107 protein-coding genes, 2 pseudogenes and 1 riboswitch (2 of these 110 running past the window's edge) are annotated in these 115,343 nt (G+C 42.8%); of the genes and pseudogenes, 85 read left to right on the top strand and 24 right to left on the bottom strand.

From position 1 onward, the window contains the following. The 27 genes and pseudogenes from EJP82_RS11215 to EJP82_RS11085 all read left to right on the top strand — a co-directional run. Positions 1 to 1,162 carry the 3' portion of a Gfo/Idh/MocA family protein gene (locus EJP82_RS11215; protein ID WP_127192131.1) on the top strand. Its footprint begins 128 nt before the window's first position, so 1,162 of the gene's 1,290 nt are visible here — the last part of the coding sequence; its start codon lies beyond the left edge, outside the window; the stop codon is at positions 1,160 to 1,162. A gap of 395 nt (positions 1,163 to 1,557) precedes the next feature. After that, positions 1,558 to 3,636 carry a deaminase domain-containing protein gene (locus EJP82_RS11210; RefSeq protein ID WP_127192130.1) on the top strand — a complete coding sequence of 693 codons (2,079 nt, stop codon included), beginning with the start codon at positions 1,558 to 1,560 and terminating at the stop codon, positions 3,634 to 3,636. Between the two features lie 6 nt (positions 3,637 to 3,642). Continuing rightward, positions 3,643 to 4,098, top strand: coding sequence for an SMI1/KNR4 family protein (locus EJP82_RS11205; RefSeq protein WP_211350080.1), 456 nt, complete (start codon positions 3,643 to 3,645; stop codon positions 4,096 to 4,098). 180 nt (positions 4,099 to 4,278) lie between these two features. Beyond that, on the top strand, positions 4,279 to 4,590 hold the full coding sequence (locus EJP82_RS11200; RefSeq protein WP_127192129.1) for a hypothetical protein: 312 nt from the start codon (positions 4,279 to 4,281) through the stop codon (positions 4,588 to 4,590). 629 nt (positions 4,591 to 5,219) lie between these two features. Then, positions 5,220 to 6,515 (top strand): S-layer homology domain-containing protein, encoded by a 1,296-nt coding sequence (locus tag EJP82_RS11195; RefSeq protein ID WP_127192128.1) that lies wholly within the window; start codon positions 5,220 to 5,222, stop codon positions 6,513 to 6,515. Between the two features lie 231 nt (positions 6,516 to 6,746). Continuing rightward, positions 6,747 to 7,436, top strand: coding sequence for a hypothetical protein (locus EJP82_RS11190; protein WP_127192127.1), 690 nt, complete (start codon positions 6,747 to 6,749; stop codon positions 7,434 to 7,436). 61 nt (positions 7,437 to 7,497) lie between these two features. After that, positions 7,498 to 7,767: a hypothetical protein gene (locus EJP82_RS11185; protein ID WP_127192126.1), complete on the top strand. Its 270-nt coding sequence runs from the start codon at positions 7,498 to 7,500 to the stop codon at positions 7,765 to 7,767. Positions 7,768 to 8,171: 404 nt separating this feature from the next. Continuing rightward, a complete protein-coding gene (locus EJP82_RS11180) occupies positions 8,172 to 8,537 on the top strand; it encodes a hypothetical protein (RefSeq protein ID WP_127192125.1) in 366 nt (121 codons plus the stop codon). Then, on the top strand, positions 8,509 to 9,165 hold the full coding sequence (locus tag EJP82_RS11175) for a pre-toxin TG domain-containing protein (RefSeq protein ID WP_127192124.1): 657 nt from the start codon (positions 8,509 to 8,511) through the stop codon (positions 9,163 to 9,165). Before EJP82_RS11180 ends, EJP82_RS11175 begins: the two co-directional genes overlap by 29 nt. Before the next feature lie 317 nt (positions 9,166 to 9,482). After that, complete coding sequence (locus EJP82_RS11165) at positions 9,483 to 9,845, top strand: hypothetical protein (RefSeq protein WP_127192122.1); 363 nt, start codon at positions 9,483 to 9,485, stop codon at positions 9,843 to 9,845. 290 nt (positions 9,846 to 10,135) lie between these two features. Next, positions 10,136 to 10,315 (top strand): hypothetical protein, encoded by a 180-nt coding sequence (locus EJP82_RS11160; RefSeq protein ID WP_127192121.1) that lies wholly within the window; start codon positions 10,136 to 10,138, stop codon positions 10,313 to 10,315. A gap of 45 nt (positions 10,316 to 10,360) precedes the next feature. Then, positions 10,361 to 10,936 carry a hypothetical protein gene (locus EJP82_RS11155; RefSeq protein ID WP_127192120.1) on the top strand — a complete coding sequence of 192 codons (576 nt, stop codon included), beginning with the start codon at positions 10,361 to 10,363 and terminating at the stop codon, positions 10,934 to 10,936. A gap of 19 nt (positions 10,937 to 10,955) precedes the next feature. Next, positions 10,956 to 11,261, top strand: coding sequence for a hypothetical protein (locus tag EJP82_RS11150; protein WP_127192119.1), 306 nt, complete (start codon positions 10,956 to 10,958; stop codon positions 11,259 to 11,261). 662 nt (positions 11,262 to 11,923) lie between these two features. Continuing rightward, entirely contained in the window at positions 11,924 to 13,279 is a 1,356-nt protein-coding gene (locus EJP82_RS11145; RefSeq protein WP_127192118.1) for an S-layer homology domain-containing protein, read from the top strand. Between the two features lie 11 nt (positions 13,280 to 13,290). Continuing rightward, positions 13,291 to 16,596, top strand: a complete 3,306-nt coding sequence (locus EJP82_RS11140; protein WP_127192117.1) for a DUF5704 domain-containing protein — start codon at positions 13,291 to 13,293, stop codon at positions 16,594 to 16,596. Positions 16,597 to 18,771: 2,175 nt separating this feature from the next. Continuing rightward, a complete protein-coding gene (locus tag EJP82_RS11130) occupies positions 18,772 to 19,062 on the top strand; it encodes a hypothetical protein (protein WP_127192116.1) in 291 nt (96 codons plus the stop codon). A gap of 174 nt (positions 19,063 to 19,236) precedes the next feature. Beyond that, a complete protein-coding gene (locus EJP82_RS28390) occupies positions 19,237 to 19,491 on the top strand; it encodes a hypothetical protein (RefSeq protein WP_246054048.1) in 255 nt (84 codons plus the stop codon). Between the two features lie 5 nt (positions 19,492 to 19,496). Beyond that, positions 19,497 to 19,700 (top strand): hypothetical protein, encoded by a 204-nt coding sequence (locus EJP82_RS28385; protein ID WP_246054047.1) that lies wholly within the window; start codon positions 19,497 to 19,499, stop codon positions 19,698 to 19,700. After that, entirely contained in the window at positions 19,693 to 19,815 is a 123-nt protein-coding gene (locus tag EJP82_RS28645) for a hypothetical protein (RefSeq protein WP_281278190.1), read from the top strand. The genes EJP82_RS28385 and EJP82_RS28645 overlap by 8 nt, the downstream gene beginning before the upstream one ends. 4 nt (positions 19,816 to 19,819) lie before the next feature. Further along, a complete protein-coding gene (locus EJP82_RS11120; RefSeq protein WP_127192115.1) occupies positions 19,820 to 20,020 on the top strand; it encodes a hypothetical protein in 201 nt (66 codons plus the stop codon). A gap of 594 nt (positions 20,021 to 20,614) precedes the next feature. After that, positions 20,615 to 21,028 (top strand): annotated as a pseudogene (locus EJP82_RS11115) (hypothetical protein); the annotation flags it as partial. A gap of 14 nt (positions 21,029 to 21,042) precedes the next feature. After that, positions 21,043 to 21,435 carry a hypothetical protein gene (locus EJP82_RS11110; protein WP_127192114.1) on the top strand — a complete coding sequence of 131 codons (393 nt, stop codon included), beginning with the start codon at positions 21,043 to 21,045 and terminating at the stop codon, positions 21,433 to 21,435. Between the two features lie 890 nt (positions 21,436 to 22,325). Then, on the top strand, positions 22,326 to 24,215 hold the full coding sequence (locus EJP82_RS28380; RefSeq protein ID WP_127192113.1) for a TNT domain-containing protein: 1,890 nt from the start codon (positions 22,326 to 22,328) through the stop codon (positions 24,213 to 24,215). A 12-nt stretch (positions 24,216 to 24,227) separates the two neighbouring features. Continuing rightward, a complete protein-coding gene (locus tag EJP82_RS11100; RefSeq protein ID WP_127192112.1) occupies positions 24,228 to 24,860 on the top strand; it encodes a hypothetical protein in 633 nt (210 codons plus the stop codon). A 155-nt stretch (positions 24,861 to 25,015) separates the two neighbouring features. After that, entirely contained in the window at positions 25,016 to 25,738 is a 723-nt protein-coding gene (locus EJP82_RS11095) for a glucosamine-6-phosphate deaminase (protein WP_127192111.1), read from the top strand. Between the two features lie 52 nt (positions 25,739 to 25,790). Continuing rightward, on the top strand, positions 25,791 to 26,762 hold the full coding sequence (locus tag EJP82_RS11090; RefSeq protein ID WP_127192110.1) for an ROK family protein: 972 nt from the start codon (positions 25,791 to 25,793) through the stop codon (positions 26,760 to 26,762). Between the two features lie 54 nt (positions 26,763 to 26,816). Further along, positions 26,817 to 28,580, top strand: coding sequence for a glycoside hydrolase family 9 protein (locus EJP82_RS11085; protein ID WP_170220172.1), 1,764 nt, complete (start codon positions 26,817 to 26,819; stop codon positions 28,578 to 28,580). 214 nt (positions 28,581 to 28,794) lie between these two features. On the opposite strand, the gene EJP82_RS11075 is transcribed toward EJP82_RS11085, so the two are convergent. Beyond that, positions 28,795 to 29,412 carry a histidine phosphatase family protein gene (locus EJP82_RS11075; protein WP_127192108.1) on the bottom strand — a complete coding sequence of 206 codons (618 nt, stop codon included), beginning with the start codon at positions 29,410 to 29,412 and terminating at the stop codon, positions 28,795 to 28,797. A gap of 110 nt (positions 29,413 to 29,522) precedes the next feature. Between EJP82_RS11075 and EJP82_RS11070 the strand changes: the two genes are divergently transcribed. The 9 genes from EJP82_RS11070 to EJP82_RS11030 all read left to right on the top strand — a co-directional run bounded on the left by EJP82_RS11070 (position 29,523) and on the right by EJP82_RS11030 (position 42,135). Beyond that, positions 29,523 to 30,437, top strand: a complete 915-nt coding sequence (locus tag EJP82_RS11070) for a LysR family transcriptional regulator (protein ID WP_127192107.1) — start codon at positions 29,523 to 29,525, stop codon at positions 30,435 to 30,437. 60 nt (positions 30,438 to 30,497) lie between these two features. Continuing rightward, positions 30,498 to 31,007: an NAD(+) diphosphatase gene (locus tag EJP82_RS11065; protein WP_246054046.1), complete on the top strand. Its 510-nt coding sequence runs from the start codon at positions 30,498 to 30,500 to the stop codon at positions 31,005 to 31,007. A gap of 119 nt (positions 31,008 to 31,126) precedes the next feature. Beyond that, a complete protein-coding gene (locus tag EJP82_RS11060) occupies positions 31,127 to 32,131 on the top strand; it encodes a LacI family DNA-binding transcriptional regulator (RefSeq protein ID WP_127192106.1) in 1,005 nt (334 codons plus the stop codon). A 354-nt stretch (positions 32,132 to 32,485) separates the two neighbouring features. Beyond that, positions 32,486 to 33,901, top strand: coding sequence for an ABC transporter substrate-binding protein (locus tag EJP82_RS11055; protein ID WP_127192105.1), 1,416 nt, complete (start codon positions 32,486 to 32,488; stop codon positions 33,899 to 33,901). A gap of 183 nt (positions 33,902 to 34,084) precedes the next feature. Beyond that, positions 34,085 to 35,167 (top strand): carbohydrate ABC transporter permease, encoded by a 1,083-nt coding sequence (locus EJP82_RS11050; RefSeq protein WP_127192104.1) that lies wholly within the window; start codon positions 34,085 to 34,087, stop codon positions 35,165 to 35,167. After that, positions 35,167 to 36,258, top strand: a complete 1,092-nt coding sequence (locus EJP82_RS11045) for a carbohydrate ABC transporter permease (protein ID WP_127192103.1) — start codon at positions 35,167 to 35,169, stop codon at positions 36,256 to 36,258. The genes EJP82_RS11050 and EJP82_RS11045 overlap by 1 nt, the downstream gene beginning before the upstream one ends. Before the next feature lie 61 nt (positions 36,259 to 36,319). Continuing rightward, positions 36,320 to 38,671 carry a glycoside hydrolase family 65 protein gene (locus EJP82_RS11040; protein ID WP_246054045.1) on the top strand — a complete coding sequence of 784 codons (2,352 nt, stop codon included), beginning with the start codon at positions 36,320 to 36,322 and terminating at the stop codon, positions 38,669 to 38,671. 553 nt (positions 38,672 to 39,224) lie between these two features. Beyond that, positions 39,225 to 41,801, top strand: a complete 2,577-nt coding sequence (locus EJP82_RS11035; RefSeq protein ID WP_127192102.1) for an ABC transporter substrate binding protein — start codon at positions 39,225 to 39,227, stop codon at positions 41,799 to 41,801. 22 nt (positions 41,802 to 41,823) lie between these two features. Next, complete coding sequence (locus EJP82_RS11030) at positions 41,824 to 42,135, top strand: YciI family protein (protein ID WP_127192101.1); 312 nt, start codon at positions 41,824 to 41,826, stop codon at positions 42,133 to 42,135. A 47-nt stretch (positions 42,136 to 42,182) separates the two neighbouring features. Here EJP82_RS11030 and EJP82_RS11025 read toward each other — a convergent pair whose 3' ends face one another. After that, on the bottom strand, positions 42,183 to 43,334 hold the full coding sequence (locus EJP82_RS11025) for an amidohydrolase (RefSeq protein ID WP_211350079.1): 1,152 nt from the start codon (positions 43,332 to 43,334) through the stop codon (positions 42,183 to 42,185). 130 nt (positions 43,335 to 43,464) lie between these two features. On the opposite strand from EJP82_RS11025, the gene EJP82_RS11020 reads away from it, so the two are divergent. Both EJP82_RS11020 and EJP82_RS11015 read left to right on the top strand, forming a co-directional pair. After that, positions 43,465 to 43,752 carry an ArsR/SmtB family transcription factor gene (locus EJP82_RS11020; protein ID WP_127192099.1) on the top strand — a complete coding sequence of 96 codons (288 nt, stop codon included), beginning with the start codon at positions 43,465 to 43,467 and terminating at the stop codon, positions 43,750 to 43,752. Then, a complete protein-coding gene (locus EJP82_RS11015; protein WP_127192098.1) occupies positions 43,753 to 46,281 on the top strand; it encodes an FAD-dependent oxidoreductase in 2,529 nt (842 codons plus the stop codon). A gap of 62 nt (positions 46,282 to 46,343) precedes the next feature. On the opposite strand, the gene EJP82_RS11010 is transcribed toward EJP82_RS11015, so the two are convergent. Next, positions 46,344 to 47,018 carry an S-layer homology domain-containing protein gene (locus EJP82_RS11010; RefSeq protein WP_127192097.1) on the bottom strand — a complete coding sequence of 225 codons (675 nt, stop codon included), beginning with the start codon at positions 47,016 to 47,018 and terminating at the stop codon, positions 46,344 to 46,346. A 340-nt stretch (positions 47,019 to 47,358) separates the two neighbouring features. On the opposite strand from EJP82_RS11010, the gene EJP82_RS11005 reads away from it, so the two are divergent. The 20 genes from EJP82_RS11005 (at position 47,359) to EJP82_RS10910 (ending at position 67,249) form a co-directional block, all read left to right on the top strand. Next, positions 47,359 to 48,114 (top strand): methionine ABC transporter ATP-binding protein, encoded by a 756-nt coding sequence (locus EJP82_RS11005; RefSeq protein WP_127192096.1) that lies wholly within the window; start codon positions 47,359 to 47,361, stop codon positions 48,112 to 48,114. A gap of 17 nt (positions 48,115 to 48,131) precedes the next feature. Continuing rightward, a complete protein-coding gene (locus EJP82_RS11000) occupies positions 48,132 to 48,794 on the top strand; it encodes a methionine ABC transporter permease (RefSeq protein WP_370877650.1) in 663 nt (220 codons plus the stop codon). A 97-nt stretch (positions 48,795 to 48,891) separates the two neighbouring features. After that, positions 48,892 to 49,734: a MetQ/NlpA family ABC transporter substrate-binding protein gene (locus tag EJP82_RS10995; RefSeq protein ID WP_127192095.1), complete on the top strand. Its 843-nt coding sequence runs from the start codon at positions 48,892 to 48,894 to the stop codon at positions 49,732 to 49,734. 209 nt (positions 49,735 to 49,943) lie between these two features. After that, positions 49,944 to 50,097: riboswitch (FMN riboswitch) on the top strand. Between the two features lie 125 nt (positions 50,098 to 50,222). Next, entirely contained in the window at positions 50,223 to 51,203 is a 981-nt protein-coding gene (locus EJP82_RS10990; RefSeq protein ID WP_127192094.1) for a DMT family transporter, read from the top strand. A 176-nt stretch (positions 51,204 to 51,379) separates the two neighbouring features. Next, positions 51,380 to 52,153, top strand: coding sequence for a YwaF family protein (locus EJP82_RS10985; protein WP_127192093.1), 774 nt, complete (start codon positions 51,380 to 51,382; stop codon positions 52,151 to 52,153). After that, on the top strand, positions 52,153 to 52,698 hold the full coding sequence (yfcE, locus tag EJP82_RS10980; RefSeq protein WP_127192092.1) for a phosphodiesterase: 546 nt from the start codon (positions 52,153 to 52,155) through the stop codon (positions 52,696 to 52,698). Before EJP82_RS10985 ends, yfcE begins: the two co-directional genes overlap by 1 nt. Before the next feature lie 96 nt (positions 52,699 to 52,794). Beyond that, positions 52,795 to 53,619, top strand: coding sequence for a sugar phosphate isomerase/epimerase family protein (locus tag EJP82_RS10975; protein WP_127192091.1), 825 nt, complete (start codon positions 52,795 to 52,797; stop codon positions 53,617 to 53,619). Between the two features lie 580 nt (positions 53,620 to 54,199). Next, positions 54,200 to 54,976 (top strand): ABC transporter permease, encoded by a 777-nt coding sequence (locus tag EJP82_RS10970; RefSeq protein WP_127192090.1) that lies wholly within the window; start codon positions 54,200 to 54,202, stop codon positions 54,974 to 54,976. Beyond that, complete coding sequence (locus EJP82_RS10965) at positions 54,973 to 55,773, top strand: ABC transporter permease (protein WP_127192089.1); 801 nt, start codon at positions 54,973 to 54,975, stop codon at positions 55,771 to 55,773. Before EJP82_RS10970 ends, EJP82_RS10965 begins: the two co-directional genes overlap by 4 nt. A gap of 30 nt (positions 55,774 to 55,803) precedes the next feature. Beyond that, complete coding sequence (locus tag EJP82_RS10960; RefSeq protein WP_127192088.1) at positions 55,804 to 56,826, top strand: ABC transporter ATP-binding protein; 1,023 nt, start codon at positions 55,804 to 55,806, stop codon at positions 56,824 to 56,826. A 117-nt stretch (positions 56,827 to 56,943) separates the two neighbouring features. Next, complete coding sequence (locus EJP82_RS10955) at positions 56,944 to 58,395, top strand: aminotransferase-like domain-containing protein (protein ID WP_127192087.1); 1,452 nt, start codon at positions 56,944 to 56,946, stop codon at positions 58,393 to 58,395. A gap of 12 nt (positions 58,396 to 58,407) precedes the next feature. Further along, entirely contained in the window at positions 58,408 to 59,343 is a 936-nt protein-coding gene (locus EJP82_RS10950; protein WP_127192086.1) for a D-alanine--D-alanine ligase, read from the top strand. Further along, positions 59,333 to 60,523 carry an aminotransferase class I/II-fold pyridoxal phosphate-dependent enzyme gene (locus EJP82_RS10945; protein WP_127192085.1) on the top strand — a complete coding sequence of 397 codons (1,191 nt, stop codon included), beginning with the start codon at positions 59,333 to 59,335 and terminating at the stop codon, positions 60,521 to 60,523. Before EJP82_RS10950 ends, EJP82_RS10945 begins: the two co-directional genes overlap by 11 nt. 112 nt (positions 60,524 to 60,635) lie before the next feature. Then, complete coding sequence (locus EJP82_RS10940) at positions 60,636 to 61,151, top strand: mismatch-specific DNA-glycosylase (protein ID WP_127192084.1); 516 nt, start codon at positions 60,636 to 60,638, stop codon at positions 61,149 to 61,151. A gap of 146 nt (positions 61,152 to 61,297) precedes the next feature. After that, positions 61,298 to 62,068, top strand: a complete 771-nt coding sequence (locus EJP82_RS10935; protein WP_127192083.1) for an amino acid ABC transporter substrate-binding protein — start codon at positions 61,298 to 61,300, stop codon at positions 62,066 to 62,068. 109 nt (positions 62,069 to 62,177) lie between these two features. Beyond that, positions 62,178 to 62,837 (top strand): amino acid ABC transporter permease, encoded by a 660-nt coding sequence (locus tag EJP82_RS10930; protein WP_127192082.1) that lies wholly within the window; start codon positions 62,178 to 62,180, stop codon positions 62,835 to 62,837. 15 nt (positions 62,838 to 62,852) lie between these two features. Continuing rightward, the gene (locus tag EJP82_RS10925; RefSeq protein ID WP_127192081.1) at positions 62,853 to 63,596 is read left to right on the top strand and encodes an amino acid ABC transporter ATP-binding protein; all 744 of its coding nucleotides are present in this window, start codon (positions 62,853 to 62,855) and stop codon (positions 63,594 to 63,596) included. A gap of 55 nt (positions 63,597 to 63,651) precedes the next feature. Next, entirely contained in the window at positions 63,652 to 63,885 is a 234-nt protein-coding gene (locus EJP82_RS10920; RefSeq protein ID WP_127192080.1) for a hypothetical protein, read from the top strand. Positions 63,886 to 64,025: 140 nt separating this feature from the next. Next, positions 64,026 to 65,228: an SGNH/GDSL hydrolase family protein gene (locus tag EJP82_RS10915; RefSeq protein WP_246054044.1), complete on the top strand. Its 1,203-nt coding sequence runs from the start codon at positions 64,026 to 64,028 to the stop codon at positions 65,226 to 65,228. A 44-nt stretch (positions 65,229 to 65,272) separates the two neighbouring features. Beyond that, positions 65,273 to 67,249, top strand: coding sequence for a GTP-binding protein (locus tag EJP82_RS10910; protein ID WP_127192079.1), 1,977 nt, complete (start codon positions 65,273 to 65,275; stop codon positions 67,247 to 67,249). Between the two features lie 53 nt (positions 67,250 to 67,302). Here the strand turns inward: EJP82_RS10910 and EJP82_RS10905 are convergent, their stop codons facing one another. The 3 genes from EJP82_RS10905 to EJP82_RS10895 form a co-directional block, all read right to left on the bottom strand. Further along, entirely contained in the window at positions 67,303 to 68,028 is a 726-nt protein-coding gene (locus tag EJP82_RS10905; RefSeq protein WP_127192078.1) for an HAD family hydrolase, read from the bottom strand. Between the two features lie 125 nt (positions 68,029 to 68,153). Further along, positions 68,154 to 68,987 carry a TPM domain-containing protein gene (locus EJP82_RS10900; protein WP_127192077.1) on the bottom strand — a complete coding sequence of 278 codons (834 nt, stop codon included), beginning with the start codon at positions 68,985 to 68,987 and terminating at the stop codon, positions 68,154 to 68,156. Then, positions 68,984 to 69,622 carry a LemA family protein gene (locus EJP82_RS10895; protein ID WP_127192076.1) on the bottom strand — a complete coding sequence of 213 codons (639 nt, stop codon included), beginning with the start codon at positions 69,620 to 69,622 and terminating at the stop codon, positions 68,984 to 68,986. The genes EJP82_RS10900 and EJP82_RS10895 overlap by 4 nt, the downstream gene beginning before the upstream one ends. 394 nt (positions 69,623 to 70,016) lie before the next feature. On the opposite strand from EJP82_RS10895, the gene EJP82_RS10890 reads away from it, so the two are divergent. Continuing rightward, on the top strand, positions 70,017 to 70,214 hold the full coding sequence (locus EJP82_RS10890) for a hypothetical protein (RefSeq protein ID WP_127192075.1): 198 nt from the start codon (positions 70,017 to 70,019) through the stop codon (positions 70,212 to 70,214). 93 nt (positions 70,215 to 70,307) lie between these two features. On the opposite strand, the gene EJP82_RS10885 is transcribed toward EJP82_RS10890, so the two are convergent. The 3 genes from EJP82_RS10885 to EJP82_RS10875 all read right to left on the bottom strand — a co-directional run bounded on the left by EJP82_RS10885 (position 70,308) and on the right by EJP82_RS10875 (position 71,939). Beyond that, the gene (locus EJP82_RS10885) at positions 70,308 to 70,751 is read right to left on the bottom strand and encodes a threonine/serine exporter family protein (protein ID WP_127192074.1); all 444 of its coding nucleotides are present in this window, start codon (positions 70,749 to 70,751) and stop codon (positions 70,308 to 70,310) included. Positions 70,752 to 70,776: 25 nt separating this feature from the next. Next, positions 70,777 to 71,535 carry a threonine/serine exporter family protein gene (locus tag EJP82_RS10880; protein ID WP_127192073.1) on the bottom strand — a complete coding sequence of 253 codons (759 nt, stop codon included), beginning with the start codon at positions 71,533 to 71,535 and terminating at the stop codon, positions 70,777 to 70,779. A gap of 65 nt (positions 71,536 to 71,600) precedes the next feature. Beyond that, complete coding sequence (locus EJP82_RS10875; RefSeq protein ID WP_127192072.1) at positions 71,601 to 71,939, bottom strand: L,D-transpeptidase; 339 nt, start codon at positions 71,937 to 71,939, stop codon at positions 71,601 to 71,603. 218 nt (positions 71,940 to 72,157) lie between these two features. Between EJP82_RS10875 and EJP82_RS10870 the strand changes: the two genes are divergently transcribed. Then, positions 72,158 to 73,231, top strand: coding sequence for a GGDEF domain-containing protein (locus EJP82_RS10870; RefSeq protein WP_127192071.1), 1,074 nt, complete (start codon positions 72,158 to 72,160; stop codon positions 73,229 to 73,231). Between the two features lie 185 nt (positions 73,232 to 73,416). After that, entirely contained in the window at positions 73,417 to 75,399 is a 1,983-nt protein-coding gene (locus tag EJP82_RS10865) for a methyl-accepting chemotaxis protein (RefSeq protein ID WP_127192070.1), read from the top strand. Positions 75,400 to 75,481: 82 nt separating this feature from the next. On the opposite strand, the gene EJP82_RS10860 is transcribed toward EJP82_RS10865, so the two are convergent. After that, positions 75,482 to 75,796, bottom strand: coding sequence for a hypothetical protein (locus EJP82_RS10860; RefSeq protein WP_127192069.1), 315 nt, complete (start codon positions 75,794 to 75,796; stop codon positions 75,482 to 75,484). Positions 75,797 to 76,164: 368 nt separating this feature from the next. Here EJP82_RS10860 and EJP82_RS10855 point away from each other — a divergent pair, with 368 nt between their 5' ends. Further along, a complete protein-coding gene (locus tag EJP82_RS10855; RefSeq protein WP_127192068.1) occupies positions 76,165 to 78,060 on the top strand; it encodes a sensor histidine kinase in 1,896 nt (631 codons plus the stop codon). Positions 78,061 to 78,114: 54 nt separating this feature from the next. On the opposite strand, the gene EJP82_RS10850 is transcribed toward EJP82_RS10855, so the two are convergent. Together EJP82_RS10850 and EJP82_RS10845 are read right to left on the bottom strand one after the other, a co-directional pair. Further along, positions 78,115 to 78,360: an NHLP leader peptide family RiPP precursor gene (locus EJP82_RS10850; RefSeq protein WP_127192067.1), complete on the bottom strand. Its 246-nt coding sequence runs from the start codon at positions 78,358 to 78,360 to the stop codon at positions 78,115 to 78,117. A 77-nt stretch (positions 78,361 to 78,437) separates the two neighbouring features. Further along, positions 78,438 to 79,379, bottom strand: coding sequence for a hypothetical protein (locus EJP82_RS10845; RefSeq protein ID WP_127192066.1), 942 nt, complete (start codon positions 79,377 to 79,379; stop codon positions 78,438 to 78,440). A 240-nt stretch (positions 79,380 to 79,619) separates the two neighbouring features. On the opposite strand from EJP82_RS10845, the pseudogene EJP82_RS28375 reads away from it, so the two are divergent. Next, a pseudogene (locus tag EJP82_RS28375) lies at positions 79,620 to 79,721 on the top strand (short-chain dehydrogenase); the annotation flags it as partial. Positions 79,722 to 79,760: 39 nt separating this feature from the next. Here EJP82_RS28375 and ytaF read toward each other — a convergent pair. Further along, on the bottom strand, positions 79,761 to 80,378 hold the full coding sequence (ytaF, locus tag EJP82_RS10835; RefSeq protein WP_127192065.1) for a sporulation membrane protein YtaF: 618 nt from the start codon (positions 80,376 to 80,378) through the stop codon (positions 79,761 to 79,763). A gap of 145 nt (positions 80,379 to 80,523) precedes the next feature. Between ytaF and tatA (EJP82_RS10830) the strand changes: the two genes are divergently transcribed. From tatA (EJP82_RS10830) to EJP82_RS10820, 3 genes are all read left to right on the top strand, one after another. Next, the gene (tatA, locus tag EJP82_RS10830) at positions 80,524 to 80,721 is read left to right on the top strand and encodes a twin-arginine translocase TatA/TatE family subunit (protein WP_127192064.1); all 198 of its coding nucleotides are present in this window, start codon (positions 80,524 to 80,526) and stop codon (positions 80,719 to 80,721) included. A 183-nt stretch (positions 80,722 to 80,904) separates the two neighbouring features. Continuing rightward, positions 80,905 to 81,285 carry a DivIVA domain-containing protein gene (locus EJP82_RS10825; RefSeq protein ID WP_127192063.1) on the top strand — a complete coding sequence of 127 codons (381 nt, stop codon included), beginning with the start codon at positions 80,905 to 80,907 and terminating at the stop codon, positions 81,283 to 81,285. Between the two features lie 254 nt (positions 81,286 to 81,539). Next, the gene (locus tag EJP82_RS10820) at positions 81,540 to 82,004 is read left to right on the top strand and encodes a Dps family protein (RefSeq protein ID WP_127192062.1); all 465 of its coding nucleotides are present in this window, start codon (positions 81,540 to 81,542) and stop codon (positions 82,002 to 82,004) included. A gap of 65 nt (positions 82,005 to 82,069) precedes the next feature. On the opposite strand, the gene EJP82_RS10815 is transcribed toward EJP82_RS10820, so the two are convergent. Together EJP82_RS10815 and EJP82_RS10810 are read right to left on the bottom strand one after the other, a co-directional pair. Further along, positions 82,070 to 83,764 carry a methyl-accepting chemotaxis protein gene (locus tag EJP82_RS10815; RefSeq protein ID WP_127192061.1) on the bottom strand — a complete coding sequence of 565 codons (1,695 nt, stop codon included), beginning with the start codon at positions 83,762 to 83,764 and terminating at the stop codon, positions 82,070 to 82,072. Positions 83,765 to 83,940: 176 nt separating this feature from the next. Beyond that, entirely contained in the window at positions 83,941 to 85,116 is a 1,176-nt protein-coding gene (locus tag EJP82_RS10810; protein ID WP_127192060.1) for an MGDG synthase family glycosyltransferase, read from the bottom strand. 333 nt (positions 85,117 to 85,449) lie between these two features. Here EJP82_RS10810 and EJP82_RS10805 point away from each other — a divergent pair, with 333 nt between their 5' ends. The 5 genes from EJP82_RS10805 (at position 85,450) to EJP82_RS10785 (ending at position 94,997) form a co-directional block, all read left to right on the top strand. Next, positions 85,450 to 86,028, top strand: a complete 579-nt coding sequence (locus EJP82_RS10805) for a TetR/AcrR family transcriptional regulator (RefSeq protein WP_127192059.1) — start codon at positions 85,450 to 85,452, stop codon at positions 86,026 to 86,028. A gap of 81 nt (positions 86,029 to 86,109) precedes the next feature. Further along, entirely contained in the window at positions 86,110 to 88,293 is a 2,184-nt protein-coding gene (locus tag EJP82_RS10800) for a YhgE/Pip domain-containing protein (protein WP_127192058.1), read from the top strand. A 234-nt stretch (positions 88,294 to 88,527) separates the two neighbouring features. Beyond that, positions 88,528 to 93,123: a glutamate synthase large subunit gene (gene gltB / locus EJP82_RS10795; RefSeq protein WP_127192057.1), complete on the top strand. Its 4,596-nt coding sequence runs from the start codon at positions 88,528 to 88,530 to the stop codon at positions 93,121 to 93,123. 178 nt (positions 93,124 to 93,301) lie between these two features. Further along, positions 93,302 to 94,222, top strand: coding sequence for an ABC transporter ATP-binding protein (locus EJP82_RS10790; protein WP_425464334.1), 921 nt, complete (start codon positions 93,302 to 93,304; stop codon positions 94,220 to 94,222). Then, the gene (locus EJP82_RS10785) at positions 94,215 to 94,997 is read left to right on the top strand and encodes an ABC transporter permease (RefSeq protein ID WP_127192055.1); all 783 of its coding nucleotides are present in this window, start codon (positions 94,215 to 94,217) and stop codon (positions 94,995 to 94,997) included. The genes EJP82_RS10790 and EJP82_RS10785 overlap by 8 nt, the downstream gene beginning before the upstream one ends. A gap of 54 nt (positions 94,998 to 95,051) precedes the next feature. On the opposite strand, the gene EJP82_RS10780 is transcribed toward EJP82_RS10785, so the two are convergent. Both EJP82_RS10780 and EJP82_RS10775 read right to left on the bottom strand, forming a co-directional pair. Next, positions 95,052 to 95,459: a bactofilin family protein gene (locus tag EJP82_RS10780; protein ID WP_127192054.1), complete on the bottom strand. Its 408-nt coding sequence runs from the start codon at positions 95,457 to 95,459 to the stop codon at positions 95,052 to 95,054. Positions 95,460 to 95,488: 29 nt separating this feature from the next. Continuing rightward, a complete protein-coding gene (locus EJP82_RS10775; protein WP_127192053.1) occupies positions 95,489 to 96,466 on the bottom strand; it encodes a M23 family metallopeptidase in 978 nt (325 codons plus the stop codon). A 157-nt stretch (positions 96,467 to 96,623) separates the two neighbouring features. Between EJP82_RS10775 and cls the strand changes: the two genes are divergently transcribed. Further along, a complete protein-coding gene (gene cls / locus EJP82_RS10770; RefSeq protein WP_127192052.1) occupies positions 96,624 to 98,054 on the top strand; it encodes a cardiolipin synthase in 1,431 nt (476 codons plus the stop codon). Between the two features lie 16 nt (positions 98,055 to 98,070). Here cls and ligD read toward each other — a convergent pair whose 3' ends face one another. Continuing rightward, positions 98,071 to 98,970, bottom strand: coding sequence for a non-homologous end-joining DNA ligase (ligD, locus tag EJP82_RS10765; RefSeq protein WP_127192051.1), 900 nt, complete (start codon positions 98,968 to 98,970; stop codon positions 98,071 to 98,073). 183 nt (positions 98,971 to 99,153) lie between these two features. Here ligD and EJP82_RS10760 point away from each other — a divergent pair, with 183 nt between their 5' ends. After that, entirely contained in the window at positions 99,154 to 100,101 is a 948-nt protein-coding gene (locus tag EJP82_RS10760) for an ATP-dependent DNA ligase (RefSeq protein WP_127192050.1), read from the top strand. Between the two features lie 7 nt (positions 100,102 to 100,108). On the opposite strand, the gene ku is transcribed toward EJP82_RS10760, so the two are convergent. Next, positions 100,109 to 101,032, bottom strand: coding sequence for a non-homologous end joining protein Ku (gene ku / locus EJP82_RS10755; protein ID WP_127192049.1), 924 nt, complete (start codon positions 101,030 to 101,032; stop codon positions 100,109 to 100,111). Between the two features lie 243 nt (positions 101,033 to 101,275). Here ku and tsaE point away from each other — a divergent pair, with 243 nt between their 5' ends. From tsaE to tsaD, 4 genes are read left to right on the top strand one after another with little or no spacing between them, the layout of a single operon-like run. Further along, a complete protein-coding gene (tsaE, locus tag EJP82_RS10750) occupies positions 101,276 to 101,761 on the top strand; it encodes a tRNA (adenosine(37)-N6)-threonylcarbamoyltransferase complex ATPase subunit type 1 TsaE (protein WP_127192048.1) in 486 nt (161 codons plus the stop codon). Positions 101,762 to 101,767: 6 nt separating this feature from the next. Continuing rightward, positions 101,768 to 102,598 carry a tRNA (adenosine(37)-N6)-threonylcarbamoyltransferase complex dimerization subunit type 1 TsaB gene (gene tsaB / locus EJP82_RS10745; RefSeq protein ID WP_127192047.1) on the top strand — a complete coding sequence of 277 codons (831 nt, stop codon included), beginning with the start codon at positions 101,768 to 101,770 and terminating at the stop codon, positions 102,596 to 102,598. A gap of 14 nt (positions 102,599 to 102,612) precedes the next feature. Next, positions 102,613 to 103,128 (top strand): ribosomal protein S18-alanine N-acetyltransferase, encoded by a 516-nt coding sequence (gene rimI / locus EJP82_RS10740; protein ID WP_246054043.1) that lies wholly within the window; start codon positions 102,613 to 102,615, stop codon positions 103,126 to 103,128. Continuing rightward, a complete protein-coding gene (tsaD, locus tag EJP82_RS10735; RefSeq protein ID WP_127192148.1) occupies positions 103,128 to 104,192 on the top strand; it encodes a tRNA (adenosine(37)-N6)-threonylcarbamoyltransferase complex transferase subunit TsaD in 1,065 nt (354 codons plus the stop codon). The genes rimI and tsaD overlap by 1 nt, the downstream gene beginning before the upstream one ends. Positions 104,193 to 104,320: 128 nt before the next feature. Here the strand turns inward: tsaD and EJP82_RS10730 are convergent, their stop codons facing one another. Together EJP82_RS10730 and EJP82_RS28640 are read right to left on the bottom strand one after the other, a co-directional pair. After that, entirely contained in the window at positions 104,321 to 104,797 is a 477-nt protein-coding gene (locus tag EJP82_RS10730) for a bactofilin family protein (RefSeq protein WP_127192046.1), read from the bottom strand. Further along, positions 104,797 to 105,822, bottom strand: a complete 1,026-nt coding sequence (locus EJP82_RS28640) for a M23 family metallopeptidase (RefSeq protein WP_127192045.1) — start codon at positions 105,820 to 105,822, stop codon at positions 104,797 to 104,799. The genes EJP82_RS10730 and EJP82_RS28640 overlap by 1 nt, the downstream gene beginning before the upstream one ends. 250 nt (positions 105,823 to 106,072) lie before the next feature. Here EJP82_RS28640 and EJP82_RS10720 point away from each other — a divergent pair, with 250 nt between their 5' ends. Together EJP82_RS10720 and EJP82_RS10715 are read left to right on the top strand one after the other, a co-directional pair. Further along, positions 106,073 to 107,161, top strand: coding sequence for a ParM/StbA family protein (locus EJP82_RS10720; RefSeq protein WP_127192044.1), 1,089 nt, complete (start codon positions 106,073 to 106,075; stop codon positions 107,159 to 107,161). A gap of 117 nt (positions 107,162 to 107,278) precedes the next feature. After that, the gene (locus EJP82_RS10715) at positions 107,279 to 108,097 is read left to right on the top strand and encodes a VanW family protein (protein WP_246054042.1); all 819 of its coding nucleotides are present in this window, start codon (positions 107,279 to 107,281) and stop codon (positions 108,095 to 108,097) included. A 99-nt stretch (positions 108,098 to 108,196) separates the two neighbouring features. On the opposite strand, the gene EJP82_RS10710 is transcribed toward EJP82_RS10715, so the two are convergent. Next, positions 108,197 to 108,574, bottom strand: coding sequence for a rhodanese-like domain-containing protein (locus tag EJP82_RS10710; protein ID WP_127192042.1), 378 nt, complete (start codon positions 108,572 to 108,574; stop codon positions 108,197 to 108,199). Between the two features lie 61 nt (positions 108,575 to 108,635). Further along, complete coding sequence (gene cysK, locus EJP82_RS10705) at positions 108,636 to 109,559, bottom strand: cysteine synthase A (RefSeq protein WP_127192041.1); 924 nt, start codon at positions 109,557 to 109,559, stop codon at positions 108,636 to 108,638. Positions 109,560 to 109,771: 212 nt separating this feature from the next. Here cysK and EJP82_RS10700 point away from each other — a divergent pair, with 212 nt between their 5' ends. Next, positions 109,772 to 110,278: a hypothetical protein gene (locus tag EJP82_RS10700; protein WP_127192040.1), complete on the top strand. Its 507-nt coding sequence runs from the start codon at positions 109,772 to 109,774 to the stop codon at positions 110,276 to 110,278. Then, on the top strand, positions 110,265 to 110,774 hold the full coding sequence (locus EJP82_RS10695; RefSeq protein WP_127192039.1) for a hypothetical protein: 510 nt from the start codon (positions 110,265 to 110,267) through the stop codon (positions 110,772 to 110,774). Before EJP82_RS10700 ends, EJP82_RS10695 begins: the two co-directional genes overlap by 14 nt. A gap of 475 nt (positions 110,775 to 111,249) precedes the next feature. Here EJP82_RS10695 and EJP82_RS10690 read toward each other — a convergent pair whose 3' ends face one another. Further along, positions 111,250 to 113,211, bottom strand: coding sequence for an ABC-F family ATP-binding cassette domain-containing protein (locus EJP82_RS10690; protein WP_127192038.1), 1,962 nt, complete (start codon positions 113,209 to 113,211; stop codon positions 111,250 to 111,252). A 256-nt stretch (positions 113,212 to 113,467) separates the two neighbouring features. Between EJP82_RS10690 and EJP82_RS10685 the strand changes: the two genes are divergently transcribed. From EJP82_RS10685 to tatA (EJP82_RS10670), 4 genes are all read left to right on the top strand, one after another. Then, positions 113,468 to 114,097 carry a 5-formyltetrahydrofolate cyclo-ligase gene (locus tag EJP82_RS10685; RefSeq protein WP_127192037.1) on the top strand — a complete coding sequence of 210 codons (630 nt, stop codon included), beginning with the start codon at positions 113,468 to 113,470 and terminating at the stop codon, positions 114,095 to 114,097. Positions 114,098 to 114,101: 4 nt separating this feature from the next. After that, the gene (gene moaC, locus EJP82_RS10680; RefSeq protein ID WP_127192147.1) at positions 114,102 to 114,593 is read left to right on the top strand and encodes a cyclic pyranopterin monophosphate synthase MoaC; all 492 of its coding nucleotides are present in this window, start codon (positions 114,102 to 114,104) and stop codon (positions 114,591 to 114,593) included. Between the two features lie 59 nt (positions 114,594 to 114,652). Next, on the top strand, positions 114,653 to 115,138 hold the full coding sequence (locus EJP82_RS10675; protein ID WP_127192036.1) for a MogA/MoaB family molybdenum cofactor biosynthesis protein: 486 nt from the start codon (positions 114,653 to 114,655) through the stop codon (positions 115,136 to 115,138). Between the two features lie 188 nt (positions 115,139 to 115,326). Next, positions 115,327 to 115,343 carry the 5' end (the start) of a twin-arginine translocase TatA/TatE family subunit gene (gene tatA / locus EJP82_RS10670; RefSeq protein ID WP_127192035.1) on the top strand. The gene runs 205 nt beyond the window's last position, so the window shows 17 of its 222 coding nt (coding positions 1-17); the start codon lies at positions 115,327 to 115,329; its stop codon lies off the right edge, out of view.

Genomic DNA, 115,343 nt, shown 5'->3' with positions numbered 1-115,343 from the left:
AAAGCGGTTTGCGGATATTCATCAGATTGCTTCGGAGTATGTCTATGATTCGTGGGAGCAAGCATTTGATCAAGGACGTATTGCGGATGTGATGATCATCAGCACGCTCGACCAGATGCATTACGTACCGGCGATGAAAGCGATGGAGCTAGGTTATCATGTCCTGTTAGAAAAGCCGATGTCACCTTCCAAGGATGAATGTATCCGTTTGGAGCAAGCTTCGCAAACATATAAGCGTCTGCTTGTTGTCAGCCATGTCCTGCGATATTCCCCTTTTTGGGTAGGGATTAAAAAATGTATCGAACAGGGAGAACTTGGAACGGTTGCAACGATCCAATTAACCGAAAACGTTGGTTTTCTACACATGGCACATAGCTTTGTGCGTGGCAATTGGCGTAAGTCGGAAGAAACAAGCCCGATGATTTTAGCGAAATCATGTCATGACCTGGATATTATATCTTGGCTCATGGGACAGTCCTGTACAAGTGTGAGCTCATACGGATCGCTGCTTCATTTCAGAGCGGAGAATGCCCCGGATGGCTCTACCGATCGCTGCATCGATGGCTGCGAGGTGGAGAAGGAATGTCCTTTCTCAGCACTGAAAATGTACATCCAGCCCCCACACCACCCTTGGGCGCGTTATATGTCAAATGATTTGTCGCAGGAAGGGATTATGAAGGCGATCAAGGAGAGCCCGTTTGGGCGTTGCGTTTATCGGTGCGATAACAATGTTGTCGACCATCAGGTCGTCAATATGGAATTTACCAATGGAGCGAACGCATCGTTCATCATGTCTGGACTTACGCAAACCAGTGGACGCAGGGTACAAATTATGGGCACTCAAGGTGAAATATTAGGGAATATGGATGACGGAACCTTTACGTTATACAGGTATGCTACAGGGGAGAAGCTTGATATTCAGTGCTCTATCGGTGGCGATGGTCATGGAGGTGCTGATGGCCATGGAGGTGCTGATGGCCATGGAGGCGGCGATGAGCGGATGGTGGGTTCATTTCTACGGGATGTCAACCGATTCGACAACAATCCTTCGTGCGGTTTGACTTCTGCAACCGCTTCTCTCCAGAGTCATCTGATGGCATTTGCAGCCGAACATTCCAGATTGCACGGCGGACAGGCAATAAAACTTACGGATATGCAGTAAGAAATCTCAGTATGACAATTAGGCATTACTACATGAGTCCCCATCTTTTCATAAGATGGGGTTTTGTTACGTTTACACAGATTTTCAGGTAGCTCGTACACGTCTATAAAGGAGCTAGTTTATCTAGCATTAGGGATAAACTTTTATATATTACAAATTTCGACAACAGTAAAATTGAAAAAGTGATATTGTGAGAACAGATTGTTATATTGTGGTACTTTTCACAGAATGAATCCGATGATTCCGTACGTAATGATTATCAAGGTACAGGACATGAATTGAATAGAAACGAAAGATGTAATCCATTCCACCTAAGACAAGAGTTTCGAATATAGATTTCGGAGCTCTTTGACTACACCGAGAGTGATTCATCTGAGCGAGAAAGGAGTAAATAAGTGGCTCAGAAATCGATGTTTCAAGAGGGCCAGATGGGGAAATTACAGAAGGATTTGCAAGAAATATCTGACGATACGAATCATTTGCGTACAAAGATGAGTGGTTTCCTTGCCCAAATGGATGGGGAATTGTATTCCCGCGTGTCAGGACAAGCTCAGCTTGCGCAATCTCAGATCAATCGCCTGGCGGATGACTCGGAGCAATTGAGCAATTTCATCCGACTCGCTATCACCAAGATCCAAGGAGCAGAGCTACAAAATGTGGCGGATGCGATAGCGCTGATGAAAGGGAGCGCGAGGGTAGAATCATGGGGCAAACCACCCCAAGAGAAAGCACTTCCCATGATCGAACGGGATACGTGGAAAAGCTGGGGTAGCTTTTCTAATCAGCTATTGAAGGATTCTCCCAAGTGGTATACAACAACGCCGATCCCGCCCTTTTTGTTCGGCACCTTCCGCGGTCTTACGTTGCAACTGGAAAGAACGACATTAATCGATCGCATGCTAAAGTATAAAGGGGATGCAGAGATTGCCGCCTTACTGGGGATGATGCAGCATGGTTCGATACAAGAGCAGATGGAAGCCGAGCAGAAATTAGATAAGATCAGTGATACACTAATCGAAGTGGGAAGATGCCAGGCAGCCTATGAGATATATAAGCAGTTTGGACGAACCTCGTATATGGAAGTCGCACATGGGGAGGCTGAGAAAGCAAGGGCCTTGTTGTCAGAGCTCGGAGTCAGCAAAACCTTCTATGATGCGAATGTAAAACTAACATCTGAATACACCGGAACGCCATTATCTGCCTGTCTGTACAACCCATTGAAGCATGATTATTCGATCCTACCCACAGACAATCGACTTCTCACTATGATCCGACTTAGTATGGGAGATGGGGAATACAGGGAATGGGCGAAGGAGAACTATGATGATATTGCTGATGAAATAAACGAAGACGTAAGCTCCCTGGTTCGTGATGAGAACAATGTGTATGATGTGTTTAAACTGGTAGATCCTACGAAGGTAAATGTAACAAACCTAAGAATGTTACTAAACAATTACTTGCGAGATGAAGGATATCAACTATTTGAAGGAGATATTTATTCAGGTACAATGATGGAAGTAGCCGACTTCCGGAAATATGCACTTGAAAACGGGTATAACCCAGATACATTCGGATACATTCCACTACAAGAGCGTTCCAATGCAGTGCGTACATATAACGAAGAGTATTTTAATAGGATAAGAGAATATCCAGAAGCAGTAGAGGAGAATTATGCCAAGCCAGCAAGAAAAGCGTTAAAAGATGCAGGATTAGAGGCCGTTAGTTTCTTGGCAGACAATGCTCCAATTATAGGAACAGCAAAAGGTGGCTATGAGTACACCAATGGAAGAGATCCAATAACGGGTAAAGAATTATCTAAATTTAATAGAGCCATAACAGGAGTATCTTTGGGGTTTTCGTTCTTTCCTTTCGGACGATATATCGTCCAAGATGGAGCAAAGCTTATCAAGAGAGTAGATGGAATCATTGAAGATGTCGCTGATGTGGTGAAATCAACTTCAAAAAATGAGTCCAATCTCATCAAGAAAGCTGACGAAATCGCTGATGTAGGTGGGGCAGTTCCTAAGAACCCGCAAAAAGGGGTAGATATTGAGGGGACGCCACAAGCTACATCAGTAATACGAACAACAGAAGAATCTTTAAACAAAATTAATCAAATTAGACAAGAGATTAATGTTGGTTCAAAGAAAAATATTGCTTTTGCTGAGTATGAAATTAATGGTATAAAGGGTGAACTCATTGGAATTAGTGGTAACGCAGAAAGAGCAGGTACAGTTGGGGTACTAGAAAAACGAATTTTTGATACAATTACTACAGGGAATAACCCACGTACTCTAGATTCAGAAGTTAAGATTTTGGAGAATTTAGCTTCAAACCTATCAAAAGATGCTTCTGGAAAGGTCTATTTGTTTTCTGAGTTGCCTTTCTGTATTTCTTGTTCAGGAGTAATAAAGCAGTTCGAGCAAAGATTCCCTAATATTGAGATAATAGTAGATCATGGACCTGGAAGGTGATGCAAAATGGATAAGAATAGTATTGTAAACTTATTGGTAAGTTCTCAAATAGCCTCCGCTGAGGAAATTGAGGGGTGCAGTGAGAATGAAATTAAGGAATTAGAGGATGAAATTGGACACAGTTTTCCGACTGTATATCGCGAATTTTTGTTGGCTGCGGGACATCGTGTAGGTTTGTTATTTCAAGGAACAGATATATTTTTTGGGAATTTAAGGGGATTGACACAAGAAGCAAATGAGTTGTTAGAAGAAAATCAAGAACCTTTTACGTTACCAGCGGACACTTTTGTATTTTCTATGCATCAAGGTTATGAATTTAATTATTTTAGATTTAGTGACGGAGAAAATCCTCCTGTATACCAATATATAGAGGGCGAGGGAGATCCTAAGTTAGCATGGGATAGTTTCAGCAATTTTCTTTCAGATGGAATAAATGTTACTGCCACGTTTATTAAGGAATAGAAGATGATATGGTTGTTTTCAGGTGAATGTTGATTTAACCGATACAACAACGAAAAATAGTTCTGGGTCTACATCTTAAAAGTATGGTCAATTGCCCAGGCTCGCGCAGCATACGAGCAGCTTATGGATGAAATTCAATTAGTGATGATATTCTAGTTCAAGCCCCAGGTGGCTTGGGGTTTGGAGAGTAAAGTTATGTTCAAAATTATATTAGAATCTGTAAACGGTGAGCAATTGGACCAAGTGTTTGAAGAGGGGAATGTTAAATATTTACAACAAAACGAAGATAAGTTTGAGATGTTAGGAGAGTTATCAACCTGCAGTTATGATGTCTACTCAAGTAAAGACATGGATATGTTAATACTTGAACTTGTGAGGTTAAAGGAAATGCCACTTGATTCTAACGAAATCAAGCATATTGAAGAAATCATATCTTTAGCTGATAAATGTAAAAATATAGAAAATATCAGGTTGATAATTACGCCTTTTTAAGCGAGAGAATTATACAAAAACCTTGATTGGCTCTATGCCTTTCAAGGTTTCTTTTTTTGAGGGGCTACCCAGTGCCGAATGGACCTATCATCCAACCAATAACACATGCAATACCCGTATAAAGATTTCTCCATTTCGGTTGTACGCACATCAAACAGGATGATTATGGTTATATACCACATAATTAACCTGTTTTTTGTTACCTTTGTTATCTGCGGTTTTTTCAAAATTACTCGCACCTGTAAAATACCATATAACGATAGTGATACTGAGAAAGAAAAAAATCGCACCTTTCAAGTTGGATAGTAGGACAACTTAGTAATGGTATTGAAAGGGAACTCACCGCTTGAAGCTGTCGTCTAGTTTTGCCCGAATTTAAACGTTTGGCGTACATGTCTATAAAGCTACTAGTTTCTTTATCATTAGAAACAAACTTTCAAATAAGACAAATTTCGACAACCTAAAATTTGGATAAGTGATATATTGTGGGATAACATGTCATATTATGTAGCAGGAAATTGATTTATTACCCTTATTTGATTAAGAAAATGTAAGACCAAGGGGTTTCAATGAGAAGTAGTCCAAAGCCCTCGTTGATAGCAAAAAAATAAATAGGAGTGGTGATAATAATGAATAAATTCATGGTTGGTGGAATCAGTGGAGTCATGTTGTTTACGGTTTTGTTCGGTACGGTTTATTCAGTTCAAGCAGCGGAAAAGAAAGGTACAAGTCCTTCAATTGCGCTGGAAACTCAGCAGGCTGCAGAGTCTAGTGTACAAAAAACACAAGATGCTCGTAATTTTACCGATGTGAGAGATGGGCACTGGGCAAAGACAGATATTGTGACTGCAGTAAGCAAAGGTTATGTTGCCGGTTATCCAGGTGGATTATTTAAACCAGATCAGCCAATTAAACGTGGTGAGTTTGTGAAAATGGTCGTAACTGCGCTTGGACTACCTGTAGAAACAACTACGGGAGCATGGTATGAGTCCTACGTGAAAGTGGCTGGTGATAATATACTTTATTCTACTTCAGACTTTGCCAACAACGATAAAGAATGGAATACCAACATCACTCGTCAAGAAATGGCGCGTATCGCTGTTCGTGCAACCGGCGCGACAACGACGGAAGATGACAAATGGATGTACCTTGCAACGAAGGCAGGGCTTATTACTGGTCTGGGTAAAGGAGAACTGGGGATAGACAAGACAACAACCCGTGCTCAGTCTGTAACGATCATCGAACGTATCTTGACTGTGAAAGATGGCGGTACACTACCAGTTGATAAATACGCTGTAGGAAGTGCAGAAATTGCTTGGCATGGAACGAATATCTTTACCGTGATGCCTGAAATATATGTGACGGATGAAAAGGATTATGTAGGAAAAACAATTGAAGATTTGTGGAATGAGGAACTTATGGTTTTAGAAACCAAGGATGGAGATTACAAGGGTGTGTTGGAAGCGTTGATAGCGATTGATTTAGCAGATCCAAATGATCCTAATTTAAAGTTATTACCACCACTAAGTGAATTGAAGTGGTTTAACAGATCAGGTGTAAATGACGGAGTTCCAATGGAACAACACCCTGTTAGTGAAAAAATGGATAGTTATCTTCTCTATTACAAAGGTAAAGAGATTTATAATAACAACTCTGCAAGGTATCGGTCTAGCGATTTAGGTCCTTCTGTTACTCTAATGGGAATGAACGCTGTTAAACTTACAGACATGAGGAAGGGAATTCTTAATATGCCAGCTATTGTTTATCATCATAAATTGCATGATTTGCCTGTTGATATCGTGCCAAAGACAGGCTGGGTTCAAAATGGAGATAAATTAAAAATAGAAATCCACTCTCCTAGTGTTGTTGCTGCTGGGTATACATCTCATATTTTACTCGAAGTTAATGGTCCGATGTTTGATTGAAAAAATTATAGCGTTTAGAGTATGGAGGGTTGAATAGATTGCAATCTTTAAAGAATTTCACTTTACTCATATTAGTAATAATTAACTTTTTCAGTTTCATGCTTAACAACATATACTCCTTCCGCATCGGCCGCTACTGAACAATCTCTTCCAGAAAAAGAGATCCCGTTTGGAAAGAGTGATGCGGATGTATTAAAAGCTAATCAATCCATTTTTGTGTCCAATACTAGTTTGAAAGCAAACATAGTAGAAGACATAGGAAGTGGAAAAATCATCACAAAAATTGAGTTTTTTAAAGGTCCAGACATTGTGAAGACGGAAACTGTAAATGCTCAGAAAATTAATAGAGAAGTTGAATTTACAGGGGAAAAAGTATTAGTAGTTTCAAAGGATAATGAATCTCCAAATGGAGCCTATATTGGGTTCCAAAGAGGGGCATCGGATACAGCTTGGACTATGAGTAATTCGACAAGTCCGCACTGGCCACTGGGGTCTGTTACACCAGAAAAGACGCCTGGTACCAACTTAGATGCCTATCCTGGTTCTAAAATTAAACATAGGGTAGATTTTAATCGAATTGAAGCTTATAAAAGCGATTTGTACCCTGATATACCTAACTTTAAAACAAAGGTGCTTGATACTAGATCTCAAGTGCTTGATCCATTAAATGAGACTAAACTTACAGGGGCTGATGCTAATGTGAAAGTTTTACCTAATAGATGTGATATTGTTTATCCTTTAGGAATGGGGCAAACAGACGACTCAACTGAAGTAGTGAAGCTTGAAGTTACTACCGTTGACCACGCCTACATCTTTTTCACACAAAACTATGATCATGAAGCCTATTTTCATAAATTACCCGCAGGAAACGCAGCCATGATGTACTATCTCGCAGCGTATTCAAGCGTATACCCTTTTTGACAGCCTTGTCGAGGATTTAGAATATGATGAAGTCAATAAGCAGTTAAGGATGACTTTAGAATTGTGTCAGTGGAAGCAATCCTTCTATGTTGAAACTCAACCAGAAATGCAGCTTGGAACATTAATCTTCTCTGATGTAACATTCTACAAAACTGAACCTCAATTATTTGATTTAGATAGTAGTGAAATACTAGCGGTTGATTTACTCCCATCTGAGGGAGAAGATGAGCGTATTAAATTAGTTCTTAATGGTTTGGATGATGTAATTGTACTAAATATTCAATCTAGCGAGGTTGAGTGGAGAGAAATAAAAACGGAGGATGGTCAATAGTTAGGAGTTTACGACCCCAACAACAAGATCCTATAATACAACCAACAAACCAAACACTAAATAATTAAAACGCTTAATAAACTTTCAAAAGCTCTTTCCGACTTGAACCATGAGTAGGAATGAGCTTATTTTGAATGCTCAAAATCAAAGGAGGACGAGCCGAATGGCAAAACGTGAACAGGTAATGATAGCAGAGTTGAAGGGACAACCCCTGGCCGAGAGTTTAGCGTGAATCTAGACGAGAAAGGGGACCATTCTAACAAACCAGGGTATACAGATCCCTTTACGAAATACACTCAAGCTAAACGGGTGAGGTTTCCTTTTGGCGTCTTTGATGGAGATCAATACATCAAAGAAAATACATGGATCTATATTGATGTAGGCACAGCAGAAAAAAATTTAAGATGCAAACAGGGATTGATGAAGACAAGTATACGATTGAGACAGAAGTGATCGTGATTAATGCGGGTAACGGCTGTCAAACCGACAAAAATTCGGATCTTACCAACCATTGTGCCAAACAAACGATGGATGTGGACGTTGTCGGACGACTCTTTGGCTTCCGTATATGGGATATTGGAGATTTTCGCTATGAAGATGTGTTCCGCACGCAAAAAGGACAAGCCGATCATGCCCAATTTTATTACGTACCAGGTGGTCGTGATGAGAATGGTGTGAACACCAGGATTTGGGATCAACCACAGAGGATGTTACACGAAGGTAAATGCAACAAACCTAAGAATGTTACTAAACAATTATTTGCGAGATGAAGGATATCAACTGTTTGAAGGCGACGTTTATTCAGGTACAATGATGGAAGTAGCCGACTTCTGGAAATATGCACTTGAAAACGGGTATAACCCAGATACATTCGGATACATTCCACTACAAGAGCGTTCCAATGCAGTGCGTACATATAACGAAGAGTATTTTAATAGGATAAGAGAATATCCAGAAGCAGTAGAGGAGAATTATGCGAAACCTGCAAGAGAGGCGTTAAAAGATACAGGATTAGAAGCCGTTAGTTTCTTGGCAGATAATACCCCATTTATAGGAACAGCAAAAGGTGGCTATGAGTACACCAATGGAAGAGATACAATAACGGGTAAAGAATTATCTGAATTTAGTAGAGCCATAACAGGAGTATCTTTGGGGTTTTCATTCTTTCCTTTTGGGCGATATATCGTCCAAGATGGAGCAAAACTTATCAAAAAAGTAGATGGAATCATTGAAGATGTCGCTGATGTGGTAAAATCAACTTCAAAAAATGAGTCCAATCTCATTAAGAAAGCTGACGAAATCGCTGATGTAGGTGAGGCAGTTCCTACGAACCCGCAAAAAGGGGGGGGATTGACGGTAAAGTTCATGGTATGCCTTCTATTGTTCAATCCCGAATAAATACCAGTAATGATGGGTGGAAGCACGTCGTTGACAGACATTTTTCTAATAAGAATGCTTCTCAGTTCACAGTAACTCAGGACGAACTACGTTCACTGCTGTCGAGTACAGAAATAGTGAATTCCCTAGTCATCAGAAGTATTGATAGTGCAGATGGAGTTCGATATGTAAGAGAAATCACTTTAGATAAGTCCATTGGACTAGATAAATTCAATGATTTCAAACCGACCTCCACTATGACAATCTTAACTGATATGCATGGCAACTTAGTAACAGTAACACCCGGATTAATAAAATAGTTTAAAGGGAGGGAGAACGTGAAACTAATAGGCAGTAAGTTGGAACAAGAACTAAGGGAGCAACTTATTATTTCCAATCAATCACTATTCAAGAGTGAGGAAAAAAGAAGACTAGTTGAAGTGATTAAAAATTCATTTCCGGAAATGAAAACGGCTTATATTGTTAACTGGATACCTGAACAGGGCGAGGATATTTATAAGATACTAATTAATGATAGTCTTATCGCAGATATTGAGTTAGACCGTTATAACAATGAAATTGAACCGATAGTAGAATCTAAAGATGTCCCCCAGTATCTACATGGACTCAGCAAGCAGAATCGGATTAAATTAGCGGTTGCTCTTGATTTAGCGAAACAAGAATTGAAGAATATGAAGTGACTAACACTATCCAAGAAACCTTGAATGGCTTTCTGCCTTTCAAGGTTTCTTTTTTTGATGGATGACGAATGAATTCAATATTCAACCAATAACACATATAACCCATGTAATACCGGTATTAAAACTTCTTCATTTCGATTGTCGGCACATTAAATGCTTTAATTATATAACCTAAATAACGATATTCCGTTACATAGAACAGGTCGATTACTCAAGAAGAATTAGATGATCTAGCTCGTGATCCATCTCATGCAGGAAGAATTGAAGAGCAAGGAATAAAAGAAAGGGAAGTGGGACTTGAATTAGAAAAACAGGGTATTTTAGTTAATGGCAACCCAGGTCTTATGTTTGATAAATTTGCTGAGGGTTCTAAGGATATAGTAAGGCTACAAAATGGTAAAATAAGAATAGTTGGAGAGTCGCCTTTATTAAACCAACAAAGTATTAATAATCTAAATGCAGGATTCTGAACGGCCCCCGCCATACCTTCGGCCAATCCAACCCTGGCTATTCCCATGCTTGTCAACAATTCCGATCGTAGTACAAATGAATTACTTATGGACTCTGCGATAGGTTTTGGGGCCGGATTTGCATTAGGTATGGGTGGATATGCGATAGGTAAGGGTATTGGCGCAGAGTTTAGTAAAGTATTGAGTAAAGGTGATGTTCCTGACTCTATCGTAATTGATGGGATGGGTGATGTTGCTCATATTAAAGCCCCGAATCTACCTGAGGGAAGCCAATGGGAAAGAAATGTTCTGAACTCATTTGCAGGTGGAAAGTCAGAAATTAAAACATACGGAGAAGGAACAACACTATATAGAGTAGGAGATAAAAACGGTGGTTTTTGGTCGTTAGATGCTCCTCCTGCAACAGAATTTGAGTGGAGAGTTAACACCGCTATTAAACAAGAATGGGGTAATAATGCTAGTAATTTATACGAGATAACTATACCAAAAGGCTCAAATATTACTGGCTTGGATGGTAAGGTTGGTTCGCAAGGAAATGGTTTGTATGGTGGAGCACATCAAACTTACATTGACTTTAACGCAATTCCAGAAAGTTGGATTAAAATAACCCCATTAAACTGACATATAAGGTGGAGAAACTATGGACTTAATGAACGAAAAGCATCAGGCATTGATTAGTTCCCTAGAAGAACTCAGAGTAATTGTCGATAAGATGAATGAAGTTTCTAATGATGGAATTTTAACTTGGCACAAAAATGAAGTTATCGATTGGTTATCGTACTTAACACAACATACTGATGTTGAAGAATTAGAGTCACTTGAAAAAGAAATAAACGATAGGTTCTTCTTCAAGTACAATGTTAGGATTGAACCAAGGGATTTGGATATTATAAGATTAAAGACCTTTGAAAAGGTAATTCATCAATTCCATTCTGTTTTACATTAAAACACTTAGGTAATCCCTGTTCTCGGGGATTACCTTCTTATTTTGGTGGGGTCTACCCAGTGCCGAATGATTTCATCATTCAACCAATAACACACTTAACCCATGTAGTACCGCAACAAGAATTTCTTCATTTATTTTGTACGCACAGAATGCTTTAATTTTATAACCTAAATAACGCTATTCCTATACATTGGACAGGTCGATTATGGTCAGATACTACCATGCTTGACCTGTTTTTGTTACCTTTGTTATCTTTAATTGTAGGTGTATTTATGATGGTACGAATAAGCAGGCTATTAGCACTATTATTGTGTAAACTCTGGTAATAGTCTTTTTTCCGAGGGTGAAGAATTTATCATAAATGCTGACTAACTCGATCTGGGATAAATACAGAGAGTTGAAGCAGGATCTTACTCAGTTTTTGGACAGGGTTCGTCCATTAATAATATCCGTATAATCTTCAGAAACTAGCTCCCTTATGGCGTACACGTCTGTAAAGGAGTTAGTTTCTTTGTAATTAGGAACAAAATTTTAAATATTACAAAATTCGACAACGAATGATGTGTAATAGTGATATATTAAGAGGATAGATTGTCATATTATGGTATGTGAGTAGCTAGATTTTTGCAATAGTAAATATAATTTATAACGGAGGGGTTTTAATGAGTAAACGAAAAATGATAACATTCATTGCTGCAATAATGGTCGTGACTAGCGTCCCAGGAAGCATATTCGCTGCGGAAGGTGAGAATTCAAGTACAGAAAGTGTGCAAGAAACTGTAACGGAGGTCAATGCTCCCTCCATTTTTACAGCTTTTAAAGATATTACGAATCATTGGGGTAAAGCAGATATCGTGAATGCGGCGACGAAAGGGTATGTTAACGGGTATGTAGACGGGACGTTTAAACCGAATCAAGACGTAAGTCGTGCAGAGTTTATCAAAATGGTTGTGAGCGCAATCGGTTTTGCATTAGAGCAACAACAAGGATCAGGACCTTGGTATAAGCCCTATATTGAAGCCGCTTTTATTAATGACGTTATTAAGGGGAGTGAGTATGGCGATTATAATGTGGCAATGACTCGCTTGGAGATGGCTAGGGCTGCCGTTCGAGCTGCTGGTCTGACGGCGACATCAGATGGGGAATACATGTTAATTGCAACGAAAAATGGCTTGATCCATGGGACAGGTAAAGGGAAATTAGATATACAGGCTACGACTACGCGTGCGCAGTCGGTGGTGATCATTGAGCGAATCTTAAAAGTCCGTGCAGGTGAGGTATTACCCGTAGATGAAGAAGCGATCAAAAATGCTGAAGATTTAGCCAATGCGAAGCTGGATCCATGGGGACGTGTAATTCGTACGACGAATCTACCAAAGAACGCACAAGATTTTTCATACATTCTTGCAGAAATTCCTAATGAAATGTATGAAATGCCATACGATGATTCTTTAGCATTCAGTGGAATTTATTCACTTAAAACAAGTAAAACAAGATTGACAGATGATTACATTAAGTATGACAAACTATTTATTGATAAGTCAGTCAAGAAAATCGAAGATTATTTCGATTTAATTCTAAATATCGATTATCAGACAATTGATTATTCTTGGGCTAATGAAGTGCAAGCTTTGCTCTCTAAAGATGGCACAAGTGATCTCGCTAGAAAAAATAGATTGAATAAGATGAAAAAATATGTGGATTGGGTGAAAAAAAATAAAATTGTTACGAAGGGGAGTGTAAAAGCGGAGCCAAGCATGCTGTATGAGTTTGGGGATATATACATGCGCAGCAGCTTTGAATTTACTATAGTATCAGCACCAAAAGCTGCATTCAATTGGGATGATCATTTGCTGGAGTGGAGTATATTTTATGACCAAACATGGAATATGAGTTTTATTAAAAATAAAGTAGGTGTGAAGTTTAAAGGGTATACGGATATTTCTCTTAGAAATGACGGCTACTATAGACTATGGAGTGATGGCGTAGATATTTCAGACCATTATAAGTTATTGTAGGTGTATTTGTGATGGTACGATTAAGCAAGCTATTAATACTACTATTTTCCATACTACTATGGATACAATCACCTCATATTACTAAAGCGAATGAATTAATCATGAATCCTGATCGTTCTATCAAATTTGAAACTATCGTAAAAGCTTCAGGAGGAGGATACAGATACAGAACCGTAGGATTCTACATCCATAAGGAACCTTCTCTAACTTTAAAACCTAATGAATTAACTAAAAAAGGTAAAATAATGATTGGTGATTACGATACAGAATGTGATGATGATCGTACTGGAACACAAATTAAATTTACGTGTACCTTTAAGGCATCGGATGTTGAGAATGCATTGGACCAGGCGCTACTCGGGGAAAATGTGTCTGGTGATAAAATTTATGCGAGTGCTATTTTTAAGATTTCAAATGCATCAGGGAATTTTTTAGATAGTAATACGAAATATTTCTATAACTATTCTCAAATTTTGAGTGCTTTACCGAACGGTATTAGGTGGCCAGATCAAGTGCAACAAGATTTGAAGGAATACTATAATCAGTATTTACCGATAATAGGTTCAGAGGCATATACGGTAGCGATTGAAAAAGGAAGAAAGTTTAATGGAAATTTATCCAGTGGTATTTTACAAGGTCCGACAAAGTTAATACCCAATGAGACGCAAAAAGTGCCTATGACAGACTTGTTTAAAATCGGCAAGCCATTCAATGCGACCTTTCAGGACAATCTAACAATCAATGGAACGCAGTATGAAATTGTTAGCTCGTACGTCACATCCAAAAATAAAAATTGGAGAAAAGAAGCCATTATTAGTTGGCCAAATCCCATAACAACCAATCGAAACCCAACGGTAGATGTTATGGACACCTATGTTGTAGCGGAGTATAAAAAGAAATTAGATGTTGATATTCCTGACCCTTCTGGAGAATGTACCGACCCTACTCCTCGTGGACGTGTCAATGGGCAGGACATGCTACCTTCATCGACAGGGTCGATTCTTGAAGATACACCTCACAATCCAAGAGACTTTGATGCCGTGCAAGGGATCCCATCTTCCGAATATCTAGTTGCAAGTACCGAAACGAAAAACTACTTGTTTGAAAACACATTCGTAGAGATGGTCGGTGAATGCAATTACAAGGTACCAGTCACACAGGAATACACCTTGAAGTGGGACGATGGTGGAGGTACGGGTTCAGACGGCACTCCGCTTCCGCCCAATCCTCAAACCGAAGACGGTTCATTTACCGCAGAAATGGAAGTCAAACGGGAGTATTCGTACTGGATGATTGAAAAATTAGGTGTTTATGGGATTGATCACGCTGAAATGAGTAATTATGCCCTTCCGGGTGGTACTGTGACGCTCTTTCCACAGAACTATTCATCTCCAAGCGTTGATGCAATGAATACATGGAAATATACTCCACCCGAAGTGAAGGAAGCAGAGAAGCCAATTAAAAAAGTTGTTGATGGCGGTAGAAGTAAACCCTCACCTCCGACCGCAGCAAACGTAAATTTACAGTCATACGCCGAAAAAGCCGTTGGCAAGGTTAAAGTGAATAACGATTCATTGACTTTTAATGGATCAGTTATTATGGACGGTAGTGAAAAGGAAGAAAAGGGCGCTACTCCTTCTACGATTCCACCACCAAACCTGATCCAAGTTCTTCGAGAGGACAACTTGCAAATCGAGTACTATAAAGCGAACCATGTCGGAGAGAGTAATGGAACGATTTATTATTCCCAATTGGTTTATGACTTTGATGGTGATGAGGATCAAGAATACCCAATTGAAAGGATTAATAGGGTAACGGTACACACGCCTGTCGTAAATTACGCGAAAGTACTTGACGACGATAATCGTCCCTTTGATCAGCGAATGGTAACGAATAGGAGTATCCCTGTGGTTATATTGGACCGAGAGTTTACCGTGAAACTAGACGAGTACGGGGAGCATTCTGACAAACCAGGGTACAAACACCCCTTTACGAAATACACCGAAGCTAAACGGGTGAGGTTTCCTTTTGGTGTGTTTGATGGAGCTCAATACATCGAGGAAAATACATGGATCTATATTGATGTAGGCACCGCAGAAAAAAAATTTAAGATGCCAACATGGATTGATGAAGACAAGTATACGATTGAGACGGAAGTGATCGCCATTAATGCGGAAATGACCGAGATTAATAAGGGGAATGGCTGTCAGACAGAGAAAAATTCAGATCTTGCCAACCATTGTGCCAAACGAACGATGGATGTGGACGTTGTCGGACGACTCTTTGGCTTCCGTATATGGGATATTGGAGATTTTCGCTATGAAGATGTGTTCCGCACGCAAAAAGGACAGGCCGCTCATGCCTCATTTTATTACGTATCAGGTGGTCGTAATGAGAATCGTGTGAACACCGATCTTTGGGATCAACCACAGAGGATGTTACCGGTAAGACCAGGCTCGCATCCGACCTATGCGATGAACGTCCCTCATAATGGCTATACGTATTTATTCGATTTCAAGACCATTGGAAACGTATGGAATGTGGGAGAGGGGATCGGGATTACCCCTACCTTCTGGTTCGTTCCTCAAAAAGGCGGTACAGCGCAACAAGTTAACTTATATTACGATGCATCTGGCGCATCGAATAAGATGATCCAAGTCGGATCTGATGTTGATAAGAAGATGTATAGTCGTGTCTATAAGCTAGCGGACCCCTTCCGAAATATCAATACGGCAGAGCTACAACGCTCAGCGGAGTATGAATACAACTTTATTTGGACGCCACTAGAAAGAGCGAAAACACCTTGGGTAAAATTCTATCAACAGTATCTAACCCGTCAACTTCAGATTAGTGATCAAGGATATAACAATGAAGTGTTAGGGTATCGATCTCGTACCATTATCGGACCGCAACCTCCTACTGGCTCGAACGTGACTCAAGAACGTGCGGAACGAAGTGTGCAACATTGGTACGGAGAATATAACTTGCCTGTAGCCCCGTATATTCTTCCTACAGGTACGTCAGTTCTAGATTTGGCCAAACAATACGGTGGTGCATTAACAGGAAAAGAAAAAGAGTTTATGAAAAATGGCTATATTATCGTGAATTTCAAAATCAATACGTTACGTGAGAAAAACGGAAAGATCACGGAATTACTTGGCTATCAAGGCGAAATTGCGAATATGTGGGAGATAGAGGGACAAGTGGAATCATCCAGTGATATATATGGTAACTCTTTTAAATACCAATGGGGTGACCACATCCTATTCGAATCCGATTATTCCGTACGTAATGATTATCAAGGTGCAGGACATTAATTGAATAAACACGAAAGATGTAATCCATCCCATCTAAGACAAGAGCTTCGAATATAGATTTCGAAGCTCTTTGACTACAACGAGAGTGATTCATCCGGNGATGAGTGGTTTCCTTGCCCAAATGGATGGGGAATTGTATTCCCGCGTGTCAGGACAAGCTCAGCTTGCGCAATCTCAGATCAATCGGCTAGCGGATGATTCGGAGCAATTGAAAAATTTCGTCCGACTGGCTATCACCAAAATCCAAGGAGCAGAGCTACAAAATGTGGCGGATGCGATAGCGCTGATGAAAGGGAGCGCGAGGGTAGAGTCATGGGGAAACCCACCCCAAGAGAAAGCTCTTCCCATGATCGGGCGGGATACGTGGAACAGCTGGGGCAGCTTTTCTACGCAGCTATTGAAGGGTTCGTCCAAATGGTATACAACAACGGCGATCCCGCCCTTTTTGTTCGGTACCTTCCGCGGTCTTACGTTGCAACTGGAAAGAACGACATTAATCGATCGCATGCTAAAGTATAAAGGGGATGCAGAGATTGCCGCCTTGCTGGAGATGATGCAGCATGGTTCGATACAAGAGCAGATGGAAGCCGAGCAGAAATTAGACAAGATCAGTGATACACTAATCGAAGTGGGACGAAACCAAGCCGCCTATGAGATATATAGGCAGTTTGGACAAACCTCCTATATGGAATTCGCACATGCGGAGGCGGAGAAAGCAAGGGCCTTGTTGTCTGAGCTTGGAGTCAGCAAAACCTTCTATGATGAGAATGTAAAACTAACATCTGAATACACCGGAACGTCGTTATCTGCCTGTCTGTACAACCCCTTGAAGCATGATTATTCGATCCTACCCACAGACGATCGACTTCTCACGATGATCCGACTTAGCATGGGAGATAGGGAATACAGGGAATGGGCGAAGGAGAACTACGATGATTTTGTAATAGAAATTCGAGAAGAAGATAGATTAGAAAAAGAGAATAGTCATCCTAAGAAGCTACCTGACGGAACGGATATTACCACCAATAATAGTCGCAACGAAACAACGCTTGACTATTTCCTCAAACATGTGATGAAAGATCCGGATAACGTGGATATCTTGCGCAATCCTGATCTGGAATATCAGGATTGGTTGAATAAGACTTACGGCGAGACCGAAAGTGATCTTATTGAGGCAATAGAGGGGATTGGCCTTGGGATATCTGAAGGAGTTATAAGTTTGGTTGATGGAGTTGTTGAGGCTGTAAAGCATCCTATTGATACCGTTATCTCTGTAGGACTTATGGCTGGAAATTCACCCCAAGCAAAGGAATTTCAACGACAAGTAATAATCAATACATCGGCACAGATTGCAAATTCCTATATTCGAGATGTAACCAATGGTGGCACTAAATCCCGATTCAAATTTTTCTCGCGAGGTACATTTGAAGTTGTATCAGCTATAGGCGGCCCCAAAGGTTTAAAACAAATGTTAGGTGTAATGAAAGTAACAAAAGCGGTTAAAGTAACTGCTGAAGTGGCGGAAGTGGCTAAAGTGGCCGAAGCAGTCGAAACAGTGACTTCGGTAGCTGAAAAGGTGAAGAAGTTTAAATATCCAGCTTCAGTGTCGCGGTTACCAGAATCATTTGCGAGTAAATTACCCTTACAGATGGTTAAGACTCCAGAGGGTTTCAAGATGATAGTACCCAATACGGGGAAGATGGAATTTGGCCCTTCGAAACCGCCTACTATACATGATGGACCGAGTGTTGCTAAGGTAGAAGGGAAGATTGAGGGGACGGGACAAGGTCTAGAACTATACCGTCGAACAGCCAACGTTGGTGAGTTTAGTCATTTGGAAGTTCCTATGCAATTAAGAGAAGTTAAGCGCTTAGCTGAACAGGCAGGTGTGGGATTAGATGGTGTGAAGATAAAAATAATTAGGGATCCTGAAATGCTAGATGTTCCTTTCGCAGGCTGGGCTAATCCAAACGGTAAGGAAATTCAGTTATATCCTAATGCGTTTATTAATGAAGAACAATTAATTAAAACTTTAGCACACGAGAGGACGCATATTTTTCAAGTTAGGATCTATGGGCATGCTGCAGATGATTCGATGTTACGCTTATTCGAAGATGGAGCATACGGCATTGAAGATACTTTTTGGGATTATTTTAAGAAGAAAGGAAACTGAACATGGTTAATCCTAAATTTAAACAATGGTTGAAGTTATCAGCAGTAGTTCAAGAGACCGTTCCTGATGTCCCCAAGATTAACTGTCCAAGTTGCTCCAGTTCAAATATTAGTTTTGAATATATTGGAGATAGTGAAAAGAGGCAGGGGTATTTTTTAATATGGTGCAATAATTGTTTGGAAGGAATTAACATTTCAAGGATTCAAATTCCTGAAACAGCAAATGTAATCCCATTTAAAGGACCAGATGAACAAATAGCACACATACCAAATTTCACAAAGATTACTCCGTAACATATTCTTTGAGACGGGTTTACAATTCCAACAACAAGATCGTACAATACAACCAACAAACCAAACACTAAATAATTTAAACACTTGATAAACTTTCAAAGCTCTTTCCAACTTGTTTTATGAGTAGGAATGAGCTTTTTTGCGTGCAGAAAATAAACGAAGGAGCTGAATGACATGGCAAAACAAGTACAGATAGTAGAGGAAAAGGTAGGCTTAATTGCACAGGCACCAGGCACAAGCAGATTACGTGGAAATAGTAGAGGAAGTAAGGGGGTACTGTCAGAAGGCACGAGAGTTACGGCAACAGGCAGAGGAGTTAAGACGATCTGGCAGTACCGACCCTCAAATAGCCACAGAAATAAGCAAGCTACTGGAACAGGCCAGATCAGAAGGACGGACACCCAAGGCTGGAAATTCTACGCCGCATAGATAGCTTGGAAAGAGAAGCATCTGGATTACGTGAGACTGTACAGTACAACGAAAAAGTGTTAGCCCGTCAACAGATAGAACTGGAAGAAACAGGAAGAGAAGCTGTACTAGTGGTACAACGAGAAAAGGATCAAATACAGGAAATTGAACAGCTATTGGAGTCACAACGAACAAAGCTGACAGAACTGGTGGGGAACAGAATTGAGTAAGAAGTTGATAAAAAGATTTGAATCACTAGAAGAGATTATTGAGTCGGCAAACGAGATTGGAATCATTGAAATTGTAGATGACGAGGACATTATTGAATTGGTGATGGAGGAATAGACGAATGGAACAACTAAGTCCTGAAGCATTGGAAGCACGCCGTCAGTACGAAAGAGAGTACAGACGGAAATGGCGGCAAAAACCTGAAAACAAGAAGAAGCAAAAAGAGTATGAACGTAGATACTGGGAACGTAAGGCACAGCAATCCAAGATGCCTTGTTGTCAGAGCTCGGAGTCAGCAAAACCTTCTATGATGCGAATGTAAAACTAACATCTAAGTTTGGTTGATGGAGTTGTTGAGGCTGTAAAGCATCCTATTGATACAGTTATCTCTGTAGGACTTATGGCTGGAAATTCACCCCAAGTAAAGGAATTTCAACGACAAGTAATAATCAATACATCGGCACAGATTGCAAAATCCTATATTCGAGATGTAACCAATGGTGGCACCAAGTCCCGATTCAAATTTTTCTCGCGAGGAGTATTTGAAGTTGTATCAGCTATAGACGGCCCCAAAGGTTTAAAACAAATGTTAGGTGTAATGAAAGTAACAAAAGCGGTTAAAGTAACTGCTGAAGTAGCGGAAGTGGCAAAAGTGGCTGAAGCAGTCGAAGCAGTGACTTCGGTAGCTGAAAAGGTGAAGAAGTTTAAATATCCAGCTTCAGTGTCGCGGTTACCAGAATCTTTTGCGAGTAGATTACCCTTACAAATGGTTAAGACTCCTGAAGGCTTCAAGATGATAGTACCCAATACGGGGAAGATGGAATTTGGCCCTTCGAAACCGCCTACTATACATGATGGACCGAGTGTTGCTAAGGTAGAAGGGGATATTGAGGGGACGGGAGATGTTAGACCTGTCCAAATAATTGAAAACAGATATCCAAATGAGATTCAGCAAGGAAAGAGTTTTGAATATGTTTTGGAGAATGGTCAAGTTAAGATTCGAGATGGAATTAAAGAGGTTGACTTCGTCATAGATGTAAATGATAACTTAAAGGTTGGACGAGGACATTCTTATTTAACTAATGGAGCTGATGTTCAAGCTGCTGGAAAACTAAAAGTCGATGCAAATGGAAATATTAGAAGGATAACAAATGAATCAGGACACTATACTCCAACAGCTGAGCAAGCTAAAAACTATGAGCAAATATTTAATAATGCTGGAATAAAGACAGAAAACGCTTGGTTAGAAATATATCAATTAGAACTAACGAGCAACGGTTATGTTGATTTAGGGAAATTAAAGAAAGTACAGTCAACTAAATTGAAATAAAGGGAGGAGATATTATGACAACTCAAATGAATGAAGAAATTTTTTCAACAAATTTATATAAAGCAGTTGATAAGATAAAGAAGGCTAGGAACATTTCGAGCGATATAGTTAAATTTGTTATAGAGCCTGTCGAGGAACATGGGAAAATGTTAGATGGTGGCGATGAAATGATGAAACGTCTTGTGTTATCTAAAGAGAATATTGGTGGTAAAAAACTATTGTTAGAAGATGTTGTTGGGGTTTTAGGTGGGCTTTTTCCGAAAGCTCCCATATGGATTAATGTATCTTTTATGGAGATGGAAGGAGATACCGCCATATTTAAATTGGAAACTAGTTCACGTTTTAGAAAACCAACATTATTAAGGAATGCTGAAACAGGTCATGCCCCTTTTAACGCCATTGTATAAGATTTTTGTGTAAACTCTTTATAGAGACTCAATGGGGCTACCCAGTGCCGAATGAACCCATCATTAAGCCAATAACACATATAACCCATGTAATACCCGTATAAAGATTTCGTCATTACGGTTGTACGCACATCAAATGCTTTAATTTTATACCCTAAATGACGCTATTCCGATACATCTAGCAGGTCAATTATGGTCAGATACCACCATGATTGACCTGTTTTTTGTTACCTTTGTTATCTGCGGTTTTTTCAAAATTACTCGCACCTGTAAAATACCATATAACGATAGTGATACTGAGAAAGAAAAAAATCGCACCTTTCAAGATGTATAGAACGACAACTATATTAAAGGTGTTATAAATAGTACTTTATCTGCAACCGAACTGACTCTTACAACGATGATTACGGTGCAGGAAAGAAATTTGGTAACGTGCCAGTTAACATATAAAGTTAAGGCAACGTTTTAAGCTAGCTGCTTTGTCCTTTAATATAGTGCGAAATGTATAGTAGATAGTTTCTTAGATAGTAGGAATAAATTTTTATATAATACAAATTTCGACAACAGGAAATGTGGAAAAGTGATATATTAACAAGATAATATGTAATATTATGGTACTTGAAACATTTAATAAAGAAAATGTACACGGTTATGTAGATCATACGTTTTAACCAAATCAAGCCGTAATTCGTGCAGAGTTTATCAAATCGATGATAAAGAATACATAAAAGTAATGACGCGTTTAAGGATTGGCGAAGGCAGACGTCCGAACTGCAATAAACGCGAAAGATGTAATCCATCCCACCTAAGACAAAGAGCTTCGAATAAAGATTCGGAGCTCTTTGGCCACAGGCGAGAGTGATTCATCTTAGCAAGAAGGGAGTAAACAGGTGGCTCAGAAATCGATGTTTCAAGAGGGCCGGATGGGGAAATTACAGAAGGATTTGCAAGAAATATCTGACGATACGAATCATTTGCGTACAAAGATGAGTGGTTTCCTTGCCCAAATGGATGGGGAATTGTATTCCCGCGTGTCAGGTCAAGCTCAGCTTGCGCAATCTCAGATCAATCACCTGGCGGATGACTCGGAGCAATTGAGCAATTTCATCAGACTCGCCATCACCAAAATCCAAGGAGCAGAGCTACAAAATGTGGCGGATGCGATAGCGCTGATGAAAGGGAGCGCGAGGGTAGAGTCTTGGGGAAGCCCACCACAAGAGAACGGGCTTCCCATGATACAACGGGATAGGTGGAGTCAATGGGGCAGCTTTTCTAATCAGCTATTAAAAGATTCACCCAAATGGTATACAACAACGCCGATCCCGCCCTTTTTGTTCGGTACCTTCCGCGGTCTTACGTTGCAACTGGAAAGAACGACATTAATCGATCGCATGCTAAAGTATAAAGGGGATGCTGAGATTGCTGCCTTGCTGGAGATGATGCAGCATGGTTCGATACAAGCGCAGATGGAAGCCGGGCAGAAATTAGACAAGATCAGTGATACGCTAATCGAAGTGGGACGAAGTCAAGCCGCCTATGAGATATATAGGCAGTTTGGACAAACCTCGTATATGGAAGTCGCACATGCGGAGGCGGAGAAAGCAAGGGCCTTGTTGTCTGAGCTCGGAGTCAGCAAAACCTTCTATGATGCGAATGTAAAATTAACATCAGAATATACCGGAACGCCATTATCTGCCTGCCAGTACAACCCATTAAAGCAGGATTATTCGATCATGCCAACAGATGATCAACTTCTCACGATGATTCGACTTAGCATGGGAGATAGGGAATATAGGGCATGGGCGATGGAGAACTACGATGCAATAGCAATCGAAATTGCAATTGCTAAGGTGGACTGGACGGCAGTGGTTGAGGGGATGGGGAATAGCAACTGGGAAAGTCAACCGGCAAAAAAAGATTTTATAGACAAGTATTTGGTAGATCCACTTATAGAATTTGTCACTGGTGAAAAGCCCGGTATAAAAACTCAGGGCCAACAAGTGCTAGAAGCTCAATTAATTACAATGCAAATGGAGATGCAAATGGAATTAACTGAGCTTTCGGCCGATTTTCAGGCTGCTATGCGTGGTGCAGCAAGTGCTGATAGGATAGCTGAACTAACATCGATCGGAACACCTGAAATTAATAATGGTAACAATAAATTTGGAAAAGTTGGACAGGTTCAAAAAATGCAAAGCAGTGTTGGGGGGACGGTAAATTCAGACACTTTTGCAGATCTTATGAGTCCGGCAGATACCAAACGTTATAATCAATTTTGGGATTATGCAGAGAATGGATTAAGTGTAGAAGATAGAGTAAGGATAAGTGACTGGAGTTATCCTCCAGATGGTAAACTATATAATAAGTATCAGTCAGTTTATACTGAACCCAAATATTATGATCAAAAAACTGGTAATATAAATTGGCCGGGAGAAAATGGTGATCCTAACATTAATGGTTTTCTGCTGGGAATATCAGAGGATATGACTCTAAAAAAGGGCATGTTAATTGATAGATATGGTTCTCCAGTAGGGAACTTCTTTTCACCAGAAGGTATCCCATATGAACAAAGGGCGCTTGCTCCACATAGCGACTATGCAGACTATTATGTGTATAAAATAGTACAGGATTTTGAAGTCGAAGGTGGTATTATTGCACCATGGTTTGATAGACCAGGTGGAGGGTTACAGTACATTAAGTATAAGCCTGATGGAGATAAATATTCTTTAGAGGAACTGGTTGATCTTGGTTACCTAATAAAAGTTCCCGTTAAAAAGTGAGGGTGAAATTATATGGATCAAAATAAATTTTTAACGTCGTTTTTGGGTGATTTCTTCGTTGTAACAGTTAACAAAGATAATAATATAGAAGTTTACACTAGAATTTCTAACAGAACGGACATGATAGACCCAGAAATATTTGTGATGTTATCAGAGAAAAGCAAATCTTCTTATGAAGTGATAGTAGTCCAACGTGGAAAGCCGCGTACGGTTGCCACGTTTTCAGAAATTGGTGTAGGAACTGTGGCTTTAGCATTGTATGCCAGAATTCGTCTTGGAGGAGTTTCTAAAGATGAGGAGATACAAAATAAGTTGTTAGAACTGGAGAGTAATGACTTTGATAAATTAAACGAAATTCTATTAGGAGTTATTGGGGATGAATATTTTTCGATATTTAATAAGAAAAAATACGCTATTAACTTAGAAAGGAGCGACGTTAAAGAAACGTATAATATATACTATTTAACGGGAGAAAATGAGGAAATATATTTTGTTAAAGATAGAGAAGCGCCAAACTGTTTTCTTGTAGTATATAACTTCTCGGAAAAATTAAAGGCTATATTTAAATACTTAAATGAGTGCCAAAAATATATTGCTTTGGATGAAGAGTTCAAAGATAAAATTATAAAAATATTAATTCACTAAGGTAAAAGAGGTTAATCAGATAAAACTGGTTACCCTCTTTTTTTATCTACACACTATAGAATATTACCCCTAGATTAGAGGATTTTGGACCACTGTGACGTACGGGGGAGAGTTACTATTAAAGAGTGTATCCTTACTATCACGGAGGTGCTTTCATGCGGATTATAGTAAAAGATACGGAACAAGAGTTAGATATTGCAGCGGCGCTTGAAGTAACAAAGCAAGTGATCGTGAAACCGGATAGCGTTCTAACTTTTGCTGGAGGGCAGACCACCATAGGGCTTCATCAGGAAATTGTGAATTTGTATAAACAATGGAATGTGGATTACTCAGAATTGAAGGCGTTTACACTAGACGAATATGTAGGACTGTCACCGGAAGATCACAAAAGCGTTAGCTTCAGAATTCGTAATCAGGTATTGAATCATCTCAATATAAAAAGTGGAAATATTCATATGCCTGATGGCATGGCGGAGGATCTGGACAAAGCTTGCCGTGAGTACAATGCTCTTCTGGACAGGCATGCTGTAGATCTTGAAATACTGGGTATAGGAACCAACGGTCATATTGGATTTAATGAGCCGGGGACTGAATTCCATTTAGATACACATGTAAAAGATTTGGCGAGCAGGACTGCCGAGATGAAGGCTGGATTTTTTGGGTCTGCGGATAGGGTTCCGAAGCAGGGGCTTACCGTGGGAATCAAGCGGATCATGATGTCGAAACAAATCCTGCTGCTGGCCAAAGGGAAAAGCAAGGCGGAGATCATTAAGAAGGCAATATATGGTCAGATTACACCGGAGATCCCTGCATCTGTTCTACAATTACACCCTTTTCTAACGGTAATGCTAGATAAGGAAGCTGCCGAGATGCTCTAGAAGTAAGTAAGTCATATGAACTAAATAACTTCACTTGTAGGAGAGATGCAGAGTGTATCCAGATGAACCGTTTACCATAGGCATTGACATTGGTGCGACAAAAGTACTTATCGGTTCTGTGACACAGGAAGGGAAGGTTGTCCACCAACAACGGTATGACATCGATCTTTCATCAGAACAGTTACTGAGAAGCAGTATATACGATTCGATTGCAAATTATATCGATTTGCAACAAGTAAGAAATGTATCCAAGACCATCGGCATTGGGGTCTTCGGGCATGTCGATTTTGAACACGGGGAATGGATGGGAAGCATGAGATTGCCTGGGATGGATAAAGTCCGTTTCAGAGAAGACTTACAAGCGAAATATGGTTTTGATATTGCAGTAGACAACGATGTTCATGCGGCAACCCTCGCTGAAATGTATCTGGGTAAGGGACGTCAATACAGAAATTTCTTATATGTAAATGTCGGGACGGGGATTGCAGCCGGTATTGTAAGTGATGGTAGATTGGTGCGTGGGGCAGCTAACTATGCTGGGGAGATCGGTCATATTTTTGTCGGAAAAGACATGGAACCTTGTATGTGCGGGAGCAATTGGTGTTTGGAGACAGCCGCCTCTGGAGGAGGAATGATCCACCGGGCTAATCGTTGGCTAATGGATTATCCTGACTCTATACTGGCCTCCAAGATACAATCCGGTACTGTCGTCTCGGTGGATATTTTTCGTGCGGCGCTGCTTGGAGATCCATTAGCGGGCAAAATCCACCAGGAATTCATCTGGTCCATGGGCATCGTTCTAGTTAATCTAGTGAATATACTGAACCCGGAAGCCATCATTATGGGGGGCGGAGTCCTACAAGACGAGTGGTTAATGAAGGAATTGAGTACTTTTGTGTTTGAGCACGCGGCGAAAGTTCCCAGTAACGCACTGAAAGAAATCACGCTCACCGAGCTTGGCCCACAAGTCGTTGGATTGCTCGGAGCGTCGTGTCTAGCGTGGAATTACGAAGCAATGAATTGAAGTTATTTAAGTTCATCCATACACATAATGCATCGGAAGGGGAATGAAGTAACAATGAAAATACTGATGAATCATATAGGCTATGCCCGCTGTGCTTCAAAACACGCAGTTATCATTGGACAAGACGGCGACGAGGCCGGCAAGTTTCGAATTGTTGAGGGAGCAACAGGATCCGTAGTATACAGCGGGACAGCTGTGAACAGTGGTCCAGTGAACCGCTGGAAGGACTGGTACTTCTGGACTTTAGATTTTGATAGCGTGCAAGAAGAAGGAAGTTATTATATTGAATGTGACACCTCGGCAGGAAACCTTCGTTCCTATGAGTTTTTAATTAAGGATAATCTACTGGGAATACAAAGTCTTTCAGATGTTATATTTTATTTCAAAGCACAGCGCTGTACCGGTGATTTCGACAGGGCAGATCATCACATCCCTTTTGCCGGAGATAGAAAAGGTCGTCACGACTTGCACGGAGGATGGTATGATGCTACTGGAGATTATGGTAAACACTTATCTCATCAGTCGCATACAACCTACTTCAATCCGCAGCAAGGATCATTTACAGCTTGGGTGTTGTTTAAAGCGCATGAACTACTTGAGGATTCAGGGAATCCCCGTTATTTCCAATTCAAGCGCAGAATCATGGACGAAGCCATGTACGGTGCGGACTATATGTATAGGATGATGGCGCCTTCAGGGACCTTTTTTCGCTCGGTAAAGCGGGTAGGTGAGTTTATGAAAGCGGAGGATCGGGTGATCTCCTTCCAATATAAAGGTTCATCCACACAGTTCGGAGATGCAGCAACAGCGGGTGAAGAGGTCATTACTGATGAATCCTATGAGACTGGATTTCGTCAGGGAGCGGGTTTTGCCATTGCTGCCTTGGCGGCGGCGAGTAGGTATTCTTATCCAGGAGACTATACACGCGAACAATATCTAGAAGCGGCGAAGGAAGCTTACTCTTATCTAGAGGAGAACAATCATCGGTATCTGAATGATGGAAGATCCAATATTCTTGATGAATACTGTACGTTGACAGCACTTACTGAATTATATAAAGCTTCTCTGGAACCAGATTATCTCAAAAAAGCTGGCGAAAGCGCGGATCGATTGCTCGAATATTTACATTCCAGTGGAGATTGGAAGGACTATTGGAGTGCCAATGACGAAGGGCGTCCGTTCTTTCATCCTTCAGATGCAGGACTGCCAGCGATCGCACTGCTGAACTATTTAGAGATTGAGAAGAACAAGGATATGCGAGCTAAAGTACTAGAAACGGTAAAAAAAGCGATGCAGTTTGAATTAGGCATTACCAAAGAAGTAAGCAATCCTTTTGGTCTTGCACGTCAATTGGTCCAAAGTAGTGAAGGAAGTAGATATACGGCTTTTTTCCTACCTCATCAAACGGAGGCTTCCCCATGGTGGCAAGGTGAAAATGCAAGATTGGCATCTCTTGCCGCTGCTGCGAGGCTTTTAAGTAAACACCTCGACGAACAAGACAACTTAAAGGCGGAGCTGCAAGTTTATGCAGATCATCAACTCAATTGGATTCTGGGGCTCAATCCTTATGACAGCTGTATGCTCCAAGGATCAGGCCGGAATAATCCGGAGTACCATTTTGTATATGGCTTCGATTACATGAATTGCCCGGGCGGGATTTGTAACGGGATTACTGGAGATCCTTCGAACGAAGAGGGAATTGAATTTTTCACTAAATCCATCCCTGGTGTGATCGATGACAACTGGCGCTGGGGTGAACAATGGCTACCACATGCATCATGGTATATGTATGCTGTTGCACTCGGAGATTTAAATTAGTAGGGAATGATAAGTTGTAAGCACTCCAAACCCACCATCTTGTCAACGAGATGGTGGGTTTGAATTTCTATGCCAATAGGGATCTAGTATTTCGAAGAACTTGTTTCATAAAATCGGAATCAACCAGTATATGTTCAATAATTTTGATTTTACGTTTATTTACATCAAGACTTTTTCATTCATCCGTTAGAACAATTCCCGAAGTGAGGCGCGCTTAATCCCGGTAATGACTGGTGTCACCATATAAATCAACATTTAGGACGTCATGATTCATAGTAACTTTACACAGAGCAGTTGGGTGAAGGTCGGGCATCGTTCCGATTTCATTCAGCTGTTTTTTCATGAAATAGCTCATAACTGCTTTTAATGTGATCCTGTGAGTAACAATAAGTACCTGTTGGCCCCTGTGTTTCATCAAGATATCTTGAATCGAAGGAAGGGTTCTCTCTAGCAATTGACTATAGCTCTCCCCTTGACCCGTTGGTTGGTATAGATGAGGTTCATTGAAAAATTGACTGAATTGAGTAGGAAAATCTTGTGTGATTTGTTCTATGTGCTGGCCTTCCCATAGCCCCATGTTTATTTCTCGTAGTGAATCCAATTTTACGATCTCAGTTGTTCGATGACCTGAAATAATACCTGCAGTAGTGATCGCTCGGGGACTGGAACTGCAATATATAGCATCAAATGGAATGGTGGATAAGCGTTCTCCTAACCACTCGGCTTGCTGAACACCGGATGGGGTGAGAGGAGAGTCCTTATGACCTTGCATTTTCTTCAATAGGTTCCATTCGGTTTGTCCGTGACGAGTCAAATATAAAGTAGTTTCCATTCTGTATTCCTCCTAGTCGTAATGTAAGACTAGTATAATGTGTAGATATATAAACTAATAATATATAATATCTAATATACATAAACTAAATTTATAGGTGGAGATGCAGTTTGAACCTTCATGTGCTGAGATTATTTTATTATGTTGCGTTAACTGGCAGTGTAACGAAAGCTTCAGAGAAGCTGCATATTAGCCAGCCAGCCATATCGGCACAAATTCGCAAGTTTGAAAAAGACAACGACATTAAATTATTGCAAATCCAGGGTAGAGGTCTGGTTCTAACTCCTCTCGGGAACAAGTTGATTAAGCCGCTGGAGAAGTTATTTGCAATCGAGGAGCAGGTCCGGTATCTAATCGAAGACTATCATAACTATCCTGAAGGGAAATTACGGATTGCGGGAAATTATCTTGCAACGAGTGTACTGATTCCTAAGTGGGCCTCTTTATTTAAGCAACAATTTAGTGGAGTTGAAGTACATATTTCAACTGTTAACTCTCACAATGCTATTGAAAAATTAATTAATTTTGAGGCGGATGTAGCGATCTATAGCGATATTGGAGTGCCTTTCATTGATGCGGATTTATTTGAAAGTCGAGAGTTGTATAGAGATGAGTATTTGTTCGTAGTAGCCCCCGGGCATAAGTATTCGTCACAAGAGGTGACACTTGAAGAAATTGCATCTGAGCCGTTTATTATGAGAGAAGAAGGGAGCGCGGCGAGAGAGAGGTTATTTCAACAATGTCGGGAGCTAGAGATCAATCCTCCTAAAATTGAATTGCAATTTAATGGACTTAATGAGACGATTCAAGCTGTAATGGCAGGTTATGGCGTAAGCTTTGTATCCTCTCTAATAGCGAAACCTTTATTCAAACGGGGTGTACTTGCTAGAGTAGATGTGCCGGGGATTTCTTCAGCGAACTCTATTTTACTAGGATCAAGGAAAAGGGAGCATCAAGAGGAATTTGTTAATGAATTCATCTCTTTAGTCTTCAAGCATTTGGATACGGTAGCCGAAAGCTTGTGAAGCAATGGTAGGATAATAAAAAATAAATAATTCATTTCAGAGGTTGTAGGAGGATTTGTGATGATGAAGTTTTGTTATGCTTGTGGAACGGAATTGCACGCCAAGGAATGTGACGGAGAGGGACTGATCCCTTATTGTGATACATGTCAGGTATTTCGTTTTCCCATCTTTAGTACGGCAATTAGCACAGCAGTGTTAAACAAAGAACGGAATAAGGTATTACTGATCCGTCAATATAATATGGAAGATTACATCTTGCTGGCAGGATATATCAATCGTGGGGAAACAGCAGAAGAGACGCTTATTCGCGAAGTAAAGGAAGAAGTAGGACTAGAGGTCGATGAATACAAGTATATGAGAAGTATGTATTTTGAACGTTCCAATACGCTGATGCTGAACTTTGTTTCTGTTACACGTGATGAATCACTCTTGCAAATTAATCAAGAAGTTGAGCAGGCGGAGTGGTTTACTTTTGATGAGGCTAGAAAGGTTATTAAGAAACAAAGTTTGGCAGAGTCCTTCTTACTGACGATTCTTGAGCAAACGGAAGCGAATAATTCGGTCGGCTAATGATAAGGGGCTAGTGCTACTAGCCCCCTATACAAGCCCCTCAAAAACATGATTGTCAATTCGTAAAACCCTTGATATAATCGCTTTGAAAAGGTTTTCTAAAAAAAGGAAGTCATGCGATGAAATCAACGATTCGAGATGTTGCCAAGATGGCGGGGGTATCCATTAGTACGGTATCCCGTGTAATGAATTCACCAAATTCGGTGATCGAGAGTAAGCGAGAGCGAGTGTTGGAAGCCGTTGAGCAACTGAAGTATCAACCCAACGCGTTTGCACGTGGTCTGATCTACAAGAAGTCATTTACTCTGGGCCTGCTCATTCCTGATATCGAGAACTTATATTACGCAGGGGTAATTAGAGGAGTTCAGGATGCGTGTATCAAGCTTGGTTACAGTCTGATGATATGTAATACGGACAGAGACAAGGACCGCTTGCTGTCTTACATCGATACCTTTCATGAGAAACAGGTGGATGGGGTCGTATTAGCCAGTGATATCCTTTATCCCGAGTATTATGACAAATTGGTCGGCTGTCGGATTCCATTTGTGCTTGTGTCCTCACATTCGGATGAATATGATATTCCATCTGTGGAGATTGATGATGAGGCTGCCGCTTATGATGCGGTAAAATTCCTGATCGAGCTGGGTCACAAAGAAATTGGGATGATTGGCTTCAACCACGACAACTCAATTGCGGGTCCACCGCGTTATGAGGGATTCATAAGAGCCTTAACGGAGTTTGGACTCGAACGTAACATCGAGAAGATCAAATACGCTAACCATCGTTATGAACATGCATATCAAGCTACCCATGAACTGTTTACCGATTTTCCAGATTTGACGGCGGTGTTCTGTGTTGCTGACGAATTTGCTATGGGTACGATTTCTTATCTGAAAGACCGGAATATCCTTGTTCCAGGTCAGGTGTCTGTGGTTGGTTTTGATAACCTTCGCATGGCGAGTATGTTCATTCCAAAGCTAACTACAATTGCACAGCCGATTTATGAACTCGGGTACCGCGGGGCAGAGAAGTTGCATGAATTAATCACTACCGGATCTGTTGAATTACGCAGAGAGAAGATGGAGCATAAGCTGATTGTAAGAGAATCATCTCGGGAAAAATGAGAGTTGCTCATTTCTTTCAACAAGGTTTGAAAAGCTTTTCACAAACTATAATGTATAAAGCCCGAAAGTAGCACTGAAATCGCTTCGTATAGTGAAAATATCACGATTTTTAAGAAAAAACATGAATAAATCATATTGGAAACACATAAAAAGTATGATAAAGTACAAATGTAAGCGCTGTTATGTAATTTAATTACATTCAACCGGTGCAACGCCGACCTATTTGAAAACCTTTGCAAGAAGGAGGTGATCCGCGCTCAACAGACAAAAAAGTCTATGAAAATCGATCAACTAGACCCTCAGATGAGTAAAGTATGTTTTACTTTAAATTTGATTAAAGGGGATGTTGCAGAGATGAAAAGTCCTATAGGACGGAAAATGTCTTTGGCTTTGGTGCTTTGTCTATCGTTTGCCATGTTGCTTAGTGCATGTGGGGGAGGGAATAACGCTGCTAAGAATGATCCTCCAACTCCAGCTACAAATAATAGCCAAGCAACGACGGACAATACCACAGTCGCTCCTGTTGAGACAACTGGATCACCATTGGAACTTGCGATGAAGGGTGAATATAAAGGAACTAAAGTATCCATGTTCGGACCGTTCGTAGATGCCGATCAAGTGAAATTTGAGAACAGCATCAAAGAATTCGAGGAGAAGACAGGGATTGATATCCAGTATGAGGGCTCTAAGGAATTTGAAGCTACAATCAACATTCGTGTTGATGGCGGCAACGCTCCGGATATCGCTGATTTCCCACAACCGGGATTGCTAGCTTCTATTGCCAAGACAGGTAAAGTAATTGACTTAACTAATATTCTGGATCAGGCCAAATTGAAAGCTAACTATAATCAAAGCTGGCTTGATATGGCTACCATGGATGGCAAAGACGGCAAGATTATGACTGGGGTTTGGAATCGTAGTAATGTGAAAAGTCTTGTGTGGTATCCGAAGAAACAATTTGAAGAAGCTGGCTATAAGATTCCTGAAACTTGGGATGAAATGATGGAATTGACTGAGCAAATTGCTAAAGATGGTGACCCCGCATGGAGTATCGGCATTGAAAGTGGCGCGGCAACTGGTTGGCCTGCAACAGACTGGGTTGAGGATATCATGCTTCGTACTACCACTCCAGAGAATTATGACAAATGGGTAAAAGGAGAGCTGCCATTCAATTCCCCAGAAGTAAAACATGCGGTAGAAGTTATGTCTGATATTTGGATGAACAAGGACTATGTATATGGCGGCACTAAATCTATCGTTACAACCGCATTTGGTGATGCTGCGCTTCCGTTGTTCGATAACCCACCGAAAGCTTGGCTCCACCGTCAAGCTAACTTTATTACTAGCTTCTTCCCTGAAACAGCCAAAATAGATGCAGATTATGATTGGTTCTACTTACCTTCAATCGATCCGCAATACGGTAAACCAGTACTTGTAGCGGGTGACATCTACTCGATGTTTAATGATCGTCCTGAAGTTCGTGCTGTGATGGAATTCTTCACAACAGGTGAGTCGATCAAGACTTGGGTTCAATCCGGTGGTGTCATCGCGCCAATGAATGATGCTTCACTTGACTGGTACAGTTCTGAGTCCGACCGCCGCATGGCGAAATTGGTTCAAGAGGCTTCCACACTTCGCTTTGATGGTTCCGACCTTATGCCTGGAAAAGTAGGTGCGGGTACTTTCTGGAAGGGTATGACCGACTATGTAAGTGGAACAGCTAATCTGGATGACGCTTTGAAACAAATTCAATCCGGCTGGGATAACTAATCCGAGTCCACACACAACAAGAGAATATCCGTCTCACTGGATCTAATCCAGTAACACGACACCACAAAAGGAGGGGCAGCATGATTGGAACAAAATCTGCCGCCCCTCCTTTTGTATTAGTAGTAGGGGGTTCGATGCTTTCGAAGTGAGTTTTGCTACGCAAAACTTTAAGGAGGAAAGACTATGAGTGCACAGGCAAAGCAAAGGATCAGTACGAAGGCAGTGCTCTTATCGCTCGGTGTATTATTAGCTAATATCGTCGTGAATGGCCTGATTTTCTTATTCTTTCGAGATTCAACGCTTAATCCGCTGATCACTGCGATACTTGCCGTCATTTGGGGAGTGCTGGGCGTATACCTGATTTACTACACCCTGACATGGGCGCTTGAGCAGTACCCTGATGATATCGTCAAAAGATTCCTCCCGTATATTTTTATCGGGCCAGCGGTTATTTTACTAGGTTGGCTGTTGGTGTTGCCTGCACTACGAACGCTGTATTTGAGCTTTTTCAATGCGAGCTCGGAAAAGTTTGTCGGTCTTAGCAACTATGCCGCCATCTTCAGTGATCGCCTGATGGCAACTGCTCTACGAAACAACCTCCTGTGGGTGTTCATAGGAACGCTGGCTTGTGTAGCCATGGGGTTGTTAATCGCCATACTTGCGGACCGCAGCAGTTATGAGAAAGTCGCTAAATCGATTATTTTCATGCCGATGGCCATATCGTTTGTTGCAGCAGGGGTTATCTGGAAGTTCATTTATTACTATCAACCAGGCGATGAGCAAATTGGACTTTTGAACGCCATTGTTACTTTTTTTGGCGGCGAACCGCAAGCATGGACGAGTATGATTCAGCCGTGGAACAATTTCTTCCTTATTATCATCTTGATCTGGATGCAGACGGGGTTTGCGATGGTTATCTTCTCAGCAGCAATCAAGGGAGTTCCTGAGGATATTTTGGAAGCAGCACGTGTGGATGGCGCGAACGAAATAAAAATATTTTTCCGCATTATTATTCCTTACATTTCAGCGACAATCCTGACAGTCACAACGACGATCATCGTCTTTACCTTGAAAATATTTGACGTCGTCATGGTGATGACGGGAGGTCAATACGATACAGAAGTAGTAGCAACACAGTTCTATCGGCAGTTCTTCATGTACCGGAATTTCGGTTACGGTTCGACGCTAGCTATTGTTCTGCTGATTGCGGTCTTACCTGTCATCATTATTAATTTGCGTCAGTTCCGCAAGCAGGGGGGATTCTAATGGCCTTGAAGAAGAAGAGAAAAGGCAATAAGACGCTAGTAAATATTGTACTCGGAGTCATATGTCTCATTTGGTTATTGCCGACGCTTGGGCTATTCATTTCATCTTTCCGTCCGGCAACGGATATTCTGCATACTGGGTGGTGGAAGGTATTTCCTCACCAAGAATGGAGTGCGGGTGAGACCATTCAGCTTAATAAGGAAGTGGATCTGCGAGAGCCGATTGAGGTTAATGGCACGACCTATACTGACGATCAATTAAAAGCGGGCGTTACGGTAGATGGCAACCGTCTGCTATGGGAGAACCGCAGAGCACGAACAATTAATGTACAAGAGCAAGCTTGGGCGTTTAAGCCTACTCTTACATTAGAAAATTATAAAAATGTGTTGTCCGGCAAGGAATATAAGCTCAAAGAAGCGGATGGTAGCGAAACTGTGCAGAAAGGATCCGGGTTATCCCAAGCTTTCTGGAACACACTTACGATCGCTGTTCCGGCAACGGTAATTCCGGTGTTGATTGCTTCTTTTGCTGCTTATGCCTTCGCCTGGCTACGATTCCCGGGTCGCAAAACCTTATTCGTCATGATTATCGCCATGCTGGTCATTCCACTTCAGGTCGCACTGATACCAGTGTTAAAAGACTACACATCGCTTGGATTGAACGGCAGTTATTTGGGAATCTGGCTAGCACATACCGCCTTTGGTCTCCCACTTGTCACGTATTTTATGTATAACTTTATAAGCCAATTACCTAAGGATTTGTTCGAATCCGCATTTATGGATGGAGCGAGTCACTTTACGATCTTTGCCAAACTGATTCTTCCGTTGTCTGTACCCGCTCTGGCGTCCATTGGGATCTTCCAGTTCTTATGGGTATGGAACGACTATCTCGTCTCACTCATATTTATTGGTAATCAACCAGGTGTACAGGTCATGTCGATGAAAATTGCCGATTTGGTCGGCTCACGTGGGAACGATTGGCATCTACTTACCTCGGCCGCATTTATTTCAATGTTGATGCCATTAGCTATTTTCTTCTTATTGCAAAAGTATTTCGTCAGAGGTCTTATGGGTGGATCGATCAAAGGATAGTTATGAAGTAATCATAGTGCTACAGCAGATGAAGTCTGCTATAAGGAGGATTTATACACAGATGAAGATGAAACCATACGAGCATCCAGCAGCGTTATATCCGTACCATGAGTGGAATCTCAGTGAGGATCGTTATGATGAAGAGAACAACCAAAGAAGTGAGAGTGTATTCGCATTAGGTAATGGATATATTGGCATGCGTGGTAACTTTGAGGAAGGTTATCACGGTACAAGGGGTACTTCGGTTATCGGAAATTATTTGAACGGATTTTACGACTCAGAGCCGATTGTATACCCAGAAGGTTCATATGGAAATCCCACACGTAATCAGGCCATGCTCAATGTGACCGATGCCAAAATAATCGAGCTAACTGTTGAAGGTCATGCCTTTCATTTGAATAGCGGACAAATTCATGATTATAAGCGGGAACTGGATATGAAGAAGGGGATTCTGCACCGACTGGTAGAATGGGAATCACCGGCTGGTCATCGTGTACGCATACGGATTCGGCGTATGGTTTCCTTACAGCACAAACACTTAGCGGCTATCGATTATGAGTTGACGGCGCTGAACTTTGAGGGAGAGATCACTCTTACATCCATAATGAACGGTGAAGTTGCTAAGCAGGAGGCAACAGATGATCCACGGTTAGGAGGTGGAAATGCTGAGCCTAACTTATTGCTGGAAGATGCTAGGCATGAGGAACACTTCATTTGGATGAAACAAAGGACCCGGCATACTCAGTTTACTCTACTGACAGCTATGAGTCATACGATACAGTCGGTATCTGACGCGCAAATTTCGGAAACTTTGGATGGAGAGCGCATTTCAGCAGGGTTTACTCTCTCGATGCGGAATGGGGAAACGATATCATTTACTAAATATATCTCTTATCATACTTCCAAGGATTGTGCAGAAGATGAACTGCTAAGCGGAGCAGCAGAAGTGCTGCGGATGGCGGAACAAAGAGGATTCGAGGAGCTTGCCTCTGAGCAGCAGGCATTTCTGCATAAATTCTGGAATCGTGTGGACATAGAAATTGGCGGAGATCCGGCGCTTCAGCAAGGGATTCGCTTCAATGCTTATCAACTGCTGCAATCCGCAGGGCGTGATGGTGTGACAAATATTGGTGCTAAAGGATTGACTGGGGAAGGGTATGAGGGCCACTATTTTTGGGATACCGAAATGTACATTCTGCCTTTCTTTACGTATACACAGCCGGAGGTCAGTAAGGCGTTACTAGAGTTCCGTTATGCCACACTTGGCAAAGCGCGGGAGAGGGCCCAGGTGATGTCACAGAAGGGGGCGCTTTATCCATGGCGTACTATTGATGGGGAGGAGAACTCTGCCTATTTCCCTGCAGGCACGGCTCAGGCACATATAAATGCCGATATTGCCTATGGAATTAAGCAATATGTGCAAGCAACTGGTGATTATGACTTTCTCGTGACGAAGGGTGCGGAAATTCTGTTCGAGACATCGCGCTTCTGGGCTGATATGGGACATTTCAATCCTGCGAAAGGCGGGTCCTTCTGCATTGATGCCGTTACGGGTCCTGATGAGTATACAGCCATCGTCAACAATAATGCCTATACGAATTTGATGGTGCAGGATCAGCTATGTTATTCGTATGAGACTGCGAGGCTACTTCAGGAGCAATATCCGCATCATTATGAACGCCTACAACAGGAGATTGGTTTGACGGAAAGGGAAATAAGTGTCTGGTTAGACGCTGCAAATAAAATGTTTGTTCCCTTTGATGAGAAGCTAGGTATTTATGCGCAGGACGATACATTTCTCAGCAAGCAGAAGTGGGACTTCGACAACACTCCAGCGGATAAATATCCGCTGCTATTAAACTTCCATCCGCTGGTCATTTATCGTCATCAAGTACTCAAGCAGGCGGATCTCGTTATGGCCTTGTTCTTACTTGGGGAATGGTTCACGCTAGAGGATAAAGTTAGAAATTACAATTATTATGAACCACTTACTACGCATGATTCATCGCTATCTCCATGTATTCATAGTATTATATCCGCGGAGATCGGAGACTTGGAGGGAGCTTACTCCTATTTTGATCGTACGGTTCGTATGGATCTTGAAGATATCAATCGTAATGCCAAAGATGGACTGCACATGGCTGCCATGGCAGGTTCATGGATGTCTATCGTGAATGGCTTTGGCGGAATGCGCTTGTATGATGGTGTCTTGTGCTTCAGTCCAGCGCTACCACGACAATGGGAAAGCTATCGCTTCAAAATTCTGAATCGTGGGCAACTAGTAGACGTCTTCGTCGATGGGCAGGGAGCTGTTTATACTCTATTAGAAGGTGATGGATTAGAAATCAAACATAGAGATCATCCGCTGTTGTTATCCCCACAAGCCCCGGTTAGAGTTCCATTTGTAAAGTAACATCATTACTGAAGTACTGCTGAAATCATGATTTCAGTAGTACTATTTTTATTTATGGAGAAAAAGTCGGAGGTATCTGATGCCTGATCCAAATTAACTGGAAAACCTCCAGGTAAATGCTTCGGAAAACTAATATTCCACTATGTAACTGGAAATTCTCCAGTTATTTCAATCGATTGTTCATCATTGTTGGTAAAATCCACGAATTATAAGGAGAAATTCCAGTTAGTTCATTTCTAAATTCGGTCCTAGAACTACTTCCCCAACTATTCTCGACCCATCTTCGAACTCCCCACACACTCCTCTCGCATCCTCAACCAATTCTTAGCTCTATCTTCAAGCCATGCTAATTTCCTCCTGAAAGCCCCATCCGGCGCGGATTTATATGCTTAAATCCTCTGCAATAGCTTTAAAATTAAAGCATATTTTTGTTAAAAGAAGGAATAAGTAATAAGCCCAACGAATTAAGGTAGAAGTGAGTAATTTGTCGAATTTCCCCATTTTAAAAATTTAGGTATAGCTTAAGAGCGTAGATGAATGGGAGAGTGCACAGATGGATCAAGAGAGAATTTATCTCAGGATATCGAAGGTTTGGATTGCTGTATTGTTGATTGTGATAGGCCTCAGCTTAACAATATATCTTCCAGAAGCTGCTAATGCGAAGCAGACCTCAACTCAGAATGTATTGATCCTGAATTCCTACCATAAGGGCTATACTTGGACAGATGATCAGAATAACAGTATTGAAGCGAAGCTAAAAGGGGCGGAAACAACTCCAGTTATTTTTAGTGAGTATATGGATTGGAAACGATATCCGACAGACGCTAACATTCAGAATTTTTATGAGATGATTAAAGTAAAGTATGCAAAAATACATATTGATGTAATTATAGTCACAGACGATAGCGCGCTTAATTTTGCAATGAGGTATCGCAAGGAGATTCTGAATGAGGCTCCCATTGTATTTAGCGGGATTAATCGGGTTGGCCTGGAAAGTATAATAGACCAGAAGGATATTACTGGAGTAATTGAAGAGATTGATCCAACAGAAACCATACGGATGAGTTTAGAAATAAATCCATCGATTAAGAATATATATGTTGTTTATGATAATACAGAGAGCGGTATTTCCACAGGGAAATTAGTTGCTGAAAAGATCTCGTCGTTAGATCCTGGGTTGAATTTTATCCCTATGAATGCTCTCTCTAATGAAGAAATTATGATGAAGGTATCCCAGCTTGGCTCGGACAGCATTATTTTATTGACTACCTATTATAGCGATTCCACGGGACAAATTATTGAATTTGATGGCTTTGCAAGTGAAATAAGCTCGACAAGCAGTGTTCCTGTATATGGACTTTACGAGTATGCATTGAACCATGGAGTGATTGGCGGGGATCTCGTTAGCGGGATCAATCAAGGACATACTGCTGGGGATATGGCACTGCAAATTTTGCATGGAACAGCTCCCGAAGACATACCGATAGCTTCGAACAATTTGAACCGCAAGGTGTTTGACTTCAATGAGCTGCAGCGGTTTCATATTTCAATAAATAAGTTACCGAGTGACAGCGAGATTATTAACAAACCGTTCTCTTTCTACGAAACCTATCGAGGTCTTGTCCTTAGTATCATTGGAGTATTTGTTGTATTACTAGCGTTTATCGCTGTTCTAGTGTTCTATGTGATTCGAGATAAACGGATGAGACGGAAGCTACAAGTGAGTTACGAGGAGTTGGAGATTACTTACGAAGAGCTTACAGCTCTGCAAGATGAACTGCAGGAACAATACAACAAGTTAGTAAACAATCAGGTGCTGCTACAGACTAGTGAGGAGAAATACCGACATCTAGCCTATAACGATGTGTTAAGCGGTCTACCGAACCGACTGTCTTTAACGGAGGAATTAAGGACGTTCATAGAGCAACGTTCAGATGATCAGGCGGCATTGTTCTTTTTGGATATCGATGATTTCAAATATATTAATGATACAAAGGGGCACCCCTTTGGTGACCAATTGTTAGTTAAAGTTGGGGAGCGGTTGCAGGGTCTAGCGGATGGAAGTAGTAGTATTTTCAGACTCGGTGGGGATGAATTTGTTATTTTGCTACAGGAAACCACCATGTTTGCGGAGGTTATGGCTTATGCAGAGTCTATCGTTGAATACTTCAAGGAGCCTTTTTTGTTAAATGAAAGTCTTGTTTATATTTCAGCAAGTATAGGAATTGCTAGGTATCCTAAGAACGGCTTGAATGCGGAAGAGTTGATGAAAAATGCGGATATCGCCATGTATAAAGCGAAAGAGACGGGGAAAGGAACCTTTGTTATTTTCGGGGAAGCCTTGCAGCAGCATTTCGATGAACGGATGATCATTGAGAACCAATTACGAAATGTAATAGCGAATGATGAGCTTTCTCTACATTACCAGCCATTGATAGATCTTGGTACAGGTGAGAATTGGGGATTTGAGGCTTTAATCCGCTGGAACAGCCCTGTGCTTGGTTTTGTATCGCCGTTATCTTTTATAAAAATAGCAGAGGATTCTCGATTAATTGTACCTATTGGAGAATGGGTGTTGCGTGAGTCTTGCGGGTTTATTAAAGGGCTCCAGGAACAAGGCTACAAAAATTATCATATCTCAGTCAATATTTCAGTTGTTCAATTAATGATGGATGACTTCACGGATATGGTGCTTAAGATTCTGCGAGATACGGGACTTTCTCCACAATATTTGGAACTCGAAATTACGGAGTCTATCTTTATGGAGTCTTTCGAGGAGATTAGTAAGAAGCTAGAGTTCTTGAAGCATAAAGGGATCGGGATTGCATTGGATGACTTTGGAACGGGTTATTCTTCCTTAAGCTATTTGACGCAGCTACCAATTACCACTTTGAAAATTGATAAGTCGTTTATCGATGGTATCGATGCAGCAGACAATAGATCACTTGCCAGTTCGATTATAACGATGGGGCATGATATGGGGTTGTATGTCACTGCTGAAGGGGTTGAAACGGCAGAGCAATTGGCCTTCCTTGAACGTACAAAATGTGACAAAATCCAGGGATATTTCATCAGTAGACCGATCCCAGGACATGAAGTAGTCGATTGGGTTAAGGAGAGAGTAGGGTAACTTAGTAAAGGGAGTGATCTTAATGTACGTGACAAATGCAGAGGACTTACGTTATGTGATTTTATTGTCTAAGGTACCTGGCAAAGAGATGACTGAGGAATTGATCCGCGCTCACGTCCAGCATCTGAAGCAGCTGGACGGTCAAGGCAAGCTTGAACTCTGCGGACCATTTATTGGTTACCGTGGTGGTATGGTGATCATTAAAGCAACTTCATTTGAAGAGGCTAAGCAAATTGCCGAAGCAGATCCGTATGTGCAGGCAGGTGTTGAAACCTACGAGTTACGAACCTGGGAACTATCTTGTGAGGCCAACAATCATATGGGGATGGGATAACACAAGGAGCCCCATCAGCTTTATGCCGGAATCTATTTTCTCGCAGATTATGATTCTCTATCCTGTAGTTTCTCCAATGCGGCGAACGCCAATTTTACAAAATAGGTGGATGCGGGATAAAGTGCAGCATCAGCGACTTTAAACTTCGGATGATGTAGATCGTAAGGACCACCAGAGCCAATCATTACAAAAGCACCCGGGAGCTTCTCTTGGTAGTAGGCAAAGTCTTCACCAACTGAAGTGACCGGGATCGTCTTCGCATCATAGCCATGTTGTGTAGCAATCTCTAGCGATAAGTCGGCCCATTCGGCCGTGTTCATAACAGAAGGCGGACCTGGATGCCAGTTTAACGTGACTTTTGCATCAAACGATTCACCGATTCCCCGCAGTATTTGCTCCATACGCTTGCGAATATAGGAACGAGTCTCGCTATTAAACGTGCGAACGGTTCCCTCCAAATAGGCACTCTCTGGAATCACATTCCATGTTGTCCCACTGTGAATTTGTGTAATACTGAGCACGGCATTATCAGAAGAGGACACATTCCGGCTGATAATACTTTGAAGTGCCCCAATAATCGCTCCGGTAATAAGAATAGGATCATTACCTTCATGTGGCTTGGCAGCATGCGCGCCAACTCCTGTCACATGAATTTCAAAACGATCTACCCCAGCAGTTAGAGCTCCAGTCTTTGTTCCGAACTCACCCACCTTGAGGGTAGGATCATTATGCAGACCAAATATAGCCGATACATGATCCAGAATCCCCGTGTTCAGAATGTTTATGGCACCATGTCCAGTTTCCTCAGCAGGTTGGAACAGAATACGTACCGTCCCAGGTAAAATCATCTTCTGTTCATTCAGTAGGATCGCTGCACCGAGCATCACTGAGGTATGAAAATCATGACCGCAGGCATGCATAACGCCTTTATGTAGGGAGGGGAAATCCACATCTGATTGTTCCAGAATCGGCAGTGCATCAATATCTCCACGTAAAGCTATGATTGGACCGGGGAGATCTCCTTTGATTTCAGCAACTAGGCCCGTAGTTAATGGTAAATCACAAATTGAAATCCCGTATTGCTCGAGTACTGTGCGTATTTTATGTGTCGTTTCAAACTCTTGATTTGATAATTCAGGATAAGTATGTAGGTCGTGACGGAATTGTATCAATTGATCTTCTAATGGTTTTATTGTCATGATCATACTCCCTCTCTAATCCCTAAATAATAAATTACTGGAAATAGAATAGTCAATAAAATTTGCTTTATATATCGTAATATCGTAATATAGTGATATATAAATATAAGGTATGAGGAGATGGCATCACTTGGACAATAATTTCAAAGCTTATGATGAAGCCTCTGAACTGCTCAAAGCTTTAGCTCATCCGGTGCGTTTATGCATCGTCAAAGGCTTGCTGGAGAAGGGACGCTGTAATGTATCCCATATGCAGGAATGTCTCGATATTCCGCAATCTACCGTATCGCAGCATCTGCAGAAGTTACGGAATGCAGGGATTGTTGTGGCTGAGCGCAGTGGTTTGGAGATCAACTATATGATCAAGAATGACACCGTGATTAAACTAATTGAGGCTATTTTTGGGGAGGAACTATAAATGAGTAAAAAAGTATTAATTGTCGGCGGAGTTGCTGGAGGAGCTTCGGCAGCTGCAAGGTTACGCCGTTTGGATGAGGATGCACATATCGTCATGTTCGAGCGGGATCATCATATTTCATTTGCTAATTGTGGCTTACCATATTATATAGGAGACTCGATTAAAGAACGCAGCAAACTGTTGATTCAGACTCCAGAAGCCATGTACAAACGATTCAACATTGACGTACGGATTGAAAGTGAAGTGATCTCGCTTGATCCAAACTCAAAGACCGTCCGTGTTAGAAGTAAAGAACGTGGCGAATATGATGAAACCTACGATGCGGTAATTCTCTCACCTGGTGCTCGTCCGATTAAGCCGCCGTTACCAGGCATAAACGGGTCAGGGATTCATACACTGCGCAATATTCCGGATACGGATCGAATTAAGAAGCTGGTTACGGAACAATCATGCCGTACAGCCGTTGTAATCGGCGGGGGATTCATTGGGGTCGAGATGGCCGAGAATTTGCGGGAATTGGGTCTAGAGGTGACATTGGTCGAAGGGGGTCCACAATTACTAGCACCTTTTGATTATGAAATGTCAGGTAAGTTGTCAAAGGAACTGGAACAGCATGGAGTTAACCTTATTTTAAATGACGGTGTTGCATCTTTTGCTGAGCAAGGGACACAGACCTTAGTAAATCTGGCTAGTGGTACAGCGCTTATAGCTGATATCGTGGTGCTGGCGATCGGGGTTGCTCCGGATACTGGATTCCTGTCAGGAAGTGGACTGGAACTTGGGCCTAGAGGGCATATTGTCGTTAATGAACGAATGGAAACCAATCTTGAACATGTGTATGCAGTGGGAGATGCTATTGAGGTAACTGATTACGTGAGTGGGTTCAAAACCGCAGTTCCACTGGCTGGTCCAGCTAATAAACAGGGGCGGATTGCTGCAGATAACGTCGCAGGATTACCTACCACGTATCGCGGAACTCAAGGCACCTCGATCATCAAGGTATTTGGGCTTACAGGAGCTACAACAGGTAACAACGAAAAGACTTTAACTCGGCTAGGTGTTCCTTATCATGTCACTTATGTTCATCCCAATTCACATGCTTCTTATTATCCAGGTGCCATGCCTATGACCATCAAGCTATTGTTTAATGAGAGTGGAACGATACTCGGCGCTCAAGCAGTTGGTTATATTGGAGTGGATAAGCGAATTGATGATATTGCAACAGTTATCCATTTTAAAGGTAATGTGAGTGATCTTACTGAACTGGAACTGGCTTATGCTCCGCCATACTCTTCCGCTAAGGACCCCGTTAATATGGCAGGGTATACGGCTGAGAACGTAGTGAGTGGTAGGACTGCGGTCTATTTGCCAAAAGATCTGGAGTCACGCGATACTTCAAATACGGTGCTAGTTGATGTGCGGTCGGCAATAGAGCATGCAAACGGTCATATTCCTGACTCGCTGTTAATTCCAGTTGATGAGTTGCGGAGCCGTCTGGGTGAACTCGATAAGAATAAGGAAATCTGGGTATATTGCCAAGTAGGTCTCCGTGGTTATACAGCCTCGCGGATTCTAAGCCAACATGGGTTTAAGGTAAGAAATTTGACCGGAGGTTACAGTACCTATTTAATGAGCCAATATCAACCGGCGAGCATTACGGGAGAAACAGGAACCGGATCTGCTGGGTCTGCTGCTAATGCTCAGCCGAGTATATCACCTGATAAAACAGCGAAAGAGGAAGTTGCAACAGCACTAGAGGTGGAGACATTCGAAGCAAATGTTAATGTTACGCTTGATGCTTGCGGACTCAGTTGTCCTGGACCCTTAATTAGAGTCAAGAAGCAGATGGACCAAATGCAGGATGGAAACGTTCTAAAAGTCACAGCCTCGGACCCTGGATTCTATGAGGATATTAAGGCCTGGGCGAGAATGTCTGGTGCTGAAGTACTGCAAATCGAGAGAAAGCCAGAGGGTATGATCGAGGCTTATTTGCGAAAAAAAGCAGCCAATGTTCCAGCGGAGAATACAACAACAGCAACTGTACAAAGTTCGACTTCACGTGAAGGAAGTACAATGGTTGTTTTTAGCGGCGAGTTGGATAAGGCGATTGCCTCATTTATTATTGCAAACGGGGCTGCAGCTAGTGGTAAAAAAGTTACGATGTTCTTCACCTTCTGGGGACTTAATGTCTTGCGCAGACCTGACAAAGTAAACGTCCCTAAAAGCTTCATCGGCCGCATGTTTGGAGCTATGATGCCACGGGGAAGTCGCAAATTGGGCCTGTCCAATATGAATATGTTGGGAGCCGGTTCCATCATGATTCGTAAGGTGATGCAGTCCCGTAACATTGCTTCACTTGAAGAACTCATTCAATCTGCGGTAGACCAAGGCGTTGAGATGGTTGCCTGTCAGATGTCCATGGATGTCATGGGAATTGTAAAGGAAGAACTGATCGACGGCGTCAAAATTGGTGGAGTTGGCTATTATCTAGGCCAAGCCGATCAATCCGGGCATAATCTATTTATATAATATAAAAAATAGGGATACAGTACATTCATATGAATGTCTGTATCCCTTTCTATAGGTACAACCTATTCTGTTGACGGAGTCGGATGAGCTGCCAGGTATTCTAGTGCCTGATTAATAAGTATGGCGGCATCTGCACGAGAAATTTCAGCTTTAGGGTGGAATTTACCGTCTGCATCAAGCTTGGTAATGCCAAGTACAAGTGAACGTTGAACAGTTCCTTGATAAGCGACTTCTAGTTCGGTGTCATCTCCGAAAGCAATAGGAACTATCTTAATCTTAGGCAGTTGACCCTGATGTTCCATTGCCAAAATTAATTGGTGTGTGAACTCCTCACGGGTCATTTTATGAACTGGATCGAAGTCAGCAGGCAAATCGAATCCATGAACGGATGCAATGATCAAGGCTTGGGCATACCAAGCATCGTTCTTAGCTATTGTAAAAAAATCGGTGACCTCAGGCATTTTAACAAATGAGATGGCATTCAAGTTTAGGTCAAGGGCATTGACTATGAGCTGCACGCTTTGAGCACCAGTCAATGTAGCTTCCGGTGAAAATTTATCGCTACTTGTCCCATGTAGGATTCCCTTTTCTTGCAACAATATAATGCTGTCTTTGGCTGCAGTACTGCTTATATCAGCAAAAGAATTCGTGGCAGCGAAGCTTGATCCTGCAAATGACAGGGACAGTACGGCAACGGAGGAAATAGTTGCGGTTAATAGCTTGCGTTGGAATGACATGAAATCACCTCTTCTAGTTGGATGGATAGTTATATTCATTCTGACGTGGATATTATAGGAATGTTGCATCAGGCTCTAAACAGCAATCAGTGCTGCGATATATTCAAACAAATTTGGAAGCAACAGCGAGCGTAAGGATAATCCGTCCGCGTGGCGGTCATTAATCTACGGTATATATATTTTCTTGAACTGATTGTACTATTGATCCGGAATTAAATAGTGTAATATTATTAGTGACACAGCAATGCATATAGTCTATAATTAAGCCAATTATCCATATAAACAGCTAACGCAAATAATTAGTACAGTTTTTCAAGTCGAAAATAAGGGGGAATTCCTTATCATTTCGCTGCAACAGGTAAGCAAAAGGTATGCTCTGCGGGAGGGGGACTTTGAAGCCGTTAAATCTGTCACTCTCGACATTGCAGAAAGAGAGATTCACGGGATCATTGGTGAAAGTGGTGCAGGCAAATCCACACTTCTACGAATGATGAACGTTCTGGAACCTCCAGACGAAGGCAAGGTTATGGTTAATGGGGCTGACTTGACTCAAATGTCAGAGATACAGCTTCGTGAGGCGCGCAGATCGATCGGTATGATTTTTCAGCAATTTAATCTACTACATAATCGGACAGTGAGTGGGAATGTTGCCACTCCACTTGAGCTAGCGGGCATTCCCAAGAAAGAGCGGGCACTGCGTGTTGCCGAGTGCTTACGATTTGTTGGTTTGTTAGATAAGGCGGATCAGTATCCTGCTCAGTTAAGTGGAGGGCAGAAGCAAAGGGTGGCGATTGCTAGAGCACTCGCTAATCATCCCCGAGTGCTCCTATGCGACGAACCCACGTCTTCACTTGACCCCAAGACCACGGTGGAAATATTGGAAGTGCTGAGACATATTAATGAGACATTGGGCGTTACGATAGCCATTGTCACACATGAGATGGATGTGGTCAAAAGGATCTGCCACACCGTGTCCGTCATGGAGAATGGTTCAATCACCGATACCTTTGCTTTGCAAGGGCGTAGCAGGGATTCGGCGCTTCCTCTTCCGCCATCATTTCGGGAACAACTGTTAGGTGAAGCGGGGGATGCATAGTGTTTGACTTGTCTGTCATGCTGGATCAAGTGGTCAAATATCGATCCGAGATTGTCGAGGCGATCGGAGAAACATTCGTGATGGTGGGGATTTCCATTGGTGCGGCAATCCTGCTCGGGCTTCCTATAGGTACTTTGCTGTATCTGTGCCGGAAGGGACAACTTTACGAGAACCGTTCTGTATCTCTTGTGCTGAATAACCTAGTTAATATCATTCGCTCATTTCCATTTTTATTACTTGTTGTCTTTATGATTCCGCTAACTCGTCTTCTAATTGGAACGGCGATTGGAACACTTGCGGCTTCCGTTCCCTTGGCAATAGTAGCGATTGCTGTTTATTCCAGGTTAGTGGAGCAATCGTTGTTAGAGGTTCCGCGTGGAGTTATCGAGGCGGCGCAATCCATGGGGGCATCCAAACTGGAAATAATCATAAAGTTTTTATACGTAGAGTCACGCTCTGGCTTAGTACTAGGCCTTACAACCTCCACGATTAGTTTTATTTCTTACTCGACTGTAGTGGGAGTAGTGGGGGGCGGGGGAGTTGGCGACTTTGCGATCCGCTACGGGTACCAACGCTTTGAGACGGAACTCATGGCAGCTATGATCATCTTGATGATCATTTTGGTCCAAAGCATCCAATTCATTGGAGGTTTTATTGCTAGAAAGTTGGATAGAAGGTAAGCGTTAGGTAGCAGCGACCGAATGGATCGTTTGTCCAAGGAGCAGTCACCTACCGACAGAAAATGGTATTTAATACACATAGGGGGTAAATTTAATCATGAACAAAAAAATGATGTCGATGCTAGTGCTACTAATGGTTGTTATAGCTGGTTGTGGTAACAATCAAGCGAAAGAGAATCAACCGGAGCAGGACAAGAACAATACACCTGCACAAACAGAAACAACCCTGAAAGTTGCGACCTTGATTCCACCCATGACGGAAATTCTAGATGTGGTGAAGCCACTGCTTAAGGAAGAAGGGATTAACCTTGAAGTTGTTGTTCTATCAGATAACGTTCAGCCGAACGATGCGCTTGCTAATAAAGAAGTGGATGCGAACTTCTTCCAGCATGTCCCTTATATGAATCAATACAATGAGAATAAGAATACAGAACTCGTTCCGATTCAGCCGATTTATAATGCGATCTATGGTGCTTATTCTAAACGTTACAAATCAATGGAAGAGTTACCTGACGGGGCGACCATCGCGATTGCGAATGATCCTACCAATATCGGCCGTTCGCTCGTCATGCTCGATAAAGCCGGAATAATTAAGCTGAAGGAAGGCGTTGGCATTCAAGCTACACAAGGCGACATTATCGAAAATAAGAAAAAATTTAAATTCGAAGAGGTCGACCTACTGATGCTTGCTCGTATGCTGGATGATGCTGATTTGGTTCTCATGACACCAGCTTATGCCAGCCCACTTGGATTGACGCCTAAGAAAGATGCACTACTTACAGAAACCGATGATTCGGAGTTCGTGATTACGCTAGTGGCTCGTGCAGATAATCAGGATTCTGAGATCATTCAGAAGCTTGCTAAAGTGATGTCTGGTCCAGAAGTGAAAAAGTTTTTAGAGGAAAATTACGACGAGATTGCCGTACCTGCGTTTAAATAATTGAAGTTTTCTGTAGATTTTTTTCGCTCTCCACAGATTGGTGGATTACAAATGGGTAAAATGATGCTATATTAATGTAAGTGAATATGTATTTCATGAAACTAAAGCATTTTTCAATTCAATGTGACTTACTTAACAGAGAGTGGATATTTGTCGCAGTACAATGAATACAGTTCATATCATTAAATACAACTACAATTCAATTGAATATGGATCTTCGGGGTAAGGTGAAATTCCTGACCGGCGGTGAGGTTTGTTCCTAGTGAATGAACTATAGCCCGCGACTCGTCATTGGATAACGATGACGACTGACTTGGTGTAATTCCAAGGCCGACGGTAAAGTCCGGATGGGAGAAGATCAAAGATATAGCATGCCGCAGCTTTATTTCCTGTGCAAGCTTATTTGATCAGCCCCTGTTACTGTCGATGATTTGTCGATAACAGGGGCTTTCTGCTGTAGACCCCATATTCAAGAAGGGGACAGACAAATGGAGAACGTAAGCGCAAATGTTAAACCAGCATTGATGAAAAGAGATTCAGCAAGAGGTGGATTTTGGTTAGTCGTATTAGGAGCAGCACTATGGGGAGTTGATCCTCTATTTAGGATCCTTCTGCTCGATACGCTCACCTCGGCGCAAATTGTACTACTCGAACATGTCATTATTGCCTTAGTGATGTTTCCGTTAATGTGGAAGAACCGTAGTGAATTACGTGGTCTGGGATGGAAACAGGTTGGGGCGTTGCTCTTCATTTCGTGGGGTGGATCAGCTATAGCGACGGTGCTCTTTACCATGGGACTGACTAACGGAAATCTCAATGCCGTTCTTTTGTTACAAAAGCTACAGCCATTATTCGCAATTATTCTAGCTAGATTGTTACTGAAGGAATCTTTGCCTCGCTATTTCTTCCCACTGGCCTTGGTCGCATTGGGTGGTACGTACTTGTTAACCTTCGGTTTTACTTTACCTATAGGTCATTGGAAGGACTTTGTCCAAGTAGGTAGCTTGTTGTCGCTAGGAGCAGCCGCTCTCTGGGGTGGATCAACGGTTATGGGACGTATGATGGTAGGCCAAATGAAATATGAGACTGTGACATCGTTACGTTTTATTCTCGCTTTACCGATATTGCTCGCTCTCACTTGGAGTGAAGGAGCAGCATGGAATATACCATCAGGTACATCTGCTATTGCGGGCGTTTCGCTAAATCTACTCGGGCAGGCATTGTTGCCAGGATTACTCAGTTTGTTAGTGTATTATAAAGGACTGACTACGACAAAGGCTTCGGTCGCGACTTTAGCTGAACTCAGCTTCCCGATGGTAGGGGTGCTTATTAACTGGATCGTGTTTCAAGAGATGATCACTCGTCCACAAATTGTTGGCTTTATTCTGATCTGGGGAGCGTTGTTCGTTATATCTAGACAGGGACAAGGCAAAGACGAAGGAGCAGGTACAGCTTCCATTCAGAAATAAAGACCCAGTTTTTAATCGAATGGATCTATTGCTTAGATTTCAGGTTGGTATACGGATACTTTTAAACAATTCAGAAGCGTGTTACCCTGTATTTATGGATACGGCGGTAGCACGTTTTTTTTGTGAAATTCAGTCACTAAGCAAAGTCCAAGTCTCCCGATAGAAAGGAAGCGCTTATGACGTTATTATCCTTCTTCTCCCAAGGGAATTCGCCGGAATTTATTATGTTCTCTGCTCAACATGGGATCGTAATTGGGGTAATCATTTTATTCGTATTGGGTTTGTATATAGGGAGGCATAGGATCAGGAGGAACCGAATTGTCGCATCGGCGATTCGATATGGACTGGTTGTTGTTCTAGCTCTGACGGAGATTGGTCTTAACACATGGTATTTCGCGAATGATTTATGGGATGTTCGATATACGCTGCCGCTTGAGTTATGTAGTGTCACACTTATTCTCTCAATCATCATGCTACTTGCTCGAAGTAACAAGCTATATCAGATTCTGTATTTTGCCGGAATAGCCGGGGCATTCCAAGCTTTAATTACACCCGCCTTAGCATACGGTTATCCACATTTTCGTTACTTCGAGTACTTCATCGCCCATGGTGCTATTGTTCTATCTCCACTCTACATGACATGGATCGAGCAACAGAGGCCAACGTGGAAATCAATCGGTTGGAGTCTGTTGTTTCTGAATGTTCTGGCATTAGTGGTTGGTACTGTGAATTATCTCCTCGGTTCGAATTACATGTTCCTTAATCATAAACCGGATACGGCGTCTGCACTGGATCTATTGGGACCCTATCCTTATTATCTACTGGCTGAGGAAGGTGTAGCGCTGTTTTTTTTCGTAGGTATGTATTCGTTATTCTTTGTACTTCCAGCTAAACGTAAGAAAAGGCTAGCTTCGGAGTCAATATATAAATCAAAAGGAGTCGATTCATAATGAAATTCATGTTTATCTCAGATATTCACGGGTCTGCATATTGGTTAGAGCGAGCTTTGGAAAAGGTAAAAGAAGAACAGGCCGATTACGTAATCCTGCTTGGGGATTATTTGTATCACGGTCCACGGAACCCACTGCCTGAAGGTTATGATCCTCAGAAGACCGCCATTCTACTTAATGGTCAGAAAGATCGTGTTATCGCAATCCGTGGCAATTGTGATGCTGAAGTAGATCAGATGTTGCTTGAGTTCCCAATGATGGGCGATTATTCTATCCTGTTCCACGAAGGGCGCCGGATCTTTGTCACGCACGGGCATGGATTCCATATGGAGCAATTGCCTCCGCTGACCGCAGGGGATATATTTATTCAAGGACATACCCATATTCCTGTAGCTGAGAAGCGTGAAGAGATTTATGTGCTTAATCCAGGATCTATTGCATTGCCCAAAGTTAACTACCCTTCTTCTTATGGAGTGTTAGAAGGGAATGCTTTCGCCGTTAAAGATTTTGATGGAGGTATAGTGAAGGAGATTGTATTTAGTTAAAATATCTAACCGGGAAATGGAATTACTTATCTGATCTGGAAATTTGCTAATGATAAGTTTAGGGGAATACATTTTAAAAATGGGGAGAGTTCAACATTGATTAAAGGCTTAAGTAAGGCAGGGATTGGTCAGGTCCGTGATGAAGAGTTTATCCGCTTAGCGGCGGAATACGGCTTTGGTGCAGTAGATATTGAAGCGGAGTCGTTAATTGCTTGTGTTGGGTTAGAAGGAGCCATAGAACTGCTAGGGCAACATAAGATGTTGATTGGTTCTATCGGTTTGAACGTGGAATGGCGCCGAACAGAGGATGAGTTTCTTGAAGGTCTGAAGGGGCTAGCACAATCAGCAGCAGCGGCTGCAGCACTAGGCTGTAGAAGCTGTTGTACATACATTTTGCCAGCTACCGATCAGAGTCCAGCGTTGTTTATGGCCCAGGCGGTTCGGCGCTTGCGGATTATAGCAGAGGTACTAGGGGCTTATGATGTTAAGCTTGGTTTGGAGTTTGTGGGTCCTCATCATCTCCGCACCGCTTGGAAAAATCCTTTCATATGGACTGTGAATGATACCCTCGCGTTAATCGATGCCATTGGATTGCCTAATGTGGGGCTCTTGGTAGACTCCTACCATTGCTATACGACAGGGTTTACGGCGGATGACCTCCGCAAGCAGTTGCGATCGGAGCAAATTGTTCACGTTCATATAAACGATGCATATGACCTTCCCGTAGGGCAATTGCTGGATAATGATAGACTATATCCGGGTGAAGGTGTTATTGATTTGCAAGGTTTTGTGAAGAGTCTAGGCGATATTGGGTACCGTGGTGTGGTATCTCAAGAAGTGATTACACCGTTAGATGCGACTGAAAGTCCGGACCAATTGCTGCAGCGGTCAAAAATAGGATTTGATAAGGTGTTTTCATAAGATCGATATAGCAGACAGATGTGTTGTGAAAACCTATTGAAGAACTTAGCTAGTGAAGCCTCGGAGAAATCCGAGGCTTTATTTTTTTATATAGAGCAAATGGTTTGAGAACCCATGCGTTCTAAGCATAAAAGGGCACAAAACCAGCACTAGTGTTTGACCATGAATCGAAGTTGATTGCGAATCGCAGGCTGTAAAATGATTGCCAGTCGCAGGACATGAGCGCAAATCGCTGGCTGTAACGGAACTCAGCGACCTTATTTGTGGAATATTCTACTGTTCTGGATTGTAACGGAACCAGGAGACGTTATTTCAGCATTGTTCATGCAGTAGAGCATCATTTGGAAGGAATAAGGTCTTTCAGTTCCGTTAGAATTTTTCTCGACCCTCAAAACTCAAAATAAGGGCTGCCAGTTCCGTTAGAGTGATATCTGACTACGCCCAACACTGATTATGGGGGTGTGCAAATAAAGTGTTGCTTAATATGTAAACGTTTGCTATGATATACACCTTCTCTCAAAATTTACCTTGTCTGAAGTAGACAGCAGAGGCTGTCACACACACTTATCGGAGGTGCTGCATGCTTTATTTCACTTTGGCTTCTAAAGCCTATGCCCGCAATCTTCAGTATCGCGGTGCACACATGGTGCATAATATCGCAAGTGCGATGTTCGGCTACATGTATGCCTGTATTTGGATTGGGCTAGGCAAAGACCACGTTCTTGGAGATTACGGTACGCAGGGGATGGTAAGCTATATTGCCTTCACCCAATCGTCGTTGTGGATTTCCGGATTTATTACGAACGGTCTTGGTATCCCGCAAGCGGTGCGAACCGGTCTCATTTCACTTGATTTGCTACGTCCCGTCCATTTGTTCACGCATTTGATGGCCCGGGAATGGGGGCAGATCGCCTACCAGTTTCTGTATAAGTCCCTCCCTATTTATTTGTTGTATGTTGTTGTCTTTCGCTTACAGTTTTCCGGTAGTTGGCTCACTCTGATATATGTAGGTGTAGGGCTATTTGGAGCGGCATATTTAGCTATCTGTATGAATTATTTAATTGGTGTAAGTGCGATGTGGACTACGGAATCTTCGTGGCTGCATTGGGGGAATCATGCAATGATTAATTTACTCGCTGGTTTTTTTATTCCACTGGAATGGCTACCCGACTGGCTGGAGCGCTTCGCTTGGCTGACCCCGTATCCGTATCTTCTGTATGTACCTACGCGAATTTTTCTTGGGTTTGGTGACGTTTCGTTGTTATGGGGAACGTTGTTTTGGTGTGCTCTTATGACAAGTGGTTGTCTATTAGCGACACAGTGGCTTAGGCGAAAAGTGGAGGTGCAGGGAGGATGAACGCAAAATCGTGGTTTTCTTTGTATCGTTTGTTGATTCGAACAAGTATCCGAAGCCGGATGCAGTACAAGTTTAATTTTGTGCTGGCCTCTGTTCTTGCTGCTCTTATTCAAATCTCTGAATTTTTGATGGTGGCCATTGTGTTGTATAAGTTCGGAGCTATTCAGGGGTGGTCACTATATGAAATTGGTTACCTCTTCGCGGTGATCACCTTGTCAAAGACGTTGTACCGCACGTTCGCTGATGAAGTTCATCATCTAGAGAAGTATTTGGTAGGTGGTGAACTAGATCAGTTACTGACACGACCACTTCCCGTTCTGCTAACGCTGATGCCACAGAGCTTTAGAATTATGTTAGGTGAGGTTCTGCAGGGTGGTTTTCTGCTTTGTTGGTCACTTGGGGCCATGATGAGCCGTGGGCAGGTGAACTGGGTATCCGTACCTTTGACTTTACTGGCGATTTGTACTGGGGCCGTTATTATGTTCTCGATCGGATTAGCTACCGCAACGATTGGTTTTTGGACAACGCGGATCACTGAGTTGCAGAACATTACGGAAGACGCGGCTCGAACCGCAGCACAATACCCGCTCAGTCTCTATCCTAAATGGTTGTCTTCTTTATTGTTAATAGTTATTCCGGTAGGACTAGTAAACTATGTACCGGCTTTATATATTTTGCGTGGTGAGCTTGGACCTTGGGTTCCAGGAGTAGTGGCGGTGGCTGCAGGGCTCTGTCTGTACGGAAGTCTACGTTTCTGGCAGTTTGGTATTACTAAATATCAAAGTACAGGGAGCTAGGTGAATTTCAGATAAAAGGGAGGGATTTACATGAACATTGAGGTAACTGAGATCCGAAAGCAGTTTAAAACTCCGGTTACTCGTGAGGGGCGATTCGCCGGATTACGTACACTATTCTCGCGGGATTATATCGTTAAGGAAGCGGTACGTGGCATTTCGTTCCAAGTAGACAGTGGGGAGTTTATTGGTTATATCGGTCCAAATGGAGCGGGAAAATCAACAACGATCAAAATGCTCACGGGCATACTTCACCCAACATCAGGTAAGGTGCTGCTTGGCGGGATGGACCCGCATAAGGAACGACGTCAAACTGTAAGGCGACTTGGGGTCGTATTCGGTCAACGTAGCGGACTTTGGTGGGATTTGCCTGTTAAGGATTCCTATGATATTTTGACCGAAATGTACGGCGTTACTCCAGCAGACAAAAAACGGCGTCTGGACCAGTTCGCTGAGTTGCTTGATTTGCATGAATTTTGGGCTACTCCGGTACGTAAGCTATCACTGGGGCAGCGGATGCGCGCAGATTTGGCGGCGGCAATGCTACATGATCCCGACTTGCTATTTCTAGATGAGCCAACCATCGGACTTGATGTGAACGCCAAACGGAATATCCGTCAGTTTTTGAAAATACTTAATGAGCAATTTGGCAAAACCATCTTGCTAACCACACATGATATGGATGATATTGAGCAATTATGCAAACGGGTTATGGTCATCAACGAAGGTCAGCTGTCCTATGATGGAACAACACAGGGGCTCCGTGATAGTATTGGATTACCTACGTTGTTTCGGGTCGCATTCAGGGGAGCTTTTCACATCCCAGAGCATTTCCAGGCGAGTTTGTCTGAAAGAAACAACCCTATAATTAGTTCCTCCCTGATCAACATGCCAATACACGTTACCAAGGTACAGGACAATATAGTTACGGTGGAAGCTAACCGTCAGGAATGGAGTACGATGGACATTCTTCGCGAGTTAGAGGGTTGGGGTGAAATTGACGATATCGATATGGAAGAACCGGATTTCGAGGATGTTATCCATCGAGTGTATTAATAATAAAGTGATCGTATAGCAACCACTCAAGAACCACAGCCGGATGAAAAATCCAGGACGGTGGTTCTTTTTATTAAGTACGGTCTGTGCCATGATAGCTATGGGGGCGATTGAAGAATGTTTAAGGATTTCAAGCTCATTGCCGGACGTCCGGTATATATCCAAGTCAAGGATTATATGAAGCATTTGATTATAAAGGGTGCCTTACAGGGCAACCAGAAGCTGCCCTCAACTCGGGAGCTCAGCTTGTTACTTCAGGTCAGCCGCAACTCCGTGATCTCCGCCTATGAGAGTCTAGAGGATGACGGGTTTACTTATGCGGTACAAGGTCAAGGGAGCTATGTAGCCCCTGCTGCAGCCGGCAGTATTAGTGTCCCTACATGGACGCTGGACTGGAAGACTCGGTTGAATGGGCATGCGCGAATGGCCGAGGACCTAGATATTATGAAGCGTGGAATACGCGCGGAGAAAGGGACGATTTCTTTTACCAGCATAGCTCCGGATGAGAATCTGTTCGATCTGGATCATGTAAAAAGAGCCTTTATGGAGCGGATGTCGGTAGAGGGGAACGTGCTGCTTAATTATGGATACGCCAAAGGCTATAAGCCATTAATAGATTATTTGCGGCAGTATATGGAGCACAAAGGTGTAGACATGCACGGAAAGGATATCTTGATTACCAATGGATTTACGGAAGGATTCGATATTGTATTGTCGGCCCTAAGCAAGAAAGGTGGGGCTGTAATCTGTGAGAATCCAACACATCACACGGCAATCAAGAATATGAAGCTGCATGGTTTTGAGCTAAAAGGGATTTCCTTGGAGCGGGACGGCATTCACCTGGGAGAACTGAAACAGGCATTGGAGGAAGGGGTCTACGACTGCGCTTACTTTGTGCCTTCCTATCATAATCCCACAGGCATTGTCATGTCCCCTGAGAAAAGACAGAGCTTGATGAAGCTGATGACACAGTATGAAATCCCGGTGATCGAAGATGGGTTTAACGAGGAATTGCGTTATTCAGGGGCGCATGTGGCGCCACTTATCGCTACGGCGGGCAGTGGGAACAGTGTGGTCTATCTGGGAAGCTTCTCCAAGGTGCTGTTCCCAGGGCTGCGGGTGGGCTGGATTCTTGCCGATCGGGAGTTGATCTCGGTTCTGGAGAGCACGAAACGGGCACGTAGCATACACACCTCGACGCTGGATCAGTCCATCTTGTATCAATATCTACTGGGAGGCCATCTCGAGAAATATTTGAAGCGGGCAAAATCAGAATATAAACGAAAATACGAATTAACCATGGAGTGCTGCAAAGAGTTGATTCCTTATGCAACGGTATCGGGGGATGGTGGATTGCATCTTTTTGTAACGTTTGAGGAGGGTTTTAATACCCGTGAGCTACTGGCTGCTTGCCATGAGCGTGGTGTTATTTTTACTGCGGGGGATATCTTCTTTACAGATGGCACAGGACAGAATACATTGCGGCTAGGTTTCTCCAGGGTAAATGATGAGGATATTCGCAAAGGTATCGTAATTATCGGCAATGTGGCACGACAACTAATGGGATAAGAGGTGAGGAAGATGAAAGTAGGCGTCATTATGGGCGGAGTTTCATCTGAATATGAGGTGTCGTTGATGACGGGGAGAGAAATGGTGAAGCAGCTCGACCCGAACAAATATGAAGTCATCCCCATTGTAATTACGCAGCGGGAACAACTGGTTGATGCAGTGAAGGGGCTTGATTTTGCGTTGCTGGCTCTACATGGGTCATATGGCGAAGATGGTACGGTTCAAGGGACACTGGAGACGCTAGGAATTCCGTATTCCGGAAGCGGTGTGTTGTCCAGCAGCCTGTGCATGGATAAGGATTTGTCCAAAAAAATTCTACGCAGCGAAGGTGTACAGACACCCGATTGGCTGTGCTGGAGCAGCATGGCGGAATTCACAGCGGAGGCTGTAGAGCTACTGGGTTATCCGGTGATGGTGAAGCCGGTTTCCGGCGGATCTAGCATCGGGGTGGAGAAGGTGAACGGGAGCCAGGAACTACGGAATGCTGTGCAGAAAGCTTTTGCCAAGGATGCTTCCGTCATGATCGAACGCTACATTAAAGGACAGGAAATAACCTGTTCCATTGTAGAAGATGAACTGCTGCCTATCCTGGGGATTGAAGCGGTGCAGGGAGAATGGTTCGACTATAGTGCCAAATATGAGGCAGGTGGGGCGGATGAACAGGTGATAGCCTTGCCATTGGAGATTCAGGAGCAGGTGCGCACCGCGGCATGGGCTAGTTATAAAGCACTTAAATGCAGTGTGTATGCACGGATTGATATGCTGTTACTAGATGGTATTCCGTATGTGCTGGAAGTGAACACGCTACCGGGAATGACGAAGACCAGTCTGTTGCCCAAAAGCGCTCATGCGGCAGGGATGACTTTCAGTTCCTTGCTAGACCGGATTATTGCTGTCTCACTGGTGGAACGAAGCAGTCGGAATGGGGGGCTTGTTCATGCTGAATGAACTTATTGCCCCGCGTGTCCGGGAGATTGCACCATCGGGCATCCGGGCTTTTTTTGATCTGAGTGCAGCTAACAAAGATATTATATCCCTTGGAGTGGGAGAGCCGGATTTCGTCACACCGGAGCATGTCAGAGCCGCTTGCATCCGCGCCTTGAACAGGGGAGAGACAATGTATACTCCGAACGCCGGGCTACCGGAATTGAGGGAAGAAATCGCCGGATATCTGCATAATGGGTTTGGGCTCCGCTATGATCCAGCCAATGAGATCCTGGTTACAGTGGGAAGCAGTGAGGCGGTGGATTTGGCGCTGCGGGCTTTAATTGCTCATGGGGATGAAGTGATTATTCCCTCTCCCGGCTATATTGCCTATTCTCCGATCGCCCATCTGAACGGGGGCGTGTTGGTAGAGGTTCCGGCAGCAGCAGAGCAGGGGTTCAAGCTCACAGCCGAAGCTTTGCAAAAGGTTATCACACCGCGCTCTAAACTATTGGTGGTTAATTTTCCTAACAATCCTACCGGAGCCGTAATGTCCTACGAGGATTGGCTGCCAATTGCACAAATCGTCAAGGCGAACAACTTGATTGTCCTATCGGATGAAGTATATGCAGAATTGACGTATACGGGTCAACATACCAGCATTGCCGCTCTTCCCGGAATGAAGGAGCAGATAATTGTAATCAGCGGCTTCTCCAAGGCATTTGCCATGACCGGCTGGAGAGTAGGGTATGCATGCGGCAACCCTGAGTTGATCGCAGCTATGCTGAAGATTCACCAATACACCGCAATGTGTGCACCTGTGCTCGGACAAATCGCCGCTATCGAGTCTTTGCGAAATGCGCTTGGGGATAAGGATATGATGAAAGACTGTTTTGACCAGCGTAGACAGTTGCTTGTTGCTGGACTCAGAAGCACTGGATTATCGTGCCACGAGCCGAATGGAGCTTTATATGCTTTTCCATCCATTGAACATACGGGGCTGACATCGGCGGAATTTGCCATGCAGCTGCTGAAGGAAGCGGGAGTTGCCGTTGTGCCTGGTCATATCTTCGGAACAGGTGGAGAAGGCTACATCCGCTGCTCTTATGCAACTTCAACCCGGAAACTGACAGAAGCACTGGAGCGGATCGAGGGGTTCATGAGTAACAAAAGGGAACGATCTCTCTCTGCTATATGGGGTTGAAGTTGGACGAAAGTTATTGTTACGTTATGACGTAGTTTGAAAAGCGGTCCCTCTTTCTGTAGAATCGATCTCATCAACCTTTGAAATCGATGAAGTGGAAGGAGAGGACACCGTGGAAGGAATACCGGATCATCTAGATTATGGATTAACGATCTTATTCATTGGATTCAACCCCAGTCTAAGATCGGGCGCGACCCGGCATCATTATGCTAACCCACGTAATAACTTCTGGCGAATACTCTATTCCTCCGGACTGACACCCCGGTTATATGATGCCTCTGAGGATGGAGAACTGCTGAAACTAGGATATGGGTTCACGAATATCGTCGCACGTCCCACACGTGGGATTGAGGATATTACCCGGGAGGAGTACACAGAGGGTAGAGAAATTTTACATGCAAAGCTGAGTGAGTACCGGCCACAGGTTGCTTGTTTTGTGGGCAAAGGTGTATACAGTCAGTTTAGTCGTAACCCCCGTGTTGATTGGGGATTTAGGCAGGAATCAATTATTGAAGGAGTTCACGAATTTGTGGCTCCTTCTTCGAGCGGACTCGTGCGAATGAAGATGGATGAGATTGTAGACATCTATAGACAATTAAGCCAATTTACGGCCAAAGACATTTGTTAATTTTGTGTGATACACAGGAATTACCACGCTTATGCCCCCCTATAACTCTCGACTCTCCTAAGGTAATATGGTATCATAGGACTCTGATAACGTATTACCGGACTAAAGTATATTAATAGTTTGTAGATAAGAGGGAGAGATTCTATATGAAGAAAATAACTCTATTAAGTTTGGTACTAGGTATGATGTTACTTGCGGTAGTTGGGTGTTCCGGCTCCGGTAATAGCGACAACAAACTAGTGATTGGGATTGATGATAAGTTCGCTCCACTTGGATTTAGAGATGATAATAATGAAATTGTCGGATTTGACATCGATTATGCAAAAGCGGCTGCAGAGAAGATGGGGATGGAAGTAACCTTTCAACCGATTGATTGGAAGTCGAAAGAATCCGAGTTGAACAGTGGACGAATTGATCTCATTTGGAACGGTTATACAATTACTGATGAACGTAAAGGCAAAGTGTTATTCACTAAGCCATATTTAGCTAATAGCCAAGTCGTCGCTACACTGGCCGATTCTAGTATTTCTACGGTATCTGAACTGGCTGGTAAAGTGGTAGGACTTCAATCTTTGTCTTCGGCAGCGGATGCCTTGGATGCAACTCCAATCAAATCCGAGATCAAGACAATTTCTGAATTTCCAGATAACGTACTCGCATTAAGCGATTTGAAGACGGGGCGACTGGATGCAGTCGTTATTGATGAAGTGGTTGCAAGATACTACATGTCCCAAGAAGAAGGAACGTTTAAATTGCTTGATGAATCGCTAGCCCCAGAAGAGTATGGAGTTGGTGTGAAGAAGGGGAACGAGAAATTGCTGGATAAGTTGCAAAAGGCACTCGATGAACTGAATCAGGACGGAACTGCATCAACGATATCTCAGAAATGGTTTGGCGAAGATAAAGTATTGAAGTAGAACTAGAGTAAAGTCGTTGGTACTAAGGTAGAGATTACGATTGTTGTATTATCTTATGGGAACCGGATGAGTAAAGGGATCCGGTTTTTGTTATTGGGGAGACGAAGATATGAGTTTGGATTATTTAATAAGAATTACAGGGCCAATGCTGGAGGGTGCACGAACGACGGTACTTATGTTCTTCATCACTATCATACTGTCGATTCCACTTGGTTTTGTTATTACGTTGATCGTTAAGAGTGCAATAAAGCCATTAGCTTGGCTTGCACATGGGTATATTTACGTCATGCGAGGAACACCACTTCTGTTGCAGATGGCATTCTTCTGTTTCGGTCTACCCGTGATTCCTGTCATTGGCGAATATTTAGTAATGGATCGCTTTGCTGCAGCCTGCTTGGCCTTTACATTGAATTATGCAGCTTATTTTGCTGAAATTTTCCGCGGTGGATTGTTGGCGGTTGATAAAGGACAGTATGAAGCAGCGCAGGTGCTTGGGCTTGGTCGCTGGCATACACTGACTCGAATTGTTCTACCGCAAATGTTCCGAGTGGCCTTACCTGCCGTGTCGAATGAATCGATTACGATGATCAAAGATACAGCGTTACTTTACGCGGTGGCGGTACCGGAGTTGCTACATTTTGCCCAGACCGCGGTGAACCGTGATTTTACGATCATGCCGTTTTTTATTGCCGGAATTATATATTTGCTAATGACTCTTGTATTAACTTTATTCTTTAAATGGCTTGAGAGAAAGTTCAAATTTCAATAAAAGGACTGGCTAAATATGGCGATCATCGAAGTAACAAATCTCAAGAAATCCTTCGGGAGTCTTGAAGTATTGAAGAATGTCTCTTTTGAAGTCAAACAAAGTGAGGTTGTGGCTGTTATCGGTCCGTCTGGATCAGGTAAAAGCACGATGCTGCGCAGTCTGGTCCATTTGGAAGAGGTGAACGGTGGTAGTATTAAGATCGGTAGTGATTACGTTGTCAAAGAGGGCCGATATTCTGGGGGACACCAGATCAAGGAGATTACTGCCCGCATGGGGATGGTATTTCAACACTTCAACCTGTTCCCTCATTTAACAGTTCAAGGTAACTTGGAGCTAGCACCCAAGCTGGTGAAAGGACAACATACCGCCGATATACGTAGCAAAAGTACTGCTTTATTGGAGAAAGTCGGATTGACAGACAAAATGGATGTATATCCACAGCACCTTTCCGGTGGACAGAAACAGCGTGTGGCGATTGCTCGGGCATTGATGATGGACCCAGAAATATTATTGTTTGATGAACCTACATCGGCTCTCGACCCCGAATTGACGGGTGAGGTGTTAGAGGTTATGAAGCGACTCGCTGAGGAGCGGATGACAATGGTCATAGTGACTCATGAGATGGGATTCGCCAAGGAGGTTGCTGACCGAGTCGTATTTATGGCGGATGGCCAATTTATAGAATCTGGCACACCTAAAGAGCTATTTGGTAATCCTAGACATGAACGGACGAAAGCATTTTTGAACCGAATATTATAACTTATAAAGGATATCTCCCTTTCTGTCGATATAATAATGTAGGGAGGAATTCATAATGAGAGTTAAGAAAATAAATCGCAAGAGATTAGTAGATGCCTTGCTATTGGCTGCTCCGATTGCAGCAAAAGCAGAGTATGAATGGCCGAAGCATACATTCGATTATAATATCGGCGAGGATTTGAAACTAGAAGTTGAGTTTTTAAAGGACTTGTTTGAGCATAATACGGATTATATTATGGAGAAATGGTACGGTGGAAAAGATATAACGGGTGGACTATTGGATAAGTGATCAATGTCAGAAAAGATACATGGTGGCGCCTATTGGCGTCGCTTTTTTGATTTATATGTAACCATCTATATGAAAAAGTGTTATATATCTATTATGGAATCAAGTCTATATTTTTTTACTCGATATATGGAGGGCTTGCTATGGATACATACAGAATACAACAAAACGATGAATGCATAATGCGGGGGGACTATACTTCGGCAACAGTTGTTTCTACGGCTACAAATTATATTATGGACAAGGGCAACGTATTCACGCATACCTTTCGATCCTATATTCAACTTAGAGAGAATGGATCATTGAATCTTAAATTTTGGCATAGTAACGCAATTGATTCCACTTGGGATATGGGGCAGGTTGCTGTCGGAAGTCAATTAGGCGGAGAGTGGTTGATTGAGGCAGCTTTTGTGGCTGATGGAGGGAAGACTCCGGACGGTAAAGTGGTAGAAGGATCTCAAATTCCGGTCACTTTTGCAGGCAAAGATTCAAAAAAAGTAACACCAGGCGAGAAGTTCTACAGCGATGAAGTGAGTATTCATTTGCCTGAGGGGCATTATCTTTCCTTTACTTGGACGATTACAACATGTTCACCCGGCAAAACGTATCCCTTCAACGTAGAGCAGATGCTTGTTACGGCCTATGATGCTCCAGGGAACTTGGCACATCAGGAGTCGGCTACTTCATTTACGGAGTCCGAGAATATGTTGGTATTTCCTAGTTACATAGGTTACAAAAAGGACGTGGGGGAGCATATTGTATTCTTGGGCGATTCCATTACACAGGGAGTGCGAACTACCAAGGATGCTTATGAATATTGGGTCGCAAGGATCGCAGCAGAAATGGGATCAAATGTTGGAGTGTGGAACATTGGTTCTGGCTGGGGAAGAGCCTACGATACAGCAACAGATGGATCATGGCTATATAAAGCCAAGCAAGGGAATAAGGTCATTATTGCACTTGGTGTAAATGACATTGATATTGGCAAACGAAGTGCGGAACAACTATTAACTGATCTGACGACGATTGTATCCAAAATAAAGGAGACTTCTCCGTCAACTGAAGTTACTCTATTCACTGTGCCTACGTTTAATTTTAGCGGTGAACAGGAAAATGTATGGCGTAAGGTGAATCACACGATCCTTACTCATCCACCTGTGGGGGTGAGCCGAGTATTTGATGTTGCTCATGTTCTTTCTCAGGCCGCTCCCAATGACCATCTACTTAAGCCGGAATATATGAGCTCAGTTTATGATCCACATCCAAATGGCTTGGCGGGTAAAGCGATATCTGATGCTTTTATGAGTTGGTATCGTCGACATTATGGAGATTCCGTCTTAGTATAAGAAAGTAGTTAATAAACGGACATACATGACAGGGGATAGCATCGATGACACACCCAAGCATAAAGCGGCTTAATGTTGGGATTTTCGCCCATGTGGATGCGGGTAAGACCACAACCACCGAAAATATACTATACGAAAGTGGGAGAACCCGGGCTTTGGGCAGCGTAGATGCAGGTACCGCTGTAACCGATTCTATGGATATCGAGCGACAACGGGGAATTTCAGTGCGTGCGGCAATGACCTCTTTTACATGGAAGGATGTTCAAGTAAACCTTGTGGATACGCCGGGGCACGTCGATTTTCTCTCGGAGGTCGAGCGGTCCCTGCGGGTGATGGATAGTGCGGTATTGATTGTCTCGGCAGTAGAAGGCGTACAACCCCAGACAGAATTAATCTGGAATGCGCTGCAGAAGCTTAGGATTCCTACGCTAATTTTTGTGAATAAAATGGACCGGATCGGTGCTGATTCGGACAGCGTGCTGGAGCAGATTAGAACTTATTTATCTCCTGATATCCTGCCTATGCAGCTTCCAGTGGGGAAGGAACAGGATTTCAATGCAACAGTGGATATCTGGGACGCTGATGTTGATCCAGAGGCCAAGCAAGTGCTGTATGAGAGCCTGGCTGAACGGGATGAAATATTATTAGAATCGTATATTAATGGGGAATTCATTTCTAGAGAGCAATGGAGAGAATTTGCGACGACAGGGTTTAGATCGGCGCAAATATACCCCTTGTTGTACGGATCCGCTGCGAGAGGAATTGGAATTACCGCATTAATGGATGCGATGATCACCTATTTACCTCAAGCAGGCGGTAACATAGAGTCTCCGTTATCTGGGATCGTCTTCAAAATTGAACGAGACAAAAGCATGGGGCGTATGGCCTTCGTCCGTTTGTATGAAGGTAGCTTGCGAAACCGAGATACGGTATTCAATCATACACAAAACATTCAGGAGAAAGTGACGCAAATTCGCAAAGTAGATGGCGGCCATAGTGAAGATATAGGGTTGCTTACAGCGGGAGATATTGCGGCTATTTGCGGATTGGCACATGTTCGGATTGGCGATGTGCTTGGCGTGCCGGATGCGATTCCGGATGAAGCGAAGATGGCAATTCCGTTACTGACTGTTCGAGCGCATTGGATCGATGAAGCTGATTATCCAAAGGTCGTACAGGCACTAACTGAATTATCTGAGGAAGATCCGCTGCTGGATGTGCAGTGGTTACAGGATGAAAGGGAATTGCATGTTAAAGTGATGGGCCCGATTCAACTGGAAATATTAACTAGTGTGCTAGAGACCAGATATGGTTTACAAGTGTCATTTGGCCAGCCGTCTGTTATTTATAAAGAGACACCAAAGCAAAGAGGAGAAGGATATATCGCCTATACGATGCCTAAGCCGTGCTGGGCAGTGCTTCGTTTTCTCATTGAGCCAGGACCGCGGGGGAGTGGGCTACAGTATGATGCTAATGTGCGAACGGACGATTTGCTGCTACAGTATCAGAATGAAGTGGCTAGGCGTGTTCCTGAGGCATTACAGCAAGGGATATTCGGTTGGGAAGTAACCGATTTGAAAGTAACTTTGATCGAAGGTCAGCATCATGTATGGCACACCCATCCACTTGATTTCGCAGTGGCAACTCCGATGGGGATTATGAATGGTTTGGCTAACGTGGGAATAACCTTACTTGAGCCTATACTTCGTGTTCGAATCGTTGTACCCGAAGAGAACGGGGGGAGGGTGATGAACGATCTGAGTCAAATGCGTGGAACATTTGATCCTCCAGTGCTTCAGGGAGATCGCATGGTTATAGAAGGATATTTGCCCGTGGCAACTTCTATTGATTACCCAATAGAATTAAGTTCATATACGAAGGGGAAGAGCTCATTCACTTCCTTTTTCTCGGGTTATGAGGAATGTCCAAGCGATGTATTGGCCGAACGAACCCGCCGAGGAGTTAACCCACTGGATCAGTCGAAGTATATTCTAAGTGTACGAAAGGCATTACAAGGATAGAAAAAGGGGTAGCTCAAAAGTAAATTTACTTTTGAGCTACCCTGTTTTTGATTTTATTTGTCACCCAGTAAATACGCTGTCAAATCAGTATAACTCTTAGCAAGTTGATGGGGACGATGTGCCGACTCTGGCTCTACACCACGGTGATTGAACCAGATCACGTTCCAGCCGGCAGATGAAGCACCCACTACGTCATTACGCCAGGAATCCCCGATATAATAGCAATTCTCAGGTGAGAGTTCAAATTTATCGGTCACATGCTCGAACAGCTTGCGATCAGGCTTAGTGATGCCGACAGCACCCGAGATGAAGAAAAGTTCGCTTGGAATGAACTCTTCCAGATTTAGAGCCTGGATTTTGTTCATTTGGTGTTCTGGCGGACCATTCGTAATAACCCCAACGAGGTAACCATGGGCTTGTAACTTCTGTATCAGTTCCCGCGCGCCCTCAAACATTTCAATTTGAAATTGTTTGTTGAGATACTGAGCCTGTACCGCAGCGGCTTGCTCTGTAGTTAGGATAATATCGAATTCGGCTAGAGCAAGTTGGAATCGGCTGGTACGCATTTCTTCGAGATCATGACCCTGTGTCGGGGTCCCTCCACGCTCTGCAGATAATTTATCACTGAAATAGCGCAAACGATGATATGCGGGTTCATAAGGGAAGTCTATCCCTGTCGATAGTACGCTTTGCAGCGCGAGGCGAAAAGGAATCAAGTGATCATAAAGAGTGTCATCTAAGTCAAAAAAAACAGCTTTCTGTGGTGTGTAATCGTTCATGTTGTACGGTTCTCTCCCTCCGGCGGAACTAGGTTAGTCTGGAATCCGCTTTATATACTAGGGATTATTATACCGGGAGTAGCTGTTTTTCGACAGGATTACTATAAAAGTTAGTTCTATTATGATTAAAACCTGCGACTTGCACCGCCGCCCCCAGAGGAACCACCGCCACCTCCGCGAAAACCACCGCCTCCTCCAAATCCACCGCCACCGCCTCCACGCCCGCCGCGACTAAGCATAGAAAGAAGGAAGAAGGTCAGAGTACCGCGGAAGAAAATGAAATCAATTGCGAGTAAGACAACAATAAGGATGATCCAGCCGAGTGGCAGATCGCCACTAGCACTCTCTGTGGCACTTGGAACAACTATATTTTGCGGTGTTAACTGGTCTTCTACACCGTATTCTTTGGCCACTTCGTTATATAACATCTTATAGGTTTCAACAATAGCCTCCCCAGGCTGATTATTGACTAAATAGGGGATGGTTACTTGATCTAGAATCCGACCCACCTTGCCATCTGGCAAAGCCCCCTCAAGTCCATACCCAACTTCAATACGAAGTGGTCTGTTACCTGGTTCCCCATCTTCCATCGATAACAGAAGTAACACACCATTGTTTAGTTTTTTGTCACCAAGTCCATATTGTCTAAGCGCTTGTAGAGCATAATCCTCTACCGTATATCCACCAAGTGAAGGTACCGTTAATACTCCGATTTGTGCTTTTGTACGATCCTCAAGTGCTCGACCCAGACTGTTCAACTCGTTGGTTTGCTCACTTGTCAGCAGGTTCTCGAAATCCTGAACGTAGATATCACCACGCGGTTCAGGGATGGATGGAGCTGCCATAGCAATCGGTGCGAGCGATATGAGCAGGACGGACATTAAGATGAATACCCGGAGACACCACCCATGACGCTGGGCGATGCCCCGAGTAATGAAGGGGAGTCTCAGGTGCTTCATGCCCCAGCTCTCGCTATATCTACACTTTTGTTATCGAAGCGTAGAGATGTATTCTCTGTTCCGAAATCAACTTCAGGATTATTTCTTGATTCTGCTGTCGTTTCGAAGTAATCCTTCTTCTCGAATCCGAGCATTCCAGCCACTAAGTTACCAGGGAAACGCTTGATCAATTTGTTGTAATCCGCTACTACATTGTTGTAGTCCGCGCGTGCCACAGCGATCCGATTCTCTGTACCCGAAAGTTCATCCATTAATTGCGTAAACTGAGCATCTGCCTTCAGGTTCGGATAATTCTCCACGACGACAAGGAGACGACTCAAAGCACCAGATAACTGTTCATCTGCTTGCGCAACTTCACTTGGTGTACGTGCTCCACCCAGAGCTGCACGTGCATCAGACACAGATTTGATGACATCTTTTTCGTGAGCCGCATATCCCTTTACTGTATTTACGAGGTTTGGGATCAGGTCAAATCTACGCTGCAATTGGACCTCTATCTTACTCCACTCTTGATTCACAGTTTCTTCAGCCGTAACGTATTTGTTATAGTTACCTGCAAACACGGCAATGAGAACGACGATGACTGCCACGACAATGATCAGTGGTAAGAGGCAGCCTTTTCCTTTGAAATTCATACATAACTTCCTCCCTATGAAATGATTATGAAGCTTGTTCTGTTTAATCCTAGTCACGATCTCTTAGTATTATTCCCGTAATCGGAAACTAAACTCAGATGATGTGAACAGCTTAAAACTTAATAAACGATACGGTATAGGTAGCCAAAAGGTTTCATTATTCTTAATAAAGACGAGTGAAATAAGGTCAAGTTGTTAAATATGTGAAAATAAGTAAGGTGGGATGATTTGGGAGGATCCAAGAGGATGTTTATGAATCCCTCTGGTCAGATCCTCTGACATGGAGTGACCCCTGCTCAGCTAGCTATAAGAGCCTTGAGCACGTTTTCCCTTAGAGTGTAAAGACTCTATACTTATATATGTATTACAAAAAAGTAAAGAGGAGTTGGCTTGCTTGGCTTATGATGATGTGTTGGTACGTCGGAGTGAAATGTTGAAACGACGGATTGGTGTGATGATCACCAGGGAAAACCAATATGGATTGGGAAATCAAGACGGCCATTTTCTTCGAAGAATGGTGAGAGAACTTTTTCAGACGGAATTTGAGTTGAAGGCGAAGTCAGGGTCTACACTTGAAAATCATAATCGTTAACGAATGAAGGGAGATAGCCTGCGCTGAGCAGGTTATCTCCCTTTTCTTTGGACGAAATAGACAGTTAGGTAGGTATGTAAAATAATCGAAGTGTTATACGCGAGGGCGTTTAACTAATAGCTTCGTGATCATTTGATTGAGCACCTCGGACAATACAAGACCGATAGCTATCGATCCCGAGATAAGAAAGGCTTCCGCCGCAAGTTGGACAGCTATATTATATTCATTCTCCACGAACTTCCGCATGGCGTCGTAAGCAAGGCCACCTGGTACTAGCGGAATAATGCCTGCAACGCTGAAAATGATGACGGGCTTCTTACAGGTACGTGCGAATAACTGGCTGATGACACCGACGATAAAAGTGGCAATGACTGTGGAGAATAGTGGATCTAGGTAGAATCCAACAAGCGTGTAAGTCATCCAACCCAACATGCCGGATAATCCACATTTCAATAAGGTCCGCTTGGGCGTGTTAAACAAGATGCCAAAAGCGGCAGATGCAATAAAACTTGTAATTAGCTGAATCATTAATGCCATATTGATCGAGAACCGTCCTTCCACCTCAAAAAAATGTGAACATCACCGCAATACCTGCTCCGATAGCGAAAGCGGTGAGAAAAGCTTCGGCTCCACGGGACAATCCGGATACTAGATGTCCGGCCATAAGATCTCTAACTGCGTTCGTAATGACGAGCCCAGGAACAAGTGGCATAACGGAGCCAATGATTATCTTGTCCAACGAGACTCCAATTCCGAGAGTCACTAGTAACATGGCTAATAAACCCACTAATAATGACGCTGTAAACTCAGCGAAAAATTTAACCTTCACGAGGCGGTGGAGAAGAATGAACGCCGAGAAAGCAAGACCACCACATAGTACTCCGGGAATAAAGTCAGATAATTCTCCTTTGAACATTAATGTGAAGCAGCCAGTTGAGATTGCGGCAGCCGCAATCTGCAAGAAGACGGGGTAAGCGTGCTTGGACAAGTCGATCTCTACAAGTAGTCCATGAGCCGCCTGGGTTGTAATGGTTCCACTACTTAGTTTGCGGGAGATATCGTTAACTGCAGCCACTTTCTGCAAATCGATCGTTCGTTCAGCAATCCGAATCAGCTGAGCTGAACCCGTATCCCCAGCTTGAAACATAATCACGGTAGGTGTCACAGAACTATGTGAAGAGACAAGGCCCATGGCAGTTGCCATCCGGGACATCGTATCTTCAACTCGGTAAGTTTCCGCTCCACTTTGTAGCATGATTTTACCCGCCAGGAGACATAACCTGACGGGTTCTTGTCCTGTGCCTAGGGCACCGTTGTCCATCGTTGTTCACCCTTTTCCATATTCTTCTGTCATTATATCATGAGGACTATAGAAAGGAGAATCCATCAAGGACGGATTGTTACCCTAGTTCCGATGGGAACAAGCGCTGCGAGTGTTAGCACATCTTCATTGTGCATTCGGATGCAGCCGTGGGATACTTCTTTACCTATCGAGGAAGGATCATTGGTACCATGGATACCATAATGAGGTTTGGAAAGACCCATCCAAAATGCGCCGAATGGGCCACCAGGATTAGGTTGCTTATTAATGATTGCATAGTCTCCAGCGGGTGTCTGAGTTAACATTTTACCAATTCCGACCGGGAATGCCCTGACGACTATATTATCGTCAAGTAAGTACAACTGTCGATCTGATAAATCAACAATAATCCTATAGTTTGGAATTGTAATCTCCTCCTGGATGATGTTATAGCTACAATATGTATATTCAGTGGAGTAGCCCTGCGCGACTCAAATGTAAGGCAGAACATTTTATGTAGAATCATGGGAGATGCATTAATTGTGTGATATGCTTGTACATAGTTAATTCTATCTATATCCCCCTGATTTGCAGGTTAGATTTATAAATCGACCTGAAATAACTAGCTGAGAGGTATATCATAATGTTTGAGGGTTTAGTTAATAATTTCACTATTCTTACGACATTTCTATTCTTTGGAAATATGGTAAGAAGCAAATATCTGACTGAGAATCGTATGAAAAGAAAATCTAACCACATTATTCCTGGTATTGTGTTAGGTTTATTTGGCGTAGTTCTGATGTACTTTTCCTTTCCCATTAGCAATACGGTATTTGCTGACTTCCGTCAGTTACCTATTTTGATTTCCGTTTACCTTGGAGGTGGTACTGCTGGGGTGGCAACCGCGATTATCATCTCCATTTATCGGCTGTTTTTTCTTAGCGGAATCAATATGTCTTCCGAACTTGCTGCAATCAATGCATTTGTGACTTTAGGGATTGCCATGATATTGATACGCGGAAGGAAGCTGTCTTTCAAGAGATGGGGCTGGTCATTGGTACTAACCATGATGACTGCAAGTACAATATTTGCGATCACCATACAAGAGGATAAGTGGTTTTCGATAGCGTTATTTAGTGTCGTATACATTTTGGGTGGTGTGTTCACATATTATATGCTGCAATATTTGAAGCGATCTGATGATATGTTGAGATTGATGAGTGAAGCAGCAAACCGAGACTTTCTGACGGGACTGTTCAATTCAAGAGCATTTGAAGCATTTATGGAACAGAAGTCGATAGTAACCCTCCATTCGAATACACCATTTACGCTCCTGATGGTGGATATTGACCATTTCAAATGTGTGAACGATACATATGGACATCCAGCTGGTGATGTAGTACTGGCTGATTTAGCGGAAGTGCTTAGGGATTCTTTCCGGCCGAATGATCATATCGCACGTAAAGGTGGAGAAGAGTTCGTTGTTGTTGTAGATCGATGTAATCACGAACAAATCACGATGATCGCTGAGAGATTACGCCGTAATGTGGAGGATCACGTATTCCGACTACCAGACGGAACAGATTTGCATATTACGATTTCAGTGGGTTGTGCAACTTATCCTGACGTTATGCTAGAACAGCTACTTGAGAAGGCAGATCAAGCATTGTATCAAGCCAAGGAGTCTGGAAGGAATCGTGTTTGTATTTGTGCATAAAGTCCTTTCAAAGAACAAGTTGAGGAGAAATCCTCAGCTTTTTTTATTTTTTATGGAACAATAGAGTGTTTGTAGGACTCGATTTATGTAAATTACATGAAATGTTACTATAAGGATCAAATTCCATAACCGATATATAAAGTATATATTTTTGCTGATATACTGTAGATTCGAGGAGTGAACGTATGAGAAAAAAAACAATAAGCTCAATTAGAACCCGGATGATCGCTTCATATTTGATCGTACTGTTGGTTCCTAGTATCATTATCGCTTCAATTACCTATTCGGTGGCAAGTAACCGCGTTGAGGATGAATTGATGGCTAGTGCACTGGAAAGTGTAGATTCTGCCGATGCGATCATTACACAAGCTATCGAGAATAAATTATTAGATATTTCTTATTATGCAAAGTTATTTACTTCAGAAGCTGTCGATAAAGAGGTAGCTGAAAACGGGCGAGAGATAAAGGATAAGTTTAAGGAATATAAGGCTGTTCATAGTGATGTTCTTGATATGTATATCGGAACCAGCAATGGGAAAATCGTGCGTTCTCTAGATGATGCTCTGGCTTCTGATTATGATCCACGAAAGAGAGATTGGTATACGCTGGCCTTTAAGCAAGGGACAACCCCGATTGTTTCTCCGTCGTTTCTTTCGGTCGATGGAAATATGGCTGTCTCCATCTCACAAGTTCTTCCGGATGGCAATGGGGTCATTTCACTTAACTTGGATCTAGCAGCTCTGACGAAAATGACAAACATGAAGGTTGGACAAGATGGATATATTACAATCTTAGATGATAGTAAAAAATTCTTGGTTAATCCTAGTGGTAACATAGGTGAGGAATCTACAGACAATTTCGTCCAAGAGATGTTCGCGAGTGATCTTGGAGAACTCAATTATACTTATCAAGGTAACAATTATAAGATGGCATTCATGAAGAATGAGGTAACTAATTGGAGAATTGGCGGTAGTTTAAATCAAGATGAAGTGCTAAGCAAGACCGTTGGTATCAGAAATACGGCGATTATTGTCGTCGTTATCTCCATATTGGCAGCAGGGATATTGATCTTCTTTAATGTCCGGTCTGTAACCGTACCACTTCGAAGATTGAAAGATGCAACAGCCGTTTTAAGTGAGGGAGACTTAACCAAACGGTTAGATAACTTCCGACAAGACGAGATTGGTGATTTAGCGAATAACTTTCAACTCATGGTCGATAATTTACGTAATATGGTTGGAAGTGTCCGAGAGATGACGGATAATGTATCTTCTTCAGCGGAGGAGCTCTCGGCGGGGGCGGAACAAACGACGAAGGCGATAGAGCATGTAACTGTAGCTATACAGGAAGTAGCAACGGGGAGCGAGCAACAACTGCAAAGCGTTGAGGGAGGCATGAAGACCATTGATTCTATGACCCGCAAGGTCGAGAATATCTCCGGTCATATGTTTGAGGTAACAAAGACGATGTCACAGACGACAGATGCTGCTGATCATGGTATTGCAGCGGTTGCAAGTACAGAGGAGAAAATTCGAAGTGTTAACCAGACAGTTGAAGAACTTGCATCTGTAATCCTGTCGTTGAATCGGCGTGCCGAACATATTGATGGAATTGTTAGTGTCATGGCAGGTATTTCGCAACAGACCAATTTGTTGGCATTAAACGCCTCAATTGAAGCAGCGAGAGCTGGGGAACAGGGTAGAGGATTTGCTGTTGTTGCCTCTGAAGTCCGTAAGCTTGCTGAAGGATCAGCTCAGTCGGCAAATCAGATCAAGGAATTGATCGGACATATTCAGACAGAGATGAAGCAGGCTGTAGACACGATGGAAGATGTAAAAGACAAAGTTACGCAGGGCATAGAAGCAGTGGATACTTCAGGAAGCTCCTTTAAACTTATATCTGAATCCGTGGTCGGTGCTGCCAAGGTGATACAATCGGCGTCGGATGCAATGCATGATGTGACAAATGAAGCTAGTACTGTAACCCAGGCAATCCATCACATTCGTAGTCTCTCGCAAGAGGCGGCAAGTTCAACGGAGACCATATCTGCGGCGGCTGAGGAACAACTAGCGTCTGTAGAAGAAATCGCTTCCTCATCAACGGACCTTAGTAGTCTGGCAGAGCAATTACAACAATTGGTGGGACGCTTCAAAATATATAAAGACTAAATAAAATCTTATTCTAACACTAGAGAACCCTGGCAGATTTGTTAACTTTGCCAGGGTTCTCTTTATGTTTATACATGATGCTTTAACTATTCGTATCGTCACCACTATAACCGTTCAGCAAATCTGTGCCATGTAAAGCTTCTGTATCGGGAGCTGCTGGGTCAATTGGGGTATTCATCTCAATCTCATCTGCATCAGGTACATCTTGAAGTTCTTCCCATTGATTATTATCACTAGAAGCGATATGGGTGGGTCCGCTCTCCTCGCTAATACCTTGAGTAATTCGGGTGTCATGTGGTAACAGATCGGCGTCTGGAATGTCATTCTCAGGACGATATCCCTTCAATATTTCGTATCGCTCATATTCATAGTCAGCAGCTGTCTTGAACTCATCCATTATGGTTTCTGTCCTCCTGTGTCGGAATTAGGCATATACTTCAAATGTTCCTATTTGGAGTTTACCCCAAAAGCCGCAGTTCAATCGACGCACTTGATAAGGTACAAAAATTGTAAATACATAGGGTTGATTTAAAAGATATGATCCTATAATCATGACTTTTTATTGTGAATTAAGTTGCATATATGTATAAAGGACTAAGACTGTAAAACTATGGATAGCGTTAGTGAGTTAATAACGGTAAAATAACGATGTTACATATTATGATAGAATAATATAATTGCCAAATTATTGAAATGTTATTATATAATTGTATTGTCGTGATGGAGTAGCTGTCATTTTGTTATTTTATTAGCAGGGGTGCTGTAATGAAAGTCATTTATAAAGGCATGGTTATCCTCGTTGCATTGTTCATAATTGTATTCTCTGCGGTTTTTTTTGAGGGTTATCACAATGAGAACTCAGATGACATAACCATTGATCACTGGAAATATACTTGGACGAATCAGCTGGATTTTCAATCTAACAAAGAGCAGTTAATTAGCTCTGATGGTTGGATTGATGGGGGGACGAGTTCAACGATTTCTGAAAGAACATCAAAATCAAATTCACAATGGATAAAGTTCCAACTACCTCTGCTAAAGGATAATTCTTCAGCTATTTTATTTGATAAGATTTATGGTAAACGCATTATTGTTAACCTAGAGGGGACTAATGTTTATGAATCTAATCGAAAATACAATTACGAAATAAATAGTATTCTTATTCCTTTAAGTCCAAAGGACTCCAATAAAACAATATATATTGGTATAGCCTCTGAGAGAAGAATCGGAATTCCTGATAAGATTAGGATAGGAGAGTACCAGGAATTAAATAAAGGGTTTGTTAGAGGGAATATATCCGATTTTATCTTAGGTAGCGCACTTGCATTTATTGCTTTAATTATGATCGTTTGTTCCTTATTTTTAAAATACGAAAATATAGCGATATGGTTATCTTTATTTACTGTTATTTTGTCAAGCGGTGTTATTGTCTTAACCTATTCTTCATTCTCATATTGGCTTTTTGAAGATTACGGGAAATTAATCGTTACGTTATTCGATTTGTCGTTGTTTATTCTACTTCCGGCTTTTACCTTGTTTTTCGAAAAAACTTTTGGGGCAGGTTATTATTCCTTAATTCAGAGATGTCGCAAGTTTCAGGTTGCATACTCTATTTTTTGTGTTTCCTTATTGCTCATAAATGAATTGTCTTCTAATAAATTGTTTGATCTTTATAGTATGGCCTCTGCAAAAGTACTCGGTTATCTCATGATTATTCAATTTGTTCTACTTGTGACTACCTCAATCATTTACGGGATTAAGGGAAATAAGGATGCCATCATTTTTTCTATTGGGTTTATGATTTTTGCATTCCTTGGTGTTGGAGAACTTGTATGGTTCTATACACAAGCTGCCTATTACGATTTGTTCTTATGGAAATGGGGAGTTGTAAGTTTTCTTACGTCTTTAATCATCATTTTAGGTAGAAAATTTTCTGAAAATCACGAACGTGTTGTGGAGTATTCAAAACAATTGGAAGTATTTAATAATGAGCTTCAACGTTCGGAGAAGATGGAAATCATTAGTGAATTAGCGGCTTCCGTTGCACATGAGGTGAGAAATCCGCTACAGGTAACCCGTGGATTCATACAGCTTATTGCGGAGAAGCAAGAAAGATCGGATAAAGTTTATTTGAATATGGCCTTAGAAGAGTTGGACCGAGCTTCTGGTATTATCACGGACTTCCTCACCTTTGCCAAACCAGAAGTTGGGAATGTAACAACCTTGGATATATTGGAGGAATTTATCCATATCGAGGGTATTCTCGTGCCAATGGCTAACTTGCAGGGTGGTAAGATAACAGCCGATATCCCAAATGAACTTTATATTGTTGGAAACTCTTCTAAATTTAAGCAAGCTTTTGTTAACATCATCAAGAATAGTATTGAAGCACTTAGTGATGAAGGAGATATTCATCTTTGGGCATACGAAGAGAAGGAGCAAGTTTGTATTCATATTAAGGATAACGGTGAAGGAATGGATGAGGAGGTACTAGCACGTCTGGGAGAGCCCTACTTTTCCAATAAAACAAAAGGGACTGGGCTAGGTCTTATGGTAACTTTTCGAATTATCGAGGTTATGAATGGGAAAATTACATTTAGAAGTGAAAAAGGGATAGGTACAGAAGTCAGCATCCGGTTCCCAGCAGTAAAAAAATCCTGAAGGAATTTCCGAGATAAGACTTCTATAGCTATCCCTAAGCAAATTACTTGGTAGTTACATACCCCATACTGCTTTTGGTTGCACATCGGCTGCAATGACGCCCGATGGATTCGGTGGAAGGACAAGATAGAATTCGTTTGGATTCTCTTCTACCGCTTTAATTTCGATATGGTCCGGGAGAAGTACGCCCAGTGCCTCCTGGATTGCTGCCTTTGGATCGGATAACAGTTTTGCTTTGAAGCTGGGATCTTGCCAAGCTTTCTGAATAACTTGCGTTTGAAGGGAAGCTCCTGATGTCATAAAATCACCCTTTCTTATTAAAATGGTTGTATTTACCTCTTCAATATACCACGAAAAATGACATAAATCTAGAAAATTTAGGAGTTTTTAGATAACCAATACGCTAACCCTCCTTGTTGCAACAAATTTCTCTCTTTCTCTATGTGATTAGCACCCTCATGAATATTTTGGCACAGATAGGCATGGAATTCGTAAAGACGCGGAGCATAGGGCTCTATAATCCTAAGGGATTCATGATGAGTTTCCGCTCGTTGCGCATAATGAGATAGAAGAACTGAGGCATATAGTGCTTGTGTAATTTCCTCATGCGTAGGTCTGCGAGCCTTATGAATTTGTAGATTAGACTGAACCATGGAGATCAGACAATTGTAACTTCCCTCCTGCAAATCTTTCTCCCAATCTTTCCAATCATCCAGCATTTGAAGAGTTATTAATACCGTATCAACTGCATCTTCAAAGAGAGGGATGAGCTCCTCTTGATTATCATGTTCTATCAGCAACAGTGAACTGACAATAGATAATTTCACAGGGGATGCTTTGTGGGCAATTGCTGAAGGAGCCTCCTGAAAGTAATCTCGATGTTGCTCATGGGTCACAGCTTCCGCCCATTCTGTAACGTATTTCTTATAATAGCTCCAGAACGGGGAGTCTGACGGAAAATAGTTACTATAAATTTGGGTGAATTCGAAGTGGATCAAGTTGGCAAGTGGGAGTTGGTGAGCAGATTTTGCCTCAGGTTCGTCCATCAATTCATCAATGAGATGGTAGTACATCATTCCGAATATATTTGCTACTGCGAAATTTCGACAGTCATTGATGCTGACACCTGAATTATCTTGTAACCAGAACGGCAGCAAGTAACATATGTAATTTTTAGAACTATCTGCTTTTAGTACATGAAACTTATCGAGGTAAGCTAGAGCAGGTTGGCTAAACGTGGTAGGCAGTCCCGATAATATGTGCTCAGCTTTCGTGAATGCTTGTCCTAGATCTCCTTCATAGCTCGAGAGCCATTGCATAGTAAATATCTCCTGTCTAATAAAGTTTATCCTAATCTGTATATTATAGAGTAAAATGTATGAAATAAGTGAGATAGAATATTGACAAAGATTGAATAGATAGAAGATGAATAACATGCAAGGAAGAACGGTGATTATAACGGGAACTGATTCGGGGATGGGCTTAGGCGTCCACGGTGGAACTGGCACGCAGGGGAGCAGACGTTACAATGGCTTCTCGTAGCGTGGAATGGGGCCTAGCAATTAAAAGGAACCCGTGTTACAGCCAATTGCCTTCACCCCGGAGCGGTTACCACGAATATTGGGATTGACCGGGGGACTGGCTTTGGTAAATCGATAGTTATAGACAACGGCCATTCATCTGGCGAGTTCAGGATTAGATTAGAACATTTGATTAATTCCGATTACGATAAGCAGTAAACCTGATATAACGGTAGCGGTATTACCAAACTTCTCAGCCGCATATTTCTCGCCAAATCCTGCACATAATAATAGTAATAGAAAACTGAAAATCCCGACAGATAGCGATGTATACCATATGTCTAGCTGGGTAATGCCCGCATTGAATCCACCGGCCAATGCATTCATAGCCAGCGCGGTACCTAGCAGTATAGATTCCGTTAAACTGATGGATTTGGAACTGTCTTTATCTGCTTCTTCAGGATTGCGGAGCAAGCGGGTAAACGCATTTGTATCGCTATCGCCATCCTTCTGCGATTTTTTCTTTTCTGTGAGTGGTTGTAACAGTACCCAAATCCCGACCCCGACGATGACAACCGTTCCGATGAATTGGCCAATCCAAGGATCGATATAAGAGGAAATCCAAGTCCCGAATAAACCTGAAGTTAAAGTGGCAAGAAGTGAAATGATGGAAATAGCTAAATTGGAATACCACGGAATACGAATTTTTCGGACCCCATATGCAATTCCGACCCCTGCATTATCTAGGTTGGAGGCCAACCCGATGGCAATGATAGCCCACAGATTGTAAGAATTCATGATGTTCTCCCCTTTGCATAGCTTGATGAAACAGCATATGCCCAGAAGTTTGTTTTGGTTTCGATTAAATTTATAAGAAATATTTCCCTTTATTCTGTAAAAAGTAGTATAATTTTTACTAAGATATACCTAAGGAGTGATAAATGTGCTTGAAAATTTGTTGCGACCGACACATTTGCTGTTGTTGGTAATTGCTGCGCTCCTGTTATTTGGTCCTAGCAAATTACCAGAACTCGGGCGTAGCTTCGGCACGATGTTGAAAGAGTTCAAAAAAGGTGCCCGTGGCGATTATGTGGAAGAAGAGAAACCGCAGGAAATTAAAGCGGTTGAGGATAGTAAGTAGACTTAAATAATCCTTACATGCAGGCGCCAGAAGCTGGCGTCCTTTTTGTGTTAAGATCCATGACAACAAGGATGATGGATTTACTTCATGAACTGCCGAATATCGATAAACGGTTATGAATATGTTACATTATAAACGGGATTACTAATAACCAGGTGTAAGCTTATGTACGGAGGGATACCAATGCAAGATGATTATTCACGAAAACTGGAGGACCAGAAAGGTCTGTTTAAACAACTGGGAATCAAGTTAAATGCACTAGGCATTCATGAGAAGGATTTCGATGTGAAAATGCGAGGGTATGAGAAGGAAGAAGTTGACCGCTTCCTCGATGATGTTATCGTCGATTACGAGCGCTTCTACGATATTATTACGGATCTTCTGGATAAATACAAAGAGATCCAGCGTCGTCAAGCCTATTGGGAAGAGGAGAAGAAGTCCCTTTCCCGACTGCCCAAACTCGAAACAGAGAATGTAGTAAATCGTCGAATTGTTGAAGATGGACTTCGGCAAATCGAACGGAGTTTGGAGCAATTTAAGCTTCATATCCGAGAGCAGATCTGAATTTGATTACAAGGGAGGAACCGATGCGAATATGCGTCGGTTTTTTCTTTTTTTTGAATAATAGGTCATTAAAAGGCACAAACTTTACTTAACATATGATACAAAAACTGCATTTCAGTGATATGGGATTGCTTATGGGCAGGTTAAGTGATATTATATTAACAAGATTTAGATCTAGTCTAAATTTAAAATATTTAAATTCTGAAGCTTTCTAGACAAACTGTATATTACATTGGTGAATGGAGGAACAAGAAATGGCAAATCAAATTCTAACTCAAGGTGAACAAGTACTTCAAGGGAAATTGAATCTGCAGATCGCAAACTTAACGGTGCTCTACACTAAACTTCATAGCTTCCACTGGTATGTAAAAGGTGCTAAATTCTTTACACTACATGAGAAATTTGAAGAATTGTATAATGAAACTACTGGTTATTTAGATGAAATTGCTGAGCGGTTGCTTGCAATTGGAGGATCTCCGATTGCTACACTGAAAGAATCTTTGGCTATCGCAACCATCAAAGAAGCAAACGGCAAGGAAAGTGCTGAAGAGATGGTAGCTGCTGTTATTGCTGATTTTGAAACGATAAGTGAAGAACTTAAGCAAGGAATGGAAGCAGCAGTAGAAGCAGAGGACGAAGGTTCTGCAGACTTACTGTTGGGCATGCTAACTGCATTAGACAAGCACAGATGGATGTTGAATGCTTACTCAAGTAAATAAGTTAATGATGAAACGCCCCTTATCCATTGGATAAGGGGCGTTTTTTTTAACTAATAACAGGGGGGTTATACCTTGAATCGTTCGATAAGAGTCTGAAGCTTGTCAGACAGACTGGAAAGGAAACTAGCTGATGCATCTACTTCCTGCATAGAGGCTAATTGTTCCTCAGAAGCTGCAGACATGCTTTGAGCGTTATCAGTTGTTTCATTCGCTACTTCGACGATCTTCTCTATCGATTGTACCAATAGCTCTGAGTTGGTAGATAAATGCCGAACGGTGCCTGATAATTTGTTGATTGCTTTGGCAGTATACTCTGATGAACTTTCGATTTCAGTTAGGGATTCACCAACGCTACGCACCAGTTGTGTACCATGGGCGACTTCTTTAGCAGCTTCATCCATCGTATCGCTCGTTTGTTCCATTTTATTTAATGTGAAATCAATCAGTGTAGCGATTTGCTTCGCCGATTCTGTCGATCGTTCCGCTAGCTTGCGGACAGAGGAAGCTACAACAGCAAAGCCACTACCTTGTTCACCTGCATGTGCCGCTTCAATTGCAGCGTTGATGGCAAGTAAATGAGTTTCAGCTGAGATACCGGTTATGATATCAAGAATACTTTGGATTTCCTTTGAATGGCTACTCAGTTCTTGAACGTTATTAGAGAGCAAAAGAATTTTTTCTTCCATTGTACTCATTTGCTCTACCGTAAGTTTGATAGAGTGGCTACCTTGCTGCGAAGCAGATGAGGAAGTCTGCGCTGCTTGGGAGACATTCTGGGCATTCTGGGCGATTTGGGTAATGAACTGTGCCATCTCTTGTAATGCTTTGGAGCCTTCTTCCAAACTACGCAGTTGTTGCTCTGCACCTTGAGCAAGTTCTTGCGTAATTAATGCAGTTTGTTCACTCGCTTTACCTGTTTGCATCGTGCTTGCAGATAATTGCTGCGACGATGAGGAAACCTGAAGAGACATATCGTTAACTTCCGTAATTAGTTCCCGAAGACTGACTGTCATATTTCCGAAATCACGTGCCAACCTGCCGACCTCATCCTTACTATTCAGGGATAATGGTTGCACAGTCAGATCACCTTTTGCTACCTGATTCACTTGGGTGGATAACTTCTCGATTGGACGAATCATCCAATGAATGAGGAAATAGAGAACGATGGCTGCAATAAGGAATACGATAGCTCCAATAATGAAGGGCAAGGTAATAATCTCCCAAGTCCGATCATGAATAATGGAAGCATCGAAATTAATGGCCATAAGAGCGATGATTTCTTTATTTGGATCATGGTCCTTATAAATGGGGCCATAACCAGTTAAGAGGTCAACTCCATCATATGTATATACCTTAGAATAAACCGTGTGTTTCATGGTGGTGATCATGTCTTTATCAGCTTGATCAAAATAGAATGCTTGTCCAGCGCTGTAACCACGTTGCTTCAAATGTTGGTCGGCGGCCAGAATTTTTCCGTCAAGCGAGAGAATGAACACTTCCTTGAATAGTGATTTATGATCAACAGTCCAGTTCAGTTGTTCTTCAATCTTAGCGAGATCGGAGGAGTCACCTGCTGCCAACTTCTCAATGTCACTCGGAGTTACGAGCCCTGTAGTGATATTTGCACAACCCACCACTTCAATCCCTACGGATTCATAAACTTGACGTTGTGCTGTTTGATAGCTGAATACACCGATTAGCGCACCGACAAGCATAAGAATTCCGATAACGGTTGCGGTAATTTTTTTTGCAAACCCCATAATTGGTTTCCCCCAAATCTTTCTATATAGAATTGTATGAAATTAAGTCCTGAGACCTAACTTACATTATAATTCTAAAGTGTCATCTGTGATTGAGATTTAAATCACAGATTTTAAGTATTAATTAAAAGAATGGGGGATTGTTGATCAATAGCCTCTTTTTTTGGATCACCATATTAATTCGCTCTAAGTCCGGCAATTCCTAAGGCACGTCTGTCTACCTGAACTGTAGCAAGTGAAGAGTGCAATAGTTCCATAACATCCATGGCACAACGTTCAGGTTTATAAAGGGGATGAAGCTGAGATGTTTTTTTGAAATACTCTCTTCGTGAAACTTCATTTGAAATGGATTTAAGCCATTTGTCTAGAATATCGCCTGAGGCGAGAACCTCCCCATATCCTCTACTGACAAAATATTCGCGATTCTTCTCTTCCTGCCCAGGGATAGATTCATAGAACAGCATCGGTATTCCCTTTGCGAGAGCCTCTGTACAGGTCATCCCTCCGGGTTTGGTAATTAGCAAGTCGGAGGCGTCCATCCATTTGCTAATTTCACATGTGTGTCCCATCACAGTAATATTATGATGCCGAAGAGCGGGATGCTTCTGTAGTTTTGCAACTAGTTTCTCGTTACTCCCCATGCAGAATACAAGTTGAACGCTATCTCTCCAGGAACTGAGTCGATTGATGAACTCCTCCTTGAAGAGTAGCCCCCAACCACCACCCATAATGAGAGTGGTCGGCATATCTTTGATTCCAAGCTCTGCTCTTGCGGATTGTTTATTCTGAATGTTCCAGAACTCCGGATGAACGGGAATGCCGGTCACCTGAATGGCTTCTGGGCTTATTCCGCGTCCGATTAGCAAATCACGCACCTCTAATGTAGAAACAAGATAATGTTCGACTTCTGGAGTAATCCATGAACCATGTGCATCATAGTCGGTAATAAGAGTACATAATGGAACATTGAGTCCGGCCGCTTTGAGTCTTGAGATGATCGTATTAGGAATAGGATGTGTACATATAATAAGGTCGGGTCTCAGCTGCCGAATTACCTGAGCTGCATGATGGTAGAACATTTTATGAAGGGCTAAGGTGGAGAGACGTCCCAATGGTTTCTTATATTGCTTTCGATAGAGTAAACCTACCAAGGCGGGGCTTGTATTAATGGTGAGTTTGTAAGCTGACAGAATCCAAGGTGCTAATGTGGGATTAAGAAAGGAACCTAGTTCCAGCACTTTCGTCTTGATCTGTGGATTGAGTTTCTTAAGTCCAGCAGCTAGAGCATATCCAGCTTGAGTATGTCCACTACCGAAGCCTTCTGATAAGATAAGCACTCGTTTTTTAGTCATAGCTTTGATCACCTGCTTCAAATTTTATCCGATCACGCTGTGGATCGGTCAGCCTATAATTACATCATATTTGAACTAACTATGATAATCGGCACGCTTATATATCTGTATTGCTAGTTTAGTTTTTTTATAACGATCATGTAAGAGCCTGCGGGCGGGTCCTTTGCTGGACTTTAGTCGGGGAATGTTTAATGTAATGAAAAAAGATGAAAATTCTTGAAATATACTTGCATTACATTCATGAAAATGTTAAAGTGAGCTATGACCAAATGACCGAAATCGTATTTTAGTCATTTAATGTTTAAGAAGAGGGAAGAAAAGGGGGTGCATAAGATGGCTGTGGTAGATCGCCGGAAACTAGTCATCGAAGCGGCGGAGAAATCGTTCGCCCTGTTCGGCTACAAAGCGACGACGATGGACCAAGTGGCAAGAATTGCTAATGTGGCCAAGGGTACGATTTATACATTTTTTACAAATAAAGAGGAATTGTTTGATGAAATTCTTCGCTCCATCATTGCGGATATGAAGCGGATATCAGAGCAGGAAGTACACGAGGATAAACCGTTCTTCGAGAACTTGTACCAAAGTATGGATGCTCTTTTGGTCTATAGAAGAGAGCAAGAATTACTGATCAAACTTTTTCAAGAAGTACGTGATTTTGGCACACCGCAGGCAAGAGAAGGACTGGAGAAGGTTGAGAATGCAATTCTCGATTATTTGGAACGTCAAATTTCTCGTGCAGTAGAACGTGGAGAAATTCGCTCATTTGATCCAAAAGTCATTTCTTTTATCTTAATGAAGCTTTACGTTGCACTGACTTCAGATTGGAACAAGCTTCATGAGCCATTAAATGAGGCGCAAATCAAGGAATTCGTCAAGATGTTTCTAACAGGCGGATTGTCACCAGAATAAGAGATGCTGGCCCTAAAGGGACCTGCACGTCAAAGTGATAGGATCACAGATATATTGGTTATAACAAGGAGAGAAAAACATATGAGATCGTTGTCGGTATTTTTTAGTGATTTAAAGGCTTCCTTTAAGAAGCCTAAGGTATTTATTCCAATAATTGTAGTTTTGTTTATTCCTGTGTTGTACAGTGGAATGTTTCTTACTGCATTTTGGGATCCATATAGTAAAATGAATGAGCTTCCTGTAGCTATTGTTAATCAGGATACGGGCGCTAACTATGAGGGTAAGTCACTCGAAGTTGGTAATGACCTTGTGGAAGAATTAAAGAAAAGTGATGATTTCTCCTGGAGGTTTGTCACCCGTGAAGAAGCGGCGCAAGGGATGGAGAATAACGAATACTATATGACAATCGTTATTCCAGAAAACTTCTCATCCAAGGCAACAACTTTGATGGATGAAAATCCAGAACCAGCTCAACTTATTTATGAGCCGAATGAGGGCTATAATTTCTTGGCCTCACAAATTGGTGGTACGGCTGTTAAAGAGATCAAAACCAAAGTTTCTGCAAAAGTGACTGAAGCGTATACTGAAACTTTGTTCGATCAAGTGGAGGAAATCTCCGGTGGATTGGGTGATGCAGGAACCGGGGCCAACACACTCAATGATGGAGCTGTTAAACTCGATGATGGTGCACTGAAATTGAAAGAGAATTTGGCTAAATTAGTTGATGGAACAACTAAGCTGGAATCTGGAATTACTCCATTGAAAGATGGAGCAGGTACACTAAGCCAAGGAGCTGAAGATCTTCAAAAAGGTTCTTCTACTCTAGCGAGTGGGTTAGATCAGTTAACTTCGGCAGGTTTGCAACTAGAAGATGGTGCTGTGAAGGCTAGTGCTGGCGGTAAGCAATTACAGGCAGGTCTGCAATCTTCCTTGGAAGGTGCGAATACACTTAGTGCCGGATTGAAATCTTCTGGCGAGGGTAGTGAGAAGTTAGTAGCGGGTCTCGAATCTTCAGTGCAAGGAACTGGAAAAGTAACTGAAGGTGCCAAAGCAGTAGCACAAGGGTTGGAGCAACTAACAAAAGCAAGTCCAGAGCTTGCAAGTAACCCTGCAGTGCAAAAACTGTTGGCAGCGAGCCAAGCGGTTGCAACGGGTAGTGAACAAGTGCTTCAAGGACAACAACAATTGTTGCAAGGCAGCAAAGATTTGAATGGTGCACAACAGCAATTACTACAAGGTAGTCAGAAGCTCTCTCAAGGACAGGAACAATTGCTACAAGGTGCAACGCAAGTGTCAGCAGGACAAGAGCAACTTGCAGCTGGATTGAAGCAGTTTAATGGTAAATTGTCAGAAGCTGCAACTGGTGGGAAAAAGCTTGCCGATGGTTCTGGTAAGCTCAGTATTGGTGCACAGCAAATCCAAGATGGTATGGACCAATTATCTGGTGGCGTAGGTACGCTTGCTAGTGGTTCTAAACAATTGGACAGTGGCGCTGGCGAATTGAAAGATGGTATGGATAAGCTTACAGAAGGTTCAGGAGAATTGGCTACTAAGCTGAACGAAGCTGCGGATAAAACTTCGAGCGTGAAGAAAACCGATGCACTTGTAAACATGTACGCTCAACCGATCGAAATTGAGGAACATAAAATTGATGAAGTACCGAACTACGGTACTGGATTCTCACCTTATTTCTTATCATTGGGACTCTTTATAGGTGCACTTATCTCTACACTAGTAGTTCCAATGCGGGGATCTGCTGTTGCAGATGCAACCGGATGGAATCGTTTTGTCAGCCGAGTGTTAGCTTTTAGTTTGATGAGTTTGATTCAATCAATTCTAGCCGCTATTCTGGTGTTGTATGTATTAGGTCTAGAAGTACAAAGTGTTCCACTCTTCTATTTGTTCACTTTCGTCACTAGTTTATGTTACATGTTTATCACTCAAGCGCTTGTAACTTGGCTTGAAAATCCAGGACGGTTCTTAGCAATCCTGATGCTAATCTTCCAATTAACGACCAGCGCGGGTACGTTCCCACTGGAACTAATTCCTAACTGGATGAAAGTATTTAACCCTTGGTTACCAATGACGTATAGTGTTAGTGGGTACAAAGCGGTTATCTCGAGTGGTCAATTCGGTGTCGCTTGGGGTCACATGGGCATTCTTATGATATTTGGACTGCTGTTCCTAGCACTAACACTGGTATACTTCCTACGTCATGATCGTAGTGAGGAAGAAGTTGGCAACGAGGCGATATTGAGTGCTTAATTAAAAAGGAATAGAAAAAAGTTATAGGATTATGAAAGGTCCGTTTACTGGTGTTAAAGCCAGCGAACGGGCCTTTTTCGTTTCTTGTGAAGTTGTCAACAAATTCGCCGTAAAATTGTATCCATTAGTGCAAAAGAAAGAGAAAATAGTGCAAAAACTATAGAGCTATTTTCCGTTAGAATTAAAACAAAGGCAAACCGGATTTATTTGATGTAGAGAAAGGTAGTGTTCAAAATGAAACATACTGTGAACCCATCACGACAGGGACTTTATAATCCTTCATTTGAAAAAGACGCTTGCGGTATGGGATTTGTGGCCCATATTAAAGGTGAGGCGTCTCATGAGATCGTGAGCCAAGCACTGACGATGTTAAGTAACATGGAGCACCGCGGTGGACAGGGGAGTGAACCCAATTCAGGCGACGGTGCAGGTATATTACTGCAAATCCCTCATTTGTTTTTCGCAGAAGAAACAAAAGGGCTCGGGTTTACTTTGCCTGGGCCAGGAGAGTATGGAGTAGGGATGTTATTTCTGCCACAGGATGAGACTATCCGCAAAGTACAGGAAGCACAATTCGCTAAGATTATTGAGGAGGAAGGGCAACACCTGCTCGGTTTTCGTACCGTTCCAACACGTGATGACATGCTCGGTAAATCGGCAAAGGAAGCAAAACCGTTCGTTAGCCAGGTCTTTATTGCCCGCGGTGCTGGGCTAAGCAAAAATCTCGATTTTGAACGTAAGTTGTATGTGATTCGTCGTCGTGCTGAACTTACGATTCGGTATGGTGGAGCGGATCAAGGAGATTCATTCTATGTATCAAGTTTATCTTGTCAGAAAGTAGTCTACAAAGGCATGCTCACAACTGAGCAGGTTGGGGAGTTCTATCTTGACTTACAGGATGAAAAATTAGAATCAGCGATCGCTATGGTCCATTCCCGTTTCAGCACAAATACGTTTCCAAGTTGGGAACGAGCACATCCATATCGGTTTATGATTCATAACGGTGAAATTAATACACTTCGTGGTAATGTGAATTGGATGCATGCACGGCAGTCGATGTTTGCAACCGAAGCTTTTGGTGATGATCTGGATAAGGTCAAACCTGTCATTAATCCAGACGGTTCGGATACCGCGATGTTTGATAATACATTTGAGTTTCTATACCTTAGTGGACGCTCCCTGCCCCATGTCGCTATGATGATGGTGCCGGAGCCGTGGAGTACGGATAGTTATATGAATAAAGATAAAAAAGCGTTCTACGAATATCATAGCTCGCTGATGGAGCCATGGGACGGGCCTGCGGCTATGGGGTTCACGGATGGGGTCCAAATCGGGGCGATTCTAGATCGGAACGGACTCCGACCTGCGCGTTATTATGTAACAAAGGACGATTTGATCGTATTGTCTTCAGAGGTAGGAGTACTCGATATTCCGGCGGAAAATGTGCTGTATAAAGACCGTCTTCGTCCGGGGCGTATGTTACTTGTAGACACCAAAGAAGGACGGATTATCTCGGATGAAGAGGTGAAAACTTCTATCGCTAGAGAGAACCCGTATCGTCAGTGGCTTGATGAGCATCTTATTGCACTGAAGGATCTACCGGTAGCTCCGGAACTTCCGCAGGGAGGACATGAAGATATCGTACGTCGTCAGATGGCGTTTGGATATACTTTTGAAGATTTGCGTAAAGTGTTGGAGCCCATGGCGTTGACTGGAGTCGAAGGTCTAGCATCCATGGGATATGATGCACCACTTGCTGTATTGTCGGATCGTCCGCAAAGACTTTACAATTATTTCAAGCAAATGTTCGCTCAAGTAACGAACCCTCCTATTGATGCCATTCGGGAGGAACTTGTGACTTCGACTATAACAACTATAGGTCCTGAGCGAAACCTGCTCAATCCAGAGCCGGAGAGTTGTCGACAAATTACACTGGACGGTCCTATTTTATCCAATGAAGATTTTGCGAAGCTACGTCATGTTCAACGTCCGGGATTTAATTCGATGACATTTCCGATTTTGTTTCCAGCAAATGAAGGAACAGAAGGGCTTGCGACGGCTATTTCTTCACTTTGTGAAGCGGCGGATCAAGCTATTGCCAAAGGCCATAATATTCTAATCTTATCCGATCGTGGTATGGATATGGAGAATGCTGCTATTCCTGCATTGCTGGCTGTATCTAGTTTGCATCATCATCTTATTCTTCAAGAGACAAGAACCAAAGTCAGCATCTTGCTCGAAACTGGGGAACCACGGGAAGTTCATCACTTTGCGCTATTGTTAGGCTATGGAGTCAGCGCAGTGAATCCTTATTTAGCATTTGAGACACTGGGTGATATGATTTCGCAGCGAATGTTACAAGGCATTTCACATGAAAAGGCGATTAAGAACTTTATCAAAGCCGCGACCAAAGGCGTTATCAAGACATTGTCGAAGATGGGGATATCGACGATTCAATCGTACCGAGGAGCGCAAATATTTGAGGCTGTTGGTCTCAATGATTCGTTCGTGGATAAATACTTCACTTGGACCCCAACCCGCATTGGCGGGATTGGTCTTGAAGAAGTTGCTGAGGAGACACTTACTCATCACTTCAGAGCTTTCACAGATAAAGATGGAAATGATAAAGTACTTGATTCCGGTGGGAATTTCCAATGGAGAAGTGACGGAGAGGAACACTTATTTAATCCACAAACCGTCCATTTACTGCAACAATCTGTTCGTACTGGTGATTATGAATTGTACAAGAAATTCGCCAGTCTCGTACAGGGTGAGGATAAGAAGCATTTAACTCTACGCTCTTTACTTGATCTGAAACCGGTGGGCCCAAAGGTACCGATTGAAGAAGTAGAATCGGCCGCTTCAATTGTGCGTCGCTTTAAGACAGGTGCGATGTCTTTCGGCTCAATTAGTAAGGAAGCACATGAGACGATAGCTATCGCGATGAACCGCATCGGTGGCAAGAGCAATACGGGTGAAGGCGGGGAGGATCCGGCACGATTTATACCTGATAGCAATGGGGATTTACGTCGGAGTGCTATTAAGCAGGTGGCATCAGGGAGATTTGGTGTAACGTCTCACTATTTAGTGAATGCAGATGAAATCCAAATCAAGATGGCACAGGGAGCGAAACCTGGCGAAGGTGGGCAACTTCCGGGTAAAAAGGTATATCCTTGGGTAGCGGAAGTACGTGGGTCAACTCCTGGGGTTGGGCTCATATCGCCTCCTCCACATCATGACATTTATTCCATTGAAGACTTAGCTGAACTAATCTATGATCTGAAGAACGCGAATCAACGTGCTCGTATCAACGTGAAGCTCGTGTCTGAAGCTGGAGTGGGTACGATCGCAGCTGGTGTAGCGAAGGGACGTGCAGATGTAATTCTCGTGAGTGGTTATGATGGCGGTACGGGTGCTTCGCCGCAGAGTTCGATCCGTCACGCAGGTCTACCATGGGAACTAGGTCTGGCTGAGACACATCAGACGCTTATGTTGAATAATTTGCGTGATCGTGTCGTACTGGAGACAGATGGTAAAATGCTTAGTGGTCGTGATATCACTGTTGCTGCTTTACTTGGTGCAGAAGAATACGGTTTCTCCACAGCACCGCTTGTAGCAGTGGGCTGCATTATGATGCGTGTCTGTCAATTGGATACTTGTCCGGTTGGAGTGGCAACGCAGAATCCAGAGCTGCGGAAGAACTTTGCTGGGGACCCACAGCATGTGGTTAATTTTATGACCTTTGTGGCCGAAGATTTACGTGAATGGATGTCTGAACTCGGCTTCCGAAGTCTGCAAGACATGATTGGCCGTACCGATTGCTTGAGCGCGGTTAAGGCGGTTGATCATTGGAAGAAGAAGGGTGTAGATCTCACACCACTGTTGCATGTGCCAGTACAGAGTGAAGGAAGTAGTCGCTATTGTACACAACAGCAGAATCATGCACTGAATGAGACGCTTGATGTTACAAAGCTATTAGATCTAGCTGCGCCTGCATTAGAGCGCGGGGAAGCCGTTAGCGCTAACTTGTCGATCTGTAACGTGAATCGGGCTACAGGGACTCTATTAGGCAGTGAAGTGACACGTATCTACGGTGCAGCAGGTTTGCCAGAGGACACGATCCAATTCTCTTTCGAGGGATCAGCAGGTTTAAGCTTTGGTGCATTCGTGCCCAAAGGTATGACACTTACTGTAGAAGGCGATACCAATGATTATACTGGTAAAGGACTGTCGGGTGGGAAGGTGATCGTGAAACCTTCAGCTCATGCAACGTTTGCCGCAGAAGAGAATATTATTGTTGGTAACACTTCGTTTTATGGTGCGACTAGTGGCGAGGCTTATGTACGTGGTATTGCTGGAGAACGGTTTGCGGTACGTAACTCAGGTGCGAACATCGTCGTTGAAGGCGTTGGGGACCATGGCTGCGAGTATATGACCGGTGGAGTAGTGGTTGTTCTTGGGGGAACAGGCCGTAACTTTGCTGCCGGCATGTCGGGTGGTATTGCCTACGTACTAGATACGGATGGTGGGCTAGTCAATCGGTGCAATCATGAAATGGTATTATTAGAGAGAGTTCAAGATGCTGCCGAAGCCGAAGAAATTCAAAGACTAATTAGTCGTCATACTCTCTACACGGATAGTCCAGTGGGTCAGCAGGTGTTGGATAACTGGAACGAGTATCTTCCGAAGTTCGTACGTGTTATTCCTAAGGACTATAAAGTGATGCTAGAGCAAATCCGTAAATTTCAGGACGATGGTTTACAAGGAGAAGCTGCACTGCTTGCTGCCTTTGAAGCAAGTACTCGGGAATTAGCTTGCTCGGGAAAATAAGCAGATAAATAGACAAGAAATTACAAACCGGAGATACCCTGCCCTTAATAAGGTCGAGGTGTCTTCGGTTTGTGCGTTCTTGATATCGACTGCTCATTTTTTAATTCGCATTCAATATATGGTAAACTGGCAAGAATGATGTTTATGAGTGGGTGTAAATCTCACCAAGGTAGGGAGTGTGAAACAAAGAATGCAGAAAAAAACTGTCGTCCAGATCAAAGGTGTAAGTAAAAAGATAGGTTCCAAAACGCTAATTGATAATTTAACGCTAGATATTCCAGCGGGTCAGGTGTTTGGATTCCTGGGACCTAATGGGGCCGGGAAGACAACAACCATTCGGATGATGGTGGGGTTAATGTCCATTACCCAGGGGGATATCCTGATTCAAGGTTCCAGTATTAAGGATGAATTTGAGCAGGCCATATCCCATGTAGGTGCTATTGTTGAGAATCCTGAAATGTATAAGTTTCTTACGGGTTATCAGAATCTACTGCATTATGCCCGGATGTCACCCGGGGTTACTGAGCAGAGGATTATGGAAGCAGTAGAGCGCGTGGGAATGCAGCATCGAATTCACGATAAAGTGAAGACCTATTCGCTTGGCATGCGCCAGCGGCTAGGTGTGGCTCAGGCTATTTTACACAAGCCTAAGCTTTTGATTCTGGACGAGCCTACCAATGGTCTTGATCCGCAAGGTATTCGCGAGCTTCGTGATTATTTAAGAGAATTGTCGAGGGAAGAGGGAACCACGGTTTTTGTATCAAGCCATTTACTGTCGGAAATGGAGCTAATGTGTGATACGGTTGCTGTCATTCAACAAGGGCGCCTTATTGATATCAAAGAACTTAAATCAGGAGACAGCGAGAACGAACTGCATGAAATTGCTTTCGAAGTCAATGATCCACAGCGAGCAAAAGCGATTATCGGAGAAGGTAGAATCGAAGAGAACCGTCTTATTGTAAATGCGAAACGGGAGTCAACACCCGAGATTAATGCGAAGTTGGTTATGTCGGGTATTTCAGTATTTGGAATATATACTGTTAAACACTCACTGGAAGATCAGTTTTTGGAGATAACAGGGGGTGGGCATATTGGGTGATTTTCTAAAGCTTGTACAGAATGAGAATATGAAAATTTATCGTCGGTTGCGCACCTGGATCATGTTTGGACTAACCGCGTTACTTACGATAATGTTCGGAGTATTGTTTTCTCTTGAGGGTGGTTCCACGGTCTTGAGCGCTTGGGATGTCATATCACAGTTGTTCTTTCTCTATTTTCTCGCCACTATTTTCTCTGTTATTGTTGCTTCTGACATTGTGGCCGGTGAGTTTACTTGGGGGACCATCAAGCTGTTGCTTATTCGTCCGTGGACTCGTACCAAAGTGCTACTATCCAAGCTAATAGCGGTACTGCTATTTACGATTGCGTTAACGGTTGTATTTATGATCGCGGCGATGGCGATCTCGTTTCTTCTTTTTCATAAAGAGTCTTCAGATATCTTTGCTCAAGGAGACAGCCCGTTGCGATATATTATGGAGAGTTTGTTGTACAAATATATCGATCTCGTAGTCATTACCGTGTTCTCGTTTATGATCTCCACGGTATTTCGGTCGGGTGGAATCGCCATCGGGCTATCGATGTTTATTCTGTTTACGGGAAATATTTTTACTATGCTGTTTAGTCCAGCACGGTATTCATGGGCGAAATATGTTTTGTTTGTCAATATGGATCTAGGCCAATATATGGGGCAAGGCGCTATTATACCAGCGGCGGGTATGAGCCTAGCGTTCTCCTCCTGGATACTGGCGGCCTATGTGCTACTGTTCTTAGTTATCTCATGGATTGTGTTCAAAAAGAGAGATGTTGCCGCTTAAACGATTCTATGGTTTACGGTGCCCAGTTTAATCAGTTCAGTTCGAAGCAAGGAATTATCCTGCTTCGGACTGAACTTCTTTTTTTTTCTTTTCTTTGATATTCGGAACAGGGGTGGGTGCGTTCTCCATTTTGCTACTCCCATTGAGAATGCCGCCTTCTAAAATAATGAGATTATTAACATGCACATTTCCAACGATCTTACCGTTTTTTGTAATCGTCAGTCTTCCTTGTGTTGAGATATCTCCACTCACTTTCCCAGCAACAATTACATTCGCAGCTATGATATTGGATATGGCTTCTCCGGTCTCACCAACAATGACATCCCCGGCGCAATGAATCTCCCCCTGAAAATTACCCTCAATCCGTAAGTTGGCATCACATTCAAGTTTACCTTCGGCGCTACTGCCTTGGCCAATTAATGTATCCGTAGTCTGATATATTTTTTTATTTTGTTTAAACAATGTGCATTATCCTCTCTTATAAAACAGATTTATTGTTTAAGGAAGGGCATAGGATCAATAGGCTTATTCTGTTTAACGATTTCGAAATGCAGATGGGATCCTGTACTTCTTCCCGTATTACCAACTTTTCCAATGGTTTGTCCCTTGGTTACGATGTCCCCTGCAGAGACGTCGATATCGCTGAGATGTAAATACCAGCTTTCAAGTCCATCGGGGTGCTGTATGACGATATATTTACCGTGCGAACTATCTCTATCTGTCGTTAAGACTTGACCAGCACCGGCGGCATATACGGGATCGCCAATCTTACCTGAGATGTCGATACCCGAATGAAAGGCGGCTTTACCCGTGAATGGATCGGTGCGGTAGCCGAAGCTAGAGGTTAGCCTCTTGGAAGGAGTAGGCCATTCCGAAGGGTTCCCCGTCAGAGAGTATTGAGTTTGTGTAGCTCTTATGAGCGTCACGGGAATATTTTTCTCCATCTCATCCAGCATGGCATTCATTTCGCGAAAATCGTCGCCAGTCTCCTTAGCTAAGTCGTCAATTTCGTTGTCATGGACAGCGATGTATTCTCCCCCGATACCTAATGAATCCGTATCATCCAAGGATAAGGCGGATAAATTGCTGAGGTCCCCCTGTGTACCGTATTTGTTTATAAATTCTTGGAGTTCAGCCTCAAGTTCTACAACCTTTTCCATCCGGTCCATCATCCCTTTCGATTGTCCGGATAGTGTAACAACCTCGTTCTGGAGTCGCTGAATAGCTTCGTCTCGGTCAGTTACAACTGCTTCGAACTGGATGCTCTGTTGTTGTAGTTGGCCCTCAAGCTGTGTAATGGTACGGTTCGAATTTATATGCATACTGACGATTAGACCAGAGATAGATAGTAGGGCAACCATCGGGACTGCGACGATAAGCGGCTTGGATACACGGACTTGTTTGACAGGCTGATTTGCGTCTCGGAGAACTAGCAACGTCATCTGATTTGATAAACTAGCACTTTTCATGGCATCTCCTTCCCATACTTTAATAGCTTCTATAACTTATCTATTCTCGGGTCTCTTAAAACATGTCAAAAAAAAGAGATATCGAATACCCACAGCAGCTAGGAAATGAATAATTTATAAACGGTGGTTAATGCTTATTGAAGGGGAGGCGAAGTGGATGGTTTGGCTGATCATAATTTTACTTGGTTTTATTTATCAGATAGCTACAATCTTATTCTTGGAATTTCGCAATCCTCCTAAAGCTATGGCTTGGATGTTTATTCTGTTTCTGGTCCCGTTTATTGGTTTCATCCTCTACTATTTCGTGGCACAGGATTATAAGAAACGGAGAAAACTTCGTCGTCAAGGAACACGAATATTCCAGGAAATAAAGCCTGTATTATGGAAGCAATCGACGATTGTGACTTCTCCTGAAGAGATGACCAATCCCGACTTTACTAGTCAAGGTCGACTATTTGAACTACTCACTCATGTATCCGAAAGTCCGATTACGGGATGTAACGAAACGGTGATCTTGAGTCAAGTAGAGAAGGCTTATGCGGCAATGATTGCTGCGATGGAGGCAGCTAAAGATCATATACACATGGAGTTCTATATCTTTCGAAGTGATGTTATCGGTACTCGCTTTCAGGAGGTCATGATTCGTAAGGCTAGAGAAGGTGTGAAGGTACGGATGATATGCGATGGATTAGGAAGCTATAATCTGAAACACTACTTTATTAAACAACTTGAGGAAGCGGGGATAGAGATACATTTGTTTCTTCCGCCTTGGATTGCGATTCTAGACCGCAGGGTGAATTATCGCAATCACCGTAAAATATTGGTGGTCGATGGAACGGTTGGATTTGTTGGTGGGCTTAATGTGGGTGATGAATATTTAGGGTTGGCATCGAAGCTTGGTTATTGGCGAGATACTCATCTTCAAATGAACGGCGATGCGGTCTATTTTCTACAAAATACATTTCTAGCGGATTGGCAACTTGCTTCTGGTGAAAAGGTGTATGATCCCAAACTATATCCTGAACACCAATGTGTCAGAAACGAGCGGGCACAAGTCTTGACCAGCGGGCCAGATCAACATTGGGATGCTATCCAAGAATTGATCTTTGGGGCGATTGCCGCAGCAAAACAGCGTATTTGGATTACTTCGCCCTATTTCATCCCTGACCCTAGTATTCGCACTGCTCTGAAAGTGGCAGCTGTTAGTGGTGTAGAGGTGATAATTATTATTCCATATCACTCAGATAGTTGGTTAGTGCATCTAGCATCACTCTCTTATGTGGAAGAACTACTACAAGTTGGAGTGAAGTTTTATCAGTACACTCAAGGGTTTATTCATGCCAAGGTGATGATAGTGGACGATTTAATGGCCACGGTCGGTACGGCTAACATGGATATGCGCAGTTTCTTCTATAACTTTGAAATGATCGCGATTCTGTTTGATGCTGTTCCAATTGAGAAACTGGTGTGGGACTTTCAGAATGATCTGACAGAGTGCCGTCCAATTACTTCACGAGAATTCTCGCGTCGCCGGCGTCTACAGAAGGGAGCGGAGATGCTAGCAAGACTGCTGTCTCCTCTCCTATAACCTGCGATTCCCCTGATTAGGAATGGGACAAATTTTGTAGATGCTTCAATATGAGTTCAACCGATTGTGGCGCGACCGATTGGAGTAGATCTCCATGAACTTTTAAACGTTCACCTATATTGAGCAAGTTGAATTCAGCAGGATGGGGATCAAGTGCTACTTCCTCCCAAGTTAAAGGTGTTGAGACACTTGCAGCAACGCGGGCGCGAGGGGTATAAGGAGATGCCAATGTTTTTCCTGCGTAATGCTGTAAATAGTCGAAGTAGATTTTATCGCCGCGGTCCTTCTTGAATCGTTCGATAGTGAACAATTTAGGATGTTTCTCGGTTACATAGCGGGCCACGAAATGGCCAATGGAACGGAGCTGCTCAAAGGTGACTCCGTACTTGACGGGCACGATAATCTGGACTCCCGTGGCTCCTGAAGTTTTGGGTACAGAGCTAAGTCCTAATGAAGATAGAACTTCTCCGACATGGAGGGCGGCTTCCATGATCCGAGGCTCATCCTCTACTGAAGGATCTAGGTCAATGATCCACTCACAAGGTAGCGTCTCTCCGACAAAATGCAAGGATGGATGAAACTCAATAGAGGCCAAATTTCCCAGCCATAATAGGGTAGGAAGGTTATTCATTACGACATAACGAATGTTCTCGTGCAGAATTGTTTTTACGTAAAGAGGTAAGGGTTCTGGTGCGTTCTTCTGATAGAAAAATTTACTGTGTATTCCTCCGGGATACCGGATCGTCGTTAAGAGGCGATTATGACAGTAGCGGAGTAAATAGGGGGATAGTTCGGTAAGCTTTTCTAAATAAATCATTTTGCTAATCCCAACCTCGGGCCATAACAACTTATCTGGATTAGTTACCGATACCTCTTCGCCTTCGATGGTGATGGTGCCTTTTATACTTCTTGGCATGTAGCTAACTCCTTTCAAGTTCTCAGAGCTTTTTGATTTTTTGAACGCTAATTATGGAAGGATCAATGCTTTGAATGTAGGGTGACCTGTTGAACGGAAAACTATGAGTAGGGATGAGGGAATGGAAATCCGGAGCCAAGGGCAAACTTTTGGGAAATAGGGATGAGTATGAGGTGTTGAGGTATGGAATTGAAGCCAGTAACTCCTTTTGAGCCGTTGCGTACTGAGGTGATCCCCAGTGGAAGCAACTGGGTTGCTCAGGTTAAGTGGGATGGGGTAAGAATACTAACCTACTATGATGGACATGAGACCCGGCTCATTAATCGCAAAGGGAACGAGCGTAGTAGGCAGTATCCTGAATTTATCGATGTACCATCATATTGTCAGGCACATTCCGTCATTTTGGACGGAGAGATGATCGCTTTGGCAGGAGGGAAACCGTCTTTTCACGAGATTATGAAACGCGACAGTTTGCGGAGGGAACAGGAAATTTCATTCGCTGTAGGGCGGACTTTGGCTATATATATGATATTTGATATTTTGTATTATAACGGGCAATGGGTAACGAATGAGACACTTGAACATCGACAACAGCTGCTGCAAAATATAATCACTCCGCATTCTGCGTTACAACTCGTTCCTAATGTACAGGATGGTGAGGCTCTGTTTACTGTGATGAAGGAGCGAGGCTGGGAGGGTATGGTTTGCAAGCGATTGGATAGTAGCTACCTGATTGGTGGGAAGGATTCCAGATGGCAGAAGTTAAAGCTCGGTTACGATTTGTATGCAGTAATTGGTGGCGTGACTTATCGAGATGGGATCGTGAATGCTCTATTGCTTGGACTATACAACCAAGAAGGGAATTTTATTTATATTGGACATGCTGGAGGCGGTAAGTTAAAAGTTGCGGATTTGCGTGAGCTTACGGAGATCATCCAAACCATGATTAGAGAAACCGCTCCGTTTGTTAATCAACCTCAGCGTGTTAAAGGGGCCATATGGGTTCAACCGACCCTTAGTGTAAAGGTGCAATTTATGGAATGGACCCCCGGTGGGACCATGCGTCATCCTGTTATTCAGGGAATGGCTACTGTGCCACCGGAGATGTGTGTCGTTACACAAATAGAGTAACCTTTGTTTATGAGATTGTTTTGTTAGCCGCCTTGCTTCCAGTCCTGCGTTTGGGTTTGGGGACTATGGCGGCTTTTTGGTCTGTATCAGCTTCAGCCGATTTCGTAGTTGCTGCTTTACGTGTCCGCTTTTTCGGGGCGGGACCGGGGTCAGTGGCAATGACGGGTTTGACGGCTTGAATGCTAGCTTGTAGCGCGGCCATCAAGTCAATTACATTACTCTCCGGTTTGGCAGGGGCAAGACTAATCTCTTCACCAGCCACTTTTTGTTCAATAAGCTTCAACAAACTTCCCCGATAATCATCGGTATATTTATCCGGATGAAACGGAGTAGACAGTTGCTCAATTAGTAGCTTAGCCATGGATAGTTCCTTTTCATTGACAACGGCACCTTCAGGCAGATTAGGCACTTGTGAAATAGGCCGAATTTCATCCGGGTAGAAAATAGTCTCCACCGCCAAACATCCGTCCATGACACGAATGGCTGCTAGGCTACTTTTGGAGCGAATGGCGATTTTGGCGATGCCAATCTTACCACTTTGCCGCATGGCTTCGAGCAGGAGTTGATAGGCATTCGAACCGGCTTGATCGGGAGAAAGGTAATACGTCTTCTGGAAGTAGATTGGATCAATTTCTTCCAAATCAACAAAATCCAAGATGGTGATACTCTTCTGGGATTGAGCGGAGAGTTGCTCTAATTCTTCCTTTTCAAATAGTACGTATTTCCCCTTTTCGTATTCATACCCCTTTGAAATTTCACCCCATTCGACATCGACATCACAAGTTGGGCAACGTCTGACATAGGCAAGGGGGCTGCCGCATTTTTTATGAATGTATTTCATTGAAATGTCTTTGTCTTCAGTTGCAGAGAACATTTTAACTGGAACATGTACTAGCCCAAAGCTGATGGCTCCTTTCCAGACGGTGTGCATATAGACGGAACCCCTTTCTTAAAGGATGATTTGATTAGTTGTCTTCATTAGTATGGTTACAAAATGTATTTCTATGTTCTGGGTTGCCGAGTGTACTGATTGCTTCGGTCCTTGCGGGTCCTGCGATGGACCGATATAATGGGGACATACGTTTTTTTGTTAGTACGGTACGCATTTCAGTAAACCGCTAAGAGGGTATTCTCACTTTAGTTGGCGGTTGATTAAAAGGTGGTAAAAACGGAAATGGAATTTGATAAAGCTTCTGCACAATTTGTATATGAAGCGCAAGATTTGAATGGAACGGAGAAGTTGGCGGCGTTTCTTGCGAACAAAGCTGAACCAGGGACTGTTATTGCGCTGGATGGGGATTTAGGAGCAGGGAAAACGGCCTTTGCCCAGTTGTTCGCTAAGCATTTGAACGTAAAGGACACAGTGAACAGTCCAACTTTTACACTGATTAAGGAATATGAAGGCCGATTGCCTTTTTATCATATGGATGTCTATCGGCTGTCCCAGGCAGAAGCAGATGAACTTGGGCTGGATGAATATTTTTATGGACATGGTGTGACGCTGGTGGAATGGGCTAGTCTGATTGAGGATATTCTTCCACCGGAGATACTGCACATTTATGTGGAGACGGTGACAGAGAATAAGCGGCGGATGACTTTGATCGGGCGTGGTAAACGCTATGAACAATGGACGAAGATTCTGAAAGAAAATGGGGTTTAACAAAAAATGAATAATCACGAACAACAACCGCTGCAGCGGTTATTGGCGTTTGATACATCGACGTCCTCTTTGGCGGTTGCCGTTATGGAGAATGACAGGCTGCTAGCGCAAGTGAATATCCTTGCTGAACGTAATCATTCAGCTTTTTTAGTTACAGCAATTCAAGATTGTCTGGATGCAGCAGGGGTAAGCCGAAATGACTTGGATGGAATTGCTGTAGGTGTGGGTCCAGGTTCATACACAGGGATCCGGATTGCGGTAACTACGGCCAAGACACTGGCATGGGCGTTACAACTGCCTGTAACTGGGTTATCAAGTTTGGAATCAACAGCGCTTGGCGGCTGGGCGAACGGTACGAAGCAGGATGCAACGAGCATCAAGCCACTGCCTGCTGAGTCGAACGTGGATGATGGGGTAACCCATTCGGATGAGGACTGGATCATACCTCTAGTAGATGCAAGGCGTGGGCAAGTTTATACTGCACTCTTTGCTGCGAGGGAAGGGAATTTACCACGCCGTTTGGAGAAGGATGCGGTCCGGCTCATGGACGTTTGGTGTCAGGAACTGGCTGCAAAGATTATGACGCTGACCCCGGAGCAAAGACCAAGCGCTGTATGGTTTGTTGGCGAAACTGCGCAGCATGAAGCTGCAGCGGAAGAACTACGTAATCTGCTAGGAGAAAGCCTTCATATTATGTCTTATGAGTTAGAGGGTATATGGGTTGGACTTTGTGGTGCGGACCACTTCTTAACTGGCGAAAGAGCAGATGTACATTCTTTGGAGCCTAATTATACTCAATTGGCTGAGGCGGAAGCTGTTCGGCTTCGCAACGCATAGGGAGGAATTGAAGTATGGCCGCGTTAAAGGTAATAGATCCAGAAGAAATTATTCTCCGTAACATGACGATGGAAGATATACCGGATATTATGCTCATTGAGCATGAAGCATTTACACTTCCTTGGAGTGAGGAAGCCTTCCGTAATGAATTGACGCATAATCATTTTGCGCGTTACCTTGTGATGGAACATAAAGGTAGCCTGATTGGATATGCAGGCATGTGGAATATCGTGGATGAATCTCACGTTACGAATATTGCAATAAGGACCGTCTATCGTGGACTCGGTTTAGGTAAAAGACTCCTAAGAGCTATGATGGATTGGGCGATTGAACTCGGTATGCTCCGGATGACGTTGGAAGTACGAATTTCCAATTTAGCGGCCCAATCATTGTATAGTAAGTTTGGTTTCTATCCCGTGGGCACTCGGAAGGGCTATTATTCCGATAATCATGAGGACGCGGTGATCATGTGGTGTGAACTACCACAGCGGGAGTACGGTGAAGAAGAGGAAGGAAGCGAATGGGACTAATGAATTTAGAATCAGCTGTTGAGATGAACATAGATGAGCCACAAGATTGCTATATTCTGGCGGTCGAGACAAGCTGTGATGAAACTTCAGCAGCCGTTATAAAGAATGGGAACGTGGTATTGTCGAATGTAATTGCAAGTCAGATTGAAACACACAAAGCTTTTGGTGGGGTTGTGCCGGAGGTAGCTTCGCGTAAGCACGTGGAGAGCATTACTCTGATTCTAGAAGAGGCGATTCAGCAGGCAGGGATTCCACCAGAGAAACTGTCAGCTATCGCAGTTACGGAAGGTCCGGGACTTGTAGGTGCATTGCTCGTTGGGATTATGGCTGCAAAAAGTCTTGCATTCGCACTCGATAAACCACTGATAGGAACGCATCATATTGCGGGTCATATCTATGCAAATCAACTAACCAATGAGATTCTCTATCCTTGTATGGCGCTTGTTGTGTCTGGTGGACATACGGAACTTGTGTTGATGGAGAAAGAAGGAAGCTTTAAGCTTATCGGCCGGACCCGAGATGATGCTGTAGGAGAAGCCTATGATAAAGTCGCGCGAGCCCTCGGATTCCCTTATCCAGGAGGACCCTATGTAGACAAGCTTGCATGCGAATCTGAGGAAGTAGAAACTTTACCGCGCGCTTGGCTCGAACCAGGTAGTTATGATTTTAGCTTCAGTGGTCTGAAATCGGCTGTGTTGAACACGGTTAATCAGCACCGGATGCGTGGGGAGAATGAGTTTCATCCGGCTATTGCACGCGGATTCCAGGAATCCGTGATTGAAGTGTTAGTGGAAAAGGCCGTCCGTGCAATAGGAGAGACTAGTGCGGTACAGCTTCTATTATGTGGCGGGGTTGCAGCTAACCGTGGCCTGCGTGCAGCTTTAAGCGAGCGTTGTCAGAAGGAAGAGATTCCACTCTTGATTCCACCACTAGTGTATTGTACAGATAACGCTGCTATGATTGGTGCTGCGGCTTACTTGAAATGGAAGAATGGTGAATTCTCAGACCTGGCGCTTAAGGCAGAGCCTTCGCTTTCGTTAGAGGAATGGTCGGTAGCAACATAGTTAATTTGTCTAAATCATCTTGTTCAATAGATGTGAAAGAGGCCCGCATTCGGTTGGAGAACCGTTGTGCGAGCCTCTTTCAATTTGTCAGGCATCATAATTAACAATTAGGGGTTGAAACAGTTTGACTACCAAGTCTTATAAGTAACTTCTTCTTCTACCTGTTTAGCATTCCCTTTCACAGGGGCGACAGGTTCGGCGATTGCTGCGGCGACTTCTAACTTAACTGCTTCGGATTGGGTTATGTTCTCCATCTGGCTATTTCCTTCAAATATACTACCTTCCTCTATAGAAAGAGTAGTTGATTTGATGTTGCCATATAGCTTGCCTTTGGAAGTAATGGATAACTTGCTTCTTGCTTGCACGTTTCCGGTCACAGTACCAGCAATAATGATATTTCTAGCAATAATATTGGAGTGAACTTGTCCATTCTCGCCGACAGTGACATCACCCTCGCAATCGATATCTCCAGTAATTTGTCCTTCTACCCGAATCCCAGCATCGGATTTAATTTTTCCTTCAAAAATACTCCCTGTACCAATTATCGTATCCGTCGTATTAGGGTCCAGCTTTACATCCTTACTTTTACTTTTACTCTTAAACATTACAATCCAACGTCCTCTCCAGGCTTACTTAAGTATATTTCGGGGTTAATTGTTGATCCGTTCTTAACAACTTCAAAATGCAAGTGAGGCCCTGTGCTTCGACCCGTTGAACCAAGTTGCCCTATGGTATCACCTTGGTTGACCTTCGTTCCTTTGGTTGTTGTAACGATTTTCATATGGAGGTAATTGGTCTCTAGTCCTGAAGGATGAGAGATCGTTACAAAATTTCCGCGAGCGGAGCTATATCCAACATCTGTAACCGTTCCATTTGCAGCAGCGTATATGGGATCCCCGGTTTGTCCACCAATATCCAGTCCACTGTGGAGAGTAAGCCTTCCGGTGAAGGGATCTTTACGACTTCCAAAATCAGATGTAGTTCTTGTTGAAATCGTAGGCCAGAAGGTTGGGAGAATGGTCATCATTTTCTTGTAATCTTCGATGGTTACTTTTGCCTTCTCCAATCGAGCTTGTAAGTCAGGCATTTCAGTCAGTGAATTACTAATGCTCTCTTTCGTCTCTTGGATCAAGGAAAGAACATCCTCATCGGATAAAGGGATATCTTCACCGCCCATCCCATCACTTTCTTCCAGAGAATCTTGAGAGGGTTCTGAGGAGAGTTTAACATTTGAGCTAGCTAGTTTATCCGTGCTACTACCATTAGTGATGGATTTCAGTTCAGCTTCAAGCGTCTCTAGTTCGATCATCTTTGCTTCGATACTCTTGGACTTCTCTGAAAGCTCGAGTAATTCGGATAGCAATTTATCAATGGCCTTTTCTTTGTCGTCAACTGTAGTTTGAAGACGATCTGAGGAACGAGAGAGTTCCGTTTCTAGAGAAGTAATTACATTTGAGTTACCTCTATTTATGGATAACAATACCATGGATATGATGAACAGAACTATCACTGTGGTAGAGGCTACTATCAGGGTAGTTGAACGTAGTTTAAAACGGAATACCGGGTTTGTGCCCTCTGGCACAATCATAATGGTATACCGCTTGTTAGTAGGTTTAAACCTCAATTTCATTGTACATTTCCTCCTGAATCTATCGGTGATGGGTCAATGATGAACACCATTTAAATATACTTTGTGGGATTAATTTCCTTGCGCCACTTAACTTTATTCGGCAAATAGTCTTAAATACCTTCTATTTCGAAAAAAAATGTTCCAGAATTTTTGGCAAAAGAAGGATTTTGTCGAATAAAAGCGGAATTACATGAAATGAGTATTTAACTTTGTGTCTTTAAGTACTGTACATTTAACGAGGAGGGAATTTATGATTAGGTTTGCCGGAATTGACGTAGGGAATGATAGTGTCAAAGTAGTAGTCGACGGCTCGCAGCAGCCCATTATTATTCCAAGTATAGTCTCACCCGGTTATGATCGGCATGTGTTACAAGAGGAAGATTCACCAATTAAGGCTTTGGACGTAAGAATTTACAGTCCCAAATTGAAGAAGAGCAATGAACGATATTTTGTTGGATTACTGGCCATTGAGGATCAGGATAACTCAGAGCTTGAAGAGACAGATAATAAAGCAACCAGTGACCAATCGCTGGTCATAGCATTAACAGCGCTTGCTCTTGCTGCACTTACAGGCAAAGCCTATCCTTCTACTGATGGAGGGAAGGAAGAGGTGGAATACATAATCGGGACCGGTTTACCTGTCCGTACATTTGTTTCTTTCCATAAAGCCTTTGAGGAACGTCTTGTAGGTGAACATGAAGTGACGTTCTTATCCACTCCTGAGCTTCGCGGAAAGACGGTGCGAGTGATCGTTCGCCGAGCAGTTGTATCGGTTGAAGGAGCAGCGGCACTATTCCATTTGGCAACGAATGATAATCTACAGATAAGAAATGAAGAATTGCATAATGGCATCATCGGGGTCTGTGAGATTGGTGCTTTGACTACAGATTTCCCTGTTGTGAAGCGGATGAATATCGATAACCAGTTCAGTACTGGCGAACAGTTCGGACTTGCTACTTATTTGGACTCCATTATCCGTGAAGTAGAGGATAAGTACGGCTATCGCTTTCCAAGCCGCGCGAAATTAATCCAACGGATACGTAATCGGGAATTTACCATCCAACGTGTGGGTGAAGGGAAGGCTGATATTCGTCCAATAGTTGATGTATATTTCGGCAGGGCAGCACAGAAGCTTGTTGATCTAATCAAAAAACGGTGGAAGAAATACCCGGATATTGAATGTTTCTATGTTCTTGGTGGAGGTGCGTCTGCCCTGCGGACGTATATGGTTGAATCCGCTGGGTCTATGCGCTTGCGGTTTGAAGAGAATAGCGAACTGTTAAATGTTCATGGCTACTTGAAACTTGCCAAGAACAAGGCAGGTCAAGTACAGAACTAATGTATATAGCAAACCCCAGTGGATAGAGTCAAACATCCAATGGGGTTCTTTTTTTATAGGATTGATGTATACTCTGGGGGGAATGAAGCTGGAAATCCAATAAATGGAGGAGAGCAAGTGAAACCTATCAAACGGTCCAAGATTAGAATGTGGGTAGGCACAAGGTATTTTCGGTGTAAACGACATTTAAAATGGATATTCGGCGACGATAAATGGGCTACAAAGCGAGAAAGCGAACTTTTCCAAGAGCACATAGCGCAGCATCAAACAATTCTACTCAGGCAGCTGAAGGATGTAGATATGCAGTTGCAGCATAACAAAATTATTAATCTGAAGATAGCCGTGCAAAAGATAGATGGGTTGATTATTCATCCTGGACAGACGTTCTCTTTCTGGCGTTTGGTAGGCAAGCCGACGAGGAGAAAAGGGTACGTCGATGGTATGATTCTTCATTATGGGAAGTTTAAGCACGGTGTAGGTGGCGGTTTATGTCAACTTACAAATCTACTCTATTGGATGAGTTTACATTCCCCGTTGGAGATTAAGGAACGTCATCGTCACAGTTATGATGTGTTTCCAGATTCATCTCGGAGTCAGCCATTTGGAAGCGGGGCTACCTGTTCATACAATTATTTGGATCTGAGATTATATAACCCAACGGATCATCCACTTCAATTATGTATCAGGTTAACTGATACGGACCTAATTGGGGAGATTAGATCTAAGATGAAGCCAATTCATCGTTATGAAGTCTATGAGAAGCAACATCGAATCACCGGTGAATATTGGGGTGGGCATGTGCGGCATAATTTGATTTATCGAAGGACTTATTCTTTGGATCAAGTATTAATCGAAGATACTTACGTAACGGAGAATCATGCGCTAATGATGTACGAACCCTTGCTTGAATCTGGAGTCACAACAGTGAATGAATAGATATATCCTTGTTGCGGAAAAATTCTGTGATGAGTAAAGAGGCTGATTTACAAGGGTGTTTACTTGTGTAATCAGCCTCTTCTTATGAGGGGAAAGAGATCATTCTCTTTCAAGTTTCTGTGGTTCGAACGTTGTGATAATATTCTCTGGGCCTGAGGTAACTTCATGTTCCCAGTTCAGCATGCCACCTTCGTAGTTATGAACCTGTTCGAAGCCGAAATGTTTGAAGTAGTTCGCTACCTGTAAGCTTCTGTATCCGCTTCGACAGACAAATACATATTCTCTTTCTTTATCAAGATCATGGATATAACTTGCGATTTCCCCCATTGGTATTAATGGGATACCGGGAATATGTGCTCCGATATATTCATGAGGCTCCCTGACATCAATGATCAGGGTTCGATTTGCGGGGTCCTGAATTATTTCATGAAGCTCGTTACTGTCAATGTGGGATATACCATCGATTATTGTACTCATTTGCGACGCACCTCACTTTATAGTTAGTTTATGTTACGGCGACTCGATTGATCGGACTCTCTCACTGAAATACATCCATACTAAGGTATCGTTCTCCGGTATCAGGGGCGATGCACAAAATGCGTTTACCCTTACCGAGTTTGCGGGCGAACTGAAGCGCTGTCCATACAGAAGCTCCAGCCGATGGACCAACAAGGATGGCCTCCAAGGCAGCGAGCTTTCGGGTAGTTTCGAGCGCATCTTCATCTTTGACTTGGACAATCTCGTCGTAAACCTCAGTATTTAGTACCGACGGGATAAATCCAGGACTTGTTCCTACGAGTTTATGAGGTCCGGGTTGGCCGCCTGAAAGAACAGGAGATCCTTGTGGTTCGACGACAATAACTGAAATACCTGGAATATGTTCGCGGAGATATTCACCTGTTCCTGTTATGGTTCCACCTGTTCCAGAAGTAGCCACAAACATATCCAAACGTCCGTCCATTTGCCGGAATATTTCTGGTCCGGTCGTAAGTCGGTGAATTTGCGGATTCGCAGCATTTTGAAATTGTTGAGGCATGAAGCTTCCTGGAATTTTCTCTAGTAATTCTAATGCCTTCTCGATGGAACCACTCATCCGTTTCGCAGCGGGGGTAAGTATAACCTCTGCACCATAGGCTTTGAGTATATTAATCCGCTCTTTCGTCATATTGTCAGGCATGATCAGAATTGCTTTATATCCTTTGGCAGCTGCATTCATAGCTAACCCAATACCAGTATTACCGCTTGTAGGCTCAATGATCGTAGCACCCGGCTTCAGCATGCCTGCTCGTTCTGCTTCTGTGATCATATAAGAGGCTGCGCGATCTTTGACGCTTCCGCTTGGATTGAAATACTCGAGCTTGACGTAGACTTCGGCGTCCATTTCTCCAATCAGACGGTTTAACTTGACGGCAGGTGTATCGCCGACCAACTCCGTGATGCTGTTTACCACTTTACGGGTCAATTTACATCCACCTTTCTTAAGCCGCTTGTGTGTATATATTATCTGTTAAATTCGTCACTTTCAAGTAAGCCCAAAGGCTTCGTAATTTTCAAATAGTTCGGCATATGTTAAAGTATTCCTAATCATATAGAAGATATTGGTAGAGGGCGTTTCTAAAAATATTAGTGATATATTTCACATGATTCAAGTTTGTATTAAGGAGATGATATTGAATGGTTGCTGCATCAAAACGTACTTTTACTGGTTGGTTGTTAATTGCACTTCAAGCTTTTCTTGGTATAGGAGCCGTGGTGGGTGGCTTATTTCTGGTTTTTGATCCTAGCGGTAATATGATGGGGATGTCTATTGATCTCATGAAGGTGACGATATTTCCTGATTTTCTGATTCCAGGAATCATTCTGCTGTTAGCACTAGGTGTGTTTCCACTGATTGTTATGTCGGCTCTCATTATAAAATGGGACTGGAAAATAGGAGAGAAGTTGAATGTATTCAAGCAGCTACACTGGTCATGGGCATTTTCACTTTATATCGGATTTGCACTTATTATTTGGATTACGGTGCAAGTCTATATCGTTAGCGAAATATCTACCATTCATATTGTTTATATAACGCTCGGATTAGCTATTCAAGCTGTGACTTTGTTGCCATCTGTCAGTAGTTATTACACCAAATCTAATTCAACACTTATTCATGGGGGAACAAAACATGTTGCCAATTAATATAGATAGAGCCAGTAAAGGTAGAGTCGGGCTTGCTATGCTGATTTGTGGATTGATCTTGTTGTCACTACTTAGCGGTTGCGGTGCTACGGATCGGCAGAAGGGAGTCTATGATGATGTAGCAGAAATATCATCTGAAGGCGATACATACAGTTACGGGAGTCAGTTGGGCGGAGTTACCCAAGATGGGGGACTTGAGAAATCTTTCTCACGTTTTAATGGAATGGATACAGTATGGATATTCTCTGTGAAAGAAGAAGGAAATGTGACCATTCATTATGATCAAGAAGTGTATAAAGGGAAATTCAAACTCGTAGCTGTTGATCCTGATCAAATGGTTAACGTTCTTACGGAGGGGACAGCCAAGGGTGACAACGTACTCCATGTTAAGAAGGGGACTTACCGGATTAAACTGGTGGGAAGCGGGGCAAAAGCTAAGATAAATATCTCAATTGAAGCCGACGAAGGAATTGAAGTTGATGTAACAGGCAAGTGACTTGGGTTGAAGGTTGAATCATAGTGAGATAATTAAGATTTAAGAACAAGGAGAGAAGTACCGTGAATGTTGCCAAGCTAACATTCGGGGACTTCTCTATTTTTATAATCGTTTGTATGAAATAGAAGGTAACAACATCCAAGGAGGATATTTTGTTAATTTAATGTTATGGATTTGTCAAGCTGTGTACAAGGTTATCCACAGATTGTCGATAGAATTAATGAAAAAAAGATGAAAGCTTGCGTACCAAGAGTTTGAACATTTTTACGAAAAACAAGTCATTTTTTTCAGAAAACTGTGGATAGTGTGCATAACTCGGTGGATAAGACATGAAAATTTAGGAAATTGGCTACGTACCCGTAAAAAAACGACCTAATAGGTCGCTTTTGATGCCGAGCTGAATTCTTCGAGTGTGGATATCTATGTGAATAAAAGCCGGGATTGTTAAGGCAGTGTAAAAAAATTTTTTTTAGGCTTATCCCTGCTCAGCTAATGTCTCCCATTCTTCATAAGCAGCCAACACCTCTGCTTTATTCTTATCGATTTCTGTCTGACGTTCTTGAATAGCTACATAGTCTTGATATACCTCAGGGAGTGTCAATTGAATCTCAAGCTCAGTAATTTCACTCTCCAGTTTCGCGATGAGCTGTTCCAACTGCTCAATACGACGGAGACGGCTTCGTTCTTCCCGTTTAGCTTGTTTGTCTGCTTCAAAGGAAGCAGCCCCTGTCTTAGCGACCGAGGACTCCAAATCTGCAGCTGAGCGACTTGTCTTTTTGGTGGCCTCAGCTGCAGCCTTCTCAGCGGCGATCTCCAAGAGTTCCTGTTTTTTCGCTATATAATCGTCATAATTTCCTAGGAAATGTTGTGAGCCACGGGGATGAAGCTCGACAATTCGCTCGGCCATTTTGTTGAGAAAATAACGGTCGTGAGAGATAAAGAAGAGTGTTCCATCGTAATCAAGTAGAGCAGATTCCAACACTTCTTTGCTGTACAAATCTAAATGGTTCGTTGGCTCATCGAGAATAAGAACATTGGCTTGTTGGAGCATTAATTTGGTCAGTGCTACACGAGCCTTTTCGCCACCACTAAGTGCCGCAATTTTCTTGAGTACATCTTCACCACTGAATAAGAAATTACCTAGCACACTGCGAATACGTGTCTCCTCCAGATGGGGGAACGTACTCCAGACTTCTTCCAAAATTGTATTTCGCAGATTTAAATGAGTTTGCTCCTGATCGTAATATCCGATTTTGACTTTACTTCCCCATTTAATCGTACCTGTGGAAGGTTCAAGGTCACCAATAAGCAGTTTGAGTAGTGTGGATTTACCGACACCATTAGGGCCAATCAGTGCAATTGTTTCCCCTCGCTTCATGTCGAAGGAGACGTCTTGGAACAAGGGAGCTTTATTATCTCCGAAGGAGTAAGAGAGATCGCTTGCTTGTAAGACTTCCTTGCCAGTCATTACCTCTGCTTCAAATGAGAAGCTAGCTTTCTTGAGGTCGCCGAGTGGTCGATCCATAACATCCATTTTCTCCAGTGCTTTACGTCTGCTTTGCGCACGTTTGGTGGTGGAGGCACGGACAATATTGCGTTGAATGAAGGTTTCCATTCGCTCAATTTCATCCTGTTGTTTCTCGAATAGTTTCATTTGGCTCTCATATTCTGCAGCTTTGAGATCGATGTAACGACTGTAATTTCCCGTATATCTACGGGATTGATTGCGTTCGATTTCGACAATTGCAGTGACAAGTCGATCAAGAAAATAGCGGTCATGTGAGACCACCAGCAAGGCACCAGAGTAATTCCGAAGATAGTCTTCCAACCATGTCAATGTTTCAATATCCAAATGGTTTGTTGGCTCATCGAGCATGAGTAGGTCCGGAGCTTGTAGCAAGATCCGAGCCAACGCAAGCCTCGTTTTCTGACCGCCACTTAGTGTAGAAATGACCGTGTCAGGTGCGAAGTTGCCAAAGCCCATTCCGTGAAGAATGCTTCGGATCCGAGTCTCCATTTCATATCCACCATTATCCTTAAACCAGTCGGACTTAACGGCGTAACGTTCAAGTAAGTTTTGATAAGCTTTTTCGTTAGCAGCTTGATTCGGATCGGCGATCTGTATTTCCATTTGGCGTAACTCACGTTCCGTTTCGATTAATGGGGCAAATACGCTGAGCATTTCCTCCCATATCGTGTTCTCTGATTGTAAGCCGCTATTTTGGGCAAGATAGCCAATCGTCGTTTCTTTAGCTTTGAAAATTTGTCCGCCATCATAGGACATTTCATTGGCTAAAATTTGTAGAAGAGTCGATTTACCTGCGCCGTTGACTCCAACAAGACCGATGCGGTCCCGCTCTAAAATCTGCAGGTTAATCCCATTGAGCACACTAGTAACACCGTATAATTTTGTAATGTCCGTTGCTTGAAGCAGCATAACTATATTGATCCTCCATATCGTTAGGAACCTTAATCATTTATAGGTTATCCGTATTAATTTATCTTCTATTAGTGTACATGAAAAGAGGGCTTAGTGCACCGCTCATTGTTATCGCTTAACAGAGGCTCAATAAGGGTTTGATGATCAGTTTTCATTTTGTGCTAACAATGATACACTAGGTGAAGAGATGAACTAGGGATGGCTATTCAGAACAAGGGAACTCCAATCTTCGAAGGTGGTAAGGAGGAGTAACTTGGATATCGCAGATTTGAAACAAACATTAAGACATCAGATGATAGATACTCGGTCCCGGGTAACTGAATCTTCCCGTAGGGAACAGTCAGAAGAGGCATGCCTTCGGGCTGAGCATGAGGTGCTAGGCCCTCTTCGAGAACTCAGAGGAGGAAGACTAACCGTGTTCAGTTACGTATCGTTTCGTGACGAACCTGATACGCGTTATTTTATCCAGAATAGTCTGATCCGAGGTGATCGGGTACTGGTGCCCAGAATAGCCCCCAACGCTTCGCTAGTACTGCATGAATACGTTGATGAGCAAAGTCTTGTCCCTGGCGTTTGGGGAATTCTCGAACCAGGTGAGGATGCGGCAGTTTGGCCCGTTTCCCGCTGGAATGAAATTGATGTAGTACTTGTACCAGGACTTGCATTCGACGATCAAGGTGGCCGAATCGGTTTCGGGGGAGGATACTACGATCGTTTTATTGCCAAACTTAGAGACCTGGGACATAATCATACTAAACTTGCAGCATTGGCACTAAAGGAACAATTTATTGCCAGGGATATTCCCATGGAAGATCATGATTTTAGGCTGGACATGCTGTTTACGGCGTCCGGCGTTATATATAGGAAAGAAAGTAGTGAATAAAGCTATGGATTCGGCTGCAGTTCAAGGGGAACTGACTCATTTTAATGATCAAGGTAGAGCGCACATGGTAGATATATCAGAGAAGGACATATCCGTTCGTGTGGCTATAGCCAGCTCTATGGTAACTATGGATCCATCCACACTCGAAGCCATTAAGCAAGGTAAGATTGGTAAGGGGGACGTGCTTGCAGTTGCCCAGATTGCTGGTATTCAGGGGGCAAAGGCAACATCACAATGGATTCCTCTGTGTCATCCGCTACCGCTAACAGGTGTGAATATTGTTTTTACCGATAATGGACTTGATGAACTTTACATAGAAGCCTCGGTTAAAACGGAGGGTAAAACTGGCGTAGAAATGGAGGCGCTGACAGCGGTATCAGCAGCAGCACTGACGGTATACGATATGTGCAAAGCGCTGCAGAAGGATATGGTGATCGGACCTACACTGTTACGATCCAAAATGGGTGGCAAGAGCGGGGATTATACCCGGTCTTAGCAGAGAGAGAGCTAATATTATCGGAACGGGAGTTCCTAAATGGATGAGGGGGTGAGCACTTGGTTTGGAAGACTGCAATCCTTACGGCAAGTGACAAAGGAGCCAGAGGTGAACGTGAAGATACGAGCGCCCAGGTTATCCGGGAATTGGTTGAGGAAGAATTGGGTGGCGAGATTATCGAGTATCGCATCGTTCCAGATGAACCCGATGAGATCATTGCCGCTTTGATTGAAATGACTGATTATTTCCACGCCGATCTTGTTCTTACAACAGGGGGTACAGAATTAGCCATTCGGGACGTAACTCCGGAAGCGACAAGGCGGGTTATTGAGCGAGAGGTACCGGGGATGGCCGAAGCGATGCGATATTCAGCAATGCAGAAAAATCCAGGTGCCATGCTGTTCCGGGGCATTGTTGGTATTCGCGGACGTACATTAATCGTTAATTTACCTGGTACACCGAAAGGTGTGCATGAGAATTTAGCTGCAATTATGAATCAACTACCTGAAGCATTATTGATGGTAACAGGACAATTTCGTTTGTAAATGATGGGTAAGAATGAATCAATGTATTTTCACCAGCGAAATAACGATCGTCTTTTCTGTAAATATGTTAAATGTGTCGAATAATCAGGCTATAACTGTGACATTAGTTATGGTATGATGTGGGCGTATGCAGGAAACGTGATGATGAACTACCTTATCTATTTGTTGTTTCGGAAGGGGAAACTATCATGGGCGCTGGTGGATT

This window comes from Paenibacillus anaericanus (genome assembly GCF_003994475.1).
Classification (GTDB): Bacteria; Bacillota; Bacilli; order Paenibacillales; family Paenibacillaceae; genus Fontibacillus; species Fontibacillus anaericanus.
This window is presented reverse-complemented; position numbering and strand designations above follow the sequence as displayed.

Bases quoted from the DNA above. Each gene is read 5' to 3' on its own strand.
- EJP82_RS11205 (WP_211350080.1), top strand. From the start codon at position 3,643: ATGGATAAGAATAGTATTGTAAACTTATTGGTAAGTTCTCAAATAGCC.
- EJP82_RS11195 (WP_127192128.1), top strand. From the start codon at position 5,220: ATGAATAAATTCATGGTTGGTGGAATCAGTGGAGTCATGTTGTTTACG.
- EJP82_RS11180 (WP_127192125.1), top strand. From the start codon at position 8,172: ATGCAAACAGGGATTGATGAAGACAAGTATACGATTGAGACAGAAGTG.
- EJP82_RS11175 (WP_127192124.1), top strand. From the start codon at position 8,509: ATGTTACTAAACAATTATTTGCGAGATGAAGGATATCAACTGTTTGAA.
- EJP82_RS11155 (WP_127192120.1), top strand. From the start codon at position 10,361: ATGCTTGTCAACAATTCCGATCGTAGTACAAATGAATTACTTATGGAC.
- EJP82_RS11150 (WP_127192119.1), top strand. From the start codon at position 10,956: ATGGACTTAATGAACGAAAAGCATCAGGCATTGATTAGTTCCCTAGAA.
- EJP82_RS11145 (WP_127192118.1), top strand. From the start codon at position 11,924: ATGAGTAAACGAAAAATGATAACATTCATTGCTGCAATAATGGTCGTG.
- EJP82_RS11140 (WP_127192117.1), top strand. From the start codon at position 13,291: ATGGTACGATTAAGCAAGCTATTAATACTACTATTTTCCATACTACTA.
- EJP82_RS11130 (WP_127192116.1), top strand. From the start codon at position 18,772: ATGGTTAATCCTAAATTTAAACAATGGTTGAAGTTATCAGCAGTAGTT.
- EJP82_RS28390 (WP_246054048.1), top strand. From the start codon at position 19,237: ATGGCAAAACAAGTACAGATAGTAGAGGAAAAGGTAGGCTTAATTGCA.
- EJP82_RS11120 (WP_127192115.1), top strand. From the start codon at position 19,820: ATGGAACAACTAAGTCCTGAAGCATTGGAAGCACGCCGTCAGTACGAA.
- EJP82_RS11110 (WP_127192114.1), top strand. From the start codon at position 21,043: ATGACAACTCAAATGAATGAAGAAATTTTTTCAACAAATTTATATAAA.
- EJP82_RS11100 (WP_127192112.1), top strand. From the start codon at position 24,228: ATGGATCAAAATAAATTTTTAACGTCGTTTTTGGGTGATTTCTTCGTT.
- EJP82_RS11095 (WP_127192111.1), top strand. From the start codon at position 25,016: ATGCGGATTATAGTAAAAGATACGGAACAAGAGTTAGATATTGCAGCG.
- EJP82_RS11085 (WP_170220172.1), top strand. From the start codon at position 26,817: ATGAAAATACTGATGAATCATATAGGCTATGCCCGCTGTGCTTCAAAA.
- EJP82_RS11075 (WP_127192108.1), bottom strand. From the start codon at position 29,412: ATGGAAACTACTTTATATTTGACTCGTCACGGACAAACCGAATGGAAC.
- EJP82_RS11065 (WP_246054046.1), top strand. From the start codon at position 30,498: ATGATGAAGTTTTGTTATGCTTGTGGAACGGAATTGCACGCCAAGGAA.
- EJP82_RS11060 (WP_127192106.1), top strand. From the start codon at position 31,127: ATGAAATCAACGATTCGAGATGTTGCCAAGATGGCGGGGGTATCCATT.
- EJP82_RS11055 (WP_127192105.1), top strand. From the start codon at position 32,486: ATGAAAAGTCCTATAGGACGGAAAATGTCTTTGGCTTTGGTGCTTTGT.
- EJP82_RS11050 (WP_127192104.1), top strand. From the start codon at position 34,085: ATGAGTGCACAGGCAAAGCAAAGGATCAGTACGAAGGCAGTGCTCTTA.
- EJP82_RS11045 (WP_127192103.1), top strand. From the start codon at position 35,167: ATGGCCTTGAAGAAGAAGAGAAAAGGCAATAAGACGCTAGTAAATATT.
- EJP82_RS11040 (WP_246054045.1), top strand. From the start codon at position 36,320: ATGAAGATGAAACCATACGAGCATCCAGCAGCGTTATATCCGTACCAT.
- EJP82_RS11035 (WP_127192102.1), top strand. From the start codon at position 39,225: ATGGATCAAGAGAGAATTTATCTCAGGATATCGAAGGTTTGGATTGCT.
- EJP82_RS11030 (WP_127192101.1), top strand. From the start codon at position 41,824: ATGTACGTGACAAATGCAGAGGACTTACGTTATGTGATTTTATTGTCT.
- EJP82_RS11025 (WP_211350079.1), bottom strand. From the start codon at position 43,334: ATGACAATAAAACCATTAGAAGATCAATTGATACAATTCCGTCACGAC.
- EJP82_RS11015 (WP_127192098.1), top strand. From the start codon at position 43,753: ATGAGTAAAAAAGTATTAATTGTCGGCGGAGTTGCTGGAGGAGCTTCG.
- EJP82_RS11010 (WP_127192097.1), bottom strand. From the start codon at position 47,018: ATGTCATTCCAACGCAAGCTATTAACCGCAACTATTTCCTCCGTTGCC.
- EJP82_RS11000 (WP_370877650.1), top strand. From the start codon at position 48,132: ATGCTGGATCAAGTGGTCAAATATCGATCCGAGATTGTCGAGGCGATC.
- EJP82_RS10995 (WP_127192095.1), top strand. From the start codon at position 48,892: ATGAACAAAAAAATGATGTCGATGCTAGTGCTACTAATGGTTGTTATA.
- EJP82_RS10990 (WP_127192094.1), top strand. From the start codon at position 50,223: ATGGAGAACGTAAGCGCAAATGTTAAACCAGCATTGATGAAAAGAGAT.
- EJP82_RS10985 (WP_127192093.1), top strand. From the start codon at position 51,380: ATGACGTTATTATCCTTCTTCTCCCAAGGGAATTCGCCGGAATTTATT.
- yfcE (WP_127192092.1), top strand. From the start codon at position 52,153: ATGAAATTCATGTTTATCTCAGATATTCACGGGTCTGCATATTGGTTA.
- EJP82_RS10970 (WP_127192090.1), top strand. From the start codon at position 54,200: ATGCTTTATTTCACTTTGGCTTCTAAAGCCTATGCCCGCAATCTTCAG.
- EJP82_RS10965 (WP_127192089.1), top strand. From the start codon at position 54,973: ATGAACGCAAAATCGTGGTTTTCTTTGTATCGTTTGTTGATTCGAACA.
- EJP82_RS10960 (WP_127192088.1), top strand. From the start codon at position 55,804: ATGAACATTGAGGTAACTGAGATCCGAAAGCAGTTTAAAACTCCGGTT.
- EJP82_RS10955 (WP_127192087.1), top strand. From the start codon at position 56,944: ATGTTTAAGGATTTCAAGCTCATTGCCGGACGTCCGGTATATATCCAA.
- EJP82_RS10950 (WP_127192086.1), top strand. From the start codon at position 58,408: ATGAAAGTAGGCGTCATTATGGGCGGAGTTTCATCTGAATATGAGGTG.
- EJP82_RS10945 (WP_127192085.1), top strand. From the start codon at position 59,333: ATGCTGAATGAACTTATTGCCCCGCGTGTCCGGGAGATTGCACCATCG.
- EJP82_RS10935 (WP_127192083.1), top strand. From the start codon at position 61,298: ATGAAGAAAATAACTCTATTAAGTTTGGTACTAGGTATGATGTTACTT.
- EJP82_RS10930 (WP_127192082.1), top strand. From the start codon at position 62,178: ATGAGTTTGGATTATTTAATAAGAATTACAGGGCCAATGCTGGAGGGT.
- EJP82_RS10925 (WP_127192081.1), top strand. From the start codon at position 62,853: ATGGCGATCATCGAAGTAACAAATCTCAAGAAATCCTTCGGGAGTCTT.
- EJP82_RS10920 (WP_127192080.1), top strand. From the start codon at position 63,652: ATGAGAGTTAAGAAAATAAATCGCAAGAGATTAGTAGATGCCTTGCTA.
- EJP82_RS10915 (WP_246054044.1), top strand. From the start codon at position 64,026: ATGGATACATACAGAATACAACAAAACGATGAATGCATAATGCGGGGG.
- EJP82_RS10910 (WP_127192079.1), top strand. From the start codon at position 65,273: ATGACACACCCAAGCATAAAGCGGCTTAATGTTGGGATTTTCGCCCAT.
- EJP82_RS10905 (WP_127192078.1), bottom strand. From the start codon at position 68,028: ATGAACGATTACACACCACAGAAAGCTGTTTTTTTTGACTTAGATGAC.
- EJP82_RS10900 (WP_127192077.1), bottom strand. From the start codon at position 68,987: ATGAAGCACCTGAGACTCCCCTTCATTACTCGGGGCATCGCCCAGCGT.
- EJP82_RS10895 (WP_127192076.1), bottom strand. From the start codon at position 69,622: ATGAATTTCAAAGGAAAAGGCTGCCTCTTACCACTGATCATTGTCGTG.
- EJP82_RS10885 (WP_127192074.1), bottom strand. From the start codon at position 70,751: ATGGCATTAATGATTCAGCTAATTACAAGTTTTATTGCATCTGCCGCT.
- EJP82_RS10880 (WP_127192073.1), bottom strand. From the start codon at position 71,535: ATGGACAACGGTGCCCTAGGCACAGGACAAGAACCCGTCAGGTTATGT.
- EJP82_RS10870 (WP_127192071.1), top strand. From the start codon at position 72,158: ATGTTTGAGGGTTTAGTTAATAATTTCACTATTCTTACGACATTTCTA.
- EJP82_RS10865 (WP_127192070.1), top strand. From the start codon at position 73,417: ATGAGAAAAAAAACAATAAGCTCAATTAGAACCCGGATGATCGCTTCA.
- EJP82_RS10860 (WP_127192069.1), bottom strand. From the start codon at position 75,796: ATGGATGAGTTCAAGACAGCTGCTGACTATGAATATGAGCGATACGAA.
- EJP82_RS10855 (WP_127192068.1), top strand. From the start codon at position 76,165: ATGAAAGTCATTTATAAAGGCATGGTTATCCTCGTTGCATTGTTCATA.
- EJP82_RS10850 (WP_127192067.1), bottom strand. From the start codon at position 78,360: ATGACATCAGGAGCTTCCCTTCAAACGCAAGTTATTCAGAAAGCTTGG.
- EJP82_RS10845 (WP_127192066.1), bottom strand. From the start codon at position 79,379: ATGCAATGGCTCTCGAGCTATGAAGGAGATCTAGGACAAGCATTCACG.
- ytaF (WP_127192065.1), bottom strand. From the start codon at position 80,378: ATGAATTCTTACAATCTGTGGGCTATCATTGCCATCGGGTTGGCCTCC.
- EJP82_RS10825 (WP_127192063.1), top strand. From the start codon at position 80,905: ATGCAAGATGATTATTCACGAAAACTGGAGGACCAGAAAGGTCTGTTT.
- EJP82_RS10820 (WP_127192062.1), top strand. From the start codon at position 81,540: ATGGCAAATCAAATTCTAACTCAAGGTGAACAAGTACTTCAAGGGAAA.
- EJP82_RS10815 (WP_127192061.1), bottom strand. From the start codon at position 83,764: ATGGGGTTTGCAAAAAAAATTACCGCAACCGTTATCGGAATTCTTATG.
- EJP82_RS10810 (WP_127192060.1), bottom strand. From the start codon at position 85,116: ATGACTAAAAAACGAGTGCTTATCTTATCAGAAGGCTTCGGTAGTGGA.
- EJP82_RS10805 (WP_127192059.1), top strand. From the start codon at position 85,450: ATGGCTGTGGTAGATCGCCGGAAACTAGTCATCGAAGCGGCGGAGAAA.
- EJP82_RS10800 (WP_127192058.1), top strand. From the start codon at position 86,110: ATGAGATCGTTGTCGGTATTTTTTAGTGATTTAAAGGCTTCCTTTAAG.
- gltB (WP_127192057.1), top strand. From the start codon at position 88,528: ATGAAACATACTGTGAACCCATCACGACAGGGACTTTATAATCCTTCA.
- EJP82_RS10775 (WP_127192053.1), bottom strand. From the start codon at position 96,466: ATGAAAAGTGCTAGTTTATCAAATCAGATGACGTTGCTAGTTCTCCGA.
- cls (WP_127192052.1), top strand. From the start codon at position 96,624: ATGGTTTGGCTGATCATAATTTTACTTGGTTTTATTTATCAGATAGCT.
- ligD (WP_127192051.1), bottom strand. From the start codon at position 98,970: ATGCCAAGAAGTATAAAAGGCACCATCACCATCGAAGGCGAAGAGGTA.
- EJP82_RS10760 (WP_127192050.1), top strand. From the start codon at position 99,154: ATGGAATTGAAGCCAGTAACTCCTTTTGAGCCGTTGCGTACTGAGGTG.
- ku (WP_127192049.1), bottom strand. From the start codon at position 101,032: ATGCACACCGTCTGGAAAGGAGCCATCAGCTTTGGGCTAGTACATGTT.
- tsaE (WP_127192048.1), top strand. From the start codon at position 101,276: ATGGAATTTGATAAAGCTTCTGCACAATTTGTATATGAAGCGCAAGAT.
- tsaB (WP_127192047.1), top strand. From the start codon at position 101,768: ATGAATAATCACGAACAACAACCGCTGCAGCGGTTATTGGCGTTTGAT.
- rimI (WP_246054043.1), top strand. From the start codon at position 102,613: ATGGCCGCGTTAAAGGTAATAGATCCAGAAGAAATTATTCTCCGTAAC.
- tsaD (WP_127192148.1), top strand. From the start codon at position 103,128: ATGAATTTAGAATCAGCTGTTGAGATGAACATAGATGAGCCACAAGAT.
- EJP82_RS10730 (WP_127192046.1), bottom strand. From the start codon at position 104,797: ATGTTTAAGAGTAAAAGTAAAAGTAAGGATGTAAAGCTGGACCCTAAT.
- EJP82_RS28640 (WP_127192045.1), bottom strand. From the start codon at position 105,822: ATGAAATTGAGGTTTAAACCTACTAACAAGCGGTATACCATTATGATT.
- EJP82_RS10720 (WP_127192044.1), top strand. From the start codon at position 106,073: ATGATTAGGTTTGCCGGAATTGACGTAGGGAATGATAGTGTCAAAGTA.
- EJP82_RS10710 (WP_127192042.1), bottom strand. From the start codon at position 108,574: ATGAGTACAATAATCGATGGTATATCCCACATTGACAGTAACGAGCTT.
- EJP82_RS10700 (WP_127192040.1), top strand. From the start codon at position 109,772: ATGGTTGCTGCATCAAAACGTACTTTTACTGGTTGGTTGTTAATTGCA.
- EJP82_RS10695 (WP_127192039.1), top strand. From the start codon at position 110,265: ATGTTGCCAATTAATATAGATAGAGCCAGTAAAGGTAGAGTCGGGCTT.
- EJP82_RS10690 (WP_127192038.1), bottom strand. From the start codon at position 113,211: ATGCTGCTTCAAGCAACGGACATTACAAAATTATACGGTGTTACTAGT.
- moaC (WP_127192147.1), top strand. From the start codon at position 114,102: ATGGATTCGGCTGCAGTTCAAGGGGAACTGACTCATTTTAATGATCAA.